This is a genomic window from Microcoleus asticus IPMA8 (assembly GCF_013179805.1).
In the GTDB taxonomy this organism is placed as follows: domain Bacteria; phylum Cyanobacteriota; class Cyanobacteriia; order Cyanobacteriales; family Microcoleaceae; genus Microcoleus; species Microcoleus asticus.
On sequence record NZ_SRRZ01000002.1, the window covers coordinates 1 to 111,536 of the forward strand.

The 111,536-nt window shown below is 45.0% G+C and carries 95 protein-coding genes, 2 tRNA genes and 4 pseudogenes; 64 read left to right on the forward strand and 37 right to left on the reverse strand.

The window, feature by feature from the left end; all coding sequences use genetic code 11:
• The 3 genes and pseudogenes from E5S67_RS00735 to E5S67_RS00745 form a co-directional block, all read right to left on the reverse strand.
• Window positions 1-503 (reverse strand): annotated as a pseudogene (locus E5S67_RS00735) (shikimate dehydrogenase); the annotation flags it as partial.
• A 156-nt stretch (window positions 504-659) separates the two neighbouring features.
• A complete protein-coding gene (locus tag E5S67_RS00740) occupies window positions 660-2,045 on the reverse strand; it encodes a P-loop NTPase fold protein (RefSeq protein WP_172184515.1) in 1,386 nt (461 codons plus the stop codon).
• A gap of 1,152 nt (window positions 2,046-3,197) precedes the next feature.
• The gene (locus tag E5S67_RS00745; protein ID WP_172184517.1) at window positions 3,198-5,975 is read right to left on the reverse strand and encodes a phycobilisome rod-core linker polypeptide; all 2,778 of its coding nucleotides are present in this window, start codon (window positions 5,973-5,975) and stop codon (window positions 3,198-3,200) included.
• A 465-nt stretch (window positions 5,976-6,440) separates the two neighbouring features.
• Between E5S67_RS00745 and E5S67_RS33905 the strand changes: the two genes are divergently transcribed.
• The 7 genes from E5S67_RS33905 (at window position 6,441) to E5S67_RS33015 (ending at window position 9,284) form a co-directional block, all read left to right on the forward strand.
• On the forward strand, window positions 6,441-6,569 hold the full coding sequence (locus E5S67_RS33905; RefSeq protein WP_281363507.1) for a hypothetical protein: 129 nt from the start codon (window positions 6,441-6,443) through the stop codon (window positions 6,567-6,569).
• A gap of 86 nt (window positions 6,570-6,655) precedes the next feature.
• Window positions 6,656-7,909, forward strand: coding sequence for a class I SAM-dependent methyltransferase (locus E5S67_RS00750; protein ID WP_172184519.1), 1,254 nt, complete (start codon window positions 6,656-6,658; stop codon window positions 7,907-7,909).
• A gap of 171 nt (window positions 7,910-8,080) precedes the next feature.
• On the forward strand, window positions 8,081-8,254 hold the full coding sequence (locus E5S67_RS00755) for a hypothetical protein (RefSeq protein ID WP_172184521.1): 174 nt from the start codon (window positions 8,081-8,083) through the stop codon (window positions 8,252-8,254).
• A gap of 95 nt (window positions 8,255-8,349) precedes the next feature.
• Window positions 8,350-8,595, forward strand: coding sequence for a hypothetical protein (locus E5S67_RS00760; RefSeq protein WP_172184523.1), 246 nt, complete (start codon window positions 8,350-8,352; stop codon window positions 8,593-8,595).
• Window positions 8,596-8,708: 113 nt separating this feature from the next.
• Window positions 8,709-8,933, forward strand: coding sequence for a DUF433 domain-containing protein (locus E5S67_RS00765; RefSeq protein ID WP_172184661.1), 225 nt, complete (start codon window positions 8,709-8,711; stop codon window positions 8,931-8,933).
• A 40-nt stretch (window positions 8,934-8,973) separates the two neighbouring features.
• The gene (locus E5S67_RS00770; protein ID WP_172184525.1) at window positions 8,974-9,177 is read left to right on the forward strand and encodes a type II toxin-antitoxin system HicB family antitoxin; all 204 of its coding nucleotides are present in this window, start codon (window positions 8,974-8,976) and stop codon (window positions 9,175-9,177) included.
• Window positions 9,174-9,284 (forward strand): type II toxin-antitoxin system HicA family toxin, encoded by a 111-nt coding sequence (locus E5S67_RS33015; protein ID WP_246276567.1) that lies wholly within the window; start codon window positions 9,174-9,176, stop codon window positions 9,282-9,284. The genes E5S67_RS00770 and E5S67_RS33015 overlap by 4 nt, the downstream gene beginning before the upstream one ends.
• A gap of 144 nt (window positions 9,285-9,428) precedes the next feature.
• Here E5S67_RS33015 and moaA read toward each other — a convergent pair whose 3' ends face one another.
• Window positions 9,429-10,418: a GTP 3',8-cyclase MoaA gene (gene moaA / locus E5S67_RS00780; protein ID WP_172184527.1), complete on the reverse strand. Its 990-nt coding sequence runs from the start codon at window positions 10,416-10,418 to the stop codon at window positions 9,429-9,431.
• A 270-nt stretch (window positions 10,419-10,688) separates the two neighbouring features.
• Here moaA and E5S67_RS00785 point away from each other — a divergent pair, with 270 nt between their 5' ends.
• The 10 genes from E5S67_RS00785 (at window position 10,689) to E5S67_RS00830 (ending at window position 17,905) form a co-directional block, all read left to right on the forward strand.
• Entirely contained in the window at window positions 10,689-11,141 is a 453-nt protein-coding gene (locus E5S67_RS00785; protein ID WP_172184529.1) for a nitrate reductase associated protein, read from the forward strand.
• Between the two features lie 93 nt (window positions 11,142-11,234).
• Window positions 11,235-11,501, forward strand: a complete 267-nt coding sequence (locus E5S67_RS33020) for a hypothetical protein (RefSeq protein WP_246276568.1) — start codon at window positions 11,235-11,237, stop codon at window positions 11,499-11,501.
• 397 nt (window positions 11,502-11,898) lie between these two features.
• Complete coding sequence (locus tag E5S67_RS00795) at window positions 11,899-12,354, forward strand: ATP synthase subunit I (protein WP_172184531.1); 456 nt, start codon at window positions 11,899-11,901, stop codon at window positions 12,352-12,354.
• Window positions 12,355-12,381: 27 nt separating this feature from the next.
• A complete protein-coding gene (gene atpB, locus E5S67_RS00800) occupies window positions 12,382-13,137 on the forward strand; it encodes a F0F1 ATP synthase subunit A (protein ID WP_172184533.1) in 756 nt (251 codons plus the stop codon).
• A gap of 146 nt (window positions 13,138-13,283) precedes the next feature.
• The gene (gene atpE / locus E5S67_RS00805) at window positions 13,284-13,529 is read left to right on the forward strand and encodes an ATP synthase F0 subunit C (RefSeq protein WP_172184535.1); all 246 of its coding nucleotides are present in this window, start codon (window positions 13,284-13,286) and stop codon (window positions 13,527-13,529) included.
• 26 nt (window positions 13,530-13,555) lie between these two features.
• Window positions 13,556-14,023 (forward strand): F0F1 ATP synthase subunit B', encoded by a 468-nt coding sequence (locus tag E5S67_RS00810; protein ID WP_216670112.1) that lies wholly within the window; start codon window positions 13,556-13,558, stop codon window positions 14,021-14,023.
• A gap of 87 nt (window positions 14,024-14,110) precedes the next feature.
• The gene (locus E5S67_RS00815) at window positions 14,111-14,638 is read left to right on the forward strand and encodes a F0F1 ATP synthase subunit B (RefSeq protein ID WP_172184539.1); all 528 of its coding nucleotides are present in this window, start codon (window positions 14,111-14,113) and stop codon (window positions 14,636-14,638) included.
• Window positions 14,639-14,641: 3 nt separating this feature from the next.
• A complete protein-coding gene (atpH, locus tag E5S67_RS00820; RefSeq protein WP_172184541.1) occupies window positions 14,642-15,187 on the forward strand; it encodes an ATP synthase F1 subunit delta in 546 nt (181 codons plus the stop codon).
• Between the two features lie 118 nt (window positions 15,188-15,305).
• Window positions 15,306-16,823: a F0F1 ATP synthase subunit alpha gene (gene atpA, locus E5S67_RS00825; protein ID WP_172184543.1), complete on the forward strand. Its 1,518-nt coding sequence runs from the start codon at window positions 15,306-15,308 to the stop codon at window positions 16,821-16,823.
• 128 nt (window positions 16,824-16,951) lie between these two features.
• Window positions 16,952-17,905 (forward strand): F0F1 ATP synthase subunit gamma, encoded by a 954-nt coding sequence (locus E5S67_RS00830; RefSeq protein ID WP_172184545.1) that lies wholly within the window; start codon window positions 16,952-16,954, stop codon window positions 17,903-17,905.
• Between the two features lies 1 nt (window position 17,906).
• On the opposite strand, the gene E5S67_RS34325 is transcribed toward E5S67_RS00830, so the two are convergent.
• Window positions 17,907-18,422 carry a DUF2442 domain-containing protein gene (locus E5S67_RS34325; RefSeq protein WP_339382784.1) on the reverse strand — a complete coding sequence of 172 codons (516 nt, stop codon included), beginning with the start codon at window positions 18,420-18,422 and terminating at the stop codon, window positions 17,907-17,909.
• Between the two features lie 63 nt (window positions 18,423-18,485).
• On the opposite strand from E5S67_RS34325, the gene E5S67_RS00840 reads away from it, so the two are divergent.
• Window positions 18,486-18,860: a hypothetical protein gene (locus tag E5S67_RS00840; protein WP_172184513.1), complete on the forward strand. Its 375-nt coding sequence runs from the start codon at window positions 18,486-18,488 to the stop codon at window positions 18,858-18,860.
• A gap of 29 nt (window positions 18,861-18,889) precedes the next feature.
• Here the strand turns inward: E5S67_RS00840 and E5S67_RS00845 are convergent, their stop codons facing one another.
• Window positions 18,890-19,102, reverse strand: coding sequence for a helix-turn-helix domain-containing protein (locus E5S67_RS00845; protein ID WP_172184547.1), 213 nt, complete (start codon window positions 19,100-19,102; stop codon window positions 18,890-18,892).
• Between the two features lie 57 nt (window positions 19,103-19,159).
• Window positions 19,160-19,372 (reverse strand): helix-turn-helix domain-containing protein, encoded by a 213-nt coding sequence (locus E5S67_RS00850; protein WP_006631112.1) that lies wholly within the window; start codon window positions 19,370-19,372, stop codon window positions 19,160-19,162.
• 144 nt (window positions 19,373-19,516) lie between these two features.
• Between E5S67_RS00850 and E5S67_RS00855 the strand changes: the two genes are divergently transcribed.
• From E5S67_RS00855 to E5S67_RS34335, 8 genes are all read left to right on the forward strand, one after another.
• Entirely contained in the window at window positions 19,517-19,960 is a 444-nt protein-coding gene (locus tag E5S67_RS00855) for a hypothetical protein (protein WP_172184549.1), read from the forward strand.
• A 74-nt stretch (window positions 19,961-20,034) separates the two neighbouring features.
• Window positions 20,035-20,304, forward strand: a complete 270-nt coding sequence (locus E5S67_RS00860) for a hypothetical protein (RefSeq protein WP_172184551.1) — start codon at window positions 20,035-20,037, stop codon at window positions 20,302-20,304.
• 179 nt (window positions 20,305-20,483) lie between these two features.
• Complete coding sequence (locus tag E5S67_RS00865; RefSeq protein WP_172184553.1) at window positions 20,484-20,714, forward strand: hypothetical protein; 231 nt, start codon at window positions 20,484-20,486, stop codon at window positions 20,712-20,714.
• 240 nt (window positions 20,715-20,954) lie between these two features.
• Window positions 20,955-22,223, forward strand: a complete 1,269-nt coding sequence (locus E5S67_RS00870; RefSeq protein WP_172184555.1) for a phospholipase D family protein — start codon at window positions 20,955-20,957, stop codon at window positions 22,221-22,223.
• Window positions 22,224-22,598: 375 nt separating this feature from the next.
• On the forward strand, window positions 22,599-23,036 hold the full coding sequence (locus E5S67_RS00875) for a CdiA C-terminal domain-containing protein (protein WP_172184557.1): 438 nt from the start codon (window positions 22,599-22,601) through the stop codon (window positions 23,034-23,036).
• Window positions 23,037-23,047: 11 nt separating this feature from the next.
• Window positions 23,048-23,431, forward strand: a complete 384-nt coding sequence (locus E5S67_RS00880; protein WP_172184559.1) for a hypothetical protein — start codon at window positions 23,048-23,050, stop codon at window positions 23,429-23,431.
• A 55-nt stretch (window positions 23,432-23,486) separates the two neighbouring features.
• On the forward strand, window positions 23,487-23,669 hold the full coding sequence (locus tag E5S67_RS34330) for a hypothetical protein (protein WP_339382785.1): 183 nt from the start codon (window positions 23,487-23,489) through the stop codon (window positions 23,667-23,669).
• A 15-nt stretch (window positions 23,670-23,684) separates the two neighbouring features.
• Window positions 23,685-24,047: a Uma2 family endonuclease gene (locus E5S67_RS34335; RefSeq protein WP_339382788.1), complete on the forward strand. Its 363-nt coding sequence runs from the start codon at window positions 23,685-23,687 to the stop codon at window positions 24,045-24,047.
• A 21-nt stretch (window positions 24,048-24,068) separates the two neighbouring features.
• On the opposite strand, the gene E5S67_RS00890 is transcribed toward E5S67_RS34335, so the two are convergent.
• Window positions 24,069-25,664: an IS1182 family transposase gene (locus tag E5S67_RS00890; protein WP_172184561.1), complete on the reverse strand. Its 1,596-nt coding sequence runs from the start codon at window positions 25,662-25,664 to the stop codon at window positions 24,069-24,071.
• Window positions 25,665-25,969: 305 nt separating this feature from the next.
• Here E5S67_RS00890 and E5S67_RS00895 point away from each other — a divergent pair, with 305 nt between their 5' ends.
• The 6 genes from E5S67_RS00895 (at window position 25,970) to E5S67_RS00920 (ending at window position 30,427) form a co-directional block, all read left to right on the forward strand.
• On the forward strand, window positions 25,970-27,151 hold the full coding sequence (locus E5S67_RS00895; RefSeq protein ID WP_172184563.1) for a YcjF family protein: 1,182 nt from the start codon (window positions 25,970-25,972) through the stop codon (window positions 27,149-27,151).
• Between the two features lie 118 nt (window positions 27,152-27,269).
• Complete coding sequence (locus E5S67_RS00900; RefSeq protein WP_172184565.1) at window positions 27,270-27,809, forward strand: Uma2 family endonuclease; 540 nt, start codon at window positions 27,270-27,272, stop codon at window positions 27,807-27,809.
• A gap of 239 nt (window positions 27,810-28,048) precedes the next feature.
• On the forward strand, window positions 28,049-28,366 hold the full coding sequence (locus tag E5S67_RS00905; protein WP_006631117.1) for a 2Fe-2S iron-sulfur cluster-binding protein: 318 nt from the start codon (window positions 28,049-28,051) through the stop codon (window positions 28,364-28,366).
• A 57-nt stretch (window positions 28,367-28,423) separates the two neighbouring features.
• Window positions 28,424-28,615, forward strand: a complete 192-nt coding sequence (locus E5S67_RS00910; protein WP_172184567.1) for a hypothetical protein — start codon at window positions 28,424-28,426, stop codon at window positions 28,613-28,615.
• Window positions 28,612-29,802 (forward strand): DUF3326 domain-containing protein, encoded by a 1,191-nt coding sequence (locus tag E5S67_RS00915; RefSeq protein ID WP_172184569.1) that lies wholly within the window; start codon window positions 28,612-28,614, stop codon window positions 29,800-29,802. The genes E5S67_RS00910 and E5S67_RS00915 overlap by 4 nt, the downstream gene beginning before the upstream one ends.
• A 31-nt stretch (window positions 29,803-29,833) precedes the next feature.
• The gene (locus E5S67_RS00920) at window positions 29,834-30,427 is read left to right on the forward strand and encodes a CPBP family glutamic-type intramembrane protease (RefSeq protein ID WP_172184571.1); all 594 of its coding nucleotides are present in this window, start codon (window positions 29,834-29,836) and stop codon (window positions 30,425-30,427) included.
• A 351-nt stretch (window positions 30,428-30,778) separates the two neighbouring features.
• On the opposite strand, the gene E5S67_RS00925 is transcribed toward E5S67_RS00920, so the two are convergent.
• The 7 genes and pseudogenes from E5S67_RS00925 to E5S67_RS00955 all read right to left on the reverse strand — a co-directional run bounded on the left by E5S67_RS00925 (window position 30,779) and on the right by E5S67_RS00955 (window position 47,834).
• On the reverse strand, window positions 30,779-31,813 hold the full coding sequence (locus E5S67_RS00925) for a methyltransferase (RefSeq protein ID WP_172184573.1): 1,035 nt from the start codon (window positions 31,811-31,813) through the stop codon (window positions 30,779-30,781).
• A gap of 120 nt (window positions 31,814-31,933) precedes the next feature.
• Window positions 31,934-32,506 (reverse strand): REP-associated tyrosine transposase, encoded by a 573-nt coding sequence (locus E5S67_RS00930; protein WP_246276569.1) that lies wholly within the window; start codon window positions 32,504-32,506, stop codon window positions 31,934-31,936.
• 138 nt (window positions 32,507-32,644) lie between these two features.
• Complete coding sequence (locus E5S67_RS00935; RefSeq protein ID WP_172184577.1) at window positions 32,645-36,487, reverse strand: type I polyketide synthase; 3,843 nt, start codon at window positions 36,485-36,487, stop codon at window positions 32,645-32,647.
• Window positions 36,480-40,229 (reverse strand): annotated as a pseudogene (locus E5S67_RS33025) (amino acid adenylation domain-containing protein); the annotation flags it as partial. The pseudogene E5S67_RS33025 and the gene E5S67_RS00935, both read right to left, overlap by 8 nt.
• A gap of 160 nt (window positions 40,230-40,389) precedes the next feature.
• Window positions 40,390-41,424, reverse strand: coding sequence for a methyltransferase (locus tag E5S67_RS00945; protein WP_172184581.1), 1,035 nt, complete (start codon window positions 41,422-41,424; stop codon window positions 40,390-40,392).
• A gap of 524 nt (window positions 41,425-41,948) precedes the next feature.
• Window positions 41,949-42,017: pseudogene (locus E5S67_RS34635) on the reverse strand (AMP-binding protein); the annotation flags it as partial.
• A gap of 36 nt (window positions 42,018-42,053) precedes the next feature.
• Window positions 42,054-47,834, reverse strand: coding sequence for a non-ribosomal peptide synthetase (locus E5S67_RS00955; RefSeq protein ID WP_172184583.1), 5,781 nt, complete (start codon window positions 47,832-47,834; stop codon window positions 42,054-42,056).
• A gap of 599 nt (window positions 47,835-48,433) precedes the next feature.
• Here E5S67_RS00955 and E5S67_RS00960 point away from each other — a divergent pair.
• The 3 genes from E5S67_RS00960 to E5S67_RS00970 are packed head-to-tail and all read left to right on the forward strand — an operon-like array spanning window position 48,434 to window position 52,423.
• On the forward strand, window positions 48,434-49,618 hold the full coding sequence (locus tag E5S67_RS00960; RefSeq protein WP_172184585.1) for a 2-isopropylmalate synthase: 1,185 nt from the start codon (window positions 48,434-48,436) through the stop codon (window positions 49,616-49,618).
• Complete coding sequence (leuB, locus tag E5S67_RS00965; protein WP_172184587.1) at window positions 49,611-50,672, forward strand: 3-isopropylmalate dehydrogenase; 1,062 nt, start codon at window positions 49,611-49,613, stop codon at window positions 50,670-50,672. Before E5S67_RS00960 ends, leuB begins: the two co-directional genes overlap by 8 nt.
• A gap of 5 nt (window positions 50,673-50,677) precedes the next feature.
• Entirely contained in the window at window positions 50,678-52,423 is a 1,746-nt protein-coding gene (locus tag E5S67_RS00970; protein ID WP_172184589.1) for an aconitase/3-isopropylmalate dehydratase large subunit family protein, read from the forward strand.
• A gap of 56 nt (window positions 52,424-52,479) precedes the next feature.
• Here E5S67_RS00970 and E5S67_RS00975 read toward each other — a convergent pair whose 3' ends face one another.
• The 10 genes from E5S67_RS00975 to radA form a co-directional block, all read right to left on the reverse strand.
• Window positions 52,480-58,158 carry a trifunctional serine/threonine-protein kinase/ATP-binding protein/sensor histidine kinase gene (locus tag E5S67_RS00975; protein ID WP_172184591.1) on the reverse strand — a complete coding sequence of 1,893 codons (5,679 nt, stop codon included), beginning with the start codon at window positions 58,156-58,158 and terminating at the stop codon, window positions 52,480-52,482.
• Between the two features lie 705 nt (window positions 58,159-58,863).
• The gene (locus E5S67_RS34640) at window positions 58,864-58,986 is read right to left on the reverse strand and encodes an IS1 family transposase (protein WP_172184593.1); all 123 of its coding nucleotides are present in this window, start codon (window positions 58,984-58,986) and stop codon (window positions 58,864-58,866) included.
• 160 nt (window positions 58,987-59,146) lie between these two features.
• Window positions 59,147-59,551 carry a TIGR02588 family protein gene (locus E5S67_RS00985; protein WP_172184595.1) on the reverse strand — a complete coding sequence of 135 codons (405 nt, stop codon included), beginning with the start codon at window positions 59,549-59,551 and terminating at the stop codon, window positions 59,147-59,149.
• Window positions 59,548-60,402: a TIGR02587 family membrane protein gene (locus E5S67_RS00990; protein WP_172184597.1), complete on the reverse strand. Its 855-nt coding sequence runs from the start codon at window positions 60,400-60,402 to the stop codon at window positions 59,548-59,550. The genes E5S67_RS00985 and E5S67_RS00990 overlap by 4 nt, the downstream gene beginning before the upstream one ends.
• Window positions 60,403-60,458: 56 nt before the next feature.
• Complete coding sequence (locus E5S67_RS00995) at window positions 60,459-60,788, reverse strand: type II toxin-antitoxin system PemK/MazF family toxin (protein WP_015175657.1); 330 nt, start codon at window positions 60,786-60,788, stop codon at window positions 60,459-60,461.
• A gap of 3 nt (window positions 60,789-60,791) precedes the next feature.
• A complete protein-coding gene (locus E5S67_RS01000) occupies window positions 60,792-61,013 on the reverse strand; it encodes a hypothetical protein (RefSeq protein WP_172184599.1) in 222 nt (73 codons plus the stop codon).
• Window positions 61,014-61,096: 83 nt separating this feature from the next.
• A complete protein-coding gene (locus tag E5S67_RS01005; protein ID WP_172184601.1) occupies window positions 61,097-62,050 on the reverse strand; it encodes a WD40 repeat domain-containing protein in 954 nt (317 codons plus the stop codon).
• 60 nt (window positions 62,051-62,110) lie between these two features.
• Window positions 62,111-62,350, reverse strand: a complete 240-nt coding sequence (locus E5S67_RS01010) for a DUF2283 domain-containing protein (RefSeq protein ID WP_172184603.1) — start codon at window positions 62,348-62,350, stop codon at window positions 62,111-62,113.
• A gap of 366 nt (window positions 62,351-62,716) precedes the next feature.
• Entirely contained in the window at window positions 62,717-62,947 is a 231-nt protein-coding gene (locus tag E5S67_RS01015; protein ID WP_172184605.1) for a type II toxin-antitoxin system Phd/YefM family antitoxin, read from the reverse strand.
• Between the two features lie 45 nt (window positions 62,948-62,992).
• A complete protein-coding gene (gene radA / locus E5S67_RS01020; RefSeq protein WP_172184607.1) occupies window positions 62,993-64,528 on the reverse strand; it encodes a DNA repair protein RadA in 1,536 nt (511 codons plus the stop codon).
• 164 nt (window positions 64,529-64,692) lie between these two features.
• On the opposite strand from radA, the gene rpaB reads away from it, so the two are divergent.
• Together rpaB and E5S67_RS01030 are read left to right on the forward strand one after the other, a co-directional pair.
• Window positions 64,693-65,424 (forward strand): response regulator transcription factor RpaB, encoded by a 732-nt coding sequence (rpaB, locus tag E5S67_RS01025; RefSeq protein ID WP_071587789.1) that lies wholly within the window; start codon window positions 64,693-64,695, stop codon window positions 65,422-65,424.
• Window positions 65,425-65,521: 97 nt separating this feature from the next.
• Window positions 65,522-66,169 carry a cofactor assembly of complex C subunit B gene (locus E5S67_RS01030; RefSeq protein WP_172184609.1) on the forward strand — a complete coding sequence of 216 codons (648 nt, stop codon included), beginning with the start codon at window positions 65,522-65,524 and terminating at the stop codon, window positions 66,167-66,169.
• 110 nt (window positions 66,170-66,279) lie between these two features.
• Here E5S67_RS01030 and hpsJ-A read toward each other — a convergent pair whose 3' ends face one another.
• The 4 genes from hpsJ-A to rfbB all read right to left on the reverse strand — a co-directional run bounded on the left by hpsJ-A (window position 66,280) and on the right by rfbB (window position 70,153).
• Window positions 66,280-66,957 carry an HpsJ-like protein, cyanoexosortase A-associated gene (gene hpsJ-A / locus E5S67_RS01035; protein WP_172184611.1) on the reverse strand — a complete coding sequence of 226 codons (678 nt, stop codon included), beginning with the start codon at window positions 66,955-66,957 and terminating at the stop codon, window positions 66,280-66,282.
• A 179-nt stretch (window positions 66,958-67,136) separates the two neighbouring features.
• Window positions 67,137-67,805 (reverse strand): cyanoexosortase A system-associated protein, encoded by a 669-nt coding sequence (locus tag E5S67_RS01040; RefSeq protein ID WP_172184613.1) that lies wholly within the window; start codon window positions 67,803-67,805, stop codon window positions 67,137-67,139.
• Window positions 67,805-68,656, reverse strand: coding sequence for a cyanoexosortase A (gene crtA, locus E5S67_RS01045; RefSeq protein ID WP_172184615.1), 852 nt, complete (start codon window positions 68,654-68,656; stop codon window positions 67,805-67,807). Before crtA ends, E5S67_RS01040 begins: the two co-directional genes overlap by 1 nt.
• A 390-nt stretch (window positions 68,657-69,046) precedes the next feature.
• Window positions 69,047-70,153 (reverse strand): dTDP-glucose 4,6-dehydratase, encoded by a 1,107-nt coding sequence (rfbB, locus tag E5S67_RS01050; RefSeq protein ID WP_172184617.1) that lies wholly within the window; start codon window positions 70,151-70,153, stop codon window positions 69,047-69,049.
• A 358-nt stretch (window positions 70,154-70,511) separates the two neighbouring features.
• On the opposite strand from rfbB, the gene E5S67_RS01055 reads away from it, so the two are divergent.
• From E5S67_RS01055 to E5S67_RS01080, 6 genes are all read left to right on the forward strand, one after another.
• Window positions 70,512-71,057, forward strand: a complete 546-nt coding sequence (locus E5S67_RS01055) for a hypothetical protein (RefSeq protein WP_172184619.1) — start codon at window positions 70,512-70,514, stop codon at window positions 71,055-71,057.
• 320 nt (window positions 71,058-71,377) lie between these two features.
• Entirely contained in the window at window positions 71,378-71,554 is a 177-nt protein-coding gene (locus E5S67_RS32145) for a hypothetical protein (protein WP_216670113.1), read from the forward strand.
• The gene (locus E5S67_RS01065) at window positions 71,514-72,119 is read left to right on the forward strand and encodes a DUF1517 domain-containing protein (protein WP_172184623.1); all 606 of its coding nucleotides are present in this window, start codon (window positions 71,514-71,516) and stop codon (window positions 72,117-72,119) included. Before E5S67_RS32145 ends, E5S67_RS01065 begins: the two co-directional genes overlap by 41 nt.
• Before the next feature lie 302 nt (window positions 72,120-72,421).
• A complete protein-coding gene (locus E5S67_RS01070; protein WP_246276570.1) occupies window positions 72,422-73,312 on the forward strand; it encodes a hypothetical protein in 891 nt (296 codons plus the stop codon).
• Window positions 73,313-73,336: 24 nt separating this feature from the next.
• Entirely contained in the window at window positions 73,337-73,417 is an 81-nt protein-coding gene (locus E5S67_RS34645; RefSeq protein WP_172184665.1) for a hypothetical protein, read from the forward strand.
• A 77-nt stretch (window positions 73,418-73,494) separates the two neighbouring features.
• Window positions 73,495-74,517: an S-layer homology domain-containing protein gene (locus E5S67_RS01080; RefSeq protein WP_172184625.1), complete on the forward strand. Its 1,023-nt coding sequence runs from the start codon at window positions 73,495-73,497 to the stop codon at window positions 74,515-74,517.
• A gap of 95 nt (window positions 74,518-74,612) precedes the next feature.
• On the opposite strand, the gene E5S67_RS01085 is transcribed toward E5S67_RS01080, so the two are convergent.
• A complete protein-coding gene (locus E5S67_RS01085) occupies window positions 74,613-76,196 on the reverse strand; it encodes a peptidoglycan-binding protein (RefSeq protein WP_172184627.1) in 1,584 nt (527 codons plus the stop codon).
• Window positions 76,197-76,445: 249 nt separating this feature from the next.
• Between E5S67_RS01085 and alr the strand changes: the two genes are divergently transcribed.
• The 4 genes from alr to E5S67_RS01105 all read left to right on the forward strand — a co-directional run bounded on the left by alr (window position 76,446) and on the right by E5S67_RS01105 (window position 80,334).
• The gene (gene alr / locus E5S67_RS01090) at window positions 76,446-77,648 is read left to right on the forward strand and encodes an alanine racemase (RefSeq protein WP_172184629.1); all 1,203 of its coding nucleotides are present in this window, start codon (window positions 76,446-76,448) and stop codon (window positions 77,646-77,648) included.
• Between the two features lie 377 nt (window positions 77,649-78,025).
• Entirely contained in the window at window positions 78,026-78,874 is an 849-nt protein-coding gene (locus E5S67_RS01095) for a mechanosensitive ion channel family protein (RefSeq protein ID WP_172184667.1), read from the forward strand.
• Between the two features lie 47 nt (window positions 78,875-78,921).
• A complete protein-coding gene (locus E5S67_RS01100; protein WP_172184630.1) occupies window positions 78,922-80,049 on the forward strand; it encodes a patatin-like phospholipase family protein in 1,128 nt (375 codons plus the stop codon).
• A gap of 196 nt (window positions 80,050-80,245) precedes the next feature.
• Window positions 80,246-80,334: transfer RNA gene (locus E5S67_RS01105), tRNA-Ser, on the forward strand.
• A 251-nt stretch (window positions 80,335-80,585) separates the two neighbouring features.
• Here E5S67_RS01105 and E5S67_RS01110 read toward each other — a convergent pair.
• The 4 genes from E5S67_RS01110 to E5S67_RS01125 all read right to left on the reverse strand — a co-directional run bounded on the left by E5S67_RS01110 (window position 80,586) and on the right by E5S67_RS01125 (window position 83,915).
• Window positions 80,586-81,206 carry an FMN-dependent NADH-azoreductase gene (locus tag E5S67_RS01110; protein WP_172184632.1) on the reverse strand — a complete coding sequence of 207 codons (621 nt, stop codon included), beginning with the start codon at window positions 81,204-81,206 and terminating at the stop codon, window positions 80,586-80,588.
• 22 nt (window positions 81,207-81,228) lie between these two features.
• Complete coding sequence (locus E5S67_RS01115; protein ID WP_216670114.1) at window positions 81,229-81,378, reverse strand: hypothetical protein; 150 nt, start codon at window positions 81,376-81,378, stop codon at window positions 81,229-81,231.
• Window positions 81,375-82,472 carry an NAD(P)-dependent alcohol dehydrogenase gene (locus tag E5S67_RS01120; RefSeq protein ID WP_172184634.1) on the reverse strand — a complete coding sequence of 366 codons (1,098 nt, stop codon included), beginning with the start codon at window positions 82,470-82,472 and terminating at the stop codon, window positions 81,375-81,377. The genes E5S67_RS01115 and E5S67_RS01120 overlap by 4 nt, the downstream gene beginning before the upstream one ends.
• A 504-nt stretch (window positions 82,473-82,976) precedes the next feature.
• Complete coding sequence (locus E5S67_RS01125) at window positions 82,977-83,915, reverse strand: serine hydrolase (RefSeq protein ID WP_172184636.1); 939 nt, start codon at window positions 83,913-83,915, stop codon at window positions 82,977-82,979.
• Between the two features lie 95 nt (window positions 83,916-84,010).
• On the opposite strand from E5S67_RS01125, the gene E5S67_RS01130 reads away from it, so the two are divergent.
• Window positions 84,011-84,742: a C40 family peptidase gene (locus tag E5S67_RS01130; protein ID WP_172184637.1), complete on the forward strand. Its 732-nt coding sequence runs from the start codon at window positions 84,011-84,013 to the stop codon at window positions 84,740-84,742.
• A 48-nt stretch (window positions 84,743-84,790) separates the two neighbouring features.
• Complete coding sequence (locus E5S67_RS01135) at window positions 84,791-85,813, forward strand: glycosyltransferase family 2 protein (RefSeq protein ID WP_425487371.1); 1,023 nt, start codon at window positions 84,791-84,793, stop codon at window positions 85,811-85,813.
• Window positions 85,814-85,946: 133 nt separating this feature from the next.
• On the opposite strand, the gene E5S67_RS01140 is transcribed toward E5S67_RS01135, so the two are convergent.
• Window positions 85,947-87,119, reverse strand: coding sequence for an IscS subfamily cysteine desulfurase (locus tag E5S67_RS01140; protein WP_172184639.1), 1,173 nt, complete (start codon window positions 87,117-87,119; stop codon window positions 85,947-85,949).
• A gap of 96 nt (window positions 87,120-87,215) precedes the next feature.
• On the opposite strand from E5S67_RS01140, the gene E5S67_RS01145 reads away from it, so the two are divergent.
• From E5S67_RS01145 to cheB, 10 genes are all read left to right on the forward strand, one after another.
• On the forward strand, window positions 87,216-87,866 hold the full coding sequence (locus E5S67_RS01145; RefSeq protein WP_172184640.1) for a hypothetical protein: 651 nt from the start codon (window positions 87,216-87,218) through the stop codon (window positions 87,864-87,866).
• A 207-nt stretch (window positions 87,867-88,073) separates the two neighbouring features.
• A complete protein-coding gene (locus tag E5S67_RS01150; protein WP_172184641.1) occupies window positions 88,074-89,396 on the forward strand; it encodes a four-carbon acid sugar kinase family protein in 1,323 nt (440 codons plus the stop codon).
• Window positions 89,397-89,821: 425 nt separating this feature from the next.
• Complete coding sequence (gene ldpA, locus E5S67_RS01155; RefSeq protein ID WP_172184642.1) at window positions 89,822-90,973, forward strand: circadian clock protein LdpA; 1,152 nt, start codon at window positions 89,822-89,824, stop codon at window positions 90,971-90,973.
• A 122-nt stretch (window positions 90,974-91,095) separates the two neighbouring features.
• A complete protein-coding gene (locus E5S67_RS01160; RefSeq protein ID WP_172184643.1) occupies window positions 91,096-92,862 on the forward strand; it encodes a R3H domain-containing nucleic acid-binding protein in 1,767 nt (588 codons plus the stop codon).
• A gap of 330 nt (window positions 92,863-93,192) precedes the next feature.
• Window positions 93,193-94,851, forward strand: coding sequence for a CheR family methyltransferase (locus tag E5S67_RS01165; RefSeq protein WP_172184645.1), 1,659 nt, complete (start codon window positions 93,193-93,195; stop codon window positions 94,849-94,851).
• A gap of 120 nt (window positions 94,852-94,971) precedes the next feature.
• A complete protein-coding gene (locus tag E5S67_RS01170; RefSeq protein WP_172184647.1) occupies window positions 94,972-96,090 on the forward strand; it encodes a chemotaxis protein CheW in 1,119 nt (372 codons plus the stop codon).
• A gap of 494 nt (window positions 96,091-96,584) precedes the next feature.
• A complete protein-coding gene (locus E5S67_RS01175; protein WP_172184649.1) occupies window positions 96,585-98,051 on the forward strand; it encodes a methyl-accepting chemotaxis protein in 1,467 nt (488 codons plus the stop codon).
• A gap of 131 nt (window positions 98,052-98,182) precedes the next feature.
• Window positions 98,183-99,988, forward strand: coding sequence for a methyl-accepting chemotaxis protein (locus tag E5S67_RS01180; protein ID WP_172184651.1), 1,806 nt, complete (start codon window positions 98,183-98,185; stop codon window positions 99,986-99,988).
• A 129-nt stretch (window positions 99,989-100,117) separates the two neighbouring features.
• Window positions 100,118-102,619, forward strand: a complete 2,502-nt coding sequence (locus E5S67_RS01185; protein WP_172184653.1) for a hybrid sensor histidine kinase/response regulator — start codon at window positions 100,118-100,120, stop codon at window positions 102,617-102,619.
• 149 nt (window positions 102,620-102,768) lie between these two features.
• Window positions 102,769-103,854 carry a chemotaxis-specific protein-glutamate methyltransferase CheB gene (cheB, locus tag E5S67_RS01190; protein ID WP_172184655.1) on the forward strand — a complete coding sequence of 362 codons (1,086 nt, stop codon included), beginning with the start codon at window positions 102,769-102,771 and terminating at the stop codon, window positions 103,852-103,854.
• Between the two features lie 128 nt (window positions 103,855-103,982).
• Here cheB and E5S67_RS01195 read toward each other — a convergent pair whose 3' ends face one another.
• Window positions 103,983-104,369, reverse strand: coding sequence for a response regulator (locus tag E5S67_RS01195; protein WP_172184656.1), 387 nt, complete (start codon window positions 104,367-104,369; stop codon window positions 103,983-103,985).
• A gap of 835 nt (window positions 104,370-105,204) precedes the next feature.
• Here E5S67_RS01195 and E5S67_RS01200 point away from each other — a divergent pair.
• The 3 genes from E5S67_RS01200 (at window position 105,205) to E5S67_RS01210 (ending at window position 108,398) form a co-directional block, all read left to right on the forward strand.
• Entirely contained in the window at window positions 105,205-107,922 is a 2,718-nt protein-coding gene (locus E5S67_RS01200; RefSeq protein WP_246276571.1) for a GAF domain-containing protein, read from the forward strand.
• Between the two features lie 101 nt (window positions 107,923-108,023).
• Window positions 108,024-108,095, forward strand: a tRNA-Gln gene (locus E5S67_RS01205).
• Window positions 108,096-108,239: 144 nt separating this feature from the next.
• The gene (locus tag E5S67_RS01210) at window positions 108,240-108,398 is read left to right on the forward strand and encodes a hypothetical protein (RefSeq protein ID WP_172184658.1); all 159 of its coding nucleotides are present in this window, start codon (window positions 108,240-108,242) and stop codon (window positions 108,396-108,398) included.
• A 238-nt stretch (window positions 108,399-108,636) separates the two neighbouring features.
• Here the strand turns inward: E5S67_RS01210 and E5S67_RS01215 are convergent, their stop codons facing one another.
• Window positions 108,637-109,908, reverse strand: a complete 1,272-nt coding sequence (locus E5S67_RS01215) for a serine hydrolase (protein WP_172184659.1) — start codon at window positions 109,906-109,908, stop codon at window positions 108,637-108,639.
• Window positions 109,909-110,087: 179 nt separating this feature from the next.
• Here E5S67_RS01215 and E5S67_RS01220 point away from each other — a divergent pair, with 179 nt between their 5' ends.
• Both E5S67_RS01220 and E5S67_RS01225 read left to right on the forward strand, forming a co-directional pair.
• Window positions 110,088-111,194: an N-acetylmuramoyl-L-alanine amidase-like domain-containing protein gene (locus tag E5S67_RS01220; protein ID WP_172184660.1), complete on the forward strand. Its 1,107-nt coding sequence runs from the start codon at window positions 110,088-110,090 to the stop codon at window positions 111,192-111,194.
• 63 nt (window positions 111,195-111,257) lie between these two features.
• A pseudogene (locus E5S67_RS01225) lies at window positions 111,258-111,404 on the forward strand (IS701 family transposase); the annotation flags it as partial.
• Window positions 111,405-111,536: the final 132 nt, after the last annotated feature.

The window sequence follows — 111,536 nt, forward strand, 5'->3', positions numbered from 1 at the left end:
TCTGAACCCCCCCTTCCCCCGCCTTGGTAAGGGGGGGGACAGGATTCAACAGCCCCTGATTCGTAAGGAGGCGAATCAGATTCAACAGCCGTATTGCCCCTTTCTAAGGCAGAAATCGCGTCTTTAGCCCCCCCTTGGTAAGGGGGGGTTGGGGGGGTTTGCAGCGGCGCGAGAAAGCCTTCAACGTCAGTATTTGTGCCGCACCAACCTTTGTCAGTCAGGTATACGGTATTGACTGCGCCGATCGCTCGGGCGATCGGGGAAACTTCCGACAGCAGCGGTAAGATTGCTTGTTTGTGCGGAATCGTGATGCTAAATCCCCGAACGCCGATCGCCGCAAATCCTGCAAGAGCAGCTTTTAAATCCCCTGGTTTTACCGGAAATGGCAGGTAAACAAAATCGACTCCCAAGTGGGAAATAGCAGCATTGTGCATCGCCGGCGACAAAGAATGTTCGACGGGATGACCAATTACTCCCAACAGTTTAGTAGTGCCTTTAATCATTTTTGTTAGTTGACTGTTGACTGTTGACTGTTAACGGTTGAGTTTTGTTAGTTTTCATACCAGATCCTGCTACCGTCGGGCCCTTATTCTTTAGTCGGCTAGGAGTGAACTTCGTTGGTTCAGAAGCGACTTGCCTCGCCGAGTGACTGTAAACCGTCAACTGTTAACTGTCAACTCTCCACTATCAACTGTGTGCCGAAACTCTTTGGCGTCAGCCAAAATCGGATTGACATCAAACCAGTAATCCTCGCCGTAACGGTATTCAAACACCCAGAGACTGCGCAGCAAGATTTGATATTTAGTTTCCCCACTCACAGTTTTGCTAGCGGATACTTGGCGCAGCAATTGCCACTCATCCGGTTCGATCGCCAAAGTAAGCTGGTGGCGGCGCTGGACGATCACATTTTCCAAAGTTTCCCGCGACAGAGGAGGGTCTTGTTTCTGCAGACAGCTATACAGCAATTGCAGCAAATTGCGGACATGACCGCCGCTGACTCGACACAGGCGATCGAGAGTTTCCGCAGAATCGAAAACTTTGCCAACCAAAGCATAGCGCTGCGAAGGCTGCACTGTCGGAAAAGCCCGCGCCAGAACCATCTGCCGCAGCAATTCCACACCCTCAGAACACTCAGAACCGTCGCTCAACTGCACCGGCACCATCGGCAAAACCTTCGGATCGACCCCAAAGCGATTGGTCAACTGGCCCAAATCGTTAGAGAAAATCAGCACCAAAGGGATTGTATACACGACGTGGCAATTTAGTCTGGCCAACTGTTCGCCGCGATCGACAAACAGGTATTCCGGCTGAAGCCGCCCCGTCGGTTTCGCGCACAGGTGTATGCGATCGAGATTGTCGATAATTACCACAAGTCCCTGTTTTCCCTGGCGTTTCAGTTCTTGGTTAGCCGGTTCTAGCAACTCCTTATTAAGCGCATCTAAAATTACGTTAGTTCGCGGCTCCAAATATTGCCTCAACTCCGATCGCAGATTCGGAGCATCTTTCGCTTTAGCAGTAATTTTTCCAATTCCCAACGCCAGAGAAAATTCTCCCTCCGTGCTGGCATTTATTTCCCCAAAACCAGGGACATTAGCTTCAGCCCTCAAGTCGATTTGAGTTTGAAAAACCTCAGCAACCCCTTTGAGCAAAGCTTTAAAACCCGTCGGTTGCAGCTTGATTTTCATTTTCTCGATGCTTTCGCTCACCTGACGAGCAACGCTCAACAAAATGTCAGTGATATCTACATCTGCCATGTCTAAGTCTTTGCTCGACTCAAAGTAAACAACATGAAATCCTTGTTGCTGCAATTCTGCTTGCAGCCGCAGCAATTCTGTTGATTTACCAGAGCCGATGTGACCGGTGAATAATTGACAGGTAGGTGCATCGGGGGACAGACGGCTGATAGTCCGCTCCAATTGTTCTACGATTGTGCCGCCCCGCACTGATGAGAAATCGATATAGTATTGTCGGTCTTTTTGATTTGCTACTGCCAGGGTGTAGCTGGGATTGCAGGCCCTATAAAATTTCTGTAAATTTAGTTCCATACCCTGTTCCATCTTTCACAACATTATGCCCTAATACCTTATTCATTTAGCTATTGTACTAATCAGAACAAGTGGCCAGTTTATTCTAATATTTTATTTGACCGCCAAGATCTCGATGTAGCTCATAAAATTTTAGATTTTAGATTTGGAATGACTCATCACTATCGGGATTTGGAGCTTGCCTACAGTGGTATTTTTTTTTTACTTCTATCAAAATACGCACTCACCAATTATACCTAATTTTTGCAGGCTGGGCATTAAGGGAAGTCATTAATAGCCAATAACTAGGCAATCGCTCTGTTTGTGACGATCGCGATTTTGTATATTGAAATCAAAGACGAAGAGTTGGCGGTAATGTTCTCGCGTCAAAGTGGCTATTTTAGTACGGTTAACCGAATGTATAAAGGGCGGGTACTTGCACCCCCCCGATGCAATTATCAAGTCCAGATTTGCTCAAAGCTCAAACCTCAAATCTAATTGCAGCAGCAAATCCAGTGGCAAATTTAAAACTGTTTGCTGCACCGATTCAGCAGATTTGACCCCGAGCAAAAACGGATACTTGCGAAGGACAACAGTCGTAGAGAGATCAAAGTTTTAGACTCTTATTCAATCTCCCAGATTCATGTGTGTAGTAAATCTAAAATCTAAAATCTAAAATCTAAAATCGACTGACAGTGCTATTTTCCATAAATCTTACCATTCGTTCGCGTACACCTGCTGAAGCCTGGTTTTGACCTGTGACCAGCCTCTCCATTGCAACAGCGTAAACTTGAAAGTTAGAAAAAACAACAGCCCAAAATAAAACGGATGCTACAATCGTAGCAGTTTGATTAAATTAGGGCTTACCCACGCTTTCTTCAAAAATTCGGTTTCTTGCTATTTTATCGTTGCTAAATCTCTTATTTTGGTAAAAACCGGGTTTCTTAGCACACTCTCTCTTCCCTAAATCTGCGATTTCTGCGCCCTCTGCGGTTATTTAAAAAACTCTTTATCCCCAATCAAATAAAACTTTTATATTCTATTCATGTGCGTGTATCTGCGGTTAAAAATCCCCAAATTATACCAAAAAAAGGGCTGGTAACTACACCAGCCCTTCAACTAATTTGAGACGTTGAATTAACAGCAATTTAACATCTCAAACCTCAAATCAATCTAGCTTCTGTCGATCGCAGCCGCAGGCTCAAAACTCGGAACCACAATTTCACCATTCTGCTTAGTCAACTGGTTGTACAGTCTTTCAGTATTCGGGAAATTAGCCGCCGGTAGAGTCGGAAAGCGGCGGTAAGGAACAGTATCCTCACCAAAAGCATCAGCATATTCAACGCTGTTCAACATCGCGTTGATAAAGCCCTTAATCCCTTTACTTGCCAAGATTTGGTTGTAAGTCCGAATCTCCGCCTGATTGCGAGGAGCGCGGCCCAAGAAGTGCTTGGTGCCCAACTCAATCACCTTAGTATTTGGATAAGGTGCGTAGAACTGTTTGACGTACAGCGAGGAACAACCTAAACCTTCAATGAACTCCTTGAGATTGATTTCATTGTTGCCAAGTTTGCTTTCGAGCGCCGTGAATTCATTCTTCACAACGTAGGGATTCAAGTCGCGTTCAAAAACTTGACGGTAAGCAGCTTGAATTAAAGTTTTCAAAGCTACCTTGTCCGAAGTAGTCGTCAGCTTGAAAACCTTAGTTTGTTCGCGTCGCTTGCTGACACCTTGAGCAATCCGATTTTGCAGATCGAAATCGCCCCGATCGCCTGCTACACCGAGTTCGATAAACCGAGGCGTGTCCGCAATCTGAGCTTGGACATTTTGCTCAGCGACGGAACTCGATCGCATCGTCCGCATCGACAAACCTGCGGGAGTTACGTAGCGCTCGTAGGGCACTGTATCTTCCCCGAAAGCTTCGTTGTACTCCAGACTGTCGATGATGCCATCTACCAGCGCGTAGAAACCCTTCTTGGCGCAAATGTCAAAATAAGCGTTCATTTCCTGGCGGCCGTAGGTAGGGCGTCCCAGGAGTCGGCGGTGAATGTACTCGATCGCCTTACAAACGTACAGCTTGCTCCAGTACATATTGCGGAACACGTCTGACTTCGCCAACATCCGAATAAACTCGCGCATCGGAATGTCGCCGTTTTCCAGCTTAATTTCCGCCACCTTTTGGCGCTGGCCGTCGAACACGTCGCGACCGAACACTTGCAGGTAAGCTGCCCGAATCACCGCTTGGGTGGAACTTTCGGTATATTTGACACTGGAAGCATTGCTGTAGCTGCTGGAGGCACCGCGGGCAGTTTTCTTGGAAGCAACATAGTTGCTCGGTAACTGGTCTAATTTAAAGACCTTGGGGCCCAGAGAACCAGGAGCAGCACCGCGAGCCGCCGGATTGCTCAACTGATTGTCAATCCCCGCACCTTGACGGATCAGGATACGGCGAGTGTCTTTGCCGAAGGGAGCTGGACGGTTTTTGGGGTTGCGAGTTTCTTGCGGGAAAATCGCGCCGAACTGAATTTCTAAGGGGTCATTGCCAACACCGTAAACGTGCTGGTCTGGTAGCGGCTGAGTGTAGCCCGCAAACAAGGTGATGAACTGAGGAACCTTGCGGAACGGAGCGCTGAAATTGAACAAATCAATTTGCGGGCCCCAGTTGCGACATTCCTGAGCTTCTTGACCCAAACCGCGCAGGTAAGGCACGGTTTCTTCGCCGAAGTAGTCGGAATATTCCTGGGAATAAACCATCGCGTCTACGAGGGCTGCCAGGCCGCCTTTAGTGACGATCGCAAAATACTTGCTGAACTCCTCCCGCGAGCTCAAACCGCGGCCTAGGAAGTGACGGGCGGCCAATTCTACAGCGCGGCTGTTGACAAACGGCTCGTAGAATTGCTGGCGGTACAGAGGAGATTTACCCAACCGGCGGATAAACTCTTTCATCGAGATTTCGCCGTTTTTGACCTTGGATTCCAGGTCAGAAATGCTTTGGCTGTATGCGCGGCTAATGTCGCGCTCGAATACTTGGCGGTAAGCTGCTTTGATTATTTCTAGCTTTTCTGCCGATGACAGGCCGGTTTTCATGACGAATTTTGACCGTCGCTCGGCTGCGTTGAAGTAGATTTGAGGCAGTTGCAGCCCTTGCTGGTCGTTGCTTTCGCGCTGCCGCACCTTGTCTGAAGGTGTGGGAGCTTTGAATTCGGTAATCGCTACCTCGAAATATTGTCCGACGATCGCCGCGGCCTCTGCATTGTTTCTGAAATAGCCCAAAGATGCTGCCTTCATTTCCTGCATTGCCACAATTGTGGCCGCCGAAGAGCAAGCATTTTCGATGATTTCCCGCAATCCGCGCACGTTCACCGAAATAATATTCGGGTCGCCAGCTACGATCGCGTAGGTGATGTAGCGCAAAAACCAGCTCAAGTCCCGCAGAGATTTGGTCATGTTGCCCGGGCCGTAGCGCGAGACATTGATCGGCTGAAATCCTGCTGGGATTGGGCCGTTGTAGCCGCCACCGTTGCCAGAAAACAGATTTCCCAGCCCCAAGAATCCGCCGCCGCCTGAGCCGTTGCCGCCGCCGCCTGCGCGACCTTCAACGTAGGTAACAGTTCCCAGTTTCATGCCTTCAGAGACATTCCCCGAGCCGCCGCGAGCCGCGCCTGCTACAGCCATCGCAGGTTCTTGTGGTCTTTCCAAAAATGCCAGCGGAGAACCGCCGGTAAAAATCCGGTTGGCTGCGCGAGATACAATCAGTTCCGAGTTTTGGGTCAGCGTCTCAGAAATCGCGATCCGAAGAGCCCCTGAACTGAAATAACTTGCCAGTTCGCTGAGTTCGCCCCGCTGTAGAAAGCGGTCTTGCTGTTCTGCTTGCGAAATTGTTGCGACTGGTACAGTTTGATATAGTTGCGGACGTGCAACTGAGCTTCCACCACTTGCCTTTACAGTCATTAGACTCCTTAGCTCCCTATCTAAATCGTTGAAGCATTTACCCAGACTAACCTTGCCTTCTCATGCAGGTAAAATTAGGTATTTTTGCTTTGTTTACTTTTTGCCTTTACCTGTCACGAGGTTCGGGCGCGCTTACTTTCTTAGATTAAAATGTTTTGGTTTCATCTTTCTTCCTGCCGGCAAATGTCCGACCCGAAGGCAGGCAGGGGGCACTCCCTCCGCGGAGCTCCGCCCGTAAACCCGTGGAAACAAAGACTTGGCAGGAGAGTTGCCTTTGGGCGATTGCAGGAAGTGCCGTCAATTAAGGGAAAAGAAAATCTAAAATTTTCTTCTGCCTTTTTCTGGGCCTCTTGCTCTCTTGAGAGACGCCTCCGCTTTACCCGAAAGCTCAGCGGTGGGTTATTGACAGTCCTTGTTTGTTAAAAAGCCTGCCGAGATTTATTGTATAGATTTAAGAGAGCGTATATGAGAAAAAATGATAAGTTTTATTACGCAGAAGCTGTCAGGGCTTGGCAATCAGGGGTTAGTCGATCGCCCGATCCCTTTCTTTCAGGCTTGCCCAACTTGACGAAGCGACACTTTGGTTGCGACTAACGAAGCAATAGAAGTGCATCGCGTAGCGCTGTTCGCCCGTAGCTACTGACAACCAATCTCAAAACTCACGCACTATTACCTCACCTATGGATACTACGCCTGATATCAGTGCTGCCGTGCGGCGGCTGTACGATACTTTCCCTTTCCCGCCCGATCCTTTGTCAGATGAACCGCCTCCAGGGTACAACTGGCGCTGGAGTTGGCCTGATGCTTACAATTTTTGCACCGGCCAAAAGCCGCCAAAACTAGATGTTCGGATTTTAGATGCTGGCTGCGGCACTGGTTCGAGCACCGATTATCTGATTCACCTCAATCCTGAAGCTTCGGTAACGGCGATCGACCTGAGTGAAGGTGCTTTGAAGGTAGCACAAGAACGCTGTCGGCGATCGGGAGCGCGCGAAGCGGATTTTCGCCACCTCAGCCTGTACGATGCCGCCGAGTTAGATGGTGAGTTTGATTTGATCAACTGCGTCGGCGTGCTGCACCACTTACCCGATCCGATCCGGGGCATTCAAGCGCTGGCGGCGAAGTTGGCGGAGGGCGGTTTGATGCACATTTTTGTGTATGCTGAGCTCGGACGCTGGGAAATTCAACTCATGCAAAGGGCGATCGGACTTTTTCAAGGCCCGAAAAAAGGTGACTATCCCGATGGCGTCAAAGTCGGTCGTCAAATCTTTGCTTCTTTACCAGAAAACAACCGTCTTGTCAAGTACGAAAAACAGCGTTGGGCAGGAGAAAATCAGCGGGACGAATGTTTTGCTGATATGTACGTTCACCCGCAGGAAACTGACTACAATATTGAGACTTTGTTCGAGTTAATTGACGCTTCGGGATTGGAATTTCTTGGTTTCTCAAATCCGGGATATTGGCAGTTAGAAAGACTTTTGGGGAAAGCGCCGGAATTGATAGAAAGAGCTCAGGGTTTGACGGAACGGGAGCTTTATCGATTAATTGAATTGTTGGATACGGAAATCACTCATTACGAGTTTTTCTTGGGCAAAAAGCCTGTTAATAAGATTGATTGGTCGGACGATAAGGCACTTTTGGCGGCAATTCCCGAGTTGAGTAGTTGTATGCACGGTTGGCCGAGTCAACAAGTGTTTGATTGCAACTACCAATTGATCAATTTGTCAAGTGCTGAATTTGAGTTTTTGCAAGGTTGTGTACCCCCCCCAGCCCCCCCTTACCAAGGGGGGGAGAAAGAGGGAACCTCGCTTGGGCAAGGTAAAGGAGAGAAGACTGTTGGGGAGATTTTGGCGGATGTGGAGATGGGATTGGATGAAGTGCGATCGATCTTATCAAAACAGCTAATTTTGCTAACACCGTCCGATCGGATATAACAATCGACAACAGGGGAATTGAGGACACGGCAATGCCGTTTCCCTACTCCAAAATAATCGATCGATCCCCCTCGCAACAGATGTAACCATCGCCAGATTAACTGTAGGGAAACGGTACTGCCGTCTCCTGATTGTGGGTAACTTCCCGTAAAATCCCAAATCCCAAATGGATTGACACAGGCCCCCGTCTGCGGCTACGCTTTGAAGTTAGAGGTTGCTTTGCTTGTAGAGGAAGTAGCCCGCGTCGCCCAAAAATCTAGTTGCACTGCCCAAAGCTGCTACCAACAGCAATGGACAGCTCACCGCCAAACTGGGACAAGCAGTCTGGAGGCTAACGGAGTATGATAACACTCTCTGTAGCCGCCCTGCTATGTGTTGAAAAGCGGGGCGGCTGGGTTTTTGGGTTTTTCTAGAAAACCCAAAACCAGGAGAACATAATTATGTCAAAGGAATTCTTGCCTGACGACAACAAATTTGCTCGGCCAAATGACGACTCAGCAGCAGAATCGGAACAGGATGTGGTGTGTGTAACGGTGACAGGTTCGCAATCGGGTGTCAGGGAAACCATACTCACCTTGTACCGCCTGGGATTTGCCGAAGTTGGCGATTGGAGTCCCCTACAACGTGCAGCTAATCCGAACCAAGTGATGAGTGTGCTGATTCGCCGTCGGAAGCGCAAAGCGTAGGTGTTTGCTCGTTCCCAGGCTCTAGCCTGGGAACCAGTTAAGTCTTAAAATATTAAGACTTTGACTTCTATACTTGAATTAAAAAAAGTAGTCTTGAAAGGACAGGGTTTTCAATCCTATTTTTTGATAGTTTCGCAAGTGAACCTGGAAAACGCAGTGGTCAACCATGTATTCGCGGAATGCGAATCACCGTCTACGACATCTTAGAATATCTCGTCGGTGGCATGGCGGAAGCAGAAATTCTGGAAGATTTTTCCGAACTCACTTCGGCAGACATCAAAGCCAGCCTTGCTTTTGCGGCGGATCGCGAGAAAAAGAAGTTTTCCTGTATTTATTAATAATCGTTATAATATCCTTAACAAATGACTGAAGAAATGTATGAAAATTAGAGCAATTATCCATCCCGCAGAAGAAGGTGGCTATTGGGCTGAAGTTCCCGCACTTCCCGGGTGTATTACCGAAGGAGATACTATGGAAGAAGTGGTGGCTAATTTAAAAGATGCGATTGAAGGTTGGCTCGATGTTGCTAATAGTCGTGAAGCAATTGCCTCCACAGATAAAGTTGTTGAAATTGCTGTATGAAATCTATTTCAGGAAAGCGACTGTGCAAAATAGTAGAGCAGAAAGGTTGGGTTTTGAAAAGAGTTACTGGCAGTCATCATATCTATGAAAACGCCGAAATAGAATAAATTTTGTCAATTCCCGTTCACCGGAATCAAGATTTGAAAGTTGGAACCTTAAGAGCCTTGATGAAAATAGCCCAGCTATCTGAGGAAGATTTACAAAGTTTGTCTTAAGTATAATCTATTTTCAGAGCGATAGATTTCAGATAATTAGCCACCGATTTGAGACATGGTGCGGCTGTAATTTCCTTGAGTAGTTCCGGAATCTCGCTGCTTGAAATTAATCTCCGGTTTAATATTCAATATCTGCTGCACTCGATCGCGCAATTCGCCTGTAGACACCCCATTCCGTAAAGCAGTTTTTAAGTCAATTTGACCTGTTTCGTTCAGCAGACAAGGCCGCAGCCACCCGTCAGCAGACAAACGCATCCGGTTGCAGCGATCGCAAAAACACTCCGACATTTGACTGATAAATCCTAAAGTACCCTTCGCCCCCGGAATTTGAAACACATCCGCCGGCCCGTTACCGCGCACTCCCGAGTCTGCTAACCCGTATTTCTCGCTAATTTGTTGCCGCAATTCGGCTGATGCTACCCAACCTTTATCGCCAAATAAATCCCCATTCCCGATCGGCATAAATTCAATAAATCGAACGTGCCAATTCCGGTTAATTGTTAATGCAGCCAAATCCAATATTTCGCCGTCATTCACACCGGGAATTACCACAACATTCAGTTTTAGCGGGTCGAATCCTGCTTGATAAGCCGCTTGAATTCCCTCCCAAACCTGCGTCCACCGCGATCGCCCCCGACTACCAATTATCTTATCGAAAGTCTCCGGTTCCAAGGAATCCAAACTAATATTAATCCGGCGCAAACCAGCATTGTAGAGATTTTCGGCCATTCCGGCGAGCAAAAATCCGTTGGTTGTCATGGATAAATCTCGGGTTTCCGGCATTGAGGCGATCGACCTCACCAATTCCACCACCCCAGGGCGCAGCAGCGGTTCCCCACCCGTCAAGCGAAACTTTGTAAATCCCACGGGTATAAAAACTTCCCGCAGCAGAGTTAGCAATTCCGAGTGAGTTAACAACTGCTGCTGCAATACATAGTCCAACTCGCTACCTTCCGGCATACAGTAGAGACAGCGGAAATTGCAGCGGTCTATCAAGCTAATCCGAAGGTAGTCTACGGGATTCATGTCAATACTTTGTAATATTATTTAATTATAAATGCTGACTCGATTTTCTGCAATTATCGGCTGTAGAGTAAATCTCTAATCTCTAATCTAAAATCTAAAATACAATTGATATCATCCAAAAAGGGATACAAGCCCCCAGCTCCCGCCTGTAGATTAAATCTCTAATCTAAAATCTAAAATCTCAAATACAATTGAGGGATACAAGCTCCCAGCTCCCGGCTGTAGAGTAAATCTAAAATCTAAAATCTAAAATCTAAAATTGGTAGATTTATGTTTTTTGAATTTGAAGCTGATTTTGTGGAAGCTCTGCGCTGCATTCCGATGCAGGTACGTCTCAAGTTAGATACTTGCGGTATTAAATTAAAGTTGCAAGATTGGAATCATTTTAACCAAGCAGAACGTGAAATCCTTGTAGAGAAACCTTGCTTGACACCAGCAGAAATTATTGATTACCGAGAACAGCTAAATAAAATATTAATTCAACATACAGGCAAACCGGGAACTGATTTGGCGGTTGATGAAAATCCCCCGTGGATGGATGCTGCAACTGTACCGGAGTCTGTTTCTGCAAAAGCGCAAGAGCTCGGAGTGACAATTTCTTTGGCACAGTGGGCGAGTTTGCACCCTCTACAGCGATTTGCTTTGATCAAGCTTAGTCGATCGAGCCACGAAAATAGAAACTTTCTCCCGGCTGTTAAAGAGTTTCACCTCGTTGAATCATAGGTCACTTGCCCTGCCTCTAGTTCGTACTCTGGCTAACAGTCCCGCACAAGACTGCACGAACCGCCTGTGCATAGACTCCTGTCAAGTTATTTTTTGTATCTAAAACTATTAAATGCTGGCAAACTTCAGATATCGCCTCTAAAATCAGTATCAAAGACTACTAATTACAGAAAGCCGATCGTGGACTTCTGTGCAGGTGTAGACTGGGACGAAGCATTCGGGTATCGGCCCGGACAACAAGTTGAGTTCAAAGCACAGCCTGGAACCTTTGATACTGTTGCTTGCTACGAACCGATGATGGTACTCCCATCTGGCTGGAGAACGATCCCGTACCCCGCTACCCTCACCAACTGGGAGTAGTTTCGACCGCAGTGATTGACGCTGGTTGCTGGTTAGAACCTCACCGTTCATCGCTGTCGCCGCAAAAGTGCTAAAGTTGAGTCCAGAGGACGGGCGATCGCGACAACATTATAAATATTCATAAAATCTGCGGCTGTCTGCATAAAAGCCTTGTAGCTTCAGGATTCGGAACGGTTCGGCACGCTTGCCGAGCGAGGTCAAGTGGCTCAGGCAGACCGTTCTGAGAAACCCATCAAAAAATTCATTTTTTTTAAGTTATGTTACCTGCACGTGGTATTATTCGATGTGAAGTGTGCGATCTGTAACGTTTGTCACACTTGTCGCTACAAGACGGTTTCAACCGAATTAATTGTAGTGGGAGTCAACTAACACCGACTGCTTTGAAAGTCAAGTAACCTTGTCAGATCAATCTCGCGCATCCACCGCCCAAACGCAGGACATCTCTCAGACAGGTTCGTCCGAACCGGAGTCCACTGATGCTATGCAAGATTTCTACAAACTTCAGCAACAGTTGTTTGTAGTCACACTCGCTTTCACGGGAATAATTTTTATCTCTGTGTGGATTTTTTATTCGCTCAACATTGCCCTAAATTACTTGATTGGGGCGATCGTAGGTGTGGTTTACTTGAGAATGTTGGCCAAAGACGTTGAGCGCCTCGGCCCGCAAAAGAGGAGTCTGAGTAAAAATCGGTTGGCTGTATTTATTGGGTTGATTGTAGTAGCAACTCAGTGGAATCAGCTACACATTTTGCCCGTATTTTTGGGATTTCTGACATATAAGGGCGCGCTCGTGTTTTATATGCTGCAAAGCCTGTTCATTCCCGATCCCGTCAATGGGTCAGGCAGTCGGTGAACCCTCCACTGTGTGAACTTCTTGTGAATGGAAATGCTAAATGTCTTAAATGCCTTTAATGCTCTTCCCTTCGCTGTGTTGGAAGTTGGCAAGCATTTCTACTGGCACATAGGCAATCTCAAAGTTCACGGACAGGTATTCATCACCTCCTGGATTGTGATTGCTCTCCTCCTGATAGCTTCCCTGGCGGCAACTCGCAATATGCAGAGAATTCCGCGCGGAATGCAAAATTTCATGGAGTACGCCTTAGAATTCATTCGAGACTTGGCTAGAAATCAACTCGGCGAGAAAGAGTACCGTCCCTGGTTGCCATTCATTGGCACTTTGTTCCTGTTTATTTTTGTATCGAATTGGTCGGGTGCCTTAGTTCCTTGGAAACTAATTAGGTTGCCAGAAGGCGAACTAGCAGCTCCGACCAACGACATCAACACGACGGTAGCACTTGCTTTGCTGACTTCTCTAGCATATTTTTATGCGGGTTTCAGCAGGCGGGGTTTGGGTTACTTTAGTAAGTACATCGAACCAACCCCAATTTTGTTGCCGATCGCCATCTTGGAAGATTTCACCAAGCCTCTTTCCCTAAGTTTCCGTTTATTTGGTAACATTTTAGCGGATGAATTAGTGGTAGCGGTGCTGGTGCTGTTAGTTCCCCTGTTTGTACCTCTGCCCGTAATGATGTTGGGTCTGTTTACCAGTGCGATTCAAGCTTTGGTATTTGCCACCTTGGCAGGAGCTTACATTCACGAAGCATTGGAAGGACACGGCGACGAACACCACGATTAACACTCTGGAATTGGTTAATGGCTAATAGCGATATGTCAGAAATCAGCAGTCCAATGACTAATGACTGATGACTAATTACCAATTACCAATTACCAATTACGCACTATCTGTTTTTCAATCTGTACACAAAGTTAAGGAAATTTATCATGAATCCGACAGTTGCTGCTGCTTCAGTTATCGCCGCAGGTTTAGCTATTGGTTTGGGCGCGATCGGACCTGGCATCGGTCAAGGTAATGCCTCGGGTCAAGCAGTAGAAGGTATTGCCCGCCAGCCGGAAGCAGAAGGCAAAATTCGCGGGACTCTCCTGCTGAGCTTAGCATTCATGGAATCCCTGACCATCTACGGTCTGGTTATTGCATTGGTGCTGCTGTTTGCTAATCCCTTCGCTTAATACTGAAGGACTGCAAAAAGGGGCGGATGTTTTTCCGCCCCAAAACAAAGGAGGAACTAAAAGTGTTTGATTTTGATGCAACTTTGCCTTTTATGGCGTTGCAGTTCCTAGTTTTGATGGTAGTCCTGAACGCTGTTTTCTATAAGCCCCTGACAAAGATGCTCGACGAGCGGGATGAATACATCCGCACCACTCAAGTTTCTGCTGGGGAACGCTTGGCGAAAGCTCAGAAATTAGCGCAGGAATACGAACAAAAACTGGGAGAAACTCGCAAACAGTCTCAAGCAGTAATTGCTGCGGCTCAAGCAGATGCCCAAAAAACCGCGTCGGCAAAAGTAGCTGAGGCTCAAAAAGAAGCTCAAGTGGCGCGAGAAAAGGCAGGACAAGAGATTGAGCAACAAAAACAAGAGGCAATGCGCTCGCTGGAGCAAGAAGTAGATGTCCTGAGCCGACAAATTCTTGAAAAGCTATTAGGCACTGCACTGGTCAAATAGCTCGATCGAACAGTTTGAGATTTTGGGTAAATCCTCAAATCTAAAATCGGTTCACCAAACCTGCACGCGCAATTATGGAAGAGTATCATGGGGACTGTTTTATTGCTAGCCACAGAAGCTAGCGGGGAAGGTGGTTTCGGTTTAAATTTCGATATTTTAGAAACCAACCTGATTAACCTGATCATTGTTATTGGATTGCTGTTTTACTTCGGGCGCGGCTTTTTAGGGAACATCCTCAGCGAAAGACGCTCCGGCATCGAAGAGGCAATTAAAGAAGCAGAAACTCGCCAAAAAGATGCAGCAGCAGCTCTAGCAGAGCAACAGCAAAAATTGACTCAAGCGCAAGCAGAAGCGGAACGGATTCGATCCGCTGCTGAAGAAAATGCGAAGAAAGCCAAAGAAGCAATTCTAGCTCAGGCAGCGCAGGAAGTTGAACGCATGAAAGCAACAGCGGGTCAAGAGTTGGAAGCAGATCGAGAAAGAGCGATCGCCCAACTCAGATCGGCGGTTGTATCTATGGCATTAGAAAGGGTGGAAGGCCAGCTAAAAACTAGCTTGAACGAAAACGCTCAACACCAATTAATCGATCGCAGCATTGCGTTACTGGGAGGCTAGAAAGTGAGTAAAGTCAGCACCGAAGTCTTACAGCCTTACGCATCCGCTTTGATGTCACTGGCTAAGTCTAACAACCTCTCAGAGCAGTTCGGCGAAGATATCCGCTCCTTGCTGAACCTGCTAGAAAATTCGGAGGAACTCCGCCTATTTCTAGGCAGTCCTCTGGTGAAACCGCAGGATAAAAAAGCCGTAATCGATCGAATAGCGGGATCAGAAATGAACCCGTTGATGCGGAACTTTTTGCGGCTGTTAGTAGACAAAGGACGGATTCTTTTTTTAGAAGGAATTGGCAAAAAATACTTGACCGAACTCCGAGAACTCAACCAAACTGTTTTGGCGGAAGTTACCTCGGCTGTCCCGCTTTCAGACGCTCAGCAGCAAACTGTTCGCGAGAAAGTGCAGGCGATGACAAGCGCAAGGCAAGTAGAAATTGAAACCAAAATAGACGCAGATTTAATCGGCGGAGTCGTGATTAAAGTAGGCTCTCAAGTGATTGATGCCAGCCTGCGAGGACAATTGCGCCGCTTGGGATTTCGCTTGAATTCTTAATAGTTAATAGCTGATAACTATTAGCTAATTTAGTTAGCGGTTAACTGTTAGTAGTTTTGAACAACTGACAATTGACAACTGACAACGGACAACAGACAAATAATAACTGACAACTGACATGGCAGCAATCAGACCAGACGAAATTAGCAGCATTATTCGCCAGCAAATTGAGCAGTACGACCAAGATGTTAAAGTTTCTAACGTCGGTACGGTTCTGCAAGTAGGCGACGGTATTGCCCGGATTTATGGCTTAGATAAAGCTATGTCCGGGGAATTGCTAGAATTTGCCGACGGCACTGTTGGTATTGCACTGAACTTGGAAGAAGATAACGTCGGCGCTGTGCTGATGGGACAAGGACTCGGCATCGAAGAAGGTTCGGTGGTAACAGCTACTGGCAGAATTGCTGAAGTCCCCGTGGGTGAAGCAATGTTGGGACGGGTAGTTGATGCTTTGGCCCGTCCGATTGACGGCAAAGGGGACATTAAAACTACTGAATCTCGCTTGATTGAATCTCCGGCACCGGGGATTGTTTCTCGCCGTTCTGTTTACGAACCGATGCAAACAGGAATTACCGCTATTGATGCGATGATTCCGGTGGGAAGAGGACAGCGGGAACTGATTATCGGTGACAGACAAACCGGTAAAACTGCGATCGCGATCGACACGATTATTAACCAAAAATCGGAAAACGTGATCTGCGTTTACGTGGCGATCGGTCAAAAAGCTTCTACAGTAGCTAACATCGTCAACGTCCTGCAAGAAAAGGGCGCGATGGACTACACGATCGTAGTAGCAGCCAACGCTAGCGACCCCGCAACCCTGCAATACTTGGCTCCCTACACAGGTGCTAGCTTAGCCGAGTATTTCATGTACAAAGGCAAGCACACTTTGGTCATTTACGATGACCTTTCCAAACAAGCACAAGCTTACCGCCAAATGTCCTTGTTGCTGCGCCGTCCTCCCGGTCGCGAAGCTTATCCCGGAGACGTGTTTTACCTGCACTCTCGCTTGCTAGAACGCGCTGCTAAATTGAGCGACGATTTGGGCGAAGGCAGCATGACTGCTTTGCCAATTATCGAAACCCAAGCTGGTGACGTTTCAGCTTACATTCCGACGAACGTAATTTCGATTACCGACGGTCAAATCTTCCTTTCTTCTGACTTGTTTAACGCTGGTTTGCGTCCCGCAGTAAACCCCGGTATTTCGGTATCGCGGGTAGGTTCGGCGGCTCAAACTAAGGCGATGAAAAAAGTAGCCGGTAAGGTGAAACTGGAATTGGCGCAGTTTGAAGAACTGGCAGCATTTTCTCAGTTTGCTTCTGACTTGGATAAAGCTACTCAGAATCAATTGTCGCGGGGTCAGCGCTTGCGGGAACTGTTGAAACAGCCCCAAAGTTCGCCTCTGCCGATGAACGAACAAGTAGCTGTAATCTATGCCGGTATTAACGGCTATATGGATGACATTCCGGTGGAAAAAGTCAGCAAGTTTACTGTTGGTTTGCGCGACTATTTGCGGACTAGCAAGCCGAAGTACGGCGAAATTGTTCAAGGCGGAAAGGCCTTGACTGATGAAGCTGAGAAGCTGCTGAAAGAAGGCATCACTGAATACAAGCAAAGTTTTCTAGTTTCTGCGTAGACAAGTAGAAATTTTGAACCGCAGATGAACGCGGATTAACGCAGATAATCTGAAGTTGATCTGCGTTACTCTGCGTTAATCTGCGGTTTTAATTAAGAAGATGCGGGCAAGGATGTAAGGAGAAAGTTATGGCAAATCTGAAAACTATTCGCGATCGCATTAAGTCGGTCAAGAACACTAAAAAGATTACAGAAGCAATGCGCTTGGTGGCCGCTGCAAAGGTGCGCCGCGCTCAAGAACAGGTGACTGCAACTCGGCCTTTTGCCGATCGGCTGGCAGAGGTATTGTACGGTTTGGCGGAACGCTTGCAGTTTGAAAACCTGGATTCGCCCCTGCTGAAAAAACGCGAAGTGCGATCGGTGGGACTGTTGGTAGTTTCGGGCGATCGGGGTTTGTGCGGCGGCTACAACAGCAACATCATCAGATACGCCGAAAATCGCGCTAAGGAAATCAAAGCTGAAGGCTTGGACTACAAATACGTGTTGGTAGGACGCAAAGCTACTCAGTATTTCCAGCGTCGCGAACAGCCGATTGATGCTACTTACGCTAACTTGGAACAAATTCCCACAGCACCGGAAGCGGCGCAAATTGCTGACGAATTGCTTTCTTTGTTCCTGTCGGGAACTGTTGACAGAGTTGAGCTAATTTACACCAAGTTTGTGTCGTTAATTAGTTCGCGTCCGGTAATTCAAACTTTGCTGCCCCTCGACCCCCAAGGTTTTGAAGTGCAAGACGATGAAATCTTCCGCTTGACTAGCAAAGGCGGAGAGTTTCAAGTATCGCGCGAAAAGGTTTCTGCACCTACTAAGAAGAGTTTGCCCCGCGACATGATTTTTGAGCAAGATCCGGCGCAAATTCTGGATGCTCTTCTGCCCTTGTATTTGAACAACCAATTGCTGCGGGCTTTGCAAGAGTCTGCTGCTAGCGAGTTGGCGGCGCGGATGACGGCGATGAACAATGCTAGTGAGAATGCTAGCGATTTGATCGGTAGTTTGACGCTGACTTATAACAAGGCGCGGCAAGCGGCAATTACTCAGGAAATCCTGGAAGTTTGCGGCGGTGCAGAGGCTTTGAACGGTTAGGTTAGGGTTGACAATTTGTTGATTTTATGGTATGCGTCTGAGGGAACTCAGGCGCTTTTTTTTGAAGCAACTGAGGATACGGCAATGCCGTTTCCCTACCCAAAATAATCAATCTTCCTCGCTCGGATGTAACCATCACCGATTTAATTGTAGGGAAACGGCACTGCCGTGTCCTGACTGTGGGTAATATAAATTCCGAAGCCACAGAATTTTGGATTAGACTATCTATCTTCCCGCGTTCCTCTAACCACCGCTGAAATGACTTCTGATTTTCTCCAGATGGTTTACCGAGAATGATATTTTTGATGCTAATGTCTTCGTCAATATCCGGCCAGTGGATTCCTTCATTTCCACCAATAAATCGCCAATTATTGCGATCGTTTGGTGTGCTGTGCAATAGCCGAGGATACCAAACTAAAGGAACAGAAATAGTACGACAATCGGATAGATCGACTGTTAGCGTGTCGTCTGTAACAACTACTTTTTGTGCTTGGGGGATTTCTAGCAACTCAACCATTAAAAAAGTTATTATTTCAGGATATGTGGCAAGATTACCAAGATTAAAGGAAAGGGAGGAAAAATGGCAAAAAAAATCTGGATTGTCTACAAAACCGAAAGCATGAGTGCTCCCGGCTGGGAAAAACGTCAGCTTATGCCGAGGGGCGGTCTCACTAATATACTTTGGGAAAATTGGACTTGGGAAGAAAACCCTGAAATTCCTCAAGTAGGCGACAAAACCCGCGATTATGAAAATCTATCTGACCCCGGTAATGGAGTCACCCACGGAAAAGATGGAGATTGGGTAGTTACTCGCGTTCAGCAGTTTTTTGCTTCCGATACTGAGGAGCGAATTGTGGTGTGTTACTGTTCTTACCAACCTGTTACATCTGATTGGGAAGCGCTACAACAAAGCGAGTCTGTCAATCAGATGCTAGCAACTGTCGAGCAATATTGAGTGGATAATTAGTTCCTAAAAGCGATCGACTATTCCTGCACAATCTCATACAAATCTTCGATCGACAAATCAAAAGTCCTCGCCAACTTGTGCAAGGCTGTCACGTCAACTGTTGCTAATCCGGGCGATCGGGCATAGGTTCTGAGCGTGCTGTAGACTACTCCCGATCGCTCTGAAACTTCTTTCAACGTCCAGCCCTTCTCAGCAGCAAACTCTCGAACCCGCAATCTAATTAAGCCCATAAGCTCTTGAGATGTGATTGATATAAGTCATGCGATTGTACTGTAAAAAGCGATCGACTACTCTTTGACGACCTCAACTAAATCTTCCACCATCACGTCAAAAGTACGTGCCAACTTCAGCAGACAAGTAAAATCAACCATTGCCATTCCCGGAGAACGTGAATAGGTGGTGAGTGTGCTGTAGATGACTCCCGATCGCTCAGAAACCTCTTTGATCGTCCAGCCTTTCTCAGCAGCAAATTCTTTAACCCGCAATCTAATTAAACCCATTGACAAAAAACTAGATTTAGTTTTTAATAAAAATATCGTAAAAAGCGATCGCCCCCAGGTCTGGAAAACTAAAAAGCGATCGCCTATCCAAATTCAATCCCTTTACAAAAGTTTGTACTCTTTACAAAGGATTTGCTTAACATCATGTTAACAAAATTTTCGCGAAAATCAACCCCCAGACACAGATTGAGCCGGTTTGTGACAAAAGAGGCGATCGCGCGGCTGCTGAAAATCAAGGTAGAACAAATATATCGCTTCGAGTGCTGGGCGCATATCCTGTACGTGCACGCCAAAGGGATGAGTCGGTTTGTGAGTTATGCCGACTTTCCGCCTGTTTTGGGAGTGGAATTGCCCTCTGGTTTAGATTTTGGTTATTGGAAGCGCCGGATAGCGAGTCAGAAAGAGAGACACGCGCCGGATTTTTGGGTGGATTTCTATGCGGATAGATTTCAGAAAGCTGTTTGTGTTTCTGAATTGTTGGAGTGGGGGGAAATGGTGGGGGTGATTAAATTGATGTTAAGTGCGATCGCCCTGGAGTCGCTGCGAAAGGTTTATGCACAAGAGAAATCTCTGCTGGAAAATTTCTAAGAAGAGCGATCGACTAAAAATAGCGGTCAAGAGTCGTAAAATATTGATTGAAAACAGGTAAAGGAAGAAGAACAATGACAACCGAACGCTGGAACGATGAAATGGTGGATGATTTGGCTTCTACTGTAGAGCAAACGACTCGGAATGTCGATATGCTTGTAGGTGCTGTCAATGCTCTTTTAGAAAGAGACTCGCGGCGGGATGAAGAAACGCGGCGGCGGGATGAAGAAATGCGGCGGCGGGATGAGGATTTTCAACAGTACAAAATAGAAAACGACCAACGATTTAATATTTTGCTCGAAGAAGTCAGATTTTTAATCAGAAAACTGGGAGAGAATCAATGATAGACTAGCAAGAAAAATTTAAAATCTATTCTTTTCTTCAAAAGCGGCTAATATGTAGCGTCCCTGCGTAAGTCCTGTTTATGTGGCTACAGATACAAGTTGGTTTTTTTAGCAGAGCAAGCTAGACTTTGAGAGATAAAATTTTTTCCATGCGCTTCCCCTCGATCGCAGTTAACCCCATGAGTAACCTTTCAAACATCCCAGGCGGAGGCGATTTACCCGATCGCTATCGGAATGTAGGAGAACAAATCCAGGTATTCTTCGATTTTGCAGAAAACAATCCCGATCGCGCTGTTCCTTTTTTCGTCAACATCTGGCAAACTCAAGCATCACTAACCACGCGGGCTCTAGCGCTACAAGGCTTAGGCGTGGCTGCAAAACACTATGATGTTGTAGAGAGTTATGAGTGATTTTTCAGGCATCCAACCAACAGAGGGCGATCGCGGGAATTACAGGCTAAGTCCGCTCAGTCTGCGGTTATGCGTTTGGTGGGGTTCCCGCCGTCGGAGTCAAAGTAGGCTTTGATTGAGTTGCCTGATTATGTTTTTAGTCAATTTTATTAGGTGCGATCGCGCAGTTTTAGGGAAGATAATCAAATTGTGGTTTATATCTTACCTAAAAAGTTTTATTTCAATTAGTTGGAGCTATTTATGATGTCTTTTTGGTTCTTATACGACAATCCCGAAAAATCAGAAAAGGACAACTTAGACAAGGAAATCAAGTTTTTATTAGATTCAAAAAGATTTTCTTGGGAAAAAATTTATCTATTTTCTGCTTTTGTTACTAATGATGGGGTGGGACAAGTAAAAAAGATTCTTGAACACCGTTCTTTACATGAAAATACGGAAGTTGTGATTGCTATCGGAACAAAAACTTGTTTTAATAAACCTAGTGATATTCAAGAAATATTAAGTTTATCAAAATCCCAGAAAATCAAAACTGAATTTGTTAGTTTTATATGCCCGAAAACTATTAATGATGAATCTTATATCAATGAGAATTTTCATATCAAAGCCTATTGTTTTTTAGGTAGTATGAAAGGGAAAGGTTCTAAGATAGGTTTTTCGATCATAGGGTCATCTAACCTAACCAAGGCAGGTCTTGAAGGTAAGGGAGAATTATGTATTAGTATCCAAAACTTAAATTTAACAAAAGAATTGATTGATCGTTTGTCAAATAAATATATTAGTAAATCGCCTCCGTGGGATGAAGAAAAAATTAAGGAGTATGAAAGACAATATAATGAAAAACACTCTCGTAAAGATCAAAATGAAGTTCTCCCACAGTCTCAAGAAAATTCTACGCCTGTAAATCAAGATCAACAACCCATACCAAACAGACCAGATGGTAAATTCATTAAACTAGGTGTCCTGACTGATAGTGTTCTTCGTGCCAAGGCAACTAATCTCACTAATGATAGTAAGAATATACATTGTTTTCACTCGTCACACAAAACTATAGAGCAAGCGAAAGTGGATTTTCTCAAAGGTTCTTTATGCCTCTTATTAACAGAAAACAAGGAATACCAAATTGTTGAAATCATGCCTTACCTTTCCGATCAAGAAAACACAGAAGGATGTTTTGTAAGATATAAAAAAAATGTAACTTATGAGCTTTCTGAGGATATTGGTGAAATTCTTGAAAAGAAAGAAGAGTATGAAAAGATAAAAATAGCTGAGGAAAAGTATAAGGAATATAGAGAAAGGAATCAATACCCTAAATTAGAGTATGCAACTCTAAAGGATTTTGAAGAAAAAGTTAAGGAATATCAGGAAATGCTCCAAGATGATAAGTATAAAAAAGGGCTAGAAAAAGCTAAGAAGATGAAATCACAAATTGACATACTATTAAACGAAATAGAAGAAATTGATCCCATCATTTTAAAGAAAAAGCTAAAAGAAATCAGCGACTCCATTTAATGTGCCATCATTGTGTTCTCAATACCAACTTAATTTTACAATAGTTATGGGATAAAATCATCGTCTTTACCGGCCATAATAGTAATAGCAGGCTTCTTGCAAAAGTGCCATTAGTTGTCAGAAAATAAAAGGCAATTTATTGTTTCAGAGTTTATAGTTATCTTAAGTCTTTGCTAAAATTTTAAGTAACTTCTTTGCTGGTAAGCCTGTAAGATGCCATATTGAAGGAACTAGAGATAGTGTTAGTATTAGGGTAATAGTAGAACCTGATGGGAGAGGAATCATTGTATTGACTAAGTGAGAAACCCGGTTCCTTTTCTCAAGTGGCTTGGCTCATAATGTGCGATAATTCACCAAAATTTTAAATAACCAAAAATGGTGAATAACGGGACTAACCAAACCCCTAAGCAAAATTCGGCTAATTGTGGCAGTATTGATGAATCAGAAAGAGCTTTTGGTGCAACCGAAAGAGCGATTGCTGAATTTCTGGAAAGAGAGGGAAAGAATGTTAAAGCCTTGGTGGAAAAAACCGATGGAGGTAGAAATCCCGATGCTGAGGTAGATGGAAAATTCACTGAATTCAAAAGTCTGGATGCCGGTGCTACAAGCGCTACAGTAAAAAATCAGATCAACAACTCGATTAGACGAGGGGGACAAGCTAGGGATATAATTATAGATGCTAGAGCGTCTGGGTTGATAGAAGCTGAGGCTGAACGAGGTTTGCAGAGGGCGAAAAATATTACACGCGGAAAAATTGATAGCGTCCGAATTATTGGCGATATCTATGACATCACTTTTACTGAGTTTCAATAAAGGAGGTTTTTATGTCTCGCACACTAGATATTTTTGTAGACTTTCCACAGGACATCGAACATTTAATCAAAGAATTAGAGTTTATATTGGCTCTTAAATTAGAGCTGGTTTCTGATGGCATTGACCACTGGTATGAGTTTCGTGACTCAACAATCACTCTTACAGTAGGAAAGCATGATTTTGAAAATGATAAAGAGCTCACATTTGAAGAATACCCTTACAACCTATCAATCAGAGCGCTGAACATCTCGAATGAACTTGATAGAAAAAAGTGGCGCGATGAGTTTGCTAGTTATGTTCTCCACAAGTTGAAAACTACCGAAAGGTATCGTTTAATGCTGGTGGATGACTTACAAGTGAAGTTAGAGGAGTTTGCGCCATTGGTGAAGGTTTGATCGAACATCATACAGGCAAGTTCTGAAACCGATTTGTAAAAACGAGGAAATGACTATGGTCACTGCTACTGCCGCACAGAAGCATTTTACTCTAAAAGAGTTCATGGCTCATCCCCCCGACCAGATGGAATGGGTGGACGGACAACTCGTGGAGAAAAATGGAGCCACGCTCAAGCATGGTAAAATTCAATCAAGCCTGGGTTGTGCTTGGGCAAATTACATGATTTCCAGCAAATAAGGAGGAGAAGTTTATATTTCACCACCTTGCCACACTAAGCAACAAATTCGCCGCCCCGATGTCGCTTATCTCACACCAGAATTAGTTGCACAATTTGGCAATCTTGCCACTTTACCCCAAAGTTTTCCGTTAATTGCCGAAATAGTTTCACCCACCGATATCGTTGAAGATGTTTTTCTCAAAGCACAGGAATATTTAGAATCTAGCTGTCAGGAAGTCTGGTTAGTTTTTCCCGAAAGTCGTTTAATATCCGTGATGACTCAAAATCAAATATTGACATTTAGATCCGGCGATACCGCCCGCACTCAACAAATCCTGGTCGGTTTTAGCATCGAGGTCGATCGATTGCTAGGGCGTCGGTACAGTATTAGAAGTTGACAACAAAAGAGATGTATGCAATTACTCGGCCAATGAATTCGACTTTATGCCCGGTTGAATTGGCAAAAGCTGAGATATTCGAGCAATAACATGGAGGTTATGGACAACAGCGACTCGACGTAAATCGAAGAGATTTTTCCTTTGTCCAAGATACCGGGCGCGGTTCCCCTGCCAATGACCAATATGGGCTAAAGAATGTTCAACCGTAGTACGCTTTCTCAAGTCGAGACGACCAGTGGTCGTGGATTGACGCGCTCGCAACTCTTGCATTAAAGCCTCATCAGGATGAATTGATACACTACGTCCTCTTTTACTATTTGTGCAGTCGGCTCTCAGAGGACAAATTGCACATTTACTCGGAGGAAAATGAACAACTTTTCCCGGCTCAAATGGGATACTTACTTGATGGGGACAAGTGATTAAATGCCGAACCCAATCTAGGAAAAAGGAATTTTTATCAAACAGGCCAGAATTTCTGACTGGCCACGACTTGCAAAATATCTTTAATTTCTCATCCCGCTGTATGACCCAATGACTAGATAAATAAGCCCGGTCAATATGTAGCTCAGTTAGGTGAATATTTTGGAGTCTTAAGTCACGTTCTAGGTCAAGTGTAGCAGCAGATTCGGGAGTATTTGCCCGAGTCAATGCTACTGCACAAACCACACCGCTATCTAAATCTTTGAGGATGTGGCGTTTATACCCGTCTATTTTTTGAGATCGGCTTTTCCGTCCATGCCGCATATCTGGGTCTTCAATAGAAATGCGACGGTCTTTTGCTACCCCTTTGATTAGAGTAGGAACTCCTTGAGAGTCTAACGTCACATTTTGGGATGCAATGACTCGGGCAACGTTGAGGGTCTCTTGAGCGAGGTCAAACCCCTGACAATGAGACTGACATTGCATCCATTCTTCTACGGAATCTAAGCTTTTTAAGATGATTGAGAGTGCATTTTGACGCTCGATTGGATGATCCCAATTTAAATCTAAGGCCGTTTTTAAGCTAGAACTATTCAGGATTGGCGCACCAGCTTCATCGGCAATTTCTGCTGACCCCCGCCCCTGTCCAGCAGCTATCACACTCACTGCTTTCCGCAAAGCATGACCCAATAGATTATATGTGTCTTCGACTTTCCCGGCTTCCCATAAAGGTGAGGAATCTAAGGCCGCTTTGAGTTGAGATGAGCCAAACCCACCTTTTTGTTTGGCAATCTCTACGGTGCGGTCAATTAAACGTTGGTCTAGTTCTTTTTTAATTAAGCCCTTTCTAAATCTCACCAAAGTGGCTTTGCTAAAAGGGGGAATTTCACACTTGAGACAATCGAGAACTAACTGCCAACGTTGATCCATCAGCATTTCTTCAATTACTTCATCATCAGAAATGCCTAAGTAGGCTTGCAGAATAATTGCCAAGGCAATTTTTGCAGGAGGAACTGGGCTGTGACCCACGGTGCTATCTTTAAAGATTGTCGCCAGTTCCTCTTGGAACTCATCATTAAATATCAATGAACGGTTTAGTCGAAGAAACGTGAAGAGCTTGGCTCGTTTAATGCGTTTGATAATCAACTCTTCATGGTCTGAAAGTTCAATTGGAGGATGCCATAAGGGAGGACGCATAGGTTTTTTCTTTTTTCCTGATGGTGAGAATTTAACAGGGTTCTCAATTCAACTATCATATCTACGCAGTTTTGTCAACTTCTAATACTGTACCGACGCCCTAGCTTAAACTAAATTCTACAACCTTTTATTTAGCAGCACGCAACACAAAACTCTCCTCTACTCCTTGCAGCGGTTCTTAAATCAAATTGCTACAATATTCTTAAGACTCCCCCAGTCCGCCTTCGCGGACTTCGTTTGTAGAGCATCAGAATTCTATTCGGTGGTATTTAATTAATATCCCACGATTATCGGAGCAAACCGCCATGTCAGACGACTTTTCCTTAGACGAGCTTTTAAATAGAAGTTACTACGCCTTCAAAGATGCAGAAAATCAAGTGGGACAGTGCAATGTTTTAGTCATCGGCAAAACCGGAGTCGGCAAAAGTACCCTGATCAATTCCGTTTTTCGCCAACGCTTAGCAGAAACCGGAGTCGGCCGCCCCATCACTCAAGGCATTCGCCAATATACAAAACCGAATTGCCCAATTACAGTCTACGATACTCCCGGACTCGAACTCAACGCCGAACAAATTAAAGTTATTCAATTAAACGTTGCTAAACTGATTGAAGACCAAAGACTCCTGCACCCTAAAGAACACATTCACGTCATTTGGTACTGCATCAATCACAACGCCAATAGAATAGAATCTGTCGAGGAAAACTGGCTAAAAGAAATGGAAGTTAAAGATGTACCAGTGATTTTAGTGCTGACTCAGACGACATCTAAAAAGCCGAGCGAGTTTTTCAAGCAACTGGAACACATGAATTTGCCAGTCAGTCAAATTATCCCCGTCATGGCTGAACCGGAAGAAATTGATGAGGATTATACAGTAAAATCTCACGGTTTAGATAAGTTGGTCGATGCAACTTTTCAACTGCTGCCCGAAGTAGCTAAAAAAGCTTTTGTTAAAGAACAAATTGCCAATATTGCGCTCAAATCCGATATGGCATTTAAGTATCTAAGTGCTTATGTTGCAGGTTCTGCCATTGTCGGTGCGACTCCTGTACCGTTTGCTGATGCGCCGATTTTGATGACGATGCAAACGGCAATGATTGCTAATATTACTGTAATTTTTGGGATGCCCTTTGATAAGGGCTTTATTTCGGCGATGCTGTCTGCTATTAGCGGCACAGGCGGGGTGACTGCTGTTGGCAGAAGTATTGTGACTAATTTGATTAAAATGATTCCTGGTGCTGGTACTGTTGTCGGCGGTGCTATCTCCGGTGCAACGGCAGCAGCTCTCACGCTTGCCCTCGGTTTGGCTTACATTGAAGTGCTTAAAGCTTATATGAAAGCTCAAATTAATGGGGAAGAACTTTCTTTGCAGCAGTTAACCAAGATGTTTGTGGAAATGTACAAAGATTATGCTAGTTCTGGGCGTAAAACTTTGAAGGATGAGCAACAGAATCAACCTAAACCTCCCAATCAAATTAATATTGAGTAAATTGGGCATGGGGCATAGGGCATAGGGCATAGGTTATTTGTTAGTTCCAATTCCCAATTCCCCATTACCAATTGATTGCTACAATATCAGTGAATTCTGCATAAGGAAGTAAATAGCTATGGTAATGGCAGCGGTTTTATCAGAAAATGTTTCTCTAGAAGACTTTATGGCTAATCCCCCCGAGTGCATGGAATGGGTGGACGGGCAAATCGCGGAGAAAAATGGCATGACAGTAAAACACAGTCGAATCCAATCTAGACTAGATCGTTCTTGGGGAAATTACAAAGATTCTAGCGGACAAGGCGGCGAAGTGTATGTCGAAGTTCCTTGTCATACTGACAGGCGAGTGCGCCGTGCTGATGTAGCTTATCTGACTCCTGAACTTGTGGCTCAATTTGGCGATGTTTCTACTTTGCCTCAAAGTCCGCCGTTAATTGCTGAAATAGTTTCTCCTATTGATAGTGCGGAAGAGATTTTTCTTAAAGCACAAGAGTATTTAGATTCGGGTTGTCTGGAAGTTTGGATAGTTTTTCCAGAAAGTCGCTGGATATTGATCGTGACTCAAACTCAAAAGTTAAGCTTTAACCAGGGTTCTACCGTCAGCACTCAGTTAGTGCTGACGGGTTTTAGTGTTGCTGTTGAGGAGTTGTTGGCTTGAAGGCAAAAATTAGTTACGTATAAGTGCTTTCTGGCAGAGTTCGCCCGCGATCCTCGTGATAATTTGTGAAACAGTCCTTGACAAAATGCCGATCGCCCCAGGCAATTAATAAAAAATTTTAGCAATAAAAAGTGCAGTTGTAAATTTGCACAAAATCACCAACAGCGGTAAAATACTCATTGCTTTGTTTGCAAATCTAGCGTAAATTCCAATTGGGAATTAAAACGAATAATTGAAATATGTCTAAGACTTACACTGTTGAATTGATCCACCAAGGCTCTACCTATACGGTTGAAGTGCCGGAAGATAAACAAATTCTGCAGGCGGCCAATGCTGCGGGAATCGATCTGCCGAACTCTTGCAATGCGGGGGTTTGTACTACTTGCGCCGCTAAAGTTATTGAGGGTGAAGTTGAGCAAGTTGATTGCATGGGCGTTAGTCCCGAACTTCAGGCAGAAGGTTATGTGTTGCTATGCATTGCTTATCCCCGATCGAACTTGAAGATAGAAACCGAAAAAGAAGACATTGTGTACGATCGCCAGTTCGGTAAATCCTAGGACTAAGCTAAAATTTACCTAAGTACCGATCTCCGTAAAACCACTATGGATCGCCCGATGACTACCCATTTCATTTCCGCAGAAGTTGACCTCCACGATACCGCCGAAGAATTGCACTCGGCTATTGAAATTGAACTGCAAAAGCACGGGGAACCCCTGCGGTGGGCAGTCACAGACGTGGATGTCGATCGGCAAAAGGCTGTGGTAGAAGGCTACGTGCTCGTGGAAGCATCCCCCGTAACAGTGTGAACCGGCGCCCTTTAACAGTGGTTTTGATAGTCCCCACAGGCGTTGGAGCCTCGATTGGTGGGTTTGCAGGAGATGCGCTGCCCGTTGCTAGGGCGATCGCCCAAATTTCAGACACCCTGATCACTCACCCCAACGTCCTCAACGGCGCTCAACTTTATTGGCCGATACCTAACGCTCTCTACGTTGAAGGTTACGCCCTTGACAAATTTGCGGCAGGATGCTGGGGCTTACAACAGGTACATCAAAATCGCATCGGCTTAATCCTAGATGCCGGCATTGAACCAGACTTGCAGTTGCGGCACTTGCAAGCCGTTGATGCTGCTAGAGCCACATTAGGTTTGAATATAACGGATTGTGTTTTAACCGATAGCCCCCTGCAAGTAGAATTGCGTATTTCCGAATCAGGGGCATCCTGGGGGACTATCGGCAATCCAGACAGTTTATTGCGCGCTGCAGAAAAATTGATCGAACAAGCAAGAGTAGAGGCGATCGCAGTTGTAGCCAGATTTCCCGACGATGAAGGCAGCCTCGCCCTCGAAAACTACCGCCGCGGCAAAGGAGTTGACCCCCTCGCCGGCGCGGAAGCTGTCATCAGCCACCTCATCGTCAGGACGTTTAAAATCCCCTGCGCCCACGCCCCCGCGTTGTCTGCGCTTCCCCTCGATCCGCACCTGTCCCCGCGATCGGCTGCTGAGGAAATCGGCTATACTTTCCTACCTTGCGTCCTTGCCGGCCTCAGCAAAGCTCCCCAATTTGTCACTCCTAGTGTGGGACAGGCATCTTGCCTGTCGCAGGTATTGGGCGGGCAAGATGCCCGCACGCAGGTATTGGGCGGGCATCTTGCCCGCCCCACAAGAGAGACATTCTATGCAAACAGGCGAGATTTCGAGTCCCAGGATTTGTGGGCCGATCGAGTCGATGCGGTGGTGATACCCGCCACAGCCTGCGGCGGCAGTGCTATTCTGAGTTTGAGCGGGCGATCGTGCGTACAAATCATCGCTGTGGGCGACAACAAAACCCAGATGCAGGCGACTCCAGAAAAACTCGGAATCAAAGCTTTGCAGGTAAACTCATATTTAGAGGCGATCGGAGTTTTGGTCGCTTTGCGAGCCGGCATCAGTCCAGCTTCCTTGGGTGCAGACATCTCCTCCCTGCCTTGTTTGTCTGACTCAACAAAACAAATTTAAAATCTCAAACCTCAAATCTAAAAGTGATTAAGTGGCAGAAAAACTTCCCGGAAATCCTGAAATTGAACCCTTGACGCGCACCCAAGTTTTAGTAGCAATGGGCGTGACAGCAATTATGTTGCTGGCGGTAGCTAAATTGTGGTTGCTATTTGGATCGGTATCGCTTTTGCCAGTCAAATTGATAGGAATGGACTTGCTCAAAGGATGTGCGCTCGGACTGGCAATTACAGGCGGCAGTGCGATCGTTTATCACCTCTGGCCCGGTTATCGCCGGAGTGCGGATGTGTACTTGGAAGTAGTGCTCAAACCTTTGTTTTGGCCTGATTTAATTTGGCTGGGACTGCTGCCGGGACTTAGCGAAGAATTGCTATTTCGAGGGGTGATGCTGTCTGCTTTGGGATTGAATGTTACCAGTTTAGTTTTATCGAGTTTTTGTTTCGGCATTCTGCACTTGGGAGGCATGGATCAGTGGCCTTATGCTGTTTGGGCAACGGCTGTCGGATTGCTGTTGGGTTACAGCGTTTTAGCTACTGGGAATTTGTTAGTGCCAATTACGGCTCATATCTGCACGAATTTGATTTCTAGCTGTGTTTGGAAGTGGGAAAATCATGCGGTGAAGCGGTAGGATAAATGGATATCGACCATAAACCGGGCGATTGAAATCGCTAACAAGGCGATCGCACAGCCAAAGTCCGATCGTTTTTTCGCTTGGCTGCAACATCAATGGTGAGGTATTTGCCTGACACATAGCAAGTTCGATGCTCTGTTTGGACTCACAATTTGTTCAACTCCCGATAATAGGAATTATGAAAAATCTTCCTACAGTCATGAGGTTGGGTGGAACGAAGTGCAACCCAACCTACTTTTGTTATTTTTGCATAATTTTTCATAATTCCTATAAGAGGGAGGATGGAGATTAATTGAGCAATAGGAATCCTACACCAGAATAATCCCGGTGTTTTTAGACCTGGGAGTGTCAAGCAGGTTTCGCCTCGATCACACTTACTGGCCCTTTTGTTTCTATCATATTAGTCACTTTAAACCCTGCGGAGGAAAGTAAATGATAAAATTCATCCTTTGTCCGCATGAAAGTACCCCCCAGAATGAACAAAGTTAAGCTACCCATGCCAATAAATGGCGACATTTTGCCTTCAGGCAACATAAAATCAACAATCATCAGCCGATCTTTAGCTGTCATAGCTTGATAGCAATTTTTAAGAATTGTAATAGCATGATCATCTTCCCAATTGAGGAGGACACGAGAGAGTAAGTAAAGATCGCCAGTAGGGGGAACCGCATCAAAAAAGCTGCCTCCAACTATTTGACACCTATCTGCAACTCCAGCCACTTCCAAAACCGGATTTGCATCGACAACAACATCTTCGCGATCGAACAAAATAGCTTGTAGCTTGGGATTCGCATTCAGAATCACAGCCGTTAGAGTTCCAATTCCCCCTCCAACATCCACAAGTGTCTTAACGTCAGAAAAATCATAAGCTTCAAGCACCGGAAGCAGCCACTCCCTTGTTGTCTCCTTCATCCACTCATTAAAATTTACTGCCGCATCAGAATTCTGCTTCAAATAGCTATAAAAATTAGTCTTAAAAGTATGTTCAAATGGAGTTTCTCCAGTCTTTATACCGTAGAGTAAATTCCCCCATCCCTGATAGAGTTCGTCACCCATTCCCAAAACCGTACCTCGTAAAGAATCAGAAGTACCCGTTAGGAGATGTTTTCCCAGAGAATTTAATTTAAACTTGTCATTATCTTCGAGAGAAAATACACCAACGCTTACTAGCATACGCATCAGGTGATAAATACCCTGAGAATTTACACCAGCAGCTTTCGCAAGTTCATCAGTGGTCTTAGAACCCTCACCCAGAATATCTGCAATTTCTAGTTTTGCCGCTACAAAAAGAGCCTGGGATATTTTAAACCCATACATCATTTCTAGTAGCAATGACGATGACTTTTCGCCTTCTGGTTGTGCATTCTCTGTATATAAAGTCATAAGTTCTCCTTAAAAAATCATCTATTTAAAAATTGCAGAGGTAAGTAGTTGGGCTTCAACCCTCTTAAAAAGTACGTAGTTGGGCTTCAGCCCTCTTAATGCGCCCAAGCGGTAAGTACCTTAATCATCCCATCCTTTTCCATAATCTCTTACCGGATATTCTACCCATGCACTTCTTAGCCACTCTCTTCCATGATACTCTAAATACCAATGTACGCTACTTGCTGACCAATCATAAGGAGATTTTGCCCAGCCATGTTTGACAGGATTGTAATGGATATAATTAATGGTGGTATAATAATGTCTTTCCGAACGAATAGCGCGATCGCTAAACGAATGCCACATTTTACCTGTAAGATTCTCCTCAAGATTCCATTGTCGAGCTAACGGGCCGTGAATGGAACGAAAGAGTACACTTAAGTGTGACATATTAATATGATGCACTAAGAGATGATAATGATTTGGTAAAACTCCCCAAGCATTAATTTCTATACCATTTGAAATAAAAGTATCAAAAATTATATCTAAAAGTTGCTGACGGCGTTCCTGAGTATTAATGCGAGATTTATGCTCAAAACAACTAACTGTAAGATGGTAAAATTCAGAATCTTGCACTGGATGAGGTGGAGAATGAGCAGGATATCCCTTAGCCAACCTTTGATTGACAAGTTGCACCCGTCCTTCTAGTGTCAATAATTTACGATATTCATACATAAAGGTAAGTAGTTGGGCTTTAGCCCTCTTTAAAAAGTAAGTAATAGGGCTGAAGCCCTCTTTAAAAAATACGTAATTGGGCTTCAGCCATAAGAGGGCTGAAGCCCAACTACTTACCTAATCAAGATATACTCTAAGTTGTTCAGCCATAACCTGAACATGAGGGGGATAATTCATAGTAATATGATTTCCCGGCACTTCTCGAACCTCTACTCCTCCAGTAGCAACCTCAATCCAAGGTAATTCTGGATTTTTGGCATTAACTTCATTTTGTTCGGTAGCACGGAAAAATATAATTCGACCTCCATAAGTTTGAGGGATGTAATTTAGCATCGATTGGGCGTGTACTTTAAAAAGATGAAGAAACTGGCGAATCTGAGGTAAACCAAAATCGGGAGGCACTACCCTATTAGCGATCTTTACCTGCTCCAAAAAGTAGAGAAGTTGCTCATCTGGAGCAAGTTTTTGAAGGACATCCATAGAAAGAGACAGATTGAAACCAACGCCTAGTAAATACAGCAAAATTGCTGTATCATCTTCAGTTTCTAAAACTGGCATTTGGCCTGGACCAGGAGTATCTATTAAAGTTAGCAGTGCTATCTTTTCACCTTGGGCATGGAGTTGCTGTGCCATCTCAAAAGCAACAGTGCCTCCAAAGGAAGAACCACCCAAAAAATAGGGACCTTCAGGTTGTTGAACTCGCACTGCTTCAATATAGCGAGCAGCCATTTCCTCAACTTTAGTAAAGGACTCAGTTTCCCCATCTGAGACGTGCGCTTGTATTCCAAATACAGGCCGATCAGAACCTAGATAACGTGCTAAATCCCGATAAATGTAAACGTGACCGCCTACCGGATGAACTAAGAACAAAGGTTGTTTAAAACTACCGCGCTGAATTTCTACTAACAAAGATTCAGAAGCTGGCTGGAGTGGCTGGTTAGTATTATCAGATAAGTCGGAATTGTCTTTAATTAATGCAGCCAAAGCTGCAACAGTCGATGATTGCAATAGGCTATGGGGAGACAAGGATTTTTGCAGTGTTTCGTTTAATTTAGTTATTAGTTGAACGGCTAATAAGGAGTCTCCGCCTAAATCAAAAAAATCATCATGAATCCCAACTTGCTCGATACCGAGAAATTCTTGCCAGATACTAGCAATAGTTTGCTCAATTTCTTCTCTAGGAGCAATATAGGTATTGTCTAAATTCGGTCTAGAGTGGTGTGGTGTTGAATCGACTGTTTGGGAATTTTCATCTGGTAAAGATGCAATTTTAATCGGTTGCTCGATTCCTGGTGCTTCAATCCAATAACGTTGGCGCTCAAACGGATAGGTCGGCAATGGGAGACGATAACGCTGCTCATCAGCATAAAATTTAGACCAATCTATTTGTACTCCTCCTAACCAGAGTTTACCCAATGTAGTAAGTAAGAAAGCTAAATCTGAATTTTGGTCTTGTGGATGGCGCAATGAAGAAAGTACAATCTGCTCAGCCACCTTATGAGGATGCTGTTTTGCAAGCGTGTTCAACGTCCGTCCGGGCCCCACTTCTAGCAATATTTGATTCTGGTCTTTTAATAGCTGTTGTAACCCATCTGCAAATCGTACTGTTTGGCGCAGATGTTGAGCATAATAATTCGGATTTGTTGCCTCAGTTGCTGTAATCCAATTACCCGTTACATTGGAGATGTAGGGGATTTTAGGCGAGTTCAGCTTAACTTTTTTCACCTGTTGGGTGAATGGTTCTAAAATTGGCTCCATCATCTGTGAATGGAAGGCATGAGAAGTGTGCAATCGGCGACACTCTACACCTTTTGCGAGTAGTTCTTGTGCCAATTCATCTACGGCATCACTAGCACCTGAAACCACGCTCATAGATGCTCCATTAATCACAGCTAAATCGAGTTTATTGCCCAAAAATGCTTGCACTTGCTGTTCTGGAAGTGGAACTGCAAGCATGGAACCACTCGGCAGTTGTTGCATTAATTTACCTCGTGCAGCTACCAAGGACAAGCCATCTTCCAAGGAAAAAACACCCGCCAAACAAGCAGCTACATATTCACCAATGCTATGACCAATCATCGCTTTGGGATGCACTCCCCAAGACATCCACAATTTAGCTAAAGCGTACTCGATCGCAAACAGTGCTGGTTGTGTAATCGCAGTCTGTTTTAGTTGGTTTGTAGCTGCTTCTGCTTGTGATTCACTTGGATAAAGTACGTCGCGCAGATCAATTTCCAAGTGAGGTTTAAGAATTTCCGAACATAGCTCGATTTGTTCGCGAAATGTTGGTTCAACTTGGTAGAGTTCCAAGCTCATATTGATGTACTGCGAACCCTGTCCTGAAAACATAAATACGACAGGTCGATCTTTAGACTCTTGGAAGCTAGTAAAAACTCGTTTTGCATCGAGAGTGTCGAGGGTAGTAATACCCTCTTCAATGTCATTACAAACTACTATGCGTCTATGGCTGAAAGCTCTTCTACCAACTTGAAGCGTATAAGCAACATCAGCAAGATTTTCATCTGGATGTTGCTTTAAATGTTCGCTCAAATTTACCGTTGCAGTATCAAGTGCAGAGCTAGTTTTTGCCGATAAAACCAACAGTTGTGATGGTCTAGATTCTCCAGATTTTTCGACAGTAGGCGCTTCTTCTAGTACCACATGAGCATTAGTTCCACCGATGCCAAAAGAACTAACTCCAGCACGACGGGGAGTTTTACCTGCTTTCCATTCGGAAAGCTTAGTATTGACATAAAAAGGACTGTTTACAAAATCAATCTTGGGATTAGGCTGTTCAAAATGCAAGCTAGGCGGTATTAACTTGTGTTTGAGAGCTTGGACAGTTTTGATTAAGCCAGTGACACCAGCAGCAATATCCAAATGTCCGATATTGGATTTGGCAGAACCGATCGCACAGAAGCCTTTTTTCTTAGTTTCGAGTGAGAAAGCTTGCGTCAGCGCCGCAATTTCGATAGGATCTCCCAGGGGTGTTCCGGTTCCGTGAGCTTCTATATAGCTGACGGTTTCAGGGGGAATTTCTGCGAGCGCCAGAGCATCTGCGATCGCCTGCGCCTGACCATCTATACTGGGAGCTGTATAGCCAATTTTAAAAGCACCATCATTATTGAGCGCAGAACCTTTAATCACCGCATGAATATAATCTCCATCCGCGATCGCCTCCTCTAATCTTTTCAAAACCACAATTCCCACACCGCTACCGCTAACAGTTCCCTGTGCCTTAGCATCAAAGGCTCTACAGTGTCCGTCTGGTGAAAGAATCATTCCCTCTTTATAAAAATATCCTGCCTTTTGGGTAACGCCTATAGAAACCCCACCAGCCAAAGCCATATCGCATTGGTAATTCAGCAAGCTTTGGCAAGCCATGCTAATAGCAACCAATGAAGTAGAACAGGCTGTTTGGACAGTAATACTCGGTCCTTTAAAGTTTAATTTGTAAGAAACGCGAGTTGACATAAAATCTTTTTCATTGGCGATCGCAAGTTGGAAATCTCCAACCGATTCTCTAAGTTGGTGATTAGGATAAAGGTTATTCAAAAAATAAGTATTGAAACTCCCTGCGCCTGCGTAAACCCCTATCGAACCTTCGTAAGTTTCCGAGTTATAGCCAGAACTTTCTAGAGCCTGCCAAGCCGACTCCAAGAAAAAGCGGTGTTGTGGATCTGTGATTTCAGCTTCTCTAGGATTAAACCCAAAGAATGAAGCATCAAATAACTCAATATCTTCTAGTACGCCTCTTGCTTTTACATAGCGGGGGTCACGCACCACTGATTGGTCAATACCTAAAGATTCTAGTTCTTGTTCGGAGAAGAAAGAAATAGATTCTACACCATCACGTAGATTTTCCCAAAAATCATCCACATTTTTAGCACCAGGAAAACGACCTGCCATGCCGATGATAGCGATACCTTCTATAGAGTTGGTAGTCTCAGAGTTATCCATTTTTATTCTTTCCTTGCAAGCGCTGTTTTTGCTTTTGGCGATTGATTGCTTCTTTCTGTTTTTTAATGTGTTCTCGACTTTGCCCAACAGAGGATTTTGCCTCGGGTTCCTCACTTAAATATTTTGCCAAAGAGCTGATGGTTGGATATTTAAACATCTCAATCATTGAAACATCTCTGTCGATCGCTTCTCTCAGTTTACTATGAGCTTGAGCCATCAGTAATGAATGACCGCCTAAATCGAAGAAATTATCATCGACACCGACTTTCTCTAGGTGTAATACCTGTTGCCAAACTGTAGCAATAGATTGTTCAACTTCAGTTTGGGGTGCGATATAAGTTGTTTCCAATTGTGGGTTAATAGCATCGGGAGCTGGCAGTGCCTTACGATCTACTTTGCCATTGGGTGTCAACGGCAATTCATCTACAATCACAAAGACCGAAGGAATCATGTAGTCAGGTAAGCGCTCTTTAAGATAATCTCTCAACTGTTTACGTAATTCTTCAGTGTGATAGTTTTGACTTGTTTTGCGACCACCTTGAGAGAACAATAATTTATAGAAAGGGGTTTGTTTAAACACTTTTTTATGGTGATAAGATTCGTATTTAAACTCAATAAATTCCCCATTTTTCCTAATCAAGCGACCTTCAAGTTTATAGTCAGGGTTCAGGTTATTATCACATAGAGTTCCAATACAAACTGCTTTGATTATATCTCCTTCTGAAACCTGAATTCCCGGATAGAATACCGGAAAGTAGACAGGTAGCCAGCAATACTCATGCTCGATAATATCTATAACTTCTCCTTCAATTGTGTGTAAGTTCAGCCAGACTAAAAAGCCGTCCAATCTTGACTCTTTTGTGATGTTGAGATTAATTTCAATACGGTATTCTGGGTTAAGGTGAGTATTGAAGTTCAAATCTTCAAAAGTATCGCTGTTTGAGAGCAGATGAGATTTGGGAAATTTCTTAATAGATAATCTTAGATCGAAAGGATATCCAACTTGCTCGAAAATTTTATCGGTGTAATAACCAGAAACATCGTTAAACTGTGGATTGTTTAACAATTCATCGGGAAGATAAGCAGCAGCTATTTTGGTAATGCTTCTCTGAGGAATCATGATTCCATCTTCCTTCAGAAATCTGCGGGCGCTATTTAAAATCACTGCTGCACCTTCGCATCCGCCAATGGCACCGACGATTTCTGAGAGACATACGTCAGCCTGTTCGGGCAAGTTAACCTGGGTTGCATCACCATGAATTAAAGTTATCTTGTTTTCCCAACCCAGATTTTTAATGCAAGCTTTTGCCAGCCTGTAAGATTCCTCACTTCTCTCAATCGCATATACCTTTTTGGCTCCTGCTTCTATACAAAACCTAGCTAAAATCGCATCTTTACCCGTACCAACCTCAACAACTACTCGATCTTTTACCAACTGGTTAATGGCTACTTTGTAGCTATGATTTCTACGCTCATCATTGGTCATGGCATAATATAACAATTCGTCATAGACGAAGTATTCTGCTACTGATGGCCATAATTCGATCTTACCTGGTTCTTGGCTCTCCTGCTGATGTAATGGTTGGATATGTTTCTCTTCAGGAACTATATAAGCTACCAAGCGCTTGTCGCCCGGTACATCCTCGCGGTTTACTGCTATAGCTTGTCGGACAGCGGTGTGTTGGCTCAACACGGCATCGATCTCGCCGAGTTCGATGCGGAAGCCGCGAATTTTCACTTGGTGGTCGATGCGACCCAAAAATTCGATATTGCCGTCAGGTAAGTAACGGGCTAAGTCACCAGTTTTATAGAGGCGAGAACCTGATTCGTTGCTAAAGGGGTTGGGAATAAAGCGCTCGGCAGTGAGTTCAGGCCGATTGAGGTAGCCCCGCGCTAAACCATCACCGCCAAGGTATAACTCTCCGGGTACACCGATAGGGACAAGTTGTTTTTGAGCATCTAGTAGAAAACACTGTGTATTGGAGATGGGGCAACCGATAGGAACAGTTGTAGCTTCTTCTGGAACATCCTGCACTAAGTAGCAGGTGGTCAAGGTTGTATTTTCAGTAGGTCCATAACCGTTAAGCAGTCGCTGAGGTGAAGCCTTCTTGAGTACATCTTTGACGCATTTAGGCTCCATAGCTTCTCCTCCAACTATAAGGTGTTGCACCAAATGAAAAGCCGATGGGATTTCTCTAGCTATCAAATTGAACAAGCCAGTAGTCAAGAATAACACAGTGATACCTTGCCCTTGGATTTGAGCCGCAAAGTCATGAGGAGAAAGTGCTACATCTTTGGTTATAACAACGAGCTTAGCCCCGTTAAGTAACGCTCCCCAAATCTCAACTGTAGCGGCATCAAATGAAAAGTTTGAGGCAAAAGCTACTATATCGTTTGGTTGCAAACTAATATAGTTCGTGTTGAGTACCAAGCGGTTGACTCCTCGGTGAGGAACAGTAACTCCCTTGGGTTTCCCTGTAGATCCTGATGTGTAGATAACGTAGGCTAGATTTTCAGGAGTCACTTGGCTCGAAGGGTTTTCCTCGCTGTGGAAAGCAATTTCTTCCCAGTCTGTGTCTAGACAAACGATACGCCCTTGATGTTTGGGAAGAGATTTCACTAACTGCGCCTGAGTCAGCAGCACTGGTACAGAGGCATCTTCTAACATGAAAGCCAAACGCTCTGGGGGATAGGCTGGGTCTAGCGGCACATAAGCTCCACCAGCCTTGAGAATGCCCAACAGTCCCACGATCATTTCCAAGGATCGCTCTACACAGATGCCTACCAATACCTCTGGCCCCACACCCAAATTCCGAAGGTGGTGCGCTAGCTGATTCGCTCGTTGATTGAGATCTTTATAGGTAAGTTGCTTGTCTTCAAAGACTAATGCAATAGCATCGGGCGTGAGATCTACTTGCTCTTCAAATAACTGATGTATGCACGCATCTTTGGGGTAATCAGTTTCAGTATTATTCCACGCTGCTAATTGCTGCCGTTCCAACTCAGTCAAGAGGGGCAACTCGGCAATTTTCTGCTCTGGGTTAGCAACAATTCCTTCCAGTAAAGTTTGAAAATGCCCTACCATCCGCTCGATCGTGTCAGCATTAAACAAATCTCTGCTGTACTCAAAATGACCGACTATGCCTTCTGGTCTTTCCTGTAATTCCAGGGTTAAATCAAATTTTGCCGTTTCGGTATCAAGATCCAACTGGCTCCAATTCAGCATCGAATCAACGCCTGACATTGGCGGTTGCAAAACAAAAGCAACTTGAAACAGGGGATTTTGACCTAAATTCCGCTCTGGGTACAGTGCTTCTACCAACTTCTCAAAAAGCAAATCTTGGTAAGCAAATGCTCCTAAAGTCACTTCCCGCACTCTTTCTAGCAACTGCCAGAAAGTCGGGTTGTCCTTGAGATCGGTACGCAGTACCAATGTGTTGACAAAGCACCCAATTAGCTGCTGAATCTCTGGCTGTTTCCTTCCTGCGGTGACAGTGCCTACAACAATGTCTGTCTGCCCCGTGTAGCGATAGAGTAAGGTTTTGAAGGCTGCCAGCAGTGTCATGTAGATGGTAACGCCTTCTTTATGACTTAATGAGGCGATCGCCTCACTTAAAGTTTGAGGTAGCGCTACATATTGCCTTGCACCGCGAAAGTTTTGCATTGGCGAGCGCATTCGGTCAGTTGGCAGTTGCAGTGTTGGCAAATCGGCTAGTTGCTGCTTCCAGTACCTCAGTTGGTTGGTTTCTTCACGTAGTAGTTCTTCAATCGGAGCTTTAATTGACACTTGCTTGCACCCTGTTTGATTAATTTCGTGTTTTACAAAAACTATCTGCTGTTATGCTGGCTCGTTCCTTTATAAGAATTCACCCGCAGCACTTTGCCTTGTGAACAACTGCTTTTTAAGCGCGTTTCGCCTCGATCCCACTTATTGGCCCTTTCGTTTCTATTTTATTAGTCACTTTGAATCCCGATGATGAAAGTAAATTATAAAATTCATCTTCTGTACGCATAATAGTACCGCACATAGCGAGCAAATTTAGGCTGTTCACACCAATAAGTGGGGATATTTCGCCGGGAGGAAACATAAAATCAACAACCATCAACCTGTCTTGAGCTGTCATAGCTTGGTGACAGTTTTTAAGGATTTTAATCGCATCAGAATCATCCCAATTAAGGAGAACGCGAGAGAGTAAGTAAAGATCGCCACCACCGGGAACCGAATCAAAAAAGTTGCCTCCCACGATTTGACATCTATCTTTAACTCCCGCCACTTCCAAAAACTGATTTGCACCGACAACAACGCCTTCTTGATCGAACAAAATCGCTTGCATCTTGGGATTGTTATTAAGAATAAAAGCTGTTAATGTACCAATGTTCCCTCCCACATCTACAATTGTTATAACTTCTGAAAAATCGTAAGCTTCAAAAAGCGGCAGAATCCACTCCCTTGTCGTCTCCTTCATCCACTCATTGAAATTTACGGCCGTCTCAGAATTCTGCTTAAGGTAGCTATATACACTCATCTTGAAAGTCTTGTCAAATGAGGATTCTCCTGTCTTTACACCGTACAGTAAATTACCCCATGCCTGATACCCTTCATCACCATTTCCCAGAATTGTACCTCGTAAAGAATCTGAAGTACCAGTTAGTAAGTATTTACCCATAGAATTTAACTTAAACTCATCGTTTTTTTCCGCAGAAAAGATACCCATGCTTACTAGCAGACGCATCAGGTGATAAAGACTACGAGAATTTACATTGGTAGCTTTGGCAAGTTCATCGGCAGTTTGAGAGCCGTTACTCAGAATATCGGCAATTCCCAGTTTAGCCGCCACAAAAAGAGCCTGGGTTCTTTTATACCCATAGATTATTTCTAGTAGCGCTGACGATGAGCTTTCACCTTCAGGTTGGGCATTTTCTGTATATAAAGCCATCTGGTTTTCTCGAAAAGTTATCTGTCAGGATTCAGAGCAAGCGTGCGATCGCAATGGAATGGTTAATGAACCAGTACCAGTGTTTTTAGAGTATCTAGTAGATTGGCAGCTTTTAGCACTTACACATTAAAAATGAAAGCAATGGGTCAAAGTTTTAGACTCCACATAAAACTTTGTTGCTTTGATGTATTTAAGCTAACTTCCAGATTTTTATTTTTGACACTCTCACCTTTCAAAGAAAGGCGATTCTCAGAATAATTACACGATACTCAGAGAGTTGTCAAGAGTTACTACAAACTTTTTTACCAATCAAAAATTTGTAGTTTAATATACATTAGATAGTTCCGACGAATGAACCAAAATCCGTAAGTGCGTAAGTTTGGTGGGTTTTAAGGGCAGTTGGGGGTTCAAAAGCGTAAGCTCCGAAAGAGCAAGGGTCAGCGATCCGGATCGGGTGCTCCCTCTTGTAAGCGGTGGTTGATGTCTTGGAGCGTATTGACTGCACTGCGATGCTAAATCGCTCCTCCCTTGGGTTGACCAGTAGAACCGGATGTGTAAATTACATAAGCTAAGTTATCCGGTGTCACCCCACTTTATAGCGAGTGATACCTTCTATAGACTCGGGAGTTTCAGAGTTGTCCATTTTTATTCTTTCCTTGCAAGCGCTGTTTTTGCTTTTGGCGATTGATTGCTTCTTTTTGTTTTTTAATGTGTTCTCTACTTTGCCCAACAGAGGATTTTTCCTCTGGCTCCTCACTTAAATATTTAGCCAAAGAGCTGATGGTTGGATATTTAAACATCTCCATCATTGAAACATCTCTGTCGATCGCTTCTCTCAGTTTACTCTGAGCCTGAGCCATCAGTAATGAATGACCGCCTAAATCGAAGAAATTATCATCGACACCGACTTTCTCTAGGTGTAATACCTGTTGCCAAACTGTAGCTATCGCTTGCTCTATATCAGTTTGGGGTGCAACATAAGTTGTTTCCAATTGTGGATTAATAGCATCGGGAGCTGGCAGCGCCTTACGGTCTACTTTGCCGTTTGGTGTGAGCGGCAAATGGTTCAAAAATACCAAACTCGAAGGGATCATATAGTCGGGGAGTTTCTGCTTCAGAAAGTCCCGCAAGCTCCCGACTGTTGTGCGTTGCAAAACTTTCAAAAAGCCCTGAGTTTTCAGAAGGTAATCTATACTTTGTTGAACTAGAGCCTGCTCAGTCCGGCTGAGGCCGAACTGAATCCCACATTGCTGTCCTTGTCGCCAGACTATCCTGCCCTCCAACCATTGTTCCTCACTCAAACCAGGTAGGCGCAGGTACAGGCGGACGGGTTGACTGGGCTGATAAGCATCTGGTACACCTATTATGCAGACACCACCAATGGAAATGTCTTCTGTGCGAAGTTCCACCGCAGGACTTCCGCCAAATTCTGCCAGACACGGACTCTGATAAGGCACTCGTTCAGGTCTGAGGTTAGAAGTAATATAAGCTACTAGGCGCTGGTTGCCGGAGGCATCCTCACGGTTGATAACTAGAGACTCGTTTACATCTGGATGTTGGCTCAATACGGTCTCGATCTCGCCGAGTTCGATGCGGAAGCCGCGAATTTTTACTTGATGGTCGATGCGGCCTAAAAATTCGATATTGCCGTCGGGTAGGTAGCGGGCTAAGTCGCCAGTTTTATACAAGCGCTTGCTCGGTTCGTTGCTAAAGGGGTTAGGAATAAAGCGCTCGGCAGTTAGTTCGGGTCGGTTGAGGTAGCCCCGTGCTAAACCAGCACCGCCAATGTATAGCTCTCCGGCTACACCGATAGGGACAGGTTGTTTTTGGGCATCTAGAATATAGACCTGCGTGTTGGCAATGGGCCCACCGATGGAGGGTGGATCGTTACCCCCTTTTTTCACTAAAGTATATGTGGAATAGGTCGTGTCTTCGGAAGGACCATAAAGGTTGAAGACCTTTTGCACTGTGTTGTGTTCATACACCTGCTGTACGAGTTTATTGGGAAGGGGTTCACCCGCCAGGTTGACGGTGCCGACAGAAGAAGGTATGCCTTCCATTCTCAGTAACTCAGCGATCGCAGAGGGAACTGTATTGATCAGAGTGACATCTAGAGCGGCGGACAATGCGGGCAAATGCAATGCGTTCTCTGCCAGAATGACTTTGCCACCCCAGCTTAGGGGAACAAACAGCTCGAAGACTGACAGATCAAAGCAAATAGAGGTTGAGGCCAAAACTCCAGCAATATCGTCTGGATTAAAGACTTGTTTTGCCCAATCCAACAGAGCAACTGCATTGCTATGCTCGATCGCTACTCCCTTGGGCTTACCAGTAGAGCCCGAGGTGTAAATGACATAAGCAAGGTTATCGAGCTTCACCTCACTGATTAAATTTGCCTCACTCTGTCGCTCAATGATTTCCCAGTCTGTGTCTAGGCAAACTATACGTCCTTGATGTTTGGGAACAGATTTGACTAATCGTGCCTGAGTTAGCAGCACTGGTACAGAGGCATCTTCTAGCATGAAAGCTAAACGCTCTGGGGGATACGCCCGGTCTAGCGGCACATAAGCCCCACCAGCTTTAAGAATGCCCAACAGTCCCACTACCATTTCCAAGGAACGCTCTACACAGATGCCCACCAATACCTCTGGCCCTACACCCAAATTGCGGAGATGATGTGCTAACTGATTAGCTCGTTGATTCAGCTCTTTATAGGTAAGTTCCTCATCTTCAAACACTAATGCGATCGCGTCCGGCGTGATCTCTACCTGCTCTTCAAACAACTGGTGTATACAAACATCTTTGGGGTAATCCGTTTCGGTATCATTCCACGCCGCTAATTGCTGCCGTTCCAACTGGGTTAAAAGAGGTAACTCCGAGATTTTCTGCTCTGGGTTGGCGACGATGCTTTCCAGTAAAGTCTGAAAATTTCCCAACATTCTACGAATAGTCGCAGCATCAAATAAGTCAGTGTTGTACTCAAGGCGACCAATGATGCCTGATGGTCTCTCATCAAGCTCAAGGTACAGATCAAACTTTGCCGCGCCGGTATCGACATCTAGCTGGCTAATCGTCCACCCATCCATTTTGGCAAGCGGGGGTTCTAGGACAAACGCGACTTGAAATAGAGGGTTATGGCTCAGATTCCGCTCTGGCTGTATTTCTTCCACTAACTTTTGGAAAGGCAATTCTTGGTGAGCATAAGCCCCTAATGTCACCTCCCGTACCCTCACCAGCAGTTCCTCAAAACTGGGGTTGCCAGAAAGGTCTGTACGGATCACTAAAGTGTTGAGGAAGTAACCAATCATCCCCTCTAGCTCTTGTCGGTTGCGGATGTTGGCGACAGTGCCTACAGGAATGTCGTTGTGCCCCGTATAGCGGTAGAGCAAGGTCTGGAACGCTGCCATCAAAGTCATAAACAGAGTGACACCCTCCTTACGACTCAACTCCTTAAGCATCTCGGTTAGGCTCAGAGGTAGGGCTAGACATTGCCTCGCACCCCGAAAAGTCTGCACTAGCGATCGCGAGCGGTCAGTCGGCAGTTGCAGTGTTGGCAAATCTGCTAGTTGCTGCTTCCAGTACCTGAGTTGGTTTACCAGAACCTCGCCCTGTAGCCATTGCCGCTGCCAGTAGGCAAAGTCCGCAAACTGAATCGGCAGTTCTGGGAGGGGCGATGGCAAGCCTAAAGAAAAGGCGGTGTAGAGTTCCGCGACTTCCTTCAACAACACGCTGTATACAGAAACAGCATCGATCACAGTGTGGTGTGTCGTTAGGAACAACCTGCAATCGGTTTCGGCCAACTGCATGAGAGTAGCCCGCATCAGCGGCCCTTGGGCGAGGTCAAAAGGCTGCTTCGCTTCCAAAGTTGCCAGCCGCAAGGCTTCAGTCTCCCGTTCTGTCTCTGGCAATTCCTCAAGATTCACCACTGGCAAAGCAAAATTAAAAGCATCTTGAATCACCATCACTGGTTGCCCATTTACCAGAGCAAAGGTCGTTCGCAAAATTTCGTGACGCTTGATGATTTTGCTGATGCTACGCTCTAGTGCGACAATATTGACGGAACCAGGCAGGCGAATGGTAATCGGTTCGTTATAGAAAGGTGTATCGGGAGCCAGTTGACATAGAAACCACAGTTGTTGCTGGCTGAAGGACAGAGGCAAATCCTGGTTCCGGGAAATTGCTTGAATTGGCGGAGCCTGGGGTATGGGAGCTTTTTGACTGGCGATTTCCAGATTGTGAGCAAGATCCGCTACTGTGGCAGACTCAAACAGGGTACGCAAGGGTAATTCCACCTGGAAGGTGTCTCGCATTCGAGTTGCAATCTGCGTGACTAGCAGAGAGTGACCTCCCAATTCTAAGAAGTTGTCGCGAATACCGACTCGCTCTAGTCCCAGCACTTCAGCCCAGATTCCTGCCACTACCTCTTCGACAGGAGTTTGAGGTGCTACATAATCTTGTCGTACTTCGGAAATTTTAACCGCAGGCGCTAATAGCTTCTGCCGATCTATTTTGCCGTTGGGCGTTAGCGGCAAGGTTTTCAGGAACACAAAGCTGGAGGGCACCATGTATTCGGGCAACTTATCTTTCAGGAAGTTACGCAACTTTCCTGCGACGGTGCGTTGCAAAAATTTTAAGAAGCCTTGGGTTTCTAAGAGATGGTCTATGCTCTGCTGAATTACAGCTTCTTCAGTGGGTGTGAGAGCTAACTCAATCCCTGCCTGATTTCCCTCACACCAAGCGACAGTTCCTTCAAAACATTGCTCTTCGGTATTTCCGGGTAGTACGAGGCGCAGACGAACCTGCTTACCTCTTGACCAATCATCGGGAACCCCAACCACGCCGATACCACCGATGGATATGTCTTCTGTTTGTAGTTTAAGGGAGCCATCGCCATCAAATTCTGCTAAACACTCACTTTTGAAGGGTGTACGTTCTGCGGTAACTTTGGAAACAACATAAGCTATCAAACGCTTCTGTCCGGGTACATCCTCTTGTGCTGCTACTACTGCTACCTGCAAGTCTGGGTGTTGCCCCAGCACTGCTTCAATCTCGCCGAGTTCGATGCGGAAGCCGCGAATTTTAACTTGATGGTCAATGCGGCCTTGAAACTCAATGTTGCCATCGGGTAGATAGCGACCCAGATCCCCTGTACAGTATAGGCGATCGCCTGTATGAGGATGAGTGATGAAGCGTTTGCTGGTTTTTTCCTCATCTCGCCAATAGCATCTGGCTAAACCGATTCCCCCAATATAAAGCTCCCCTACTTCTCCCTCTTGACACGGCTCCATTGCTTCGTTGAGCACGTAAAAATGTTGGTTAGTCATTGACCGACCGTAAGGGATGCTTTTCCATGCTGGGTCAACAGTTTCGATGGGATATAAAATCGACCAGATAGAAGCCTCGGTTGCACCTCCTAAGCCGATAACAGCGGGGGTTGAAAGTTTGCCTACACCAGATGCCAACTCAGTCCCATCTAGCTCCCTCCCTTTAGCAAGGGGAGGGTTGGGGAGGGGTTGATTCAATTCACTCTTGATTAAAGCTTTGATTTGATCTGGCAAAGTCAGCGGTATCCAATCACCGCTGAGAAGGACTAAGCGCAGAGATGATGGTAAATCTTTGGTATGAGCAGCGGCATAATCCACAAGCATCTGCATCAAGGCGGGTGCGGAGTTCCAGATGGTGACTTGTGCTTGCGCGATCGCATCTACCCAGTGAGCTGGATCTGGCGTTGCTGATACTTTAGGGATAACAACAGTGCCTCCTGCAGCCAGCAAGCCAAAAATGTCATATACAGATAGGTCGAAGCTGAGGGAAGATAGAGCTAAAACGCGATCGCTACTTCCGACTTCAAAACGTTGGTTAATATCTATGAGCGTATTAACTGCACCGCTATGCGCGATCGCGACTCCCTTGGGTTGACCAGTAGAGCCCGATGTATAAATCACATAAGCTAAATTATCCGGTGTCACCTCGCTGTCTGGGTTTTCCTGTGTGAAGCGATCTACTGTTTCTAGATTCCCATCCAAACAGATGACACGCGCTTGGTGTTCCGGAAGAGACGCTACTAAATGCTGTTGTGTAAGCAACACTGGCGTTTGGGAATGCTCCAACATGAATGCCAGTCTGTTTTGGGGATAATTCGGATCTAATGGTACATAAGCTCCCCCTGCTTTAAGAATAGCCAATAAACCTACGACCATCTCTAAAGAGCGCTCCACACAGGCGGCAACCAGTACCTCTGGTCCAACAGCCAGAGTCTTGAGATAATGCGCCAACTGGTTAGCTTGGGAGTTGAGATCCTGATAGGTTAGCTGCTTCCCTTCAAATATTACTGCAATAGCGTCAGGCGATCGCTTTACTTGGAACTCAAATAGCTGGTGGATACACGCATCCTTGAAATTACCGAGCATTTTATTCTTCCCTTGATCGTGTAATACTGATTTTTTGCACCCTTGGCGTAACTATTGTTCTGCAATATCACGCCATACCCAAAACAATGAAATTCTTTAAGTAAATTTTTCTTAGATAGCGTCTGATAATCTAGTATAAACCCATAAAGTTAATAGCTGACATCGCTAATTTTTTGTTTTTATCATCTATTAATTTCTTATATCTGTTGAGAAAAGTCTTGCAGTGATCTCGGTCACTATTTCATCTCGATTACAGTTATGAAAACTGGCTTTCTTGGTGTTCAGTATAACGGAATGGCACTAAGATAAGCTGCGATCGCATTGGTGAAAAGCTTTCAGCCGTCGAGAGCTTGGTCAAAAAACTAGGATAGCCCAAGGTTGAAATCAAGCAACGCTCTCATAAAGAGTATTCTGAGGCAGAATTCGGTACTTGCACTAAATTTTCTTCATATTGAAGCGACCAAACTTTACCAAATCTTTTTGAAATATAAGTTACAGTAATGAAAAAAATGGGATACTATAGAAGAGCAATAAAAAAGAAATGTAAACTCTCAATTGATACTCGTAAAAATTACTATCCATTTTTGCGGATTAACAATATGTCTACACTTCCCTTAATCATTTCTGACGAAACCCTCCGGGATGGCGAACAGCAAGCTGGTCTTTTCTTCCCTTACGAAACTAAAAAAACTTTAGCTAAGCTCATCAGGCAAACTGGAGTCAATCAAATAGACATAATGCCAGCAGTTCACGAAACTGAAGAACATTTACTAAAAACCTTGGTGGCAGAAGGTAATGGGAGCATTATGATGGCTGCCACAATGGTTGGCAAACAATTTATCGACCAGGCTTTAGCCTGCGGAGTAGAACGAATAATTCTCTTCTATGCCGTTTCAGACCGTCTTTTGCTTTTAAGAGATACAGAAGTTCGCAATTTAACAGCGCCCCCAGAGAAAATAGAGGATGACAATCTCCCTAATGCACTTGTTCGCCGCGTCCGCCAGAATATGATTAATAAAGTTTTGGAAAATCTGCGTTACGCGACGAGTCCAGAAATTGGTTTAAAAGTAGAGTTTGCAGCCGAAGATGCCAGCCGCGCCGATTTTAACTTTTTAGTGGAGTGCATTCGCTCATTCCAACCTTACATCCAACACTTTGTCCTCTGCGACACAATGGGAATCCTCACTCCAGAGAAAACTTATGTATGGGTTCGCGACCTCTTAGAATTCACCGATAATGCTGCTTTGGGAGTGCATTTCCATAATGACTTAGGCATGGCTCTCGAAAATACCCTTCAAGCTGTCATCGCGGGAGCTTCAATGATTTCCGGCACATTTCTAGGTATCGGCGAACGGGCAGGAAATATCCCACTAGAGCAAGTTTTAAATGGGCTTAGATGGCGCTTTGGAATAGAAGTAGAGGGCATTGATTATGAAGCGCTAGCCCAAGTAACAAACTATCTAGATTCTCTAGGAGCTCGACCCGCTCCCCCTTACTCTAAAGCTGCCTTTCGTCACGAAAGCGGCATTCATGTAAATGGCTTTTTACGCGACCCCGATAGCTACCACGTCTTTCCTCACGCCTCACCGGAAATTTGGTTTGGGAAATGCAGTGGAGCCAGCAATTTCCAGTACCTTTTCGAGAAGCAATTAAACCAACCTTTCTCGCCTCAAGAATATAACCGAATGCGAGATAAAATTAAATCTTTTTCCATTCAAGAGGAGCGTTGTTTTTCGCCTGAAGAAATAGTCGAGCTATTCAAGCAAGGATTTTTTAATGAATGAGCTATATCGCGTGGTAGTTCTCCCCGGCGAAGGAATTGGGCCAGAAGTAGTAGACGCTTCCTTAAAAGTTCTCCAGCATTTAGCACAACTAGAAGGGTTTTCTCTAGTTATAAATTATGCCTTAATCGGACAACCCGCCTTCGAGGAATTTGGAAAATTTTTCCCCGCACAAACGGCACAAATATGTGAAGAGTCTGATGGGATTTTGTTCGGAGCAGTGACGAAGGGTGGTATTCTCGAACTCCGCCAACACTTTGACTTCTTTATCAACCTTCGCCCTGTGTGTCCCTTTGAAACTTTATTGAATAAATCTAGCCTCCAGCCCCAAAAGATTCAAGGACTCGATATATTGTTTGTGAGGGAATTGGTAAGCGGAATATATTTTGGCCCATCGGGACGAGAGCAAGACGATAATGGCTGTTATGGCTATCACACAATGAAATACTACGATTGGCAAATTGGCCGCATTGCTAGAGTCGCTCTCAAAAAGGCTAAAGAGCGCCGAGGGTTGCTCACCGTTGCCCACAAGGAAAATGCTCTCCCACAAATACCTTGGAGCTGTTTAGTGCAGGAGGAAGCCAAGCATTTCCCTGATGTTGTAGTGGAACCTATGTTAGTAGATAACTTAGCTATGCAACTGGTACGGGAGCCGAAGCGATTTGATGTTATTCTAGCTGGAAATCTATTTGGGGATATTCTCAGCGATATAGGAGGGGCATTAGTAGGTTCCATAGGCTTATTACCCTCTGCTAGTATTAACGAGCGAGGATTCGGTCTTTATGAGGCTATACACGGTACAGCACAAGATATTGCTGGGATGGGTATTGCTAATCCTTTAGGAACGATGGGAGCAGTTGTATTAATGCTCCAGCAGTGGGGAGAAACTCATGCTGCTACTCGCTTAATTCAAGCTATGAAAGGAGTTTTAGCTTTGGGCTACCGCACGGCTGACTTAGCTCCCCAAGGTCAAGAAACCTTGGTGAACACAAAAACTTTAACTGAGCTTATAATTCAACAACTCTCTGAACTAGCTTTGGCAAATAAGGAGGAATAAAACTTATGAAAACTGAACCAAAAGTGTTGATTCTTGAGGATGATATTAATACAGACGATATTATACCAGCTAAACGGTGTACTACTGCCGATCCCGAGTATTTAAAACAGTATGCTTTTGAACATCTAATCGGTGAAGGCACTCTTCTGGGCTATGACGAAATTGAAGCCGGACACAATTTCGGCTGCGGTTCAAGTCGGGAACACGCCCCTATTGCTATTAAAGCTGCTGGTATTAAAAAAGTCAGCGCCCACTCTTTTGCGGAGATATTCTACCGCAATAGTATCAATATTGGTCTGGTTTTAGAAATTTATTCCCAACCTCAAAATCATCCAGTAGTTGAAGCTATTGTGAGGGCAGGTGGTTTAATTCCTTTTAACCAAAAGCGACAAAAAGGTCAAATTTCTATTCCTAAAAGTATAACTTCTGCTAGGGCAATGACTATGGCAGAAAAACTTTTGGCACGCGCTTCTGGAAATGATTATGTACAGCCGGGTGAAACAGTTTTTGTTCAGGTCGATCTAGCGATGTCTCACGATGCTGTAGCTGGACCAGTTGCTAAGGTTTTTTACGAGCATTTTGGGGAAGATGCCAAACTTTGGGATGTCAACCGGGTTGTTTTAGTAGCAGATCACTTTATCCAAGTTAACGATGTGCGAGTAGATCCTAAAGCTACCTTACTATATTCGGAAATGGTGCAGTTTGCGCGATCGCAAGGCTGCCATTTATTAGATGTAGTTTCGCCTGGAGAAGCTGCGGGTATTTGTCACGTTTTGCTACCGGAAAAGGGTTTTATTCATCCAGGTACTATTGTGGCGGGGACGGACTCTCACACTTGCACTTATGGGGCTTTTGGATGTTTTTCCACTGGTGTGGGAACGACGGATATGGCAAATATTTTTGCAATGGGGGATATGTGGGTGCGGGTTCCTCCAACCCTACTTTTTAAACTTGAAGGAACTTCGATCAAATATATTACTGCTAAGGATATTATTCTGTTTATCCTTGGCAAAATTGGTTGTGACGGTGCTGCGGGTAAGGTGATGGAATTCCGAGGCAGTATTATCGATCAGATGCCAATGGAAGAACGCATGACTTTATCTAATATGGCGATCGAGTGCGGTGCGATGTGTGGGTTAATTCCTCCTGATGCCACAACTCGCCAATATTTGCAAAGCTGTGGTCAAGATTCATTTGAGGAAGTTGTTAGTGACCTGGATGCTGATTATGAAGATATCTATCAGTTTGATTTAAGCGATTTAGAACCACAGGTAGCTTGTCCTCCTAAACCAGACCAAGTAGTTGGAATTAGTGAGTTAGGAGAAGTGCCTATTACTAAGGCTTTTATTGGCTCTTGCACGGGGGGGAAACTTTTCGATCTGGCTCAAGCTGCTGAGGTACTTAAAGGCCGTCATGTAGCCTCTGGTGTAAGCCTTTTTATTGTGCCAGCTTCCTTACAGGTGCGGCAAAGGGCTGAAAATTTAGGGTATATGCAAATATTTGAAGCGGCGGGAGCTACAGTTCTCAAATCAGGCTGTGGGGCTTGTATTAATGCTGGACTTGGAGTGTTAGGTAAGGAGGAGACGGGTGTTTATGCTACCAACCGGAATTTTAAAGGGCGAAGCGGCGATCCAACTGCGAAGAACTATTTAGCTTCTCCTCGCGTGGTAGCTATTTCGGCAGTTGAGGGGAAAATTAGCGCTCGACTCACTGAAGAGAAGGTAATCGCTAATAAGCTCTCGCTCATCTAATTTTCCACCAAATCGCTCTAGACTATACCAGGGTTTTAGCTTCCACATTATACAAGTTAAATAGGTGATGGCTTACTAGCTTGCTGAGTTCCGTGCTTGATTGGGATCTCAATCACAAACTCCGCTCCATTTCCTGGCGCTGAAATACAAGTTAGCTTACCATGATGTTTTTCTACTACAATCTGGTAGCTAATAGCCAATCCCAAACCAGTGCCAGAGCCGACACGTTTTGTAGTAAAGAATGGGTCAAAAATCTTCTGGCTTACTTCCTCTGTCATCCCCGCTCCATTGTCGGCAATCCGAATCTCTACTTGGTTAGTATTTATGAGTCTGGTACGAATACGAACTTGTGATTTTTTATTGTGGATTGATGCTATACGAGAAGTCACTAATGATTCCTCTATAGCATCAATCGCATTGCTGAGTATATTCATAAATGCTTGGTTCAGGAAGCCGGCATAACATTCTATTTCAGGGATCTGACCATACTCTTTAATAATTTCAATTCCAGGATGGTCGGGCTTAGCTTTTAGCTGATTTTGCAACAATAGCAGAGTGCTATCGAGCCCTTCATGAATATCTACTCGTTTCATTCCCGCCTCATCCAATCGCGAGAAATTTCGCAGCGACAAGACAATCTGGCGGATGCGTTCTGCCCCTTGCTGGAGCGACTCAAGCAGCCTAGGAAAATCGGAAATTAAGAATTCCAAATCGATACTTTCTGCAAAATTCAGAATTTCAGGAGTTGCATTAGGCAATTGAGCCTGATAGAGATTCAGCAACCCCAGCAAGTCATGAAAATAGTCGCTAGCGGGGGTAAGATTGCCGTATATAAAGTTAATTGGGTTGTTAATTTCGTGAGCGATACCAGCAACCATTTGCCCCAGGCTTGACATTTTTTCAGTTTGAATTAGCTGAGTCTGTGTCGCTTGCAATTCTTTTAGGGTAAGTTCAAGTTGAATTGCTTGTTCTCTCAGCAGGCTATTTTTTTGTTTTAATTGCTGAGTCCTCTCTTCTACTTTTTGTTCAAGCGTTTGGTTGTAATCCTCTAATTGTTCATTAGCTGTTTTCAAGTTTTGAGTAGCGGTTTCCAATCTCCCATAGAGCATCGCATTTTTAAGGGATATAGCTATCTGTGAAGAAAGTATTTTTAATAATTCCAGCCTTTCCATTGTAAAGGCACCAGTTGTTATATTATTTTCCAAGTAAAGAATACCAATTAGCTTGCCTTGATTTATAATAGGCATAGATAATATTGACTTGGGTTGGGTTTTTATGATGTAAGGATCGTTTATGAATCTTTGTGAAACTGCTGCATCATTTAAAACCACATTTGCTTTAGTTATTCCTACATAATTAATTATGGTAATGGGCAGATTCTCACTGTTTTCTACGGGTGATTCTGAACACAATACAACCACATCTCTATCCACAACACCTGTAGCTTCTATCACTAACTTTTCATCTTTTTCTAAGATCAGGCATCCTGTTGTAGCTCCAGCATTTTCCATCACAATTTTAAGTAACTTATCTAGCAACTTATCAAGAACTATTTCTTCAGCCAAGGCCAGAGAGGCTTTGTTCACAGTGGACAAATCCAAAACCGCCGAACTTCCTCCCGTGGTCGATGTTGTTGTTCTATTAATCTCTATGCCTATGGATTCTCGCATCAGCATCTTGGAAAATACCAAAGGATATCTAGACTCTAAATCTTTAACTTTAGTTTTAGCTCCCCAACGAATATACCCGTAGTAAGCTTGTGTTAGATAAATTTGAGCAAACTTGTCTCTGCCGAGGGAGAAATAAAACTCTGCTGCTAGTTCCGATGCTAGTGCTTCTTCCTGAATGTATCCTTGTTCTTTAGCTCCTGCTATAGCTCGGTCATAATATTCCATTGCTTCTACAATTTGCCCTAAGACACGAGCTTTCTCTGCTTCCACAAGTTCATACTTATGCTGAAAGTTAAAGGGGGCATGAAATGCCCATTTCTGCATTTGTTGTTGATTAGATTCTATTAAGTTGATGTATTGTTGTTGTTCGGCGTGTGAAGCTTGAGGATAAACAGCGAGGAGAGCCAGCGAATAGTAGAAGTTGTGAGGAGCAGAAACTACCATACCCATTACGCTGACTGCGTGTTCTGCTGCTGAAGTAGCGCTGGTAACGGCATTTTTAGAATCTTTAAACATATAAAAGAGAATCGTCTTGGCGAGATAAGTAATAAACAGTAAAATCCTATTGTTAGTTTCAATAAAAACAGGCAGCATTTGTGTTTCATTAAAAGTTTTGCCCACCAACTGACATTTGCCCTCAGCCTCATTTTGAAGATTTAGCGTCAATTGGTGAAATATCTGGATGTAATAAATAGAATAGTCTTGTTTTAGTTTGAGTGCTAAATCAAGATATTGCTCTTGTTCCTCTTCTACAATTTCTAATCGTTCCCCAGTCAGAAATATGCTGGCACAATAGACAGTAATACAATAACCAGCATATTCTATATCTCCGGTTTCCAGTCCACTTTGCAACCCCGATATTAAGAATGGTAAGGCTTCTTTAGCAGGCTCTTTCCAATGTACGACAAAACCGTTAAATAATTCGTAGACTTTACATTTAAGCGAATTGGCGTTAAATTTATCCAACAGCTTTAACGCTAGCTTACCTGCATGATATCCAGCATCTATTTCTCCGATTGCTGAACACAGTATTATGCTATAAAAAACATACGAAAAAGCGGCAAGAGGGGAATGACCGTGTTCCACACAGATTTTAACTAGAGTTACTGCAAGCAGGGACAAAATTTCGGGTTTAGCAGCGTAAGCAGGAGAAACAAGGGACATCAGTATCCTTAAAGCCGCTATCTTGTAAGGGTCTGTCATTTCTGGGATATTGTCCAAATCCGTGAGCTCTGGCAACTCAACCACAAAACCCCCGTCACCTTCGTCATTTGACAAGGCAACACCCAGCATATCCAGCACTTCCATACCAGTATCAATGGCTTTTAACATCTGATTTTGAGCCATATAAAACTGGATTTGTAGCTCGTATACTTTCACTCTTTCGAGCAGGGTGCTAGCTTGTTGCAGAACAACTTCAGCAAGAGTAGCTGACTTTTCGTAATTGGTATTGAGATATTCTGCTTCTACCGCTTCTACATATAGTGCTAGAGTCAGATCGTAGTTACTCTGCCAACTGTTTTCTGCTAAGAGTTTTAACCCTACTCTTAATTGCATGACCGCAGCTTCATAAGCTGACGCTGCTTTGGCTTTTCGACCCGCTATTAAATTTAATTGAGCCAGCTTGTATTTTTCTTCTCGATCGGTAATGAATTCTACTCCGATATTTAGCTGATTAACTATATCAAAGACATTTTCTTCTAGTGCCTCTTGAGGTGTATTCTTTAATAGTAGTTGACCAATTTTTAGGTGCGTAGCTTTTTGCTCCTCAGAAGGAATCAGAGAATAAGCCGCTTGCTGCACGCGATCGTGCAAAAATTTGTAGGATACTTTGTAAGTATTAATTTCTGATTGGGTTCCTTGACCACTACCCATTACCAATGACTCATTACTATTGAAGAGTAAAGGAAGTTTAGAGGCACTTTCCCCGATGGGTAAAACTAGGGCTTCCTGAAGCCCATCCCATAAAGCAGATGCCGTTTCTGATATAGATTTTTCACTTACTATTGCTAAAATTTCTAAATTAAACCTGTTGCCAATACAAGCTGCTAACTTTAAAACTTTCTGGGTGTCTGGAGGCAGTTTTTGAATGTTCTTGGCTATGAGTTCGACGACATTATAATCTGCGATCGCAAGACTTTGAATTTGCCCCATATCCCACTGCCATCTGCCCATCCTGAAGTCAAATGTCAACAGTTTTTCTGCGTAAAGAGAGGTGAGCAGTTGAGTTGTAAAAAAGGGATTGCCTTGAGTTTTATTGTAAACTAACTCAGCTAATAACTTGCACTTTTTTATTTCATTGTTATTGTTTTTAGCAAGCAAACTTTCTTGCTCAATTCCTCCGTGTTGCTCGGAAAAACAAGTAACAGGGGGGACTGCTGACGAGCAGTTGTCACCCAAGGTGTCAGCAACTAATTGATTTACTGTACTAAGTGTCAACGGTTGGAGGACGATCTTATTTATTATTGCTCCGTATGAATAAATACTATCTAAAGTCTGCATTAAAGGATGAGTTGGGCTGACTTCGTTATCTCGATAGGCTCCAATCACCAATAAATATTGGCTATCTGGGTCAGTTAGCAGCACATGAATCAATTTCAAAGAAGCAGAATCTGCCCACTGTAAATCATCTAAAAATAAAACTAGCGGATGTGCTTTTTGGGTAAAAACATGAATGAATTGTTTAAAGGCAAGATTGAAACGGTTTTGTGATTCGCTGGCTCCTAATTTAGAAACTTCTGGTTGCTCACCAACGATCAATTCCAATTCGGGAATAACGTCAATTATAACTCTAGTATTTTTGCCTAAATCATTTAAAATCTTCTGTTTCCAAAAGTGGATTTTTTCCCGGCTTTCTGTTAATACTTGGCGAATTAGTTCTTCAAAAGCTTCTATTAAGGCTCCATAGGGAATATTCCGTTTAAATTGGTCAAACTTACCTGCGATAAAATAACCCCTTGCTCCGACAATGGGTTTGTGGATTTCATAAACTAAGCAAGATTTACCTATTCCTGAGTAACCGGAAACTAGCACGACCTCGGCTGTTCCAGCACTAACTCTATCAAAAGCATCCATTAGAGTGGCTACTTGTGTTTCTCGTCCGTACAGTTTTTGTGGGATGAGAAATTGACCGGACTTATCACGCTCACCCGGAATGAAGTTAGAATTTGTGCCAGTTTGTTGTAATTGATTTAGACATTGTTCTAGATCCGCTTTCAGACCATAACCACTTTGATATCTATCTTCAGCAGTTTTGGCTAATAATTTCATCACTATGTTACAAATTGCTTTGATAATCTTACCATTTTGAATTTTAGATGTGGGATTATCGCTCGTAAATTCTAGTCTGCTGTTTTGCTCTTTTGCCATAATTTCCCAGAGTGGGGTCGGCTGTTTCGCGATGTGGCAGTGAACTAATTCCATCGGCTCTGTAGCCTTAAATGGTAATTCACCGCACAGCATTTCATAGAATGTGATACCTAAAGAGTAGAAGTCTGTCCGATAGTCAATTGAGCGATTCATTCGCCCTGTTTGCTCTGGCGAGATATAGGCGATTGTGCCTTCTAGTAAAGTGGGATGGCTGAGTGCTTGGGTTTCTCTAGACAAGCGCGTGGCAATGCTAAAGTCAGTAATTTTTACTTCTAACGTAGCAGGAGTAATGATGATATTTGTCGGCTTAATATCTTTATGAATAATTTTGTTATCATGCAACTTACCCAGAGTATCTGCTAACTGAATTGCAATTTTTAAGAACTCTTTGAGTTCAAGTTTGCGACCATTCAAAAAGTTTTTGAGGGCTTCTCCTTTTGAATCTTCCAATATCAGTGCTAGACCATGATGATGATTTTCCAATCCATAGGGCTTGACAATACCTTCTAAATTGAGATGTCGGGAGATTTCATATTCATGTCTCAATTGCATAATCTCTTCGAGAGTAGGATATTCTGCGATCAGGGCTTTGATAATCACAGCAGTCTGATCTTCCCTCCTCTCTGCGCGATAAACTACTGTATTTAAACCTTCACTAATTTTTTCTATTAGTTTGTAATTTGCCTTGATATTCATAAATATTGTATCTCTGTTAACAGTATTTGATGCTGTGCGAAAGTAAATAGTGGGGGCAGTTTGGCTAAATATTGTTTTGTTTCTTTAATTAATATTGAAACTAGAAAAAAGTATTTTTTCGTTAAGTATCTTAAAAAAGTCTGAACTTTTGTAAAACATATTACCCTTTTTATCTAAGTTTTATATTTTTGATGATAACACATCCCCCAGCTAAGTAGATAGGCGCAAAACAATATAAATGGTCTGTGGGGCGGGTTTAGCCCGTAATCATCGCTAGGAGAGATTTTGCCCTTTTAAAACCCGCCCCGCCCACCTTCGTTTATAGCGGTTTTCAACCGTATGAGGTACAGTAACTACAACGAGTGAACCAATTTGTGAGAGATGTGAGAGCGATCGAGTCGAGTCCGTCCACAAGTGCTGACTCTCAGGTGTAATTACTTACGTGTACCAACCCAACGTAGATCTTCTTTGAGGTGAGACTCTTCTGCTTTTAATCGGATTTAAATTGGGAGAAAAAGGAGACAGGTAAATAACTCGCTTTTCCTACGGCTTCAATCCACCCTTCGGGGTACCCCAGCATATTTCTTATTAACGTAGGGTTGGAGCCATTGCTGAGAAATCAGGATCGCACGAGCAATCCCGGCAAGTGAAATACGTTCTAACAACAATCGATCAATTAGTTCTCGTGTCTCCTGCTCAATCACCTTATGAATGCGGATGTTCTACAAATGGCCGATCGCACTTAACACACTTAAACCGCTGTTTACTGTTGTGAATGCGACCGTTTTTGACTGTCTGGCAAGAAGAACAGTTAGGACAAAGAGGCATTGTCAGGGATATATTAGCAAGAACTACTGCTAATCTAGCATCATTACTTCTAGGAGACTACCGGAAAAACCTTGTCTTTTTCCTAATCGCTAGAAAATCACATCGGTGCTATGTGCTATTTTGTACATAGCACTGATGTATTATTACTTATTTAGCACTACTAAGGTAGTTTATAACTGCTCGATCGCACAATTAACTCACCTTGACTGGGGTCGCGGCTGAAAATAAAAGCTCCTTCTTGAGTTTCGCCGCTTGACAAAAAATCAATTTGCTGGTCGCCGGATTCCAAGACTTCGCCGTTGACGCGAAGTTCGGCAATAATTTGCACTAATTCGGCTGTTTCGCCTCCAGTGTTTGTCACTGTAAACGGTACGTAAAATTGGCCTTGAGTTTCGCGAATAGGCGTGTTCCGAGTGACAGAAATAATCGGAGGTTCCTGCTTTTTAGTCACCCAGTTGTAGAGTACGAGCCCGGTGAGGGTAAAAAGGATTAAGCAGGCGATCGCAAATGTCACCCATTCAGCAGGAGTTCTTTTTTTTTGCTGTTCATTATTACTTTCACTCATACCGCCAACCTCCCCGCCGCGCCGCCAATAGTCGCCGGCAATCCCAATACTAACGTATAGCTCAACCACATCGACCACGGGTCGTCAAAACTGAGTTTGTGGAAGAAAAACATCATAAATGCAGAAGCCACCAGCGACACTAAATACGCCATGACAGTTTCGCTGAGGGGACGCTGAAAAATCCCTTGCTGGTGCTGTCTTTTGGCTTGATAAGTAAAGCCTGCTACAAATACAATACCGTAAGAAATGAGCAGCGAAGCGGCGATAATTGCTAATTGCCAAGGCGGCGAAATCGCTGCCGCTAGCATGGGAATTTCGTCAGTTGGGGCGATACTGAAAGCAATGATAGTCGCGCCGATTAAAGTAGCGCCGATATCTGCTAAAGTTGGATTAATGGTAGGTTCCTTTTCGCTGTCTGAACTTTGATAGCGATCGCCACTCAAGAAACCCCTTGCTAGGGCCACTCCCAAGGCAAACGGCAGGCCTTCAAAGATGATTTTACCCAAAGTTTCTTGCAGCGGAGTCTCCGGCGTAATTTCCCTGAGCAAAAACAGGACAAAAGCCGCACAAACAATGCCGATAGCGATTGCTTCTACGCTATCGATTGCAGCTTCTAGCCAGCGGATGCCTTTAGTTTTGCGAAAACCTTCAGTGCGAGTCAGCAAGAAAACGGCGATACAAGTAGTTGCGATCGCGATCGACATTTCCGCTGGTGTAGTATACGAACCGATCCACCAAACCTCCATCGTATAAAGCAGCGGAATTCCGAATAAAAAGCCGCCCGATGCACCTCGAATGATGTCGTTTAATTCATTTGACCACTGATTTTTGCGTCTTTTTGATTTGTTCATTTTTTAGTGAAAACGCACCTCAAAAATTGGGCAAGTAAATATTTTTTTAAACCTGCTCAAATAGAATACCATATTTGTTGTATTCTTTCTCTAACTTGCGTCCAGTCGCTAGCGGTTAAAATTCCCAATCGACGATTGACCAAACGCTTTTCTATTGTGTTCACCTTATGCAGCCGAACCACTGACGAACGCAACAAACCTGCCTGCTCCCATTCTACAATCTCAACATCAAAAACAGTCCTAGTTGTTTGACTTGTCACTCGTGCAACAACAATATCTTCATCTCCTGCATCCAAAAGTACCAGAACAGGACGGAGTTTTGATGTTGTTACATCGGCAAAAGGTAGTGCCAGTAAGAGAACTTCTCCTGATTGATAATTTGGCATATTTCAAATATTGTCGTAGATAGCATCTTCCTCGCTGTAGCCAGCCAATAACTGCTCAGCAGCAAGGATCTGCCAAGCAGCGTTTTCCTCTTCTGTGTCAGTTGGTTCTTGCACCAGAACAATAACTCTGACTTCTTGGTTAGCTGCCAAGTATTTTAAGAGGGTATCGGGAAATTCTATTTTCCCTTCATCTGTGACTTTTGCTGGAAACTCGTATGCTTTCATAATTTTTAGGTCGATTTTTTTACAACATTATTCAGTTTGTGATTTACTTTCTAATTCCTTGAGTTATAAAAAAACTCCCACGATCATAAATCTCTTTGCCAAATCTTGACCGTACTCTCATCACTGCCACTAACTAGAGTCTGCCCATCAGCGCTAAAAGCCACAGAGTAAACTCCCCATGAATGCCCCAAGAGACTGCAAATTTTCTCTCTAGCCTCAAGATTCCAAAGTTCGATAGTTCCGGGTTCGTTACTATCATCTTCGGTGTCAGAATCCCACCCACCAGTTGCGATAATTTTGCCATCCGGGCTAAAAGCTAAGCAGAAGTCCCCCATTGAATTTTCCGCAAGAGTATAGATTTCTATTCCCGTGTAGAGATTCCACAGCTTAATAGTTCCCACACAGTGCAAAGTCGCAAAAGTTTCTCCATCGGGGCTAACAGCGATGGCATAAACAGAGTCCATACCCTCCTGCCAATTCTTTGTCCAGATTTCATCTCCAGTGGTTAAATTAAAAGCTACTGCACTTAGAGAAACATAATCATCTGCACTGCTACTAAGTAGAATCTTTCCGTCAGGGCTGAATAAAATCTCCAAACTATAAAATACTTCTACTTGCCACTTTAAAGTCCGAATTTCTTCCCCATTGCTAAAGTTCCAAAGTTTGATAGTTGCGTCTTCACTGGCACTTGCCAGAGTCTTCCCGTCGGGGCTGATAACTACAGAAGTAATTATGTCTGAATGTCCGGTGATGGTGTAAATTTCCTCTTTAGTGCTGAGATTCCAAACCTTGATAGTTGTGTCTTTACTGCCACTAGCAAGAGTTTGTCCGTCAGGGCTGATGGCAATGGATGTAACTCCATGTGAATGTCCTGCTAAATTAGTAATTTCTTGCCCAGTCTTGAGATTCCACAGTTTAATTGTGCTGTCAGCACTTCCGCTAACTACAGTCTGTCCGTCTGGAGTGATGACAACAGAAGTTACCGAACATGAATGTCCATGAAGGGTGTGTACGCATTGCCAGTTAGTTTGAAGCATTTGATATTACTCCTAGCATTCATCCAGCAACCACATTTTTACTGATTGTTTTCAATGCCATTAAAGTGCAAGCTGAATCTCGGAAGATTCTCCTAAAGCTTCGTTGACAACAATCAGTTTTCCTTGACTATCTGCCCCTAATTGTTGATTGGCATTTAGTAATTCAATTCCATAAATAGTACCGTCTGGGGCAATATCCACATTCATTCGATCGCTAACCTGGATAGTGTTTACCTGTGCGGTTTTTTCTGGCAGGTATATATAAGCTACGTTGTATCTCGGATCGTAAGTCAGTTTCACGGGAACCTCCTGCTAAAAAAAAATTGACAATTACAGCGATCATGATCCAGTCTTCGCCTTCTGACGCTGCGATCGCCTCTACTTTCTTCATAGCATAAACTTTTCCCTGCCACTCAGCATTGAAGGAAAAGTTACGCCTAAATCCGGTTCTGCCCAATTGAGCCGGAAAAGTTGTGCCACTTTCTACCGTAGCAATTAATTCTGCCTCAGTTGCACCTCGCTTAATCAATCGTGCTTGAGCATGGGATGTAATCTAACGCTCACGTTGCGATTACCTCCTTTTTACCTCTTTATTTTTAAACTAACTTAATTCACAACACGCGCACATAAGCATCAAAATAAAGGCATGAGTGTCCAACAACAACCTCATTCCTTGTACTCCTTAAACTCTTCTAGCGGTTCGTCAAAATCATCGGACATCCAAACCATTCCTTTGGCACTTCCTGCTTGCCGATAGGGTTTAGCTTGTTTGGGTATTCCTACCAATTTTACAACAGGCTGGTTATCTTGAGTAATCGCCACTTCTTCACCTCTCCTCGCCGCTTCGATTAATTCCAGAAGCTTTTCTTTGGTTTCAATAATGTCTACTTGATACATAATTCGTGCCTCCTTACTATCAATTTATAACATCACCATTCTAACTCAATTAAACAAATCCTCTTCCTCCAAATCAACCGACTGCAACTGAGCGGGAGTAGCCGGAATCGCTGCAATAATTGCATCGATTACCTTCGCCACCGGAATAATCTCCATCCCCAACTCCGGCACCGGTTGATTCTTAGGAATAATCGCCCTTTTGAAACCCAATTTCGCCGCTTCCCTCAGCCGCAATTCTAATTGGGAAACGGGCCGCACCTGTCCCCCCAAACCCACTTCTCCGAGCAAAACAGTGCGCGCATCGATTACCCGATCGCGAAAACTGGCCACAACGGCGATCGCAACTGACAAATCCGCCGCCGGTTCGTCCACCTTCAACCCGCCCACCGTCGCCAAAATCACATCTAATTTAGATAAAGGAATCCCCACCCTTTTCTCCAAAACAGCTAAAATTTGCTGCAATCTAGCATTGTCCACACCAGTAGTAGTGCGGCGCGGCGAACCGAAACTTGCAGGGCTCACTAACGCCTGAATTTCTACTAAAATCGGTCGAGTTCCTTCGCAAGTAACAGTCGTCGAAGTACCCGGAGAAAATTCATCTCTATTCCCTAAAAACAACTCCGACGGATTATCTACTTCTCGCAAACCGTGTGCTACCATTTCAAAAACACCCATTTCGTGAGTCGCGCCGAAACGGTTTTTCATCGATCGCAAAAGTCGGTGAGAAGCAAAGCGATCGCCCTCAAAATAAAGTACAGTATCTACCAAATGTTCCAAAACCCTCGGCCCCGCCAAAGCTCCATCTTTAGTAACGTGACCGACAATAAATAAAGTAATATTTTCCCTTTTCGCAACCTGCATCAAAGCCGAAGTACATTCCCGCACCTGAGCCACCGAACCCGGAGCCGATGTTAAACTAGCAAAATAAATAGTTTGGATGCTGTCAATCACCGCCACATTCGGTTTCAGCGCTTCCAACTCCCGCAAAACAACTTCTAAATCCGTCTCTGGAAGCAAATAGAAATTCTCCGCTGAATTGTCCTCGGAATCCTTTTTAGCTTCTCCGTTGCTGCCAGATTTATGCCCGCCGTTGCTTGACAATTCAACCGGATTAGCCACGCCCAAACGCTGCGATCGCAACTTCACCTGCTGGCCGGACTCCTCCGCACTGACATACAGTATCCGATCCTTGCGCGCCAACATATTCGCCACCTGCAACAGCAGCGTCGATTTCCCGATACCCGGTTCCCCGCCAATCAACACCAGCGAGCCCGGAACAATCCCGCCTCCCAAAACTCGATCGAGCTCCCCGTAACCCGAAGGCCAGCGAGACTGAGTTTGGTCAGCAATCTGCGATAATCTGAAAGATACCCTTGCTTGACCCTTCGACTTATCAGGAGGCGAACCGCCCACTGTCTTAGTTGTCACCCCTGTTAAACCAGCCCGCGGCACACCAGCAGTAGGTTTTTCTACCTGCTCGTCAAAAGAATCCCACTTCTGACAGCTAGGACACCTGCCAAAATATTGTGGTGAATCATACCCGCATTCCCGACAAATATATTGTATTCGAGGCTTAGGCATTGTTTACTATGATAAATAGTCACCCTAACATTTAGAAAAGTCTGAGTTAAAGCAATTATCAAGCTTTCAGACCGCTCCCCACACATGATTCAATTTGTGTCTTCTATGATAGGGTACAAAAAATTAACATTATCTGAAATGTAACTTAAGGAGTGCTCGGTAACTTGGAAAACCATAAAGAAAAAATTCTGGTAGTCGATGACGAAGCCAGTATCCGCCGCATTCTGGAGACTCGCCTTTCCATGATTGGCTACGATGTCGTCACCGCTGCTGACGGCGAAGAAGCTCTCGAAACATTTCGCAACACCGAACCCGACTTAGTGGTTTTGGACGTGATGATGCCAAAGCTAGACGGTTACGGCGTCTGTCAGGAGTTGCGCAAAGAGTCAGACGTACCCATCATCATGCTAACCGCTTTGGGAGACGTAGCCGATCGCATCACCGGTTTAGAATTGGGCGCCGACGATTACGTCGTCAAACCTTTCTCTCCCAAAGAACTCGAAGCCCGCATCCGTTCGGTACTGCGGAGGGTTGACAAAAACGGCGCATCGGGAATTCCCAGTTCCGGAGTCATCCACGTCACCAATATTAGGATTGACACCAACAAGCGCCAAGTTTACAAAGGCGACGAACGAATTCGCCTCACGGGCATGGAATTCAGCTTGTTAGAACTGCTTGTCAGCCGTTCTGGAGAGCCTTTTTCGCGATCGGAAATTTTGCAGGAAGTGTGGGGATACACGCCAGAACGCCACGTAGACACGCGCGTAGTGGACGTTCACATCTCGCGGCTTAGGGCAAAGTTGGAAGACGACCCCAGCAATCCCGAATTAATTCTCACCGCCCGCGGCACCGGCTATCTGTTCCAGCGAATTGTCGAAATAGGAGAAGTAGGATAAAGTCAGTTGGCAGTTGGCAGTTGGCAATTGGCATTAGTTAAATTACCAACTACCAATTACCAATGACTAATGACTAATGATTACTGACTGATGACTAATGACTAAATCTGATCCCAATAAAGTTTTGCGGCAATTGCCCTTAGTTGCAGGAGGGTTAGCAGGTACGCTGCTAATGGTAAACCGCTTGCTGACAGAGCAAATTACAGATTCTCAAGCTCGATCGGACGCTTTAGGAGTAATTATCAGCGCTCTGCTGATTTTAACAGGTTTGCTGTGGCAGCAGGTGCAAGCGCGATCGCCGGATTCCGTAAAACTTATCGGCGAAGAAGGTTTTGAATTTGCGCCGGATTTGCCGGAGGCGGTAAAAATAGAATTAGCCTGGGCGTCGCGTTTGCTGTTGACAAATACCGCCACAAGGTCGATCGTAATTGTGTATCAGGGAAAAGTCCTATTGCGGCGCGGCATTTTAGGCATCAATCCCGAAGTTAAACCAGGGCCGATATTGCAGCGAGTCCTCGACAAAAATAAACCAGTTTATTTAGTAAATCTCAATATTTATCCTGGTAGAATAGAATTTGACTATTTGCCAGAAAATACTCAAGGAGTTATCTGTCAGCCGATCGGCACTCAAGGCGTTTTAATCTTAGGTGCTAACGCGCCCCGCAGCTACACAAAACAAGATGAAAACTGGGTTGAAGGGATTGCCGACAAACTAGAAAATACCATGAATCGATTTGAGATTTGAGATTTGAGATTTGGGGGTGCGCATTGCGCACCTTACTCCTCAACAACACTCTCCGGGTGCGCTAGGCGCACCTTACTAGCTCACAAATCGCAACTCAAAACTCAAAACTACTAGCGAGCCCAATCAGTACCGCGCCACAAAGTAAAAAACAAAACACTAGAAATCAGCGCGCCCAGCAGCCACTTAACAGCATTTTTAAATAACCCCAAGCGCTGGCCTGACTGAACAGCAGCGCTTTGCGTCTGTAACCGTTCCTTAGCCGGAGTAATTCTCGAAAGAATTTGCTCCTTCAATTGCTGTGGGTTTTGCGCATCCGTTTGTACCCCCAAACGGGTAAGTTCCCCCGCCAAATTCCTTAAATCTTCAGGAGTACCCTTATTCAGCCGTTCTTCCACCTGCTGCAACTGAGCTAATTGTTGGTTTGCTTGAGTAGTAATTTGCTGGTTGTTTTGGTTGTTGACGTAGATAGTACCAAAAATTCCCAAAGGCAGCATTAACAGAAAAACCAGACCTAGCAGCAGACAAACCCAAGACAAAACCTTCAAAAAAAGGTCTTCCAAACCTCTGCGGTCGTACCCTTCTCCAAAAAATATCAGCGCCATTGCCAGTAAAGGAACTGGCACCCGTTCCACTACAGCCCCAATCGTCTGCAATTCCCAGACGCGATTGCCAAAATTTGCTGGTATAAGAACTGCAATCGTATCTAATACAGACAGAATTAATAGACCGTAGCCAATCCAACGCAGCCTGTAGATAGAAAAACCTTGTTCGCCTTGTACGTCATTCATAAAATAATCAGAGTTGTTGTTAAGAAAAATCTCTCTTGACCCCGCCCAAAAACGGATACCGTGCCACGTACTCTTCTCGTGGAAAGTCAAAAATTTTAGACTCTTGTTCAAGCTTCCAAATTCACCTGTGGAGTAAATCTAAAATCTAAAAGCTAAAATCTAAAATCGACTGACTCGACTCAAGGCTCGGGAAATCGCGGCTGCCACCATTCATACCAAGAAACCCAAGCATTCTCTAGAATTTTTTTTGCATCTTCTGGAGTTGTTTTATCCAAAGGCACAGACATCTGAGTCCACAAACAGCGCCGGTCTTGAATATTTCCCCGACCCAACAACCAAAACAGAATGCGGTTCGGGTTCCAATCGCGAGTATTTCGATTATATCTAAACTGTTGGGAAGTGACTGTAGCACCGCCACTAGGATTGATACACGAACTCAAATACAGTCGATTTTGCTGTTGCAAAATTCCGTGAAACCCCGCGCCTTGAGTGTTTACTAATGCTAGTTTAGCAGGAGACGACTTGAGAACAGTATGTCCTTTCATCATACCTTCCACATCCCCAATGGTGTTTACCGCATAGCGCATCTCTATTTCTAGAGCCATGCTATTTTTTTGATATTCATATTTCCTGGCAGCTTTGAATTCTGAATTGTCGCTAAGTTTCAGCGGCGCGCTCTTTTGCATTTTCCAATCTGCTAGAGGCACCGATTCTGGAAACTCAAACGGGGTTGCCAGAGTGTTGCCGGCAGATGGATAGAAAACTAATTTTCCGGCAACCAACAAAACCGCTCCCAAAGTAATAGCCAACAGGGAAAGCCTAACTGGTTTCCAAGAGGTAATAGCCATTAGCAATTCTGTTCTTCCTTATTTTGGGGTTGATCTTTCAAAATAGCAAACCAGCAGAATAACCCGAAAATAGATACAGCAATCATCGAAAAGATTACCGAACCATTTCCTTCGTGCCAGTATTTAAATGCTGCGGGTTGAGATAGCGATACCAGGACTGCCATGAGAGCAACTCGCGCTGCATTCACTACAAATGCAATAATTATTGCCACGAGTGGCAGTACAATTTTCTGACCAACTGTTGTAGGAAACATCAGCAAGAAAACCAGAGCCATCCCTAACAATTGTAGCATCGCATTTACCCCCGAACAGCCGTGATACACTTCTACACTGCCTTTTTCCAGGATTAGAAAAACCCCTTTCCGCACAACTTCAAATCCTAGATAGTGCAGGATGAAAGCTGAAAATTTAGCAGTTAATTTGGCGACATCAACGAATACTCCTATCAACCCGGGAGGAATCGCTGTATAGCCAAGAATTAGAAGTTCCTGCCAATATTGTTTCAGTCCTTTTGTTCCCGAAGCCAGCAATGCGAGACTGATTCCAGACAAAAAAGGCGTTGCTCTGATAAAAAAGTCGTATCCCGATATCGACGAACTTTTGAGCAATATTAAAGCAATTAACGATGACCCAAAGAAGCTGGCGAAAATTCCGCTTTCAAAAGTTAAGGATTCGTGCCTTTCCCAAATGAGAAATGCTACGACTCCCCAAAACAGTAACATTGTACCGAACAGGTCAGTGTCGTTGGTTCTGGAAGTCAGAGTTAGGTGTAAGACTATCAAACCGGAGGCGATGCCTAACAGCCAGTATTTAGGTTCTTGGATGTGCTTGAGCGAGTTTATTTCGGTCATTGCTGCTTTTTGTTTTTACTAAAAGCTTCTAAAATGCTTTCTCAATCTGGTAACTCTATACAAATTATCCGCCACAAACACTTGAATTTATGCCTTTGGGATGATTGTTAAGTAAATCTTCACAAAAATTGACAAAAGTGTATTTTTGTGATAATTACTTCCACCTAATTAAATCTGAAGTTAGGCGCTCATACCAAAGCAAGCGGGTTTTTTTACTCTGACCGATCGCACTCCACCAAAGATTTTCCTCCGTCAAACCCAGTTTCTGCGCCAGGAGTTTAAATGTAAAGCTTGAAGGCAAGACAAAAACCTTTCTGGACGCACTCTTGAGCTTGAAAACCGGGTTTTTACCCGTTCCGGTTTCTCGCGGCCAGTGCGTCCAGGAGTAAATTAATTAGAGTAGACTTTCCGGTAGTAAGTTTGATATTCCTCGGAAAGCAGGGGTTCCCACCACTCGCGATTGGCTAAGTACCATTCCACAGTTTGTCGCAAACCTTCTTCAACTGTTACTGAGGGAGTCCAACCTAACTCTGTTTTAATTTTGCTGGCATCAATAGCATAACGCCGATCGTGCCCGGCTCTGTCTTTGACAAATGCGATCAATTGTTCGCAAGGACGGGCGGGCAAATCCTCAGCTAATTCGTCCATTAGCTGGCACAGCATTTTTACTAAATCGAGATTTTTTACCTCGTTGTTGCCGCCAACATTGTAGGTTTCCCCAGGTTGGCCGCGGTGGATAACGACATCTAAAGCGCGGCAGTGGTCGAGAACATAGAGCCAATCTCGCACGTTTTGACCGTCGCCGTAAACTGGCAGCGGTTTGCCCAATAGCATATTGATGCACATTAATGGAATGAGCTTTTCTGGGAAGTGATAGGGGCCGTAATTGTTGGAACAGTTGGTGATAATTGTCGGGACGCCGTAGGTGTGGAAATAGGCGCGGGCGAGGTGGTCGCTGCCAGCTTTGGAGGCTGAGTAGGGACTGTTAGGCGAGTAGGCAGTTGTTTCTGTGAAGGCTGGGTCATCGGGGCCGAGACTGCCGTAAACTTCGTCGGTAGAAACGTGGAGAAAGCGCATTTGTGCTTTGAGAGAGGGCTCATCAATTGCTTCAAAATGCTTGCGGAAGGCTTCTAAAAGCGTGAAGGTTCCGACAACGTTTGTTTGAACAAAGGCTGCGGGCCCGATAATTGACCTGTCAACGTGGGATTCTGCGGCAAAGTGGGCAACTGTGGTGATGTTTTCTTCTTTGAGCAAGGTATCGACTAGGCTACGATCGCAAATATCCCCCTGCACAAACCGAAAATTTTCTCCTCCTTCCAAAGTTGCCAGGGTTTGTCTGTTTCCGGCGTAGGTTAAAGCGTCGAGCACGACTACTCGATCGCCCGGATAACTGCTGCACCAGTGATGCACAAAATTCGAGCCGATAAATCCAGCCCCGCCCGTCACCAACAATCGGCGAGGGGCTCGCTCAATGCCTTGATTCCCGCTGTCTGTCATAAAAATAAGAGTTTTTCCAATAACTAAGCCTTTTCAAAAGTAGCCTTAAAAGTAGTTTGTCACCAAGTGTTTGCCAGTCTGTAACTAAATTTTCTACTGTCTCACCTCAGATGTTCTAATTTGGGCGCGATCGCGCATATTGGTTCACAATACTTTAACTTCTTCGGTTCTTTTACTCAAAACGCTTACAGAGCAACCATTGCAGATTTTTAAGCTGGCAATTTTAAATTTGAATTGCGTCAGGCTATAGTTGAGATTTGCGATCGATCCGCGATTTGGAAGGCGCGCAGAGTTGATACATTTGTAAAGAGCTGTTACCATTAATTTTTTAATTATCCTTTACAATCTCCAGAACACCATGAAGAAGTTTCAAGTGTTAGCTGGCATTGCTTCCGTCGTCGCGATCGCAAGCAGCATCGCCATCGGTGACGCCGCATCTGCTTACCCCTGTTCCTACAGCAAATCTGGGGCGACTAAATCAGGTCCTGCGACAACGCTCCTAGGTTCCGGCGGCTCGGAGCGAATGAATCCGTGGAAATCCTACAAAACAGGAGTTCTCGGTTTCCTAGGTTTGGCTGGAGTTTTGGGTGGCGGTGCGGCCTACATGAGCTACCGTGCCGGCAAGCACGCCTCTGCTGCTTGCGCTGCGATGACCGATAATTTTGAAGTTTTTGAAGAGCCGATCGATCCGATCGCAGATGCAGGTGTTTCTGAATACCTGGAAGTTCCGGCGTTGCTCGATTTGGCGGCGGCTGGTGCATCTGCTGACTCAGCAGATGCGGTTGCAGCCGTTCGCGAACACCCAGAAGCTCCAGGCGGCGAGCTGGATTTGCCAGTTTCGCCAGTTGCCGAGTTGAGTTCTGAAATTGCGATCGAACAAGTCCAAAACGCGATCGTCAAATAGTTATTTCAAACCAAAGTATTCGCTCAAAAAACCTCCAATCTTGCAAGATTGGAGGTTTTTTGATGTAAAATTATCTACCCCTACAATTTCCTGTCAGTGCGATCGCGAAGCACTGCAAACAATTGACAAATGAATCGATCGCAAACAATATCATATTCCGGCAAAGCAAAGGAACGCCGAATTAATATCAATTTTAAAAAGTCTTGCTACAATTATCAAATTTTTACCAATTATTATTAAAAATCGCAGATACCCGTCAGGAAACGGCACTGCTGTTTCCCTACTGTATTCGATCCGATTGAAAACTGCTATAAAATTAGATGACTCAAAGCGAGACAGTACGCTGCGGAGGCGATCGCCAGAAATACTCTTCATATCAATCTGAGGGTAGACGGCAAAAGTTTAAATCCCCTGCTACGGTGGGAAATATAGCCCTACAGATTACAACTATAGGTTATGAATGCTTGGCGCGATCGATTCAATCAATTTACAGGTAAAACTCGACTGGCAGTTTGCCGGGTGTTCGTTCACCTAACAGGCGAAGAAGTTGCACCGCTGTTAGGAGTTCTCAACCGCACCGCCAGACAAGCAATTGATGCCGATGGCGACCTAGCAGTTTTAGGAGAAGGTCTTGTAGAAATTTGCAATCACCTGTTGCAGTACGACAGCTACTGGCAAGCAGCAGCCAATGAAGGCGATGTTTTTTGGAATGAAGGCGAAGCCGGCGATTATGTGGATGAACTTTTCACTGATTCAGCCGAGCGCTATCTCAGCGAGCCTCAATACAGCACATCTGTTTACGATAAAAATGCCCCCTTGTCTTTGCCGGTAACTAGAAATGTCGTAGTGATGCTGACAGTTGCTTATGAAGGCGAAATTCCTGCCCTAGAAACTGACCTGGCTGACATCAGCGCGCTGAAAGTCGGTTTAAAAGCAATGATTAATTTAAATTACCAGCACAGGCTCCGAGCTGTGCAAGTTCACTTTTCTCCCGCACAGTTGGGTGACGAACTTACCAACGACCAAGTGTTAGTCAATTTCCCCGAACTCATTCCCCTTTAAAAACTAGAAAAACCCCAACGATCGAAGCGGCGAAGAGAATTCGCTCCGACAAAAACGATGTCCACCCCAAGCGGACGATCGGCAAAGAGGGAAAATAACACAGGTTTGTAGTGAGGAGGGAATTCCTCAAGCTGGGAATAAATAAGAAATCAAGTCCTGACTGCAAGCTGGATTAGCGATAGAATGTAAATCGAGTCGTTGATAATTACCAATTACCTTGATTCAGGACACGCAATTCACAGAACCCGGGCTAGAAGTTGTTTGCTTCTTCCTTTTTCCTTACTAATTACCAATAACTATTTATGATGCTGCGAAAACTGACAATTTATTTAATGGCTTTAACTTTGTTATGGACGGCAACCGCCTGCGGTTCTCCTACCCCACAACCTCCTGCCAATCCTGCTCCAAATAGTAATGTTAACACGGTGCGTCCTGCTGCTGCCAACAATAACTTGGCTCAAGGTCAATATCCCGTACAGCAAGCTACCTACGACGATGCGAATGGTGAATACAGTTTGATGTTGCTGAATACTCCCGCCGGCAGTCCGCCAGTTTACCGCACTACGGATTTGCAAATGGCTCGCTTAACGGATGAAGAAATATCGGCAGGCAAGAAAAGTTATCTAAATGTGAATAACAATCAAGCGGTTTTGCATTTGACAGAAGATTTTAAAATTGAGTACGTTCACAACGTGACTGAAACTGTCAATAACCCTCAAACCGGTCAGCCCCAAACCGTAGTAGTGAGACAGCAATCTGGCTTCTGGGCGCCGTTTGCTGGGGCTATAGCCGGTCAGGCGATCGGCAGTTTGTTATTTAGACCGCAATATTATATGCCGCCAGTCTATCAGCCGGGAATTATGACAGGATATGGCGGCTATGGCAATACTTACAGCCAAGCTGTTAACCAATATCAAACTCGCTACCGAACTCCGCCTCCTGAGGTGAGAAACCGTCAAGTTTTAAGGACTACCGGCCGCCTGCGATCGCCCACATCTAACCAGCCAGTAAGACCCTCAGTACGTCCAAATGCCAATAATAGATCGACCGGTTCGGGTTACGGCGGCAGCACTTTGAGGCGATCGCCCAACTTAACTTCCCCGCAGCAAAGGCGGAGTCCGAGTTTTGGTAGCGGCAGGAGTTCCCGTCAACCGAGCCGGAGTGGCTCTTTCGGGAGTGGCAGAAGGCGCTGAGTTAAAGATTGCAAAAATCAGCAACTGAGATCGGTAAAAGTTGATTTTATATCTCCTCTCGATGCCACGCCGTCGCAGGTATTGAGAGTGAGAACTTTGGAATAGTTGATTTAGCCTTCTCTGTTTCCCCCAGACGAAAAAAATATGTGATTTAATTTCTACATTGGTATGTAGGTGACAATATGTCTTCTTCACAACCCCCGTCAGGGGAAAGAAACCCTCTAGGATTGGATGAATTGATTGCTATCTTGGTTGCCTTCGGCACGATGGGAGCAATTTTATTTTGGGTAACAGGTAAAAATCCCGATCGATTGAATGCCAGAAATTGGCAATTTCCAGCCGTTTTTTCTCAACCTGCTGTTACGCCCGCGAGCCCGGGAATATTAACGCCTGCGCCGCCCAATTCGGATTTGCGATCTCCCGCTACAAGCCTGGTTCCCTCAGAACCGGATGTCGCACCTGTGGCACCTTTAGGGCCGATTTTACCGGCAACTCCTCCGGTGGGGGCGATCGTCGTTGTTCCTCCCAAGCCAATTGTGCGATCGACTCCCGCTCCAGCAATTACCAAACCGAAAGCGGCTAAACCCAAAGTTGGGCCCGTTATATTATCCGATGTTCCAGACAAATATTGGGCGCGTCCGTTCATTGTAGCTTTAGTCGATCGGAAAATCTTTGCTGATTCCACCGACAGCAAATTTCGTCCCGACGAACCGATGACGCGAGCCGAATTAGCGCGATTAATTCAGCGAATGTCCGACGACAAAGAGCCGATCCGAAAACCGATTGATTTTAAAGACGTAAAAGACAAGAGTCCGGTCGCTCCTGCGATCGACCACACTGTCAAAACTGGATATCTTAAAGGATACCCAAACAATGAGTTCCGTCCCGAAAAACAGATTCCGCGTGTCGAAGTAATCGCAGCTTTAGCAAGCGGTTTGAGCCTGAAACCATCAACAAAAGCAACCAAAACTTTACAAGTTTATACAGACAGGGCAAAAGTGCCGAAATGGGCAGTTAACAAAGTAGCATCAGCCACAGAAGCTGGTATTGTTGTCAACCACCCGAAGCGCACACTTTTGCAGCCGAATAGAATAGCAACTCGCGCTGAAGTAGCAGCCATGATTTACCAAGCTATGGCCAAAAAAGGTCAAGTACCTGCTAAGTCTTCTGAGTATGTTGTGAAGCCTTTAAAGTTGTCCAAATAGTATTTTAGGGGCGTTGCTCATAGGCCGCCCCAAAATAACATTTAATCGCTATTGTTTGCAGTCAAGACTCCAGCCCTTACTGCGAAGCAGCTAAATTAATCTTGAAACACCATAATGCTGCCCGAATAGCAAGCTACCCAAACCTGATTAGTTTCCGGATCGTAAGTAATTCCGATCGGACTTGAATTAACATTCACTTTTTGCAGCACTTTCATATCGCTCGTCCTAACTTTGCTAACAGTATTCGAGAAATAGTTGACCACATAAAGTAGTTTTCCATCATCAGAAATCGTCATGCTGCGAGGCGCTTTTCCCGTCCTAACTTTTTTCGCCACTTCACCCGTTTTTAGGTCAATTTTTGCCACATTTCCTTCACCGTTCAAAGTCGCATAAAGATAATTTCCCTTGGGGTCGATCGTCAAATGACGCGGCGCATTGCCAATATTTCTCAGCCATTCTACCGAAAAGTCTATGAGATTCACTTTGGCAATATCGGAAGAACCCATGACGGCAACATAGGCATTTTTTGAGTCGGGAGTGACAACAATACCCCGAGGATATGCACCCAGTTTTACCCGCTCAACTTCGAGATTTGTATTGATATCAACTACGCTCAAATCCCAACTGCACCAATTGCTCGCGAGCGCGAAGCGATTGTCAGGTGAAACAGCATTGAATTTCGGAACTGCACCTACAGGAATTACCTTTTCTATTTTCAAAGTTTGGGTATTGATGCGGTACAGGAAACTTTGGTCGTGTTTTGCCGCTGGAGAACACCTGTCGCTGCCGGGATTCCTAAACCCCGAACCGTACATTTTGTAGTTGGAGACGTAGCCATATTTGCCATCGGTTGAAAAAGCCGCTTCTACGGGAGAGCCTTGATAATTGCCTTTGAATTTAGAAAAGCCGAACTTCGACAAGTTTACTGTATCGGGAATAGTCTTGACTAAATTAAAGTTCCTGTCGTAAACTGTGATTGTGTGGCGGTACATCATGTTTTGAGCAAAAAACAAGCCATCTCCCGAATAAACTATTGATTTGGGCGAGATGTTGCCGTAAATTGTTTTTTTCAAGGTCATTTTTCCTTGAATGTTGTCGGGAGGATTTATTAGCCTTTGGGGTTGTGATTCACTTTCTGGTTTCTCCTCGGGATTTTCTGTTTTAAATGGTGGTAAAAATGGTTCTTGAAATAGAGGTTCTTGAGGCTGATTGTTAGTTGTATCTTCGGATTGGTTTGTGTTTTCTGTTGCGCTAGGAGATGGCGAAGGTCGATCGACATTTGGCGATTGTTTTTCCGCAGCATCAATGCTGGCGCTTTCCGGCTTACCTTTCAGCACTGACAAGGTTTTAGGGCCGACTATTCCGTCTACTTTCAAGTTGTTGTCTGCTTGGAACTTTTTCACAGCAGCCCGGGTAATAGAACCGTAAAATCCTGTAGTCTTACCGCTAAAATATCCTGCTGCTTGCAGAGTTTTCTGGAGTTGGGCTACTTCTGGGCCTGAATCGCCTTTTTTGATGGCGAGTGCGGGATTGACTAAATTTAAAATTGTGAGAGCGAGCGTAAAGAAAAGTAAAGAAGTATAGGCTAAATTCAAGTGCTTTTTTGAGTTGGTCGATCGAGTTTGACCCGCAGCCGTTTCCCAAGTTTCAGCTAAATGTAGGTAGGCCAGTCCGTCCATAGTTTTTACCGGGTATTTTTGGTGCTATGATACACCAGTTAATACCCTTTTAGATTTGAGATTTTAGATTTGAGATTGGGAATGACTGATGCAATATGGGTTTGCAGCTTGCCTGCAGTTGCATTCTTTTTTTAAACTTGTATAACATTGATTAAAAGAAAAATCTTATTATAATCAAACTTAGGGTAAAATATCCGAGCAGCTTTTAGAGCAGTTTTTAAGCGTGCAAGCAAGTAGGAGCGATCGACAATGTGGAGTAGGGAACAAACAACCGCAGAATCAACGACAAAAGAATCCCGCCAGACGGTGCTGGGGGACGGTGACGGGGGACTTTGCCAGCGGGCTTGGGTAGAAATGGATTTAGCAGCTTTAACTCACAATGTAAAAGAGCTTAAAAATCTCTTATCTCCCCACACAGAACTGATGGCAGTTGTGAAAGCGGATGCTTACGGACACGGTGCTGTTGCAGTCAGTCAAATAGCATTGCAAGCAGGTGCTAGTTGGCTGGGAGTGGCAACAATTCCCGAAGGCATAGAATTGCGAGAAGCTGGGATAGAAGCGCCGATTTTGCTGTTAGGGGCAACCCATACAGCGGAACAGGTAAAGGCGATCGCCCAATGGCACTTGCAGCCCACTATTTGTACTGCCAAACAAGCCCTAATTTTTTCGGAAGTTCTCGCCGATCTCAACCAATCTTTGCCAGTTCACGCTAAGTTAGATACGGGAATGTCTCGCTTGGGTACGCCCTGGCAAGAAGCAACAGAATTTGTACAATTAGTCAAGCGCTTGCCCAATTTAAAATTAGCCAGCATATACTCTCACTTGGCGACAGCAGACAGTCCCGATCCCGCAGTTATGATAGAGCAGCACCAGCGGTTTAAACGGGCGATCGAGCAAATTAAAATAGCAGGAATTAACCCCCCTCGCCTGCACTTGGCAAACTCTGCTGCTGCCCTAGCTGACCGCGATTTGCACTACGATTTAGTGCGAGTCGGTTTAGCTACCTACGGTCTTTATCCAGCTCCTCACTTGCAGTCGATCGCCAATTTGAAGCCCGCCATGCAGGTAAAAGCTAGAGTAACGGAGGTAAAAACAATTGAAGCAGGAACCGGCGTCAGTTACGGCTATCAATTTATAGCTCAGCGTCAGACACAAATTGCCGTAATTGGTATCGGCTATGCAGATGGTATTCCGCGCAATCTTTCTAATAAAATGCAGGTTTTAGTCAGGGGTCAATTCGTGCAGCAAGTGGGAGCCGTGACGATGGATCAATTAATGCTGGATGTAACTGATATTCCCGATTTAGAAGTCGGTGAAGTGGTGACTCTATTGGGCAAAAATGGGGGAAATCAAATTACTGCTGACGATTGGGCCGCGACTTTAGGAACTATTTCGTGGGAAATTCTCTGCGGTTTTAAACATCGATTGCCCCGCGTAGCAGTAAACTGTTAACAGTAGTCCGGCAGGGGTTTAAACCCCTGCCTCATCGTTAAAGTGGGTTTAAACTGAGATGTTGCTTCATTGTCAAGAACAGGCAAGATGCCTGTTCCACAACAAGTGCATTTTATTGTGGGTGGGCATCCTGCCCGCCCATATAAGGGTTATTGATAATGGTGCAATATCTCAGTTTAAACCGACTCAAGAGTTTGAGCGAGAAAATTATTGATTTTAGTCTTATTTTAGAGGACTTTAGTTATGAGACAGGAGTTGAAAACCCCTGTCGGACTTTGGGACTAATGCAGAAAACTGAGACTGCGTTTACCAATACCCAAGGCGTCATACTTCGGCTACGCTCAGCACAAGTGACCAATTACCAATCTAAAATTAACATGACAGTTATTCAGACGTTTTTACCAATAGCCCAAACCTTGTATTCCCAGCTAAATGCAGAAAGAACACAAGCCTTGGAAGTAGCCCAAGAATTCTCGAAAAAATTCGTAGAATTGGGGTTTAAAATTGTACCTCAACTGCTGTGGGCGATCGGCATTTTGTTAATTACGCGATTTGCGATCGGCTTTGCTGGCCGCGTGACTCGCCGAGCACTGAGTCGCACCGAAGCCACGCTGCGGAAATTCTTAGTTCAAGCTGCTGAAATTACGATTTTGGTAGTGGGAGTAGTCGCCGCTTTGAGTCAGTTGGGAATTCAAACTACCAGCGTGGTTGCGGTGGTGGGTGCAGCGGGTTTGGCGATCGGTTTGGCGTGGCAAAATACTTTGTCGCACTTTGCTGCTGGGGTAATGTTGATTAGTTTGCGGCCCTTTGAAGTCGGGGATGGGATTGAAGCTGGGGATGTTAAGGGAGTGGTGGACAGCATCGGGATTTTTTCAACAACCGTGGTGACAGACGATCGCATAAAAATTATTGTCCCGAACAATCAGTTGTTTAACGGTACATTGAAAAATACAACGGCAATGGGAACGAGGCGAGTAGACTTGAAAATTGATATTGGCGATCGACCGATCCGTCCAACTGTAGCTGAGTTATTAGAAATTGCCCACTCTCACCCCCTGGTTTTGGAGAATCCGCCCCCAACTTGTTTGGTAGCCGAAATTACTCCAGACACAACTATTTTATCTCTCCGGCCTTGGTGCGCGTCGGTGGCTTACGAACAAGTGCGATCGCAAGTTCAAGAACACGTCAAAGAAGCCATGAATGCCCACAAAAATCAAGAACAATAGATATCAATCTAAAATCTAAAATCCCAAATCTATCCGAGGTATTTCCCATGAGCAAGTGGTATCCGCAGCAAATTTTACAAGAACCCGGTGTCAGGATCACCGCCACCGAGAAACAAACAATTCTCAGCAAATTTCCGCCTCCCGACGAAACCGGTGAAATCTTTGCCGACGGAGTTTTTGAAGGCGGCGGCGTGCGCGGAGTTGCGTTTTTAGGAGCACTCAGATGCTGCAACGATTTGGGCATCCGCTGGCGAAAATTGGCAGGCACTTCTGCAGGTGCAATTACTGCCGCAGTCTTGGCAACCGACTTGTCAATTGATGATTTAGAGGAAATTTTAGGACAGCTCGATTACAGCATATTTTTAACTCAAAAAAACAGTCCTCTAATTTTAAACGGCGACCCCGCCGACGACTTGCAATCTCCTGCTTGGACGCTGCTTTTCCTCACAGTTAGCCGTCAGATGGGAGAATATTCGGCGCAGCCGTTCCGGCAGTGGCTGGAAGCAATGCTCGGTCGAGGTAACTTGCACACTTTTGCAGATGTCAAAAAAATCGTAAAAGACCGGGAATTAAAAGTAGTAATATCCAACCTCAGTCGGGGTGAAATGTTGGTAATCCCCGACGACTTGCGACGGCAGGAATCTGCCGATTCCGATGCTTTATACCAGCAGTTGCGACTCGCAAATCCCGAAGATTTTAGCGTAGCTGAAGCCGTTCGGTTGTCGATGAGTATTCCGCTATTTTTTGAACCGGGAAAACTGGGCGATGACTTAATTGTCGATGGCGGAATTTTGAGCAATTTCCCCCTGTGGATTTATGACAAACAATCCGTCGGTTCGACTCCCGCTATGCCCCGCTGGTTTACTTTTGGGTTTCGATTAGTCGATACCGGAATTGAGACTAAAGTTAAGATTGATACTCCGCTGTCGATGCTGGCGGCGATGTTCAGAACGATGATGAAAGCAAGAGACCGCTATCACCAGCGGGAAATGGATAAAGGCAGGGTGATTAATATTGATGTGACTGAAGCTGGGGTGACGACGACGGATTTTAATCTCGATGCCGATCGCAAGGCTAACCTGTACCGCTTGGGATATTTGTATACTAAGAGGTTCTTTTTGAGTTCCAATTTTAGTTGGGAAAAGCACTTGAAGGCTAGGGGCTTTGGTGAATAGTCTTGATTTCGGGAATTGGGCATCGGGCATCGGGCATTGCGAATAGTTTCTTTTTCTTCCCTCTTACATCCTGTATCCGTCTCAAAATCCCTGTTGTGCCCTTCTTCCTTCCATACAGCGTCAGGGATTGAGGATTTTTTGAATTTAGGGGTTGCCAAAGGCTAGATGTGTGTGCTACGATTAGTTGCTGTCATCTGGAGAGGTGGCTGAGTGGTCGAAAGCGGCAGATTGCTAATCTGTTAAGGGTGTTATCATCCTTCGGGGGTTCGAATCCCCCCCTCTCCGTTCTATTTAATATTTGATCGATTGAGGGTTTGAGATTCGTCATATCAATTTCAGTTACACTGGAAGGATATAGAGGACACGGCAGTGCGCTTGGACTACCCGGATTAATTGTAGGGACACGGCACTCGCGGTGTCTCGGCTATTAGTAATATTAATTCCGATGCTACCGGATTTGATATCATCCCCTTGAATTTTTGGTTTTTATTTCATATCGAATTCTTCCATGTTTCGATTTCTTTGCTATCTAAATGTCACCAACGATCGATCGCGCCTTGAATAGATTCCCTAGCGCTGGCAAGTCCCTCTTCGCGGGCTTCAGGGTGTTTATGCAAACTATGAGCGTAAATAAAGCTCATGTCAGTAATCCCCATAAAGCCAAAAACAGTCCTTAAATAAGGTTCGAGGTGATTGAGTGTCGCATCGGGAGTCCCAGATTGATAATTACCTCCTTGAGAGGCAATTACTAAGACTTTCTTGTCTTGCAAGAGTCCTTGGAAATTATTTCCATCCATCACAACGGTGCGACCGATCCGCACAATCTGATCGATGTATGCTTTGAGAGTGGATGGAACCGTGAAGTTGAAAATCGGTGTGGCAATCAAATAGCGATCGGCTGCAATCAATTCATCCACTAACTCATCCGATATGCGGATGGTATCTGCTAGTTCAGGCGTATGCTCGAGGGATGGTGAGAATGCAGCAGCAATCCATGTTTCGGTGACGTGGGGAACAGAATGATGTCCGAGATCGCGATAAGTCACTGTATCGTTGGGATAAACCGCCATCCATTTGTCAATAAACTCTTGTCCAAGCGTCCGTGAGATCGATCGATTCCCGCGCGGACTTGCATCAATTTGAAGAAGATGTGCCATGTGATTTAAGCTCTTTTTTTCATTAGTAAAAACTTGCTGTATATCTGACGATAATTTCACTGATATCAACATAGTCAGGTTGGCAGATCGCAAATAAGATCGAGCGGGCGATCGCATTCGCCCGAATGCACAATCTGCGGAATTCTGGCATTGCCACATCTTGCGGTTTCACGATCGGGCAATGTCCTCGGCTGGCGCATTGAGCGTAGCCATGTCGATTACCAAACGATAGCGTACATCTCCTCGCTCCAGCCGTTCAAAACCCTCGTTGATATCCTCCGCCGCAATGATTTCGACATCGGCTGCGAGGTTGTGCTGGCTACAGAAGTCCAGCATCTCCTGCGTTTCCAGCGTCCCTCCCACACCTGAACTTGCTAACCGCCGCCGTCCGATCGTCAGAAAGACGGGGCTAAAATCCAAGTCCTTGGGAATGCCCAAACAACATAGCGTACCGTCGAGTTTGAGCGATCGCAGATAGGGGTCGAGCGGATGGCGAGATGAAACGGTATCAAGAATAAAATCGAAGCGGGATGCTTGACTTGCCATTTGCGCCTTGTCGGTGGACAGGATTGCCTCATCTGCTCCCAGCGCCTTCGCATCGTCCAGCTTTCCTGGAGTCGTGGTGAATACGACGACATGAGCGCCCAGCGCGCGAGCAAATTTCACCGCCATGTGTCCGAGTCCACCCAACCCGACAATCCCAACTGTTTTACCCGGCCCTACTTCCCAGTGGCGTAGTGGCGACCAGGTTGTTACGCCCGCGCACAGCAGCGGTGCAACGCTTGCCGGATCGAGACCAGCGGGAAGGTGATAGGCAAAATGGGTATCGACGACATATTCGTTCGAGTAGCCTCCGCGCGTGATACTGCGGTCGTGCCTATCAATGCCGTCATAGGTTGTTGTCACCCCTTCGAGGCAATATTGTTCTAACTGTCGCTTGCACGATGAGCAGTGACCGCAGGAATCGACGATCGTACCCACTACTACAGCATCGCCGATTTGGAATTTTGTGACATTCGCGCCGATCGCCGTGACTTCGCCTACCATCTCGTGACCTGGAACCAAAGGAAAACGGCTATTCCCTCGAATTGCGTGCAGATCGCTGTGGCATACGCCGCAAAACTGAATTTTGACGGCGATGTCATTGGGTCGCAATTCGCGGCGCTGGAATGCCCAGGGAACGAGGGGTTCGCCTCGGCTTAAAGCGGCAAGTCCGTAACCGGGACGCATCGATCTATTCTGTTCAATAGAGGTGTTTCCTAGCATTTGCTTTTTCTTTTTGGCGATTTATGTGTGGTGCTTTAGTAAGGGCTGGCTGTTGGTCTGACGATGATTTCGCTGATATCAACATCATCGGGTCGATCGATCGCAAATAAAATCGTAGCTTGCGGGGCCCGACGCCATCGGGCGATCGCAGCCCTGCCTCACAATTCAGCCGCGAGTATTATCGTATGTTCGGTGCGCCACTAATCAGAGATATTGAACGTTTACGCATAGCATGAGAGTAAGACGATAGTTCCATAACTTAATTAGGACTTAGAGGATGTTTTAAAAGTCCGGTCAGGTATAATTTAGCCGTGATGATTGGGCTTAACTGAGACGATAAATCAAGGTTTGGACCCATACTTAGATGCTTCTTTGTGCCAACTATGAGGTCAAACGACCCTTTTAAAACATCCTCTTAGGCATAAACTCTATCTGTAGGGCGAAGCATACCGCACCTTACCTCTAACAATAGTGTTGCAAAGCAGTTTTTGCGTCCAGAACTGTCTAATTCAGTGCCTTCATTGCTTCGACAACTTGCCGCGATATAAAAGGCAAAATCTCTTCATTCTTGCTATTCTCTTTCCCTTCTGTAAATACAACCAACAAATACGGCCGCAAGCCCGATATTTCAATATAAGCAGCATCGTGACGAACTTGACTTGTCAGTCCCGCTTTTGACCACAATTTTGCTGATTCTGGCAATCCCCCGCCTAAAAAACCTGTAACTTGATTTTCGGGATCTGCCTCTAATTCTGCTGGGTCTAAACTGCGTTTCATTAAACCCATCATTTCTTGCGATGCTTGGGCAGAAACAGCTACGCCGCCGATTATAGTGTGCAGCAAACGCGCCGCTGCATTTGTGGTCAGCATATTTCTATTTTCCATTAATTCTCCCAGAACTGCTCGCTCGCGACCGTAGGGGCCGTCACACCAGGTTTTCTGATTGACGTTAATATTTTCTAATTCCGGCCAATCCAATGATTGAAAGTAACGGTTGACGATGTTTCGCTGCTGTTTCCAAGTTTCAAAGGGGCCTGGTGATAATTCTGGGCCGCTGGTGGTGCCGGTGAGCGCGTCTACTACTAAACTGGTGGCGTCGTTGCTGGAATCAACTATCATATCTCGGACGGCGCGTTCTAATTCTGGCGATGTTTGAATCATGCCTTTTTGCGCCCATTCCCAGATGGCAACGAGGTAGAATAATTTGACGATGCTGGCTGGATAAATTCGTTCGGAAGCTCTAGCGCTAAAACCTCGCGGTTGATACTTCCAAAATTCTTCTGCACTCAGGGCGCCGCCTGTATTGACTCGCACCGGCGGATCGTAGACTATCCAGGTAATGGCTATACGATCGCCACTTAATCCTGTAAATTCTGACAATGCGGAGTCTATAATGCTACTGCCGAGGGTTTCTAATTGTTCGTCTTTGTGAAAAAATGTCATGGTTAATGGCTGACGGTTAACGGTTAACGGCTAGCAGCTAATGGCAATCTATCGTTAAATGCGAACAATTAACAGCAAACAATGAGCAATTAGCAATGGCCAATTATCAATTATCTGATGTTCAGGAGTACCGGGCGCGATCGCACATAAATATTTACGATTCCACAAAGTGCGATCGATTGGCAACTCAAGCAGCGCTGGGGCGACATTTGCGAGTAGTTGACCCCCCCCAGCTTAGGTCAGGGGGGAGAAATGACATAGACTCGGTTGTTGAGGGGGATACAACGGCTGTGATGGTGCGGCTGTGCGAAGATGATTATCCGGGATGGCTGGATATTCGAGATGTTGAGTTGCTCGATCCGACAGAAACAGTGTATCATCCTCTGGTGCTTTCTGAGGCCCAAATCAAGGAAAAATTACCAAGAGTAATTACTTTCGCTCGTGAGGCTATGCACCAATCCAATTATTATCTTTGGGGCGGTACAGTCGGGCCCAATTATGATTGTTCGGGCTTGATGCAAGCGGCTTTTGTGGCCGCAGGCATCTGGTTGCCGAGGGATGCTTATCAGCAGGAAGCTTTTACTAAACCTATTAGTGTCACTGCTTTAGAACCGGGGAATTTAGTATTTTTTGGTACGCCCGAAAAAGCAACTCACGTAGGATTATATCTGGGAGATAATCGCTACATTCACAGTTCGGGACAAGCACAAGGTCGCAACGGTATCGGTATCGATGTTTTGTCGGAGGATGGCGATCGAGTCAGTCAAGCTTATTACCAGCAATTGCGGGGATATGGTAAAGTTGTGGCAAGTTATCAACCTAGTTAGTTGTTAACAAATGACAAATGACGAATGATCGATGACTAATGATTACTGATGTTATTTAACAAAGAAATGGACGCTGCATTATTTTTGGAAAAATTGGCTGCACAGCAGGCTGACGCGGAGGTTGTTCTCGACGTTTCAGTGGTGGTGCCGGTGTATAATGAGGTGGAAAGTTTGCCTCATTTGATTGAGGCGATCGCCTCTTCTATCCAACCATCTGGACTCAGCTATCAAATTATTTGTGTAGATGACGGTTCTAAGGACGGTTCTGCTGAACTTCTCCAGCAGTTAGCCAGCACTCGCGATGACCTTTGTGCTGTAATTTTGCGCCGCAATTACGGGCAAACTGCTGCCATGTCGGCAGGTTTCGATCGCGCTCGCGGTCGTGCTATTGTTACCTTAGACGGCGATTTGCAAAATGACCCGGCTGATATTCCGCTATTGTTGGCAAAGTTAGATGAAGGCTACGATTTAGTTAGCGGCTGGCGGAAAAATAGGCAGGATAATACTATTAGTCGGTTGATTCCTTCTAAAATTGCGAACTGGTTAATTGGTCGCGTTACAGGCGTAACTTTGCACGACTACGGCTGTTCTTTGAAAGCTTATAAATCCGAGTTGGTAGCAGACTTGAATCTCTACGGGGAGTTGCACCGATTTTTGCCGGCTTTGGCGTTTATTGAAGGGGCTAGAATTGCAGAAATGCCGGTGCGGCATCACGCCCGCCGTTTCGGTCAAAGTAAGTACGGAATTTGGCGGACTTTTCGGGTGTTGATGGATTTGTTAACTATTTCTTTTATGAAAAAGTTCCTGACTCGACCGATGCACGTTTTTGGACTTTTGGGACTGAGTTCTATGACGTTGGGAACGGTTTTAGGGATTTATTTGACTTTCCTGAAATTGGCTTTTGGTCAAAGTATTGGCAATCGTCCTTTGCTGATTTTGGCTGTGGTTTTGCTGTTAACTGGCGTGCAGTTATTTTGTTTTGGTTTGCTGGCGGAAGTGATGATGCGGACTTATCACGAGTCGCAAGGAAAACCTATTTATCGGGTGCGCGAGGTATTTGGTTCTAAATAATGGGTTGATACCAATTATACTCGGCGATAAAAAGAGGAAAAGTTTTGAGTTGTAAGTTAAATAATTTAAAACTCAAAACTCAAAACTACTTCCTAATCTTCAATTCTCCCATCTAAAATCTAAAATCTAAAATCTAAAATTGATTGACTTTTTGTGCTTGTCGGAGAGATGTAATAGTTGCGATCGCGTGTTGGGAAACTGCATCTATTTCTGCTTCGGTATTGAACCGGCCAATGCCAAACCGAATTGAAGCATAAGCTAATTTGTCCGATCGCCCGATCGCTGCTAAAACATGAGATGGAGATATTTTCGCCGAAGTGCAAGCAGAACCCGAAGAAACTGCCGCCGCCGGTTGCAAACCCAACATCAACGCTTGACCGTCAACCCCGGCTACACTAATATTGAGATTCCCCGGCAATCTCTTCGTAGCGTGACCGTTGAGAAAAACCTCGCCCAATTCACTCAAGTTTTCCCACAAACGCTGCCGCAAATTAACCACTCGTTCGGTTTCCGACTGCATTTCTGCAATTGCCAATTCTACTGCTTTGGCAAACCCAACTATTTGCGGTGGGTAGAGAGTTCCCGATCGCATTCCCCGTTCGTGGCCTCCTCCGTGCATTTGTGGCGCTAGCTGCACTCTCGGTTTGTTGCGGCGGACGTAGAGAGCACCGATCCCTTTTGGCCCGTAGATTTTGTGGGCTGTCAAGGACATTAGATCGATATTCATCTCCTCTACGTCGAGGGGAATTTTGCCGATCGCCTGTGCCGCATCTGTGTGAAAAAGAATGTCATTTCCGCGACAAATTGCTGCAATTTCTGCGATCGGCTGGATGACACCAATTTCGTTGTTAGCCGTCATCACTGAAACTAAAATTGTCTCGGCCCGAATCGCTTTGATCAAATCGCCTATATCAATCAGCCCGTCGCTTTTCACCGGTAAAACAGTAATGTCAAACCCCAATTTTTGCAAATAGGTACAGGGGTCGAGAATTGCATTGTGTTCGGTTTTTACTGTGATAATGTGCTTTCCTTTACTGAAATAAGCTTCGGCGATGCCTTTGATCGCTAAGTTATTTGCTTCGCTTGCACCGCTGGTAAAAACAATTTCTTCTGGAGAAGCATTGATCGCTTCTGCTATGATTTGTCGTGACTGTTTTACCGCTGCTTCTGCTTCCCAGCCGTAGACGTGGTTGATACTGGCTGCGTTGCCGAATTGTTCGGTGAAATACGGCAGCATCGCATCAAGTACCCGTCGATCTACGGGGGTTGTGGCGTGATTGTCGAGGTATATAGGACGTGCGGACATAGTGCAGTTTTGGTTGAAAAAAGTGTTAGGTTTATTGTAGACGAGCCCCTTGTTCTACTACAAAACTTTATAATTAACAAATATTTGTGAAAATTTATGCGAGCTGACATTCAGGGATTAGAAATTACTGTTGGTGAGCTCAAGCACCTCACAGGCGTCGGGCCCGATCGCGTATACCGGCCGCCGACAGCGACTAAGTTTGCCCGCGAAGCTTTGAAAACAGTCGGTTTAATTGTTTTGGTTCTCATCAGTTGTTGGCTGCTAGTTGCGATATTTCCTAGAGCTTATTTGTTGTGGTTCGCCCTCCACTTCGCTGCGATCGTCGGTTTAATCTTTGAGGATGCGTGGAAAATTCAGTGCAGCCGGCAAAACCAACATTTAATCAATCTTTTTGATGATGTCGATCGCTATAATGGTATAATCGAAGCGATCGCCATTAACGATCGGATAGAAGATGCTGGCAATGCGGAAGTCAAAATCGGCGATAGAGCAAAAGTTATTGAAGCCTTGCAGCTAATCAGAGACGATTTAGTTCGAGCTTTGAAAACCGAGAGAATTCTCAGGGAAAACAAAAAATTTGTCGATACTAACTCCGAATTGTTTGCCAATAATTTGAGAACTTTGAATGCCCTGCAAATTAGCGATCGAGCCAGCGAACAAGGACGATTGCTCAACGAAGCTTTGCAGGTAGCCGTGGGAGTTCAAGCAGAAATGAAAAAGTTGCAAGACCGAAACGCTGCTAATTAAAAAAAAAGGAAAATATTAGTAGGATGCGCCGAGGCGCACCTTATTTTGTAGCAACGCGCACCTTAATGAACCGATCGAACTCAAACACATTTTAAAAATTAGGAGTTATGACAATAGTTAAAAAAATATCATAACTATTGTAAATTTTTACCTGTTACGTAACAGGTAAGGATATCTTGGAAAAGTGATGTTAACAACCAGGTCATTATGTCTTCTGTTAAACCCAAGATTATAGTTCTCGACGACGATCCGACTGGTTCTCAAACCGTGCACAGTTGCTTGCTGCTGACACGTTGGGACGAAGACACCCTGCGTTTGGGGCTGCGGGACAAGTGCCCGATTTTCTTCATACTGACAAATACTCGATCGCTAACTCCCGAAAAAGCAGCCTCCGTCACCCGCGAAGTGTGCCAAAATCTAAAAAGGGCGATCGCCAGCGAAAAAATCGAAGACTTCCTAATAGTTAGCCGTTCCGATTCTACCCTGCGCGGTCACTATCCCATCGAAACCGACGCGATCGCCGAAGAACTCGGCCCCTTCGACGCCCATTTTCTAATTCCCGCCTTTTTTGAAGGAGGGAGAATTACCCGCCACAGCGTGCACTACCTAATAGTTAACAGCGTCCCGACACCAGTACACGAAACCGAATTTGCCAAAGATTCAGTCTTCGGGTACAGTCACAGTTACCTGCCAGACTATGTAGAAGAAAAAACCAAAGGTCGCATCCCCGCTGATGCAGTCGATCGCATTTTACTCGGAGACATTCGCTACGGAAGTTTAGATCGACTGATGGACATGACAGACAACCAATGTGCGGTTGTTGACGGCCAAAGCCAAGGCGATTTAGACACATTTGCCAAACATATTCTCAATGCAGTCAGTCAAGGCAAAAAGTTTTTATTCCGCAGCGCGGCGAGTATTTTAACATCCTTAGCTGACCTCGGCCCGCAGCCAGTAGCAGCCGACGAAATGGTAAAATATGTGAGGGATGGCAAACCGGGTGCAGTAATAGTTGGTTCCCACGTTAAGAAAACTACGGAACAATTGGAGCGCTTGTTAAAAGAACCCAATATAGTTAGCATTGAAATAGATGTATCTCACTTGTTAGAAGATTCACCCGAGTATCGCACCCAAATGCTCGATGAAATTCTCGAAAAAGCCCGCACTGCTCATGCCGATGGTAAAACGCCTGTAATTTATACCAGCCGCAAGGAACTCGAATTTGAAAATGCGGAAGTCAGATTAAAATTTGGAGAGGCGGTTTCTGCTTTATTGATGGATATCGTGCGGGGACTGCCGGCAGATATCGGGTTTTTGATTAGCAAGGGCGGCATTACTTCTAATGATGTTTTGAGTACAGGTTTGTCGCTGAAAAGTGTCAGGCAAATCGGTCAAATTATCGCAGGTTGTTCGGTGGTGAAAACCGAGGCTAATCATCCTCTGTTTCCCAATTTGCCAGTTGTTTTGTTTCCGGGAAATGTGGGGGATAGCCATGCTTTGGCTACGGTTTACAAGCGGCTGAGCAAGTAGTATAGCTCGTTGAATTGCAGATTAACCCAGATGAATTTAGCTTATAGTCAGGGATGAGAATGTTCATCTGCGGTTGGTCGATTGGTTTCAAAGCTCGATCGAACTTTATGGCAATTGCCACTGCACGGCAACTTCAAAAAAAATCTCTAGCCTACTTTTTCCTTGCCTAAATCACCATACTATGATATAATTTAAAGTCTGTGTGTAACTCAAGCCGCTCGCCCAATCTCCCAATCGCCCCTCAGCAGCCGTTCTCAAAAAAATCAAATTTAGGAAAAAAAATTAAGGCAGAACTCTACATATAGAGCCAATAGCACCAGAGCTACTGCTATCAGTAGCGTTTCCAGCTTGTACCCGCCTAAATTTTAAAATTAAGTAGAAATTTGCACCTCGTAATTTTTAGCTGAAAGGATTAGCATATAAGGGTGACAGAACATTATCATCCCCTAAACTCATTAAAAAGTGGCCATTGGTTCAAGCTGATCTGTGGGGCGAGCTTTCAACACCTGCCTGCTGTACGGAATCTCACCTTGGCTTACACCTTAGCAGGCGCTGACTGTATCGATGTCGCGGCAGATCCCGCCGCCGTCACCGCAGCGAAAGAAGCCCTACAAGTGGCCAGCGAATTACAGGCAAGAACTCACAACCGCAGGTTTGGCGGCAAAGGGTTGCCGTTGCTGATGGTGAGTTTAAATGATGGGGAAGACCCGCATTTTCGCAAAGCCGAATTCAACCCAGCCGATTGTCCGGCGGACTGCTGGCGGCCGTGCGAAAAAATATGTCCAGCCGAAGCAATCGTTTTTCAGAGTGCTGGCAGTGGTTTTTCCGGGGTGATAGACCAGCAGTGCTATGGCTGCGGTCGCTGTCTGCCGATTTGTCCGAGCCAACTAATTTATACTCGTTCTTACGTGTCTGCTCCCGCCGCGATCGCACCTTTAATCTTGCAATCCGGTGCGGACGCCCTAGAAATCCACACGCAAGTAGGCAGAGAGGCAGATTTTGGGCGACTTTGGTCGAGCATAGCTCCCTGGGTCGATCAACTCAAGGTAATAGCAATTAGTTGCCCCGATGGAGACGGTTTGATTGATTATTTGCGGACACTCTATCAAATAATTTCCCCCCTTCCTTGTCCCCTAATTTGGCAAACCGACGGTAGGCCGATGAGCGGAGATATCGGAACAGGAACTACTAGAGCCGCGGTCAAACTCGGTCAAAAAGTTTTGGCGGCCCAGTTGCCGGGATACGTGCAACTTGCAGGCGGCACTAATGCTCACACTGTCAGCAAGCTGAGAGCCGGCGGACTGCTGTTGGATGGCGGGAAAAATTTGTCAGTTCCCCCTGTCCCATACATTGCAGGTGTAGCTTACGGCAGCTATGCCAGGGTTTTGCTGTCGCCAATTTTAGAACAATTAGAAACAATGCAGACCGATCGAGCCTGTGCCGTTCCGGTGGCAGTCGCGCGGCCAGCAGCCGGAGTTCAAACATCTCCGCTACCTCAGCTCGAAGCCGTCCCAGAACTTCTCTCGGAGGCCGTGAGTTTAGCTCGTTCTCTAGTTTCCCAGCTCAAAGAATTTTAGTCAGTAGTCATTAGTCAGTAGTCATTAGTTACAAGTAAAAAACAACTGGCAACTGGCAACTGACAACTGTTAACTGACAACTGACTAAAAAGTTGAAAACGTCACCGAACACATCGAGGCGAATGCAGATTACAGACGACCTCAACAGATTATTAGACATCGTGCCAGATGAGATCCGGCAGCCTTTAGAGCAGCACCCGCAGCGCAACAATCTCATTGAGATTGTTATGGATTTGGGCCGCCGACCAGAAGCTCGTTTTCCATCCTTGGCCGAACCTCTTTCCCAAACACCGATTACCAAAGCACACCTCAACTATTGCATCGAGCGAGTCGGCCACTTCGGCGGCGACAATCGAGCCGGTATCGAGCAAACCCTGCACCGAATTAGCGCCCTTCGCAACCGCAGCGGCGAGATTATCGGCTTGACTTTGAGGGTGGGCCGCGCTGTGTTTGGGACGATCGGCATAATCCGCGATTTGGTGGAAACCGGTCAGTCAATTTTGATGCTCGGCCGCCCCGGAGTGGGCAAAACCACGGCCCTGCGAGAAATTGCCCGCGTGCTCGCCGATGACTTGGAAAAACGGGTGGTAATTATCGACACCTCCAACGAAATCGCCGGAGATGGAGATATCCCGCACCCGGCGATCGGCAGAGCTCGCAGAATGCAAGTTTCCCGTCCCGAACTCCAGCACCAAGTCATGATCGAAGCAGTGGAAAACCATATGCCGGAAGTGATCGTGATTGATGAAATCGGCACGGAACTCGAAGCTTTGGCGGCTCGGACGATCGCCGAAAGGGGCGTGCAGTTGGTCGGTACCGCCCACGGGAACCGGCTCGAAAACTTGATGAAAAACCCGACTCTGGCAGATTTAATTGGGGGCATCCAAGCGGTGACGCTGGGAGATGACGAAGCAAGGCGCCGCGGTTCTCAAAAGACGGTTTTGGAGCGCAAAGCACCGCCCACTTTTGAAATTGCCGTTGAAATGCTGGAACGCCAGCGCTGGGTAATACACGAGCGAGTTGCAGATTCGATCGACACTCTGCTGCGGGGACGCGAACCGAACCAGCAAATCAGAAGCGTCAGCGAGACTGGAGAGGTAATTATCGAGCGCGAGTCGGCCGCTCCGCCCGCCCGGTTTCCAGGGATAACAGCTTCGAGCGGCCCGGCTGCGGTATCGGCAATCCGGCCGGTCACACCGATCTCTGGGTGGCGGAGTGCTGGCAAAATGGTGCCGATGCCCGCTCCCAGCGAGAACTTGGCTGTTAAAAGCGCGCCGGTTGCTGAGACTCGGTATTTCGAGCAACTGCTCGAAGAATCCCTATCCGTCGAGCCGGTACCTAAGCCCGGACGCTATTCCCATAATGTCGGCCCTAACGGCGAAGATTTGCCCCTCCACGTTTATCCTTACGGAATAGCTCGCCACCAGCTCGAACAGGTGATTTCGACGCTGAACCTGCCGGTGCTGCTGACGAAGGATATTGAGAGTGCTGACGTGGTTTTGGCTTTGCGATCGAACGTTCGGAACCAGTCGAAATTGAGGCACTTGGCCAAAACTCGCCAAGTTCCCCTGCACACAATTAAGGCCGGCACTATTCCCCACGTAGCGAGAGCTTTGCGGCGCCTGTTGGACATGGATGACCCGGGCACCCCGGAAGTGGCAGACCTCGCCTTATTCGCCCGCAGCGGTTCTTCTGACGAGCTCGAAGCTCTCGAAGAAACCCGCTTGGCAGTCGAGCAAATTGTCATTCCCAAGGGACAGCCGGTGGAACTCCTGCCCCGTTCTCCCAACGTCCGCAAAATGCAGCACGAACTTGTGGAACACTATCACCTGAAATCCCACAGTTTTGGGGAAGAACCCAACCGCCGCCTGCGCATTTATCCAGCTTAAAGTTGGAGATTGGTGCCTTTGAAAGCAGAAGGTAGAAGGCAAACGGCCGAATTTTTTCCTGGCTTCTGTTTTCTACCTTTTGCCTTTGATATCATGCCCGCTAAATTGACGATAATTTTTGTTGGGGAGATTAACGCCCGATCTTTAAAAGGGGCAGCCGCTAAGCGTCTACTCGCCCCGACCCGAATCGTGGGGTCGATCGACCGGACATGATATTATTTGCGTAGGTATCTTTTTTGTAAGTGCGATCGGCTCAAATGCCTAGCCAATCCCCCATTACCAATTCCAGATAATAGCAGATTATATCTGAACACATTTAGCAGGGTTGATATGAATGATGCACAAATTAACTTATTTATTCAATTAATTACGGCGCACACGGGTTTACAAATTCGCCCGCAAGATCGATCGGGTTTATGTCAAAAACTTTTGACTCGGATGAAAGCTGTAAAAATAGCCTTTCCCGAGAAGTATTATCAAATGTTAGCCGATCCGAGTCTGGAAAGTCAAAGCGAATGGCGAGAACTCGCGTTGCTGCTGACAACCAACGAAAGTTATTTCATGCGGGACAAAGGACAGTTTTCGCTTCTGGAAAAAGTTATTTTCCCTGAATTGATAGCTCGTAAAATAAAATTGCACGAGACATTGGGAATTAAGCCAACACTTCGAGTCTGGAGTGCCGGCTGCTCGACAGGTGAAGAACCTTATTCTTTAGTTATCATTTTAAAACAGCTAATTCCTGATTGGGAAAAATGGGATATTTTAGTTTTAGGTACAGATATCAATCAAGAAGTAATAGAAAAAGCACAGCGAGGAATTTACAGCCTTTGGTCGTTTCGCTTGGTTGATTCGGAACTGCAAACGCGGTATTTCGAGAGGCTGAAAATCGATTGGAAAATCGACCGTAATTTGCGCAAATTAGTTAGCTTTAGCTGTGTAAATTTAGTAACAGATAATTTTCCTAATATTTACACAGATATTAATAACATGGATTTGATCCTGTGCAGAAATGTTTTTGTTTATTTTGAAGATCGATATATTTCACAGGTCTTGAGAAAGTTTGCCAAGACGCTGAGACCTGGAGGATATTTAATGACTGGTCACGCTGAAGTTCACAATCACGTGATGCACGATTTTCAACCAAAGGTTTTCCCGGAGTCGGTTGTTTATCAAGCCAAGAATGTCCTAGGGGAGGAACCAGGTAAAATAGAGTCTTGGACTGCATCAGCATCCAAGGCAAAATCGGCACTTGGGGAATCGGGAAAGGGAGGGGGAGTTGACGGCGACAGCGGTCAGTTGCTACCGAGGCGAACCCTGCTAGCTAGTGTTGCTAACGGCAATCTTGGGGATATCGGCTCGCTGTTAACAGCAGATACAGGGTTGGTAAATACGCTGGGAACTCCCTATGTGGAGGGAGGTTTGGCGCGTAAGGATGAGGCATTTTCACATCCTATTGTAGAAAAAAACTCGCAAAAAACTTATTTAATGCTAATTTTAGAAGCACAAAAATGCTTGAAAAATAAAGATTATACTGAGGCAATTGACAATGCAAAACAGGCGTTATCTCTGCAATCTCAGACTTTTGATGCAAATTATTTGTTGGCTAGAATTTATGCAAATTTAGGTCAGTATTCTCCGGCGATAGAACACTGCAAGCGAGCTAGCAAAGCAGATGCTATGTCAGTATTTCCTTATTATTTGCAAGCTCACATTGCGGAAGAACAGGGCGATTTGGAAAAAGCTAAATTATTCTTGAAAAAAACTATTTATCTTTGCCCATTTTTTGTTTTAGCTTATTTAGAACTCGGGAATATATACCATAAAGAAGGTAACCTAAATATAGGTATTAAAATGTACAACTCATCTTGCGATCTACTCAAAAAACTACCGCCCGATACTCCGATCGATCAGGAGGGAAAAATGACAGCGAGTCAAGTATTGATGGATGTTAAAAAAAAATTGGTAAAATTGTACAGCCAACAAAAGTGACCCGCCGGGACAAGCTAAAAACCCGGTTTCTTTGTAGATGCCTCGCTGCCCAACCCAATAGAATAGTAGAAACGGGGTTTTTTTTTCGCAAGTCCTAGTAAATAAACTCTCAGGGAAAATATGGAAACTAAGCCGTATCTTATATTTAAACAGAACGGTTTGCTCTACGGTGTAGAAGTCGGCTGCGTTCGGGAAATTTTCTTTCTGCCGGAGTTTACACCCATTGCCGAAGCGCCTCAAGATATTGTCGGGGCGATCGATCTTAGGGGCGAAATTCTCCCCGTGATGGATCTGAATCTCCGTTTGGGATATCTCTGGCAAAAATATTGTTTGACAGATAGCGCGATCGTCATAGAATGGCAAGGATTTCGAGTTGCCATCATTGTCAATGAAGTTAGCGAAGTTAAGTATATCCCCCAAGAGGCAATAACTCCGCAGCTATCTTACGGGGGAGACAAGGCAGGGGCGTCGCATCGTTTTTTAGCTGGATTTGCCCGCTGTGAAGGCGATATTATCATGCTGCTCAATCTCGATCGTTTAATTCGATATTCTCCCGACAAAACAGAGTCAGAAATGCCAGTTTTTGCAAGCGGTGCAGGCTCTTGGGCGACAGCAGGCAAGGTAGATGGCACAAATTTGGCGTTAGAAATAGAGCCAAAATTGTTAGCGGAAGATGCTACAGTTTTGAGCCAGCCTCAGGTTTTTTGTCCGAATGCTACGCCGGAAGAAAAGGCGATTTTTCGAGAGCGAGCTGACAATTTGAGGCTATTGGGCGATCGCGAAAATTCTGCGGAAATTAATCTGTCGCTGGTTGTGGTTGTTTTGAACGGCGAATACTTTGGTATTAATCTAAAGATAGTGCGCGAATTTACTCAGATTAACCAAGTAACTCCGGTTCCTTGTACTCCCGATCACATTATTGGAAATATGAATTTGCGCGGCGAGATTCTGACGCTAGTGGATATTCGGAATGTTTTAAATATGTCGGCCGATACACAATCCCTATCTAAGGCGATCGTTGTTGAAATTGAAGATTTGGTCGTTGGTATAGCTGTTGACGAAATCTTAGATATTATATATTTGAATGTGGCAGAGCTTGCGACTATTCCCGCTGCCCTAAATTCGGCTAACCGCGAATATCTTCGGGGTACTGCTTTTTATGAAGAAAAAATTATCGCTGTTCTCAACTTGCGTAAACTGCTGACAAAAGGGGGAGTTGTTGTTGATGAGGAGGTTTGAAAAAAATGTTATACTAAATCCGTTTTTAAACTTCCGCCCAGAGAACCAATGTTATACCATGTTAGGTTTTGCTCAAAATGGTGCAAAAGATCAGTTTAAAACAATATTTTATATCACAGCCGGCAAATTACTTACAATCTGTCATTGCGTTTCATGTCGCGTAGCGAAACGCAACGCAGTGAAGTGAAGAAATCGCTCTTATCTGAGACTGTTTTTCTCTGTTGTTGCAACCGCCGCGCAGCCGACAAGTATTTAGAGGGAGATGATTTTACCCGCGAATCAGGGTCGCGCCTGCACAAACGATGTCCACGCACCCCAAAGCTAAAGAAAACAGGGTAATAGAACAGAGCTATGATACTATTTTCTAATGTTACTGTACGGCATCGATCCTAGAAATCGCCGATTAATTTTTTTTGCCAACGCGGGACTCCCAACCACTATTGCATCGTCACAGCATTACTAAAAGAAATGCTATCTTAATTTCAGGAAAAAAGATGTTTGCTAAAATAAACAATTTAAAAATTAGAAACAAGGTGCTGCTCGGATATCTAGCGCCAGCAGCTATATACTTAGGGTTTCCCGTAGTAGTTATAGCTACTACAAATCAGGTTTTTAAAACTTTCCAAGAAACGGAAAGGGTACAGCAGGTAGTCGGAGAAACAACTAATATATCCCTAGGTGCTGAGCAAATGGTACGGGGGCTACGCGGGTATTTAATTAATAATAAAAATCAGGAGTTTTTAACGGATTTTCGCGCAGGTGCAGAGTTGGCTCGGCAGTCGGCGAATAATGTAGAGCCGACCGTTAAAGATCGGGAACAGAGAATGCGTTTGCACAGGATGCGAGAGCTAGTCAACCAATATTATGAGGGTTCTAACGAAGACATTGTTCGCTTATTGGAGCAAAATCAGACAGCGAAAGCCACCGCTGTATTTAATACAGGCAAGTACACAAATTTTGTGAATAACTTTTTGAAAGTGAACCGGGAATTTCGGGAAACAGAATTCAATCTGGTTAAGCAAAAAACGCAAATGACTAAGGAAGCTTTAAAATTTTTGGTATCGACGCTGGTGGTTGGTTCGGTGCTGTTATTGCTGTTTGGTACGGGTCTTGCTTGGCTGATTTCGTCAGGAATTGTTGGAACTATAGATCGCGCAATTAGTTCGATAGCCAGTTCTTCCACTGAGATTGCAGCAACAGTTGAAGAACAGGAACGCATGGCAAGCCAGCAAGCAGCTTCAGTCAATCAAACTACTACGACGATGGACGAATTGGGCGCATCTTCTAGAGCGACTTCACAGCAGATAGAAATTGCCGCATCTCAAGCAATGCAAGCTTTAAGTTTAGCTGGCATAGGTACAAAAGCTGTCGAAGAAACTTTAAAAGCAATGGCAACCCTGAAAACTAAAGTGCAAAATATGCAAGGGCAAATTATGCAGTTGAGCGAGCAAGCCGATCGCATTGGCAATATCTCAACTTTAGTTAGCGATTTGGCAACTCAAACTAATATGTTAGCGCTAAATGCTGCGGTGGAAGCTGTACGGGCGGGCGAACACGGCAAAGGGTTCGGCGTTGTGGCATCAGAAATTCGGAAACTTGCCGATCGCAGTAAAAAATCTGCCGCGCAAATTAATCTGTTAGTTGCTGATATTCAGAAAGCGATTAATTTAACGGTAATGGTGACAGACGAAGGAACTAAAACTGTAGAAGCTGGGGTGAATATTGCATCAGAAACCACTGCGGCATTTGCCGGAGTGGCTAATGCAATTAACAACGTGGTTTTGAGTTCTCAGCAAATTTCGCTGAATGCCAAACAGCAAGCGCTCGCGATCGAACAAGTGGTGGAAGCGATGAACTCTCTCAACCAAGGAGCGGCACAAACGGCTTGCGGTATTGCTCAAACTAAAGTCGGCACTCAAAAATTGAATGAAGCTGCTTTAGATTTAAAAGCAGTTGTTTAGAATAGTTATCAGTTATGATAGTTTCCCAAAAAAATGCAGCGGTAGGCAAGCTCCCAGCCCCGATACTCATTAGTCATTTCCAAATCTCAAATCTCAAATCTCAAATAGTATAAGTTATCTGTTATGAATTTATGATAAAAAAAATTAACAACTGGTCTTTAAGAATTAAAGCGATTGTTTTTGCGATCGCCCTCAGTACAATCCCAGTTCTATTGACAGGAGCCATGACTTATTTATTTGCCAGCGAGAACATGACTAACTACGTAATTAAGTACCAAGAATTACGGGCGATCGCTACAGCAAATGAAGTCAGCAACTTTCTTTTTGAACGCTACCTAGACGTTAATGAACTAGCTAATTTAGCTATACTGAACGACCCCAGAGTCAGCAAAAAAACATCAACCAGTCAAAAACAAGCTCTGTTAGATAAATATATAAATGGAGGGGAAGGCTACGACAGTATTGCAGTCGCAGACCTCCAGGGGAATACTATTTTGCAATCGAGCGGAGAACCGATTACAGATTTCGGAAAACGCGACTATTTTCAAAAAGTAACTAAAACTAATCTTCCTACTGTTGTTCAGCCCAGGAAGTCATTTATCAATGGCAAATACGCCATTTTTGCAGCGGCGCCAGTTGTCGATATCAATACAGGAAAAACTATCGCCGTCATCAGAACTCGCACGCCTACAACTTATTTAGACCAGGGTTTTTACGAAAACACAGATAAATTAATCAGATACTCGGAGGAATTTCAAAAAGAGGAATACCATTTGATTGACGGCAATGGCAAGTTTTTTTCAGCAACAGAAACTGATGATGTGAGCAGAGATGCACGGTCAGCATTTAATGTTTTTGCCAAATTGCAAGCCGAAAAAAAGATTAACAGTGCGATCGATATCGATCGCATTGATGGAGCTAAGCAACTGATTACTTATGCTCCTATTGAAAATTTAAAAAATATGCCCGAATTGGGTTGGAGCGTGATTATTGCCAACGATACAAAAAATGTATTTGCTCCCCAAGAAGATATGCTGTATGCTCTGATTGCTGGAGTTGGAATGACGGCTGCTATTGTTAGCGTTATCGCCACTTTTTTGGCTAGTCGAACTACTGGCTCGGTTAATGAAATTGTGCGGGCGATCGCCTCTTCTTCCTCGCAAATTGGTGTTACCGTGGAACAGCAGGAACGCATCGCCAGCCAACAACTATATGCTGTCCATCGAACTGCTACTACAATGGATGAATTGGGGGAATCAAGCAAAGCTTGTGCCTCACAAGCCGAAGCGGCTGCTTTCGGGGCCTCACAGGCCCTTAAACTCACAGCAGGAGGCAGTCAAGCTGTAGACAATACCTTGAAAGAAATGGCAACTTTGACAGAAACGGTAGGAGCAATTAAAAAGCAAATTTTGCGTTTAAGCGAGCAAACTGATCGCATTGGCAATATCTCCAGTTTAGTCAGCGATTTAGCAAACCAAACAAATATGCTTGCCCTCAACGCTGCTGTCGAAGCAGTGAGAGCAGGTGAAAGCGGCAAAGGATTTGCTGTTGTTGCCAGCGAGATTCGCAAATTAGCCGATCGGAGCCAGGAATCTGCTAGCAAGATTAATGCTTTAGTTGCAGACATCCAGAAAGCGATTATTTCAACAGAAACGGTGATGGATAATGGCACAAAAACTGTAGAAAATGGAGTAAGAATTGCCAGAAAAACTGCTGACGCATTTGCTGGGGTGGCAGAATCGATTGAGCGCATTGTTTTGAACAGCAAACAAATTTCTTGTACTGCAATAAACCAGGCGATCGCCATTGAGGATGTAGTTGAAGTTGTCAACTCTCTTAACCTCGCTGCCCAGGAAACTGCCACCGGAATTTCTCAAGTCAAACTCGGCATTTCTAAACTCAACCAAGCAGCCCAAAATTTAAAAGCAGTAGTTTAGTCAGATGTTGGAAGATGTTCGACAAAAAATGTAACGGATAGAAGAAAGAATTACCAATAACCGATTACCACTTCTAGATTACCGATTACCACTTCTCAATTAGCGATGACCCATTACCGAAAGATATATATGATTGAAGATGAAGAACTCCGAGATGTATTTAAAATCGCTAGTCAAGAACACTTGCAGAAACTAGACGATGGATTGCTGTACTTGGAACAACACCCGAGGGACACAGCTAAGTTAGAAGAATTGCTGCGAGAAACTCATTCTCTTAAAGGCGATGCTGGAATGCTGGGAGTAAAAGATGTAGCATCTTTAGCTCACCAAATAGAGCATATTTTGGGAGGTGTCAAGCGGGGAGAAACTCAACTAAATCTAGATATTAGCGATCGACTTTCGCAAGGTTTAGACGCCATGCGCAAACTCGTTAACGAAGCCGTCACGGGCCAAGATTCCGGCGTCAATACATTTTACGTGCTCGCTAGCATGATGGGTGCTTCTAACAAGCCCCAGTTAGTCCCCCCGACAGCAGAGCCAGCATCTTCACAAGTACCGGAACAAGAATTAGTAAAAATGCAATTTACTGATTCGGAAACGCCGCCACCAGAAACAAACAGTGAAACTTCTTTCGCCACTGATTTATATAATAATTTCTCTTTGTTGACGCTACCATCCGAGCAAGAATTGCTGCAGCAAGCTCAAAACTTGCCTGCCGCTTCTGGGCCCGCTGCTGCATCGGCTTCTTCATCGGCTTCTCAACCCACTGTTAACGGTTCCTTTAGTTCGTCTTACCGCATTGAAACAATTCGCGTTGCTACCCAAAATCTAGACGATTTAATGACTCAAGCAGGGGAACTTACTGTTACCAAAACTCGGCTAGTACACCGACTTGCTGCTCTCGGAAAGCTGACCGCTTTGTGGGAAGATTGGAGCCGAGAAGCTTTAAAAAATCGGTTGGCTCTTAATCAGATAGAAGCTGAGGAAACTGGGTTTCAACAAAACGCGGTCGTCATGCAGTTACATAGTTATTGCCAGCGGACTGAAGAGCATTTAGAATGTCTGGGAGATCTAGTAAATCATTTGAACAATCGAGTTGATGAAGATACTGCCAGACTCGAATTAATTGCTGAGGAATTAGGCTCAGGAATTCGCACTCTCAGACTGCTGCCTTTGTCTACTATTTTTAATCTATTTCCCCGAGCGGTTAGAGACTTGGCGAAACGGGAAGGAAAAGAAGTTGAATTAGTCATCGAAGGTGGAGAAATTCTAGTTGATAAACGCATTTTAGAAGAAATGAAAGACCCTTTGATGCACATGATTCGGAATGCGATCGACCACGGCATCGAGACTGCCGCTGGACGCGAAAAGCTCGGCAAACCTCCCGCCGGAACTCTCCGAATTAAAGGCTACCATACTGCTAGTAATATTATTATTGAAGTTGCTGATGATGGCCAGGGTCTGAATCTCGATCGCATTAAACAAACTGCTCTCAAACGCAACATCTGCACGCCGGAAGCACTCGCCATCATGACAGAAAGCCAAATTCAATCCCTGATTTTTTCTCCTGGTTTTTCCACCAGAACATTTGTTACTGAAATCTCGGGTCGGGGAGTGGGTTTAGATGTAGTTAAGACTAATGTTGAAGCACTAAAAGGCAGCATTCAAGTTGAATCTGTATCAGGAAAAGGATGCAGCTTACGGCTCCTACTCAGCACGTCTATAGCTACTGCTAATATATTAATTTTTGCGGTTGAAAATCTTGCTTACGGGCTGCCAATTGAGTTTGTGGAAACGGCAAAAATGGTTGCTTATTCTGATGTTTTTACCGTGGAAGGTAAGGCAACTATACTTGCCAATGGTCAGCCCATATCAGTTGCTTATTTGGCAGATATACTAGAATTAAACAAGAGAGCATGGCTTCCGAAAAATCGGGAGTGGACACAGGAAAGCGGGATAGATATCAACAGAAAAGTAGAGGGATTCTCCCTGAATTCAAATTCACCGAAAATGTCTTGTATTGTTCTGAAAGTTGGGGAGGAAAGATTGGGATTATTTATAGATGCTTTGATTGAGGCACAGGATGTGGTGATTAAACCTCAAAGTCAATTGCTGAAACGGGTGCGAAATGTTTCAGGTGCAACGATTCTCGGGACGGGGGAAGTTTGTATGGTACTCAATCCCCACGATTTGATAAAATCTGTACGCCAGCAAGTTTCGCCGCGTGGGGTTTCTGGTGGGCGATCGCCTATTGAGACGGTCAGCCGAAAACAAGTTATACTTTTAGCAGAAGACTCGATCGCTACCCGCACTCAAGAAAAGCGTATCCTGGAAGGCGCGGGTTACGAAGTTGTGACAGCGGTAGACGGATTGGATGCTTTCCATAAATTAAAAACTCGCTACTTTGATGCAGTGATTTCTGACGTGCAAATGCCAAATTTAGACGGTTTGGCGCTGACTGTTAAGATTCGAGAGCAAAAAGAATACAGTGAGTTGCCGATAATTTTAGTGACATCTTTGGCGTCGGATGAAGATAGAAAAAGAGGGGCTGATGCCGGGGCAAATGCTTATATTCCTAAAGGTACGTTCAATCAAGATGTGCTGGTAGAGACACTAAAAAGGTTAGTTTAACCATTAGTCATTAGTCATTAGTCATTAGTCATTAGTTATTAGCCATTTGTTATTGACTACCTATTAGCAATGCCCAATGCTCAGTCTCCAGTGCGCAATTCCCAGTGCATCGAAGCCCAATTTACCATTCCCAATTTACCAATAAACTGATGTTATCGCCCATTAAATTATTGTTAGTTGAAGATTCTCCAGTAGTTACGATCGTCCTCAAACGAATTTTTGATTCCTCGCCCGAAATCCAAGTTGTAGGAACCGCTTCCAACGGATTAAAAGCACTGGAATTAATACCTAAACTTCACCCAGAAGTAATCTGTACTGATTTGAACATGGCACCAATGAACGGGTTAGAATTCACGAAAGAAGTAATGAAGAAATATCCGCTACCAATTTTAGTAATTAGTGCTTCAGTGCAAGCGGATGATACTCAAAATGTATTTCAAGTGTTAAATGCTGGTGCATTGGATGTTTTTCCGAAACCGATTGGCGGGTCGGTATCAGATTACGCTCGCATGGCCAATCAATTAATAGCTAAAGTTAAAATACTCTCAGGAGTTAAAGTATTTACACGGCATCAAAGAATGGTGCAAAAAGAAGATAATAACAAAATTGTAAAAATCAACCAAGTACCAGTTTCTAATTACAAATTTTCCAACGAAAATGTTAAATCTTCAACTATTAAAGTCTTGGCTATAGGGGCTTCTACAGGGGGGCCTCAAGCACTGTACGCTATTATTTCTAAGCTTCCGGCTAATTTTCCAGTGCCTGTAATTTGCGTTCAGCACATCAGTGAAGGTTTTTTGAAAGGATTAGTTGATTGGCTGGCTTGTGAATCTAAACTGCCGGTAAAAATAGCGGGTTTGGGGGAATTACCGCAAGCTGGTATTGTTTACTTTCCGCCAGAAAAACGTCATTTAGAATTGGATTCTCAAGGGCGATTTATTTATTCTCAAGCTGAGCACGTCGCGGGACACTGCCCCTCAATAACGGTAACATTTAAGTCAGTTGCTAAAGTTTACGGTCGGGCTGCGGCGGGTGTTTTGCTGACAGGAATGGGTAGAGATGGTGCTGAGGGAATGTTGGCGATCGCCCAACTCGGCGGCTTGACAATTGCTCAAGATGAAGCTAGTTGCGTTGTTTTCGGAATGCCGAAAGAAGCGATCGCCCTCTGTGCGGCCCAATATATTCTACCTGTCAGCGCGATCGCTCCTCTACTCCTGACAAAATTAAAAATTTAGGACTAACCCCCCAAATAGTGCAGAATACCCCGCCCCCCGACGGGTTAAAGAAGCCGGGGTTATAAAGGACGATCGCCACTTTTTAGTTCATTAATTACTCAAAACTGAACTTTTTTTTCTAAGTCTGATTATTTGATTTTAATAAACTTACCAATTACCTCGCGCAATTTATCAGCATCAAACGGCTTAGTTAAATACTCGGTTGCTCCCGCCAAACGCCCCTGTACCTTATCAAAGGCTCCATCTCGCGCTGTCAGCATTACGATCGGCAAATTCTGAAACTGAGGCAAGCTGCGCACTGTGCGGCAGAGTTCCAACCCGTCAATCCCAGGCATCGAAACATCGAGCAACAAAACCGAAATTTGTTCGTGATAAATCGTTGATAAAGCATCCACTGCATTGTCGGTTACGAGAACTCTAAACTCTTTGCTTAAAGCCTGTTTAACAAGTCCTTGCATCACGACGCTATCATCAACTGCCAAAATAGTTGGTACTTGACTATTACTTGCACACATATTTTTCTCCCTGTTTATTTATAGTTCTTGAAAATACAAAACATAATTCCCCCCGTCATTTTTTGAGAGTTGCCTCTGGGTAATAATTCCCAACCCCGTTGGAGCGTTAGTAGAAACCTTACCCCTGTTTTTTTTACCTAAAACTCGAAAAAAGGGATTGGGAGAGTGGTCGATCGGGGATTACAAAAGTTGCCAAATGTGCATCCCAGCCCATAAACCCTAGACGGTCGAGTTTGACCAACTATTGTTACAAATTTTAACATATTAGCAATCTTTTGTAGTTCATCTCCTAAGTGTAGTTGAACAGCAGGCTGCGGCACAGCTCGGTAAAGGACATTGGTATTGTGGCACAAGCCAATGATTTAAATCTACCAGCAAGCCCCCTACCCACGATTAAACAAGTCTGTTAAAATGTAATTAAACTGATTAAAAAATTCTAGATAAGCAATCGCCATATATTTTGGAAAGCTGCTTCCTCCCAACAGAGGCTTTTAGATTTAGAGAGCCGGAGGTATTCAAAAGCAGAATTCACTGGAAGTATAATTTATACAGTCTTAGATCTGGGGTGATCTAACTCCCATAATTCCAAAGTTTCCCTGTCAGTCAAGAGGTTAGTCTGAGTTCGGCGCAAGCAGCCTGCGCGGGACTTGCGCCCACATTCTCCCAGCACAAAATTCATAGCTTGTTTTTTAAGGGAAGTATTGAGAAGGGCGGTTGCCACCAACTAGACGGGCAGTTACAAATGATAAAAGCACCTTGCCTCTTGGTAAAAAAAGTGTTCAAGCTCCATAACATCGACTTGTATCAGCTTCTTGGCTCTGATCCAGAGGTTTGCTTGGACAATTTGGTCGGTTTGGCAGCCCATATCAGCCGAACTCCTATTGCTTTCTTGAGCTTGATTGACGGTAACCGCCACTGGTTGAAGTCGCAGTTAGGTTTCGATCGAACTTTGGCCGATAGTTACCTGAATTTTTGCGCTCGCGCGCTAGACCGCACTCCCGAAGAGTTCGCCGTCGGCTCAAACTCAAACTCGGAATTTGACCGGGCAATTCCCCTGCAAAAACCGCCAGTTGCTCCCGAATCTGCGATCGAACCCCCTGCAAATTCCTTTAAGGAACCGCCCGCCGCCATTGTCCGAGACGCTTCCACAGACGTGGGATTTGCCGAGCATCCGCTGACCGTTTCCTACCCCTTCGTGAAATTTTACGCCGGAATCCCAGTCGTAACCTCAGATGGGCAGATGCTGGGAGTGCTATCCGTCATGGACTCCGTGCCGAGACACTTGACAAAAGAAACCATAGAAGCTATTAAAGCTTTGAGTCGGCAAGTTGCGAGTTTGGTGGAGCTGCGCTGGCAATTAGTCAAAGCCCAGAAACAGTTGCCAGAAGTAGAAGATATCACCTCTGAGAGCCAGCAAATCTCGCAGTTAGTTCGTCGTGGCTCGAACCGATCCAGGTTCTGTGCGGTACAGACGCCACAGAGCGGCACCAGAATATACCGAACAAAAAAGCTCCCGACGCTCGGAAGAACCGCCAAATCTCAATATTTGTGGGAAACTTCAGCAGGCATCGGGCGCTATCCTGATACCAAAAAAATCCGAGAAATCGTTGCCCGATCGCGGGGCAGCTCCCAGGGCCAACTAAGGGCAGCCTCGCTACAAGATCCATCGCGCTTGGGAGCCCTGCAAGCTAAAGTAGGTGCAGTCCTCGGACAAGGCGGGAAACTATCAGCCATCCTCAACCGCTGCACCGAGGCAATGGTAGAGTACCTCGACGCCACAGCGGCGAGCATCTGGACGTTCAACCCGCAGACTGAGCGGTTAGAATTGCAGGCTAATTCAGGACTCAGCAGCGAAGAGTGGGCAGGGGATAGAGAAGATTGGGTGCGAGCAGAACCGGGAAAACTCCAAACGGCTCCTGTGTGCCTACTGTCGAACCCGTCTCTCTGCGCCATTGCCTATCCGCTGATTGTCGAAGAGCGGCTGGTGGGAGTGATGCTTCTGTGCAGTAGCGCTTTGGCAAGCGACGGAGCGCTAGAAGTTCTGGGCTGCGTGGCTAACGCCATCGCCGTGGCGATCGATCGCCACGCCGCCCGAGAAGAATTGTTGAGCCACCGCGAAGGCCTGCTGTTCGGCCTCGCCAGCCAGATGCGGAATTCCCTCGACCTCGACAAAATTTTAGATACGGCTGTCAACGAAATTCGCAGCTTGTTGCAGGTTGACCAGTGCTACTTTTTGTGGTACTCAATCTCGCGAGACGGGGAGCCAAGCTTTGCGATCACCCACGAGGCGGCAAATCCCGAACTCAAAGAGCGGCTCACAGAATACCCGATCGAACAAGTAACGCTGCTGGCTGAGAAAATTAGCCACCGCCAAACGCTGCGGATTGGCGACGCGGCAACAGCACTCTGCATAGAACCGCCCACGCGAGTTTTTTTGACCAGTCTCGGGATTGTTTCTAACCTGCTGCTGCCGCTCAAGACTCGCTCCGGTCAAATGGGTGCTGTAGTTTGCAACCATTACAGCAGCAGCCGTTCATGGGCGACGAGCGAAGTGGAATTGCTGCAAGCGGTGGTGGATCAACTGGCGATCGCGATCGACCAAGCCGAACTTTACGCCCAAACCCGGGCGGCCGCCTTAGCCGCTCAAACTCAAGCCCGCCAACTGACGGAAACATTGCAGAGTTTGCAGCAGAAAGAAGCTCAGCTCATCCAAAACGAAAAAATGTCCTCTCTCGGTCAAATGGTCGCCGGCGTCGCCCACGAAATTAACAATCCGGTTAATTTTATTTACGGCAACTTGACTTATTGCAAGCAGTACATGAAAAATCTGCTGGATTTGCTGCACTTGTATCAAAAGCACTACCCCGAGCCTTGCCACGAAATTCTCCACAAAAACGAAGAAATCGATGTTGATTTCATAGTTCCGGATTTGCTGAAAATTCTGTCTTCAATAGAGATAGGAACCGAACGCATCAGCAAAATAGTCCTGTCTCTGCGGAACTTCGCGCGCCTTGACGAAGCCGAGATGAAGCCGGTGGACATTCACGAAGGGATTGACAGCACGCTGCTGATTTTGCAGAGCCGCTTGAAGTCAAACGAGCTAATACCGGGAATTGAGGTAATTAAAGACTACGGCGACTTCCCGAAGGTAGAGTGCTATCCCGGACAGCTCAACCAAGTATTTATGAATATTTTGGGGAATGCGATCGACTCTTTGGAAAATCAGCCCGCACCCAAGACGATCAAAATCTCGACTGCGTTGGTGGATCGAGACTCGGAGGCTGGTGAGTCAGGAAAGCCGATCGGTCAAGTTGTGGTGATTCGGATTCAAGACAGCGGGCCGGGATTGGTCGAAAAAGCTAAATGCCACTTGTTTGACCCTTTCTTTACCACTAAACCTGTGGGCAAGGGTACAGGGCTCGGCTTGTCTATCAGCTACCAGATTGTGGTGGAAAAACACGGAGGCAGCTTGAAGTGTATCTCGGAACCTGGACAGGGAGCGGAGTTCTGGATTGAAATCCCGGTAGCTCGCCCCCCTAAGATCAAAGAATAAACCTGCAGGCGATCCGTTTCAAAAACATTTTTTAAATTTTATTGTCAAAATGCTTGACAGATTGCTGTGTTAGAATGTTAAGATAGTGAAGGTTAAGACGTTGGGGCGTCGCCAAGTGGTAAGGCAGCGGGTTTTGGTCCCGCCATTCAGAGGTTCGAATCCTTTCGCCCCAGTTAAATTGTGTCCGGTAAATCAATTATTTAACTGATTGTTGATAGTCAGCGCTTGGCTGACCAGAGAAAAACCACTTTCTAACTACAAACCTAATTAAGACTTGCTGACAGGATATAAGAAACCGGGGTTTCTTGCTGCGGGTTTTGCCTAAAAGCGTAGATTTGTGGTCAAGAAATTGGTTTCTTTGGTCGGGAGTGCCGATTTTTCGCAGAAACCGTTGTTTGTGCGTAATATCACTTCTGACTGCACCGGAATTGTATAGCAGAAGGAAGAAGGAAGAAGGAAGAAGGAAGAAGCAATAAAATCAATCGTTTCAGCCATTAACAACGTCCTAACCGTCTTGGCGGTTGCTATAAAATCGAGTCAACATTCAACACTCATATCAAATCCGGTTGCATTGGAATGATTAAACCGCTCTTGACGCCGAGAAAACAGAGGAAGAGAACAGAGAGACGAATAATTCCGATACTACCGGATTGGATATCAACCATCCTTCAGTTTTTCGACTAACAGTCAACAGTCAACCCGCCCTATTCGATCTCACGGCAAAATGCTGGGGCCGCGAGCGTTTAGCCGATCGAAAACGTATCGAGAAATTGCTGGAAATGCTGTTTCGTCCTTGGCATAAGCCGGAGCGTCTGCGAAAACGACTAAGATATAAATCGCGCGATCGTCTAAAGTTCTGACAAATGCCGCTTCGCTGCGGGATTTGGAAGTATAGCCCACTTTAGAACCAAAATAAATATTAGTTGGTAAAGATTCGCCGAGAAATCCTTGTATCGAGTTGCTAGGGTCATTTTTCCAGGCCTTGGGGTCTAAGTCTCTAGTCAGCAAGTAAGCCATTTTGCGGCTGGCGACGCTAGAAACCGCTTGTCTAGTATAGATTTCATATATTAATCTGGCGGCTTGGTCGGTAGTTACTTGATTGCGAATCGGCTGAGAAGCATCGCCCCGCAATTGCAAGTCGCGACCGATTGGCCCTTCTTGTCTTAAATAGTATATGGGATAATTTTTGGTGCTTATACGAATATCATTGTAGCCTGCTGACTGGAAAAATGTGTTAATTTGAGTGCGCTTTTTCAGCCAGGTTTGCAACTCTTCTCCTGCCAGCCGTCCGCCGGATTTTGTATCGGTGATTTTGTCTAAAAGCTTGCTGGCAGCATCGTTGTTGGAGACGCGAATCATTTGTTCTAGGTCGTCTTTAAAGGCAGATTCTCTTTGGGTAATTAGGCCTTTTTCTATGGCTGAGTAAAAGGCTGCCATCCAAAATAACTTGGCAACGCTAGCGGGAAATCTGAGAGCTTGATTTTGATATCCGGCGAAGGTGTGAGTTTTGGAATTACTGACATCCATTAAGGTAATTGATAGCTGTTCTGCGGGCAGCCCTTTGCTGGTCGCAATGTTCACAGCTTCATCAACAATCCCTTGCAATTCTTGAGAGTAAACTGGACTGGGAGGTGTTTTGATATTGTAGCTGAAGATAGGCTCGCTTTGACGATCGGCTAAATTTTCCGATGTTTGAATTGTCGGTGGCGATAGTGGTTCTTGAGGCGAGATGACCTGTTGAGGCAAAATGACTGGCGGTTCAGGGGGACGGCGAATTCTGAACGGTATTGTGATAATCCAACCGATCGCGATGACCCCAGCAATTAAGCACAGGATGTTACGGTATTTTAAGCGAGAAAATTTCGTCCTGACTCGGCGACGGGATTGGACAGGACGCTGGCTGCTTTGGCGTCGCGACCCGATTGGGCTCACGGGATGGATTGGGCGTCGGGGTTGGATTGGGCGGCGTCGGCGTTCTACTTGCATTACAGTTTTGTGGTATCAGACTCGCACGATCAGTTTATAATAGGGCGGCGTCTAAATGACAAGTGTGTCGATCGAGTCCGCTGTTGCCAATTTTATCTGTCTGCTAGGCTGATTTATAGTTCTAATAATTGTAAAAATTTCAGGATAGCACTCAGTGGAAGCAAAATCCTTTGAAAAACATGAGAAATTTTTGGAGTCTGGCTGTTTTAGGATTTGCGATCGCCTGCGTGAATAATTTTTTGATACCTAATGTTTGGGCATTTCAGTCTCAAGCTGCCGGGGGATATGTTGTCTCGCGACAAACAGAACGACAGGGCGCGGATGTAGTGTCAGAATTGACAGGAGAAAGCGAAAATCGGGAACTGACAAACAACCAAACTGTTTCCAGTTTCCCGAGTATATTTTGGGACTTCAAGAATTTACCTGAAATTTCCTATTCCCAATTGCTGGAAGTGCTGGCGAGACGACCTGACTCCAATAATACGAAAAGAGAAACTGCTGCACAACCCGAAGACATAGCACGTTTTGAAAAGGTTGTACAGTATGCAAAACGACAAAATTTGCACGATCGACCGATCGGAGAAATCGTTCAGGCGATCGCGGATAATTTCCTAGGAAAGCCCTACGCCGAGGGTTTGCTGGACAAATCCGGCGAAGAAAAGTTGATTGTAACGTTGAATAAATTTGATTGCGTTTTGTTTGTAGAAACCGTTTTGGCGATCGCCAGGGGCGTAGCAGTACAAGATTACGACTATCAAAATTTTGTCAATCGCATAGAAGAACAGCGGTATTTAAACGGTAAAATCAACGGTTATTGCAGCAGATTGCATTATTTTTCCGAATGGATTAACGACAATCAAAAACGGCAAACAGTGGAAAATATCACCGCTGAATTAGGCGGAGTGCCCATGAATAAAACACTAAATTTTATGAGCCAGCACCGCAGCAGTTACCCGCAAATGGTCAAAGACGAAGCAACTTATCAGTGCATTGTCAGCCAAGAAGCAGACTTAGCCAAAACGACTGTTAATTACATCCCGACAAATCGGATAAAAAGTGTTTATTCTCAGTTAAAACCGGGGGATATTGTAGCGGTAGCGACGGAGGTTAAAGGATTGGATGTCACCCACACGGGTTTAGTCTACCGCAATGCTGACGGCAATATGGGTTTAATTCACGCTTCGCCGGCTGGGGAGGTGACAGTTGCTTACGACTTGCAGAGATATATTAGGAGAGGCGAAAGTGCGATCGGCATTGTAGTCGCTAGGGCGAAAACACCTCATTAACCCTCTTTTGTCACTCTCGTGGTAGTATAATCCGTGACACACCCCAAAAGCATTGCCAGTCCTATGGTAGAGCCTCGTCAACCACTACCCACAGTCAAATTTATAGATGAATACTGTCAAATTTACCAAAACATATTTCCAGAAGTTAGGAGCTTTGAAGCTTTTAAGTACTTACATGTCCGTATGATATCGGACATAAAACGGCTCTCCTGAGTTTATGGTGATATTTTTATCTAATTAGAGAAGCAAGCTATAGCGTTTCTCAGAAAGATGAGGTACAATAACAGCAGTGAGTAAACCAATTCCTCATATCGGATAATGTAACTTGATTGAAGGCAAACT

Coding starts and splice junctions, on each gene's coding strand:
- E5S67_RS00925 (WP_172184573.1), bottom strand. CDS start 31,813: ATGACTTTATATACAGAGAATGCACAACCAGAAGGCGAAAAGTCATCG.
- hpsJ-A (WP_172184611.1), bottom strand. CDS start 66,957: ATGAATGACGTACAAGGCGAACAAGGTTTTTCTATCTACAGGCTGCGT.
- alr (WP_172184629.1), top strand. CDS start 76,446: ATGTGGAGTAGGGAACAAACAACCGCAGAATCAACGACAAAAGAATCC.
- E5S67_RS00875 (WP_172184557.1), top strand. CDS start 22,599: ATGGTGAATAACGGGACTAACCAAACCCCTAAGCAAAATTCGGCTAAT.
- E5S67_RS00855 (WP_172184549.1), top strand. CDS start 19,517: ATGTTAACAAAATTTTCGCGAAAATCAACCCCCAGACACAGATTGAGC.
- E5S67_RS01195 (WP_172184656.1), bottom strand. CDS start 104,369: ATGTGTGCAAGTAATAGTCAAGTACCAACTATTTTGGCAGTTGATGAT.
- radA (WP_172184607.1), bottom strand. CDS start 64,528: ATGCCTAAGCCTCGAATACAATATATTTGTCGGGAATGCGGGTATGAT.
- E5S67_RS00955 (WP_172184583.1), bottom strand. CDS start 47,834: ATGCTCGGTAATTTCAAGGATGCGTGTATCCACCAGCTATTTGAGTTC.
- E5S67_RS00870 (WP_172184555.1), top strand. CDS start 20,955: ATGATGTCTTTTTGGTTCTTATACGACAATCCCGAAAAATCAGAAAAG.
- E5S67_RS00945 (WP_172184581.1), bottom strand. CDS start 41,424: ATGGCTTTATATACAGAAAATGCCCAACCTGAAGGTGAAAGCTCATCG.
- E5S67_RS00900 (WP_172184565.1), top strand. CDS start 27,270: ATGGTAATGGCAGCGGTTTTATCAGAAAATGTTTCTCTAGAAGACTTT.
- cheB (WP_172184655.1), top strand. CDS start 102,769: ATGTTATCGCCCATTAAATTATTGTTAGTTGAAGATTCTCCAGTAGTT.
- E5S67_RS01165 (WP_172184645.1), top strand. CDS start 93,193: ATGAATGATGCACAAATTAACTTATTTATTCAATTAATTACGGCGCAC.
- E5S67_RS00860 (WP_172184551.1), top strand. CDS start 20,035: ATGACAACCGAACGCTGGAACGATGAAATGGTGGATGATTTGGCTTCT.
- E5S67_RS00740 (WP_172184515.1), bottom strand. CDS start 2,045: ATGGAACTAAATTTACAGAAATTTTATAGGGCCTGCAATCCCAGCTAC.
- E5S67_RS01185 (WP_172184653.1), top strand. CDS start 100,118: ATGATTGAAGATGAAGAACTCCGAGATGTATTTAAAATCGCTAGTCAA.
- E5S67_RS00910 (WP_172184567.1), top strand. CDS start 28,424: ATGACTACCCATTTCATTTCCGCAGAAGTTGACCTCCACGATACCGCC.
- E5S67_RS00960 (WP_172184585.1), top strand. CDS start 48,434: ATGTCTACACTTCCCTTAATCATTTCTGACGAAACCCTCCGGGATGGC.
- E5S67_RS01125 (WP_172184636.1), bottom strand. CDS start 83,915: ATGACATTTTTTCACAAAGACGAACAATTAGAAACCCTCGGCAGTAGC.
- E5S67_RS00990 (WP_172184597.1), bottom strand. CDS start 60,402: ATGAACAAATCAAAAAGACGCAAAAATCAGTGGTCAAATGAATTAAAC.
- atpB (WP_172184533.1), top strand. CDS start 12,382: ATGGAAATGCTAAATGTCTTAAATGCCTTTAATGCTCTTCCCTTCGCT.
- E5S67_RS01015 (WP_172184605.1), bottom strand. CDS start 62,947: ATGTATCAAGTAGACATTATTGAAACCAAAGAAAAGCTTCTGGAATTA.
- atpE (WP_172184535.1), top strand. CDS start 13,284: ATGAATCCGACAGTTGCTGCTGCTTCAGTTATCGCCGCAGGTTTAGCT.
- E5S67_RS01055 (WP_172184619.1), top strand. CDS start 70,512: ATGAAGAAGTTTCAAGTGTTAGCTGGCATTGCTTCCGTCGTCGCGATC.
- E5S67_RS34640 (WP_172184593.1), bottom strand. CDS start 58,986: ATGCCTCTTTGTCCTAACTGTTCTTCTTGCCAGACAGTCAAAAACGGT.
- E5S67_RS34330 (WP_339382785.1), top strand. CDS start 23,487: ATGGTCACTGCTACTGCCGCACAGAAGCATTTTACTCTAAAAGAGTTC.
- E5S67_RS00760 (WP_172184523.1), top strand. CDS start 8,350: ATGTCAAAGGAATTCTTGCCTGACGACAACAAATTTGCTCGGCCAAAT.
- E5S67_RS01145 (WP_172184640.1), top strand. CDS start 87,216: ATGCGAGCTGACATTCAGGGATTAGAAATTACTGTTGGTGAGCTCAAG.
- E5S67_RS01080 (WP_172184625.1), top strand. CDS start 73,495: ATGTCTTCTTCACAACCCCCGTCAGGGGAAAGAAACCCTCTAGGATTG.
- E5S67_RS01180 (WP_172184651.1), top strand. CDS start 98,183: ATGATAAAAAAAATTAACAACTGGTCTTTAAGAATTAAAGCGATTGTT.
- atpA (WP_172184543.1), top strand. CDS start 15,306: ATGGCAGCAATCAGACCAGACGAAATTAGCAGCATTATTCGCCAGCAA.
- E5S67_RS34325 (WP_339382784.1), bottom strand. CDS start 18,422: ATGGTTGAGTTGCTAGAAATCCCCCAAGCACAAAAAGTAGTTGTTACA.
- E5S67_RS01220 (WP_172184660.1), top strand. CDS start 110,088: ATGAGAAATTTTTGGAGTCTGGCTGTTTTAGGATTTGCGATCGCCTGC.
- E5S67_RS00905 (WP_006631117.1), top strand. CDS start 28,049: ATGTCTAAGACTTACACTGTTGAATTGATCCACCAAGGCTCTACCTAT.
- E5S67_RS01215 (WP_172184659.1), bottom strand. CDS start 109,908: ATGCAAGTAGAACGCCGACGCCGCCCAATCCAACCCCGACGCCCAATC.
- E5S67_RS00850 (WP_006631112.1), bottom strand. CDS start 19,372: ATGGGTTTAATTAGATTGCGGGTTAAAGAATTTGCTGCTGAGAAAGGC.
- E5S67_RS01005 (WP_172184601.1), bottom strand. CDS start 62,050: ATGCTTCAAACTAACTGGCAATGCGTACACACCCTTCATGGACATTCA.
- E5S67_RS00750 (WP_172184519.1), top strand. CDS start 6,656: ATGGATACTACGCCTGATATCAGTGCTGCCGTGCGGCGGCTGTACGAT.
- E5S67_RS00880 (WP_172184559.1), top strand. CDS start 23,048: ATGTCTCGCACACTAGATATTTTTGTAGACTTTCCACAGGACATCGAA.
- E5S67_RS32145 (WP_216670113.1), top strand. CDS start 71,378: ATGACTCAAAGCGAGACAGTACGCTGCGGAGGCGATCGCCAGAAATAC.
- E5S67_RS00815 (WP_172184539.1), top strand. CDS start 14,111: ATGGGGACTGTTTTATTGCTAGCCACAGAAGCTAGCGGGGAAGGTGGT.
- E5S67_RS01135 (WP_425487371.1), top strand. CDS start 84,791: ATGTTATTTAACAAAGAAATGGACGCTGCATTATTTTTGGAAAAATTG.
- E5S67_RS01120 (WP_172184634.1), bottom strand. CDS start 82,472: ATGCTAGGAAACACCTCTATTGAACAGAATAGATCGATGCGTCCCGGT.
- E5S67_RS00975 (WP_172184591.1), bottom strand. CDS start 58,158: ATGAATATCAAGGCAAATTACAAACTAATAGAAAAAATTAGTGAAGGT.
- E5S67_RS00810 (WP_216670112.1), top strand. CDS start 13,556: ATGTTTTTCCGCCCCAAAACAAAGGAGGAACTAAAAGTGTTTGATTTT.
- E5S67_RS01030 (WP_172184609.1), top strand. CDS start 65,522: ATGACTAAATCTGATCCCAATAAAGTTTTGCGGCAATTGCCCTTAGTT.
- E5S67_RS33905 (WP_281363507.1), top strand. CDS start 6,441: ATGAGAAAAAATGATAAGTTTTATTACGCAGAAGCTGTCAGGGCTTGG.
- E5S67_RS01095 (WP_172184667.1), top strand. CDS start 78,026: ATGACAGTTATTCAGACGTTTTTACCAATAGCCCAAACCTTGTATTCC.
- E5S67_RS33015 (WP_246276567.1), top strand. CDS start 9,174: ATGAAATCTATTTCAGGAAAGCGACTGTGCAAAATAGTAGAGCAGAAA.
- E5S67_RS01160 (WP_172184643.1), top strand. CDS start 91,096: ATGCAGATTACAGACGACCTCAACAGATTATTAGACATCGTGCCAGAT.
- E5S67_RS01150 (WP_172184641.1), top strand. CDS start 88,074: ATGTCTTCTGTTAAACCCAAGATTATAGTTCTCGACGACGATCCGACT.
- E5S67_RS01100 (WP_172184630.1), top strand. CDS start 78,922: ATGAGCAAGTGGTATCCGCAGCAAATTTTACAAGAACCCGGTGTCAGG.
- E5S67_RS00845 (WP_172184547.1), bottom strand. CDS start 19,102: ATGGGCTTAATTAGATTGCGGGTTCGAGAGTTTGCTGCTGAGAAGGGC.
- E5S67_RS00745 (WP_172184517.1), bottom strand. CDS start 5,975: ATGACTGTAAAGGCAAGTGGTGGAAGCTCAGTTGCACGTCCGCAACTA.
- E5S67_RS00830 (WP_172184545.1), top strand. CDS start 16,952: ATGGCAAATCTGAAAACTATTCGCGATCGCATTAAGTCGGTCAAGAAC.
- E5S67_RS01110 (WP_172184632.1), bottom strand. CDS start 81,206: ATGGCACATCTTCTTCAAATTGATGCAAGTCCGCGCGGGAATCGATCG.
- E5S67_RS01130 (WP_172184637.1), top strand. CDS start 84,011: ATGGCCAATTATCAATTATCTGATGTTCAGGAGTACCGGGCGCGATCG.
- E5S67_RS00890 (WP_172184561.1), bottom strand. CDS start 25,664: ATGCGTCCTCCCTTATGGCATCCTCCAATTGAACTTTCAGACCATGAA.
- E5S67_RS00995 (WP_015175657.1), bottom strand. CDS start 60,788: ATGCCAAATTATCAATCAGGAGAAGTTCTCTTACTGGCACTACCTTTT.
- moaA (WP_172184527.1), bottom strand. CDS start 10,418: ATGAATCCCGTAGACTACCTTCGGATTAGCTTGATAGACCGCTGCAAT.
- E5S67_RS01040 (WP_172184613.1), bottom strand. CDS start 67,805: ATGGCTATTACCTCTTGGAAACCAGTTAGGCTTTCCCTGTTGGCTATT.
- rfbB (WP_172184617.1), bottom strand. CDS start 70,153: ATGACAGACAGCGGGAATCAAGGCATTGAGCGAGCCCCTCGCCGATTG.
- E5S67_RS01170 (WP_172184647.1), top strand. CDS start 94,972: ATGGAAACTAAGCCGTATCTTATATTTAAACAGAACGGTTTGCTCTAC.
- E5S67_RS00895 (WP_172184563.1), top strand. CDS start 25,970: ATGTCAGACGACTTTTCCTTAGACGAGCTTTTAAATAGAAGTTACTAC.
- E5S67_RS01085 (WP_172184627.1), bottom strand. CDS start 76,196: ATGGACGGACTGGCCTACCTACATTTAGCTGAAACTTGGGAAACGGCT.
- leuB (WP_172184587.1), top strand. CDS start 49,611: ATGAATGAGCTATATCGCGTGGTAGTTCTCCCCGGCGAAGGAATTGGG.
- E5S67_RS00785 (WP_172184529.1), top strand. CDS start 10,689: ATGTTTTTTGAATTTGAAGCTGATTTTGTGGAAGCTCTGCGCTGCATT.
- E5S67_RS01140 (WP_172184639.1), bottom strand. CDS start 87,119: ATGTCCGCACGTCCTATATACCTCGACAATCACGCCACAACCCCCGTA.
- E5S67_RS00935 (WP_172184577.1), bottom strand. CDS start 36,487: ATGGATAACTCTGAGACTACCAACTCTATAGAAGGTATCGCTATCATC.
- E5S67_RS00770 (WP_172184525.1), top strand. CDS start 8,974: ATGAAAATTAGAGCAATTATCCATCCCGCAGAAGAAGGTGGCTATTGG.
- E5S67_RS00840 (WP_172184513.1), top strand. CDS start 18,486: ATGGCAAAAAAAATCTGGATTGTCTACAAAACCGAAAGCATGAGTGCT.
- crtA (WP_172184615.1), bottom strand. CDS start 68,656: ATGACCGAAATAAACTCGCTCAAGCACATCCAAGAACCTAAATACTGG.
- E5S67_RS00865 (WP_172184553.1), top strand. CDS start 20,484: ATGAGTAACCTTTCAAACATCCCAGGCGGAGGCGATTTACCCGATCGC.
- E5S67_RS01070 (WP_246276570.1), top strand. CDS start 72,422: ATGATGCTGCGAAAACTGACAATTTATTTAATGGCTTTAACTTTGTTA.
- E5S67_RS00985 (WP_172184595.1), bottom strand. CDS start 59,551: ATGAGTGAAAGTAATAATGAACAGCAAAAAAAAAGAACTCCTGCTGAA.
- E5S67_RS01000 (WP_172184599.1), bottom strand. CDS start 61,013: ATGAAAGCATACGAGTTTCCAGCAAAAGTCACAGATGAAGGGAAAATA.
- E5S67_RS00970 (WP_172184589.1), top strand. CDS start 50,678: ATGAAAACTGAACCAAAAGTGTTGATTCTTGAGGATGATATTAATACA.
- E5S67_RS01175 (WP_172184649.1), top strand. CDS start 96,585: ATGTTTGCTAAAATAAACAATTTAAAAATTAGAAACAAGGTGCTGCTC.
- E5S67_RS01065 (WP_172184623.1), top strand. CDS start 71,514: ATGAATGCTTGGCGCGATCGATTCAATCAATTTACAGGTAAAACTCGA.